Annotated in this window: 100 protein-coding genes and 1 pseudogene (2 of these 101 cut by a window edge); 52 read left to right on the plus strand and 49 right to left on the minus strand. The window is 67.8% G+C overall.

The genetic code is table 11. The annotated features are described in order from the left end of the window. The 4 genes in view from H7F51_RS02495 to H7F51_RS02510 are tightly spaced (at most 53 nt apart) and all read left to right on the plus strand, a layout consistent with a single transcriptional unit that may run on beyond the window. On the plus strand, nt 1-327 hold the 3' portion of the coding sequence (locus H7F51_RS02495) for an EF-hand domain-containing protein (protein WP_185662641.1). Its footprint begins 294 nt before the window's first position; the window shows 327 of its 621 coding nt (coding positions 295-621); the start codon falls outside the window, past its left edge; it ends in the stop codon at nt 325-327. Nucleotides 328-347: 20 nt separating this feature from the next. Next, nucleotides 348-872 (plus strand): EF-hand domain-containing protein, encoded by a 525-nt coding sequence (locus H7F51_RS02500; RefSeq protein WP_185662642.1) that lies wholly within the window; start codon nt 348-350, stop codon nt 870-872. 53 nt (nt 873-925) lie between these two features. Then, on the plus strand, nt 926-1,657 hold the full coding sequence (locus H7F51_RS02505) for a response regulator (RefSeq protein WP_185662931.1): 732 nt from the start codon (nt 926-928) through the stop codon (nt 1,655-1,657). Nucleotides 1,658-1,666: 9 nt separating this feature from the next. Further along, entirely contained in the window at nt 1,667-3,133 is a 1,467-nt protein-coding gene (locus H7F51_RS02510) for a sensor histidine kinase (protein ID WP_185662643.1), read from the plus strand. Between the two features lie 140 nt (nt 3,134-3,273). Here H7F51_RS02510 and H7F51_RS02515 read toward each other — a convergent pair whose 3' ends face one another. Further along, the gene (locus H7F51_RS02515; RefSeq protein ID WP_185662644.1) at nt 3,274-4,848 is read right to left on the minus strand and encodes a helicase HerA-like domain-containing protein; all 1,575 of its coding nucleotides are present in this window, start codon (nt 4,846-4,848) and stop codon (nt 3,274-3,276) included. Nucleotides 4,849-4,935: 87 nt separating this feature from the next. Here H7F51_RS02515 and pabB point away from each other — a divergent pair, with 87 nt between their 5' ends. From pabB to arfB, 4 genes are all read left to right on the plus strand, one after another. Beyond that, nucleotides 4,936-6,765, plus strand: coding sequence for an aminodeoxychorismate synthase component I (pabB, locus tag H7F51_RS02520; RefSeq protein WP_185662645.1), 1,830 nt, complete (start codon nt 4,936-4,938; stop codon nt 6,763-6,765). Between the two features lie 15 nt (nt 6,766-6,780). Then, nucleotides 6,781-7,947, plus strand: a complete 1,167-nt coding sequence (locus H7F51_RS02525) for a pyridoxal phosphate-dependent aminotransferase (RefSeq protein ID WP_185662646.1) — start codon at nt 6,781-6,783, stop codon at nt 7,945-7,947. 179 nt (nt 7,948-8,126) lie between these two features. Beyond that, the gene (locus H7F51_RS02530; protein ID WP_185662647.1) at nt 8,127-8,780 is read left to right on the plus strand and encodes an RluA family pseudouridine synthase; all 654 of its coding nucleotides are present in this window, start codon (nt 8,127-8,129) and stop codon (nt 8,778-8,780) included. After that, nucleotides 8,773-9,192 carry an alternative ribosome rescue aminoacyl-tRNA hydrolase ArfB gene (gene arfB, locus H7F51_RS02535; protein ID WP_185662648.1) on the plus strand — a complete coding sequence of 140 codons (420 nt, stop codon included), beginning with the start codon at nt 8,773-8,775 and terminating at the stop codon, nt 9,190-9,192. The genes H7F51_RS02530 and arfB overlap by 8 nt, the downstream gene beginning before the upstream one ends. Nucleotides 9,193-9,270: 78 nt before the next feature. Here the strand turns inward: arfB and H7F51_RS02540 are convergent, their stop codons facing one another. Further along, entirely contained in the window at nt 9,271-9,450 is a 180-nt protein-coding gene (locus H7F51_RS02540) for a hypothetical protein (protein ID WP_185662649.1), read from the minus strand. A gap of 47 nt (nt 9,451-9,497) precedes the next feature. Then, nucleotides 9,498-9,809, minus strand: coding sequence for a hypothetical protein (locus tag H7F51_RS02545; RefSeq protein WP_185662650.1), 312 nt, complete (start codon nt 9,807-9,809; stop codon nt 9,498-9,500). Between the two features lie 129 nt (nt 9,810-9,938). Between H7F51_RS02545 and H7F51_RS02550 the strand changes: the two genes are divergently transcribed. The 4 genes from H7F51_RS02550 to metH are packed head-to-tail and all read left to right on the plus strand — an operon-like array spanning nt 9,939 to nt 15,551. Beyond that, a complete protein-coding gene (locus H7F51_RS02550) occupies nt 9,939-10,925 on the plus strand; it encodes an ArsR/SmtB family transcription factor (protein ID WP_185662651.1) in 987 nt (328 codons plus the stop codon). Continuing rightward, nucleotides 10,922-11,806 carry a methylenetetrahydrofolate reductase [NAD(P)H] gene (gene metF / locus H7F51_RS02555; RefSeq protein ID WP_185662652.1) on the plus strand — a complete coding sequence of 295 codons (885 nt, stop codon included), beginning with the start codon at nt 10,922-10,924 and terminating at the stop codon, nt 11,804-11,806. Before H7F51_RS02550 ends, metF begins: the two co-directional genes overlap by 4 nt. Then, on the plus strand, nt 11,803-12,867 hold the full coding sequence (locus H7F51_RS02560) for a homocysteine S-methyltransferase family protein (RefSeq protein WP_185662653.1): 1,065 nt from the start codon (nt 11,803-11,805) through the stop codon (nt 12,865-12,867). Before metF ends, H7F51_RS02560 begins: the two co-directional genes overlap by 4 nt. Beyond that, nucleotides 12,864-15,551, plus strand: coding sequence for a methionine synthase (gene metH / locus H7F51_RS02565; protein WP_425491007.1), 2,688 nt, complete (start codon nt 12,864-12,866; stop codon nt 15,549-15,551). The genes H7F51_RS02560 and metH overlap by 4 nt, the downstream gene beginning before the upstream one ends. Here metH and H7F51_RS02570 read toward each other — a convergent pair. Next, nucleotides 15,538-16,359, minus strand: a complete 822-nt coding sequence (locus H7F51_RS02570) for an NYN domain-containing protein (protein WP_246447673.1) — start codon at nt 16,357-16,359, stop codon at nt 15,538-15,540. The two genes, metH and H7F51_RS02570, sit on opposite strands and share 14 nt — an antisense overlap. 67 nt (nt 16,360-16,426) lie before the next feature. Between H7F51_RS02570 and recQ the strand changes: the two genes are divergently transcribed. Continuing rightward, a complete protein-coding gene (gene recQ / locus H7F51_RS02575; RefSeq protein WP_185662655.1) occupies nt 16,427-18,319 on the plus strand; it encodes a DNA helicase RecQ in 1,893 nt (630 codons plus the stop codon). Here the strand turns inward: recQ and H7F51_RS02580 are convergent. Together H7F51_RS02580 and H7F51_RS02585 are read right to left on the minus strand one after the other, a co-directional pair. Next, nucleotides 18,303-19,289 (minus strand): TerC family protein, encoded by a 987-nt coding sequence (locus tag H7F51_RS02580; RefSeq protein ID WP_185662656.1) that lies wholly within the window; start codon nt 19,287-19,289, stop codon nt 18,303-18,305. The genes recQ and H7F51_RS02580 overlap by 17 nt on opposite strands. A 56-nt stretch (nt 19,290-19,345) precedes the next feature. Then, complete coding sequence (locus H7F51_RS02585; protein ID WP_185662657.1) at nt 19,346-19,522, minus strand: DUF465 domain-containing protein; 177 nt, start codon at nt 19,520-19,522, stop codon at nt 19,346-19,348. Between the two features lie 334 nt (nt 19,523-19,856). Between H7F51_RS02585 and H7F51_RS02590 the strand changes: the two genes are divergently transcribed. Genes H7F51_RS02590 through H7F51_RS02600 form a run of 3 tightly spaced genes read left to right on the plus strand, consistent with a single transcriptional unit; the run spans nt 19,857 to nt 21,534 of the window. Continuing rightward, complete coding sequence (locus tag H7F51_RS02590) at nt 19,857-20,810, plus strand: right-handed parallel beta-helix repeat-containing protein (RefSeq protein ID WP_185662658.1); 954 nt, start codon at nt 19,857-19,859, stop codon at nt 20,808-20,810. Between the two features lie 8 nt (nt 20,811-20,818). Continuing rightward, on the plus strand, nt 20,819-21,196 hold the full coding sequence (locus H7F51_RS02595) for a hypothetical protein (protein ID WP_246447676.1): 378 nt from the start codon (nt 20,819-20,821) through the stop codon (nt 21,194-21,196). A gap of 41 nt (nt 21,197-21,237) precedes the next feature. Beyond that, nucleotides 21,238-21,534 carry a hypothetical protein gene (locus H7F51_RS02600; protein WP_185662659.1) on the plus strand — a complete coding sequence of 99 codons (297 nt, stop codon included), beginning with the start codon at nt 21,238-21,240 and terminating at the stop codon, nt 21,532-21,534. A gap of 151 nt (nt 21,535-21,685) precedes the next feature. On the opposite strand, the gene ribA is transcribed toward H7F51_RS02600, so the two are convergent. The 10 genes from ribA to H7F51_RS02650 form a co-directional block, all read right to left on the minus strand. Next, a complete protein-coding gene (ribA, locus tag H7F51_RS02605) occupies nt 21,686-22,759 on the minus strand; it encodes a GTP cyclohydrolase II (RefSeq protein ID WP_343061177.1) in 1,074 nt (357 codons plus the stop codon). Continuing rightward, nucleotides 22,756-23,547 carry an exodeoxyribonuclease III gene (locus H7F51_RS02610; RefSeq protein WP_185662660.1) on the minus strand — a complete coding sequence of 264 codons (792 nt, stop codon included), beginning with the start codon at nt 23,545-23,547 and terminating at the stop codon, nt 22,756-22,758. Before H7F51_RS02610 ends, ribA begins: the two co-directional genes overlap by 4 nt. Nucleotides 23,548-23,968: 421 nt before the next feature. Next, complete coding sequence (locus H7F51_RS02615; protein WP_185662661.1) at nt 23,969-24,640, minus strand: LolA family protein; 672 nt, start codon at nt 24,638-24,640, stop codon at nt 23,969-23,971. 75 nt (nt 24,641-24,715) lie between these two features. Continuing rightward, a complete protein-coding gene (gene rpmG / locus H7F51_RS02620; protein WP_028640675.1) occupies nt 24,716-24,883 on the minus strand; it encodes a 50S ribosomal protein L33 in 168 nt (55 codons plus the stop codon). 133 nt (nt 24,884-25,016) lie between these two features. Further along, nucleotides 25,017-25,841 (minus strand): polyphosphate kinase 2, encoded by an 825-nt coding sequence (gene ppk2 / locus H7F51_RS02625; protein WP_185662662.1) that lies wholly within the window; start codon nt 25,839-25,841, stop codon nt 25,017-25,019. A 96-nt stretch (nt 25,842-25,937) separates the two neighbouring features. Next, nucleotides 25,938-26,222 (minus strand): hypothetical protein, encoded by a 285-nt coding sequence (locus H7F51_RS02630; protein ID WP_246447679.1) that lies wholly within the window; start codon nt 26,220-26,222, stop codon nt 25,938-25,940. An 80-nt stretch (nt 26,223-26,302) separates the two neighbouring features. Further along, nucleotides 26,303-26,572: a GlsB/YeaQ/YmgE family stress response membrane protein gene (locus H7F51_RS02635; protein WP_185662663.1), complete on the minus strand. Its 270-nt coding sequence runs from the start codon at nt 26,570-26,572 to the stop codon at nt 26,303-26,305. Nucleotides 26,573-26,711: 139 nt separating this feature from the next. Then, the gene (locus tag H7F51_RS02640; RefSeq protein WP_185662664.1) at nt 26,712-27,524 is read right to left on the minus strand and encodes an undecaprenyl-diphosphate phosphatase; all 813 of its coding nucleotides are present in this window, start codon (nt 27,522-27,524) and stop codon (nt 26,712-26,714) included. Nucleotides 27,525-27,640: 116 nt separating this feature from the next. Further along, on the minus strand, nt 27,641-29,749 hold the full coding sequence (locus H7F51_RS02645) for a M13 family metallopeptidase (protein ID WP_185662665.1): 2,109 nt from the start codon (nt 29,747-29,749) through the stop codon (nt 27,641-27,643). Nucleotides 29,750-29,823: 74 nt separating this feature from the next. Beyond that, nucleotides 29,824-31,560 carry an ABC transporter transmembrane domain-containing protein gene (locus tag H7F51_RS02650; protein ID WP_425491008.1) on the minus strand — a complete coding sequence of 579 codons (1,737 nt, stop codon included), beginning with the start codon at nt 31,558-31,560 and terminating at the stop codon, nt 29,824-29,826. A gap of 255 nt (nt 31,561-31,815) precedes the next feature. On the opposite strand from H7F51_RS02650, the gene H7F51_RS02655 reads away from it, so the two are divergent. After that, the gene (locus tag H7F51_RS02655) at nt 31,816-33,063 is read left to right on the plus strand and encodes a polyhydroxyalkanoate depolymerase (RefSeq protein ID WP_185662667.1); all 1,248 of its coding nucleotides are present in this window, start codon (nt 31,816-31,818) and stop codon (nt 33,061-33,063) included. A 15-nt stretch (nt 33,064-33,078) separates the two neighbouring features. Here the strand turns inward: H7F51_RS02655 and H7F51_RS02660 are convergent, their stop codons facing one another. Then, nucleotides 33,079-34,455 (minus strand): DUF5935 domain-containing protein, encoded by a 1,377-nt coding sequence (locus H7F51_RS02660; protein ID WP_185662936.1) that lies wholly within the window; start codon nt 34,453-34,455, stop codon nt 33,079-33,081. After that, on the minus strand, nt 34,448-34,600 hold the full coding sequence (locus tag H7F51_RS02665) for a hypothetical protein (RefSeq protein WP_185662668.1): 153 nt from the start codon (nt 34,598-34,600) through the stop codon (nt 34,448-34,450). The genes H7F51_RS02660 and H7F51_RS02665 overlap by 8 nt, the downstream gene beginning before the upstream one ends. A 65-nt stretch (nt 34,601-34,665) precedes the next feature. Here H7F51_RS02665 and H7F51_RS02670 point away from each other — a divergent pair, with 65 nt between their 5' ends. The 4 genes from H7F51_RS02670 to H7F51_RS02685 all read left to right on the plus strand — a co-directional run bounded on the left by H7F51_RS02670 (nt 34,666) and on the right by H7F51_RS02685 (nt 43,701). Next, on the plus strand, nt 34,666-35,919 hold the full coding sequence (locus H7F51_RS02670; RefSeq protein ID WP_185662669.1) for a TIGR04063 family PEP-CTERM/XrtA system glycosyltransferase: 1,254 nt from the start codon (nt 34,666-34,668) through the stop codon (nt 35,917-35,919). A gap of 4 nt (nt 35,920-35,923) precedes the next feature. After that, complete coding sequence (locus H7F51_RS02675; protein WP_185662670.1) at nt 35,924-37,306, plus strand: hypothetical protein; 1,383 nt, start codon at nt 35,924-35,926, stop codon at nt 37,304-37,306. 305 nt (nt 37,307-37,611) lie between these two features. Further along, on the plus strand, nt 37,612-42,252 hold the full coding sequence (gltB, locus tag H7F51_RS02680) for a glutamate synthase large subunit (protein ID WP_185662671.1): 4,641 nt from the start codon (nt 37,612-37,614) through the stop codon (nt 42,250-42,252). Nucleotides 42,253-42,267: 15 nt separating this feature from the next. Then, nucleotides 42,268-43,701, plus strand: coding sequence for a glutamate synthase subunit beta (locus tag H7F51_RS02685; protein ID WP_185662672.1), 1,434 nt, complete (start codon nt 42,268-42,270; stop codon nt 43,699-43,701). Nucleotides 43,702-43,856: 155 nt separating this feature from the next. Here the strand turns inward: H7F51_RS02685 and H7F51_RS02690 are convergent, their stop codons facing one another. After that, on the minus strand, nt 43,857-44,642 hold the full coding sequence (locus H7F51_RS02690) for a phytanoyl-CoA dioxygenase family protein (RefSeq protein WP_185662673.1): 786 nt from the start codon (nt 44,640-44,642) through the stop codon (nt 43,857-43,859). Between the two features lie 238 nt (nt 44,643-44,880). On the opposite strand from H7F51_RS02690, the gene H7F51_RS02695 reads away from it, so the two are divergent. Together H7F51_RS02695 and H7F51_RS02700 are read left to right on the plus strand one after the other, a co-directional pair. After that, a complete protein-coding gene (locus H7F51_RS02695) occupies nt 44,881-46,518 on the plus strand; it encodes an NAD(P)/FAD-dependent oxidoreductase (protein ID WP_185662674.1) in 1,638 nt (545 codons plus the stop codon). After that, complete coding sequence (locus tag H7F51_RS02700) at nt 46,515-47,693, plus strand: BaiN/RdsA family NAD(P)/FAD-dependent oxidoreductase (protein WP_185662675.1); 1,179 nt, start codon at nt 46,515-46,517, stop codon at nt 47,691-47,693. Before H7F51_RS02695 ends, H7F51_RS02700 begins: the two co-directional genes overlap by 4 nt. Nucleotides 47,694-47,712: 19 nt before the next feature. On the opposite strand, the gene ung is transcribed toward H7F51_RS02700, so the two are convergent. Beyond that, nucleotides 47,713-48,393 carry a uracil-DNA glycosylase gene (ung, locus tag H7F51_RS02705; protein ID WP_185662676.1) on the minus strand — a complete coding sequence of 227 codons (681 nt, stop codon included), beginning with the start codon at nt 48,391-48,393 and terminating at the stop codon, nt 47,713-47,715. Between the two features lie 59 nt (nt 48,394-48,452). Between ung and H7F51_RS02710 the strand changes: the two genes are divergently transcribed. From H7F51_RS02710 to H7F51_RS02720, 3 genes are all read left to right on the plus strand, one after another. After that, entirely contained in the window at nt 48,453-49,070 is a 618-nt protein-coding gene (locus H7F51_RS02710; RefSeq protein WP_185662677.1) for a ribonuclease D, read from the plus strand. Between the two features lie 3 nt (nt 49,071-49,073). Beyond that, a complete protein-coding gene (gene lptC, locus H7F51_RS02715; protein ID WP_185662678.1) occupies nt 49,074-49,715 on the plus strand; it encodes an LPS export ABC transporter periplasmic protein LptC in 642 nt (213 codons plus the stop codon). 255 nt (nt 49,716-49,970) lie between these two features. After that, on the plus strand, nt 49,971-50,651 hold the full coding sequence (locus tag H7F51_RS02720) for an FkbM family methyltransferase (RefSeq protein ID WP_185662679.1): 681 nt from the start codon (nt 49,971-49,973) through the stop codon (nt 50,649-50,651). Between the two features lie 29 nt (nt 50,652-50,680). Here H7F51_RS02720 and rfbA read toward each other — a convergent pair whose 3' ends face one another. The 10 genes and pseudogenes from rfbA to H7F51_RS02770 form a co-directional block, all read right to left on the minus strand. After that, nucleotides 50,681-51,544: a glucose-1-phosphate thymidylyltransferase RfbA gene (rfbA, locus tag H7F51_RS02725; protein WP_185662680.1), complete on the minus strand. Its 864-nt coding sequence runs from the start codon at nt 51,542-51,544 to the stop codon at nt 50,681-50,683. After that, nucleotides 51,541-52,446: a dTDP-4-dehydrorhamnose reductase gene (gene rfbD, locus H7F51_RS02730; protein WP_185662681.1), complete on the minus strand. Its 906-nt coding sequence runs from the start codon at nt 52,444-52,446 to the stop codon at nt 51,541-51,543. The genes rfbA and rfbD overlap by 4 nt, the downstream gene beginning before the upstream one ends. Further along, nucleotides 52,443-53,501 (minus strand): dTDP-glucose 4,6-dehydratase, encoded by a 1,059-nt coding sequence (gene rfbB, locus H7F51_RS02735; RefSeq protein ID WP_185662682.1) that lies wholly within the window; start codon nt 53,499-53,501, stop codon nt 52,443-52,445. Before rfbB ends, rfbD begins: the two co-directional genes overlap by 4 nt. Before the next feature lie 4 nt (nt 53,502-53,505). Then, complete coding sequence (gene rfbC / locus H7F51_RS02740) at nt 53,506-54,069, minus strand: dTDP-4-dehydrorhamnose 3,5-epimerase (protein WP_185662683.1); 564 nt, start codon at nt 54,067-54,069, stop codon at nt 53,506-53,508. Between the two features lie 96 nt (nt 54,070-54,165). Then, nucleotides 54,166-55,986, minus strand: coding sequence for an ATP-binding cassette domain-containing protein (locus H7F51_RS18850; protein ID WP_185662684.1), 1,821 nt, complete (start codon nt 55,984-55,986; stop codon nt 54,166-54,168). Nucleotides 55,987-56,025: 39 nt separating this feature from the next. Beyond that, a complete protein-coding gene (locus H7F51_RS02750) occupies nt 56,026-57,039 on the minus strand; it encodes a glycosyltransferase family 2 protein (protein ID WP_185662685.1) in 1,014 nt (337 codons plus the stop codon). A gap of 136 nt (nt 57,040-57,175) precedes the next feature. Beyond that, a pseudogene (locus tag H7F51_RS18945) lies at nt 57,176-57,331 on the minus strand (DapH/DapD/GlmU-related protein); the annotation flags it as partial. 332 nt (nt 57,332-57,663) lie between these two features. Further along, a complete protein-coding gene (locus tag H7F51_RS02760; protein WP_343061195.1) occupies nt 57,664-58,881 on the minus strand; it encodes a glycosyltransferase in 1,218 nt (405 codons plus the stop codon). 5 nt (nt 58,882-58,886) lie between these two features. Beyond that, the gene (locus H7F51_RS02765; RefSeq protein WP_185662688.1) at nt 58,887-59,843 is read right to left on the minus strand and encodes an NAD-dependent epimerase/dehydratase family protein; all 957 of its coding nucleotides are present in this window, start codon (nt 59,841-59,843) and stop codon (nt 58,887-58,889) included. Beyond that, nucleotides 59,840-61,090 carry a class I SAM-dependent methyltransferase gene (locus tag H7F51_RS02770; protein ID WP_185662689.1) on the minus strand — a complete coding sequence of 417 codons (1,251 nt, stop codon included), beginning with the start codon at nt 61,088-61,090 and terminating at the stop codon, nt 59,840-59,842. The genes H7F51_RS02765 and H7F51_RS02770 overlap by 4 nt, the downstream gene beginning before the upstream one ends. Before the next feature lie 546 nt (nt 61,091-61,636). Here H7F51_RS02770 and H7F51_RS02775 point away from each other — a divergent pair. The 8 genes from H7F51_RS02775 (at nt 61,637) to H7F51_RS02810 (ending at nt 70,598) form a co-directional block, all read left to right on the plus strand. Then, complete coding sequence (locus tag H7F51_RS02775; protein ID WP_185662690.1) at nt 61,637-62,650, plus strand: glycosyltransferase; 1,014 nt, start codon at nt 61,637-61,639, stop codon at nt 62,648-62,650. Between the two features lie 101 nt (nt 62,651-62,751). Further along, on the plus strand, nt 62,752-63,330 hold the full coding sequence (locus H7F51_RS02780) for an LptA/OstA family protein (RefSeq protein ID WP_185662691.1): 579 nt from the start codon (nt 62,752-62,754) through the stop codon (nt 63,328-63,330). A gap of 3 nt (nt 63,331-63,333) precedes the next feature. Further along, nucleotides 63,334-64,530, plus strand: a complete 1,197-nt coding sequence (locus H7F51_RS02785) for a nucleotidyltransferase family protein (RefSeq protein WP_185662692.1) — start codon at nt 63,334-63,336, stop codon at nt 64,528-64,530. Between the two features lie 242 nt (nt 64,531-64,772). Further along, on the plus strand, nt 64,773-65,720 hold the full coding sequence (gene fcl, locus H7F51_RS02790; RefSeq protein WP_185662693.1) for a GDP-L-fucose synthase: 948 nt from the start codon (nt 64,773-64,775) through the stop codon (nt 65,718-65,720). Nucleotides 65,721-65,729: 9 nt separating this feature from the next. After that, complete coding sequence (locus H7F51_RS02795) at nt 65,730-66,977, plus strand: WcaI family glycosyltransferase (protein ID WP_343061179.1); 1,248 nt, start codon at nt 65,730-65,732, stop codon at nt 66,975-66,977. Then, nucleotides 66,974-68,149 carry a glycosyltransferase gene (locus H7F51_RS02800; protein ID WP_185662694.1) on the plus strand — a complete coding sequence of 392 codons (1,176 nt, stop codon included), beginning with the start codon at nt 66,974-66,976 and terminating at the stop codon, nt 68,147-68,149. The genes H7F51_RS02795 and H7F51_RS02800 overlap by 4 nt, the downstream gene beginning before the upstream one ends. Next, a complete protein-coding gene (locus H7F51_RS02805; RefSeq protein WP_185662695.1) occupies nt 68,146-69,702 on the plus strand; it encodes an FAD-dependent oxidoreductase in 1,557 nt (518 codons plus the stop codon). Before H7F51_RS02800 ends, H7F51_RS02805 begins: the two co-directional genes overlap by 4 nt. Then, on the plus strand, nt 69,699-70,598 hold the full coding sequence (locus H7F51_RS02810; protein WP_185662696.1) for an aldo/keto reductase: 900 nt from the start codon (nt 69,699-69,701) through the stop codon (nt 70,596-70,598). The genes H7F51_RS02805 and H7F51_RS02810 overlap by 4 nt, the downstream gene beginning before the upstream one ends. 4 nt (nt 70,599-70,602) lie before the next feature. Here H7F51_RS02810 and H7F51_RS02815 read toward each other — a convergent pair whose 3' ends face one another. Continuing rightward, complete coding sequence (locus H7F51_RS02815; RefSeq protein ID WP_185662697.1) at nt 70,603-71,844, minus strand: glycosyltransferase family 4 protein; 1,242 nt, start codon at nt 71,842-71,844, stop codon at nt 70,603-70,605. Nucleotides 71,845-72,067: 223 nt separating this feature from the next. On the opposite strand from H7F51_RS02815, the gene H7F51_RS02820 reads away from it, so the two are divergent. The 8 genes from H7F51_RS02820 to H7F51_RS02855 all read left to right on the plus strand — a co-directional run bounded on the left by H7F51_RS02820 (nt 72,068) and on the right by H7F51_RS02855 (nt 81,354). Further along, on the plus strand, nt 72,068-72,496 hold the full coding sequence (locus H7F51_RS02820) for a hypothetical protein (protein ID WP_185662698.1): 429 nt from the start codon (nt 72,068-72,070) through the stop codon (nt 72,494-72,496). A gap of 3 nt (nt 72,497-72,499) precedes the next feature. Continuing rightward, the gene (locus H7F51_RS02825) at nt 72,500-74,434 is read left to right on the plus strand and encodes a hypothetical protein (protein ID WP_185662699.1); all 1,935 of its coding nucleotides are present in this window, start codon (nt 72,500-72,502) and stop codon (nt 74,432-74,434) included. A gap of 285 nt (nt 74,435-74,719) precedes the next feature. Next, on the plus strand, nt 74,720-75,916 hold the full coding sequence (locus tag H7F51_RS02830) for a glycosyltransferase (protein ID WP_185662700.1): 1,197 nt from the start codon (nt 74,720-74,722) through the stop codon (nt 75,914-75,916). Next, a complete protein-coding gene (locus H7F51_RS02835; protein ID WP_185662701.1) occupies nt 75,913-76,911 on the plus strand; it encodes a UDP-glucuronic acid decarboxylase family protein in 999 nt (332 codons plus the stop codon). The genes H7F51_RS02830 and H7F51_RS02835 overlap by 4 nt, the downstream gene beginning before the upstream one ends. Further along, nucleotides 76,901-78,085, plus strand: coding sequence for an acyltransferase family protein (locus H7F51_RS02840; RefSeq protein WP_185662702.1), 1,185 nt, complete (start codon nt 76,901-76,903; stop codon nt 78,083-78,085). The genes H7F51_RS02835 and H7F51_RS02840 overlap by 11 nt, the downstream gene beginning before the upstream one ends. Nucleotides 78,086-78,200: 115 nt before the next feature. Then, nucleotides 78,201-79,646, plus strand: coding sequence for an O-antigen polymerase (locus H7F51_RS02845; RefSeq protein ID WP_185662703.1), 1,446 nt, complete (start codon nt 78,201-78,203; stop codon nt 79,644-79,646). Further along, nucleotides 79,646-80,791, plus strand: coding sequence for a glycosyltransferase (locus tag H7F51_RS02850; RefSeq protein WP_185662704.1), 1,146 nt, complete (start codon nt 79,646-79,648; stop codon nt 80,789-80,791). Before H7F51_RS02845 ends, H7F51_RS02850 begins: the two co-directional genes overlap by 1 nt. After that, nucleotides 80,788-81,354, plus strand: coding sequence for an LbetaH domain-containing protein (locus tag H7F51_RS02855; protein ID WP_185662705.1), 567 nt, complete (start codon nt 80,788-80,790; stop codon nt 81,352-81,354). The genes H7F51_RS02850 and H7F51_RS02855 overlap by 4 nt, the downstream gene beginning before the upstream one ends. Before the next feature lie 13 nt (nt 81,355-81,367). On the opposite strand, the gene H7F51_RS02860 is transcribed toward H7F51_RS02855, so the two are convergent. The 11 genes from H7F51_RS02860 to H7F51_RS02910 form a co-directional block, all read right to left on the minus strand. After that, on the minus strand, nt 81,368-82,585 hold the full coding sequence (locus H7F51_RS02860) for a hypothetical protein (RefSeq protein ID WP_185662706.1): 1,218 nt from the start codon (nt 82,583-82,585) through the stop codon (nt 81,368-81,370). Between the two features lies 1 nt (nt 82,586). After that, nucleotides 82,587-84,800 carry a GumC family protein gene (locus H7F51_RS02865; RefSeq protein WP_343061180.1) on the minus strand — a complete coding sequence of 738 codons (2,214 nt, stop codon included), beginning with the start codon at nt 84,798-84,800 and terminating at the stop codon, nt 82,587-82,589. A gap of 15 nt (nt 84,801-84,815) precedes the next feature. Then, on the minus strand, nt 84,816-85,520 hold the full coding sequence (locus tag H7F51_RS02870) for a polysaccharide biosynthesis/export family protein (protein WP_185662707.1): 705 nt from the start codon (nt 85,518-85,520) through the stop codon (nt 84,816-84,818). Nucleotides 85,521-85,539: 19 nt separating this feature from the next. Further along, a complete protein-coding gene (locus tag H7F51_RS02875; RefSeq protein ID WP_185662708.1) occupies nt 85,540-86,940 on the minus strand; it encodes an O-antigen ligase family protein in 1,401 nt (466 codons plus the stop codon). A gap of 131 nt (nt 86,941-87,071) precedes the next feature. Next, nucleotides 87,072-87,407: a hypothetical protein gene (locus tag H7F51_RS02880; protein ID WP_185662709.1), complete on the minus strand. Its 336-nt coding sequence runs from the start codon at nt 87,405-87,407 to the stop codon at nt 87,072-87,074. Between the two features lie 211 nt (nt 87,408-87,618). After that, nucleotides 87,619-89,010 (minus strand): sugar transferase, encoded by a 1,392-nt coding sequence (locus H7F51_RS18795; protein WP_185662710.1) that lies wholly within the window; start codon nt 89,008-89,010, stop codon nt 87,619-87,621. Nucleotides 89,011-89,190: 180 nt separating this feature from the next. Further along, a complete protein-coding gene (gene holA, locus H7F51_RS02890; protein WP_185662711.1) occupies nt 89,191-90,222 on the minus strand; it encodes a DNA polymerase III subunit delta in 1,032 nt (343 codons plus the stop codon). Between the two features lie 22 nt (nt 90,223-90,244). Then, on the minus strand, nt 90,245-90,769 hold the full coding sequence (gene lptE / locus H7F51_RS02895; protein WP_185662712.1) for an LPS assembly lipoprotein LptE: 525 nt from the start codon (nt 90,767-90,769) through the stop codon (nt 90,245-90,247). Further along, the gene (gene leuS, locus H7F51_RS02900) at nt 90,766-93,303 is read right to left on the minus strand and encodes a leucine--tRNA ligase (protein ID WP_185662713.1); all 2,538 of its coding nucleotides are present in this window, start codon (nt 93,301-93,303) and stop codon (nt 90,766-90,768) included. Before leuS ends, lptE begins: the two co-directional genes overlap by 4 nt. Before the next feature lie 64 nt (nt 93,304-93,367). Further along, nucleotides 93,368-94,807 (minus strand): UbiA family prenyltransferase, encoded by a 1,440-nt coding sequence (locus H7F51_RS02905; protein WP_185662714.1) that lies wholly within the window; start codon nt 94,805-94,807, stop codon nt 93,368-93,370. A 59-nt stretch (nt 94,808-94,866) separates the two neighbouring features. Next, the gene (locus tag H7F51_RS02910) at nt 94,867-95,373 is read right to left on the minus strand and encodes a DUF3576 domain-containing protein (RefSeq protein ID WP_185662715.1); all 507 of its coding nucleotides are present in this window, start codon (nt 95,371-95,373) and stop codon (nt 94,867-94,869) included. Nucleotides 95,374-95,711: 338 nt separating this feature from the next. Between H7F51_RS02910 and H7F51_RS02915 the strand changes: the two genes are divergently transcribed. Both H7F51_RS02915 and phbB read left to right on the plus strand, forming a co-directional pair. Then, nucleotides 95,712-96,464 carry a hypothetical protein gene (locus H7F51_RS02915; protein WP_343061182.1) on the plus strand — a complete coding sequence of 251 codons (753 nt, stop codon included), beginning with the start codon at nt 95,712-95,714 and terminating at the stop codon, nt 96,462-96,464. Nucleotides 96,465-96,632: 168 nt separating this feature from the next. Then, nucleotides 96,633-97,355, plus strand: a complete 723-nt coding sequence (phbB, locus tag H7F51_RS02920) for an acetoacetyl-CoA reductase (RefSeq protein WP_185662716.1) — start codon at nt 96,633-96,635, stop codon at nt 97,353-97,355. A gap of 364 nt (nt 97,356-97,719) precedes the next feature. On the opposite strand, the gene sucC is transcribed toward phbB, so the two are convergent. Further along, complete coding sequence (sucC, locus tag H7F51_RS02925) at nt 97,720-98,919, minus strand: ADP-forming succinate--CoA ligase subunit beta (protein ID WP_185662717.1); 1,200 nt, start codon at nt 98,917-98,919, stop codon at nt 97,720-97,722. Nucleotides 98,920-99,125: 206 nt separating this feature from the next. On the opposite strand from sucC, the gene H7F51_RS02930 reads away from it, so the two are divergent. Next, nucleotides 99,126-99,908: an inositol monophosphatase family protein gene (locus H7F51_RS02930; protein ID WP_185662718.1), complete on the plus strand. Its 783-nt coding sequence runs from the start codon at nt 99,126-99,128 to the stop codon at nt 99,906-99,908. Between the two features lie 176 nt (nt 99,909-100,084). On the opposite strand, the gene H7F51_RS02935 is transcribed toward H7F51_RS02930, so the two are convergent. After that, nucleotides 100,085-100,774: a YiaD family glycine zipper/OmpA-like lipoprotein gene (locus H7F51_RS02935; RefSeq protein WP_185662719.1), complete on the minus strand. Its 690-nt coding sequence runs from the start codon at nt 100,772-100,774 to the stop codon at nt 100,085-100,087. Between the two features lie 169 nt (nt 100,775-100,943). Here H7F51_RS02935 and H7F51_RS02940 point away from each other — a divergent pair, with 169 nt between their 5' ends. Further along, nucleotides 100,944-102,257 (plus strand): CNNM domain-containing protein, encoded by a 1,314-nt coding sequence (locus H7F51_RS02940; protein WP_185662720.1) that lies wholly within the window; start codon nt 100,944-100,946, stop codon nt 102,255-102,257. A 306-nt stretch (nt 102,258-102,563) separates the two neighbouring features. Here the strand turns inward: H7F51_RS02940 and H7F51_RS02945 are convergent, their stop codons facing one another. The 3 genes from H7F51_RS02945 to H7F51_RS02955 are packed head-to-tail and all read right to left on the minus strand — an operon-like array spanning nt 102,564 to nt 105,206. Then, the gene (locus H7F51_RS02945; RefSeq protein WP_185662721.1) at nt 102,564-103,544 is read right to left on the minus strand and encodes an LLM class flavin-dependent oxidoreductase; all 981 of its coding nucleotides are present in this window, start codon (nt 103,542-103,544) and stop codon (nt 102,564-102,566) included. Beyond that, nucleotides 103,541-104,440, minus strand: a complete 900-nt coding sequence (locus H7F51_RS02950; RefSeq protein WP_185662722.1) for a tetratricopeptide repeat protein — start codon at nt 104,438-104,440, stop codon at nt 103,541-103,543. Before H7F51_RS02950 ends, H7F51_RS02945 begins: the two co-directional genes overlap by 4 nt. Before the next feature lie 10 nt (nt 104,441-104,450). Further along, nucleotides 104,451-105,206, minus strand: coding sequence for an alpha/beta hydrolase (locus H7F51_RS02955; RefSeq protein WP_185662723.1), 756 nt, complete (start codon nt 105,204-105,206; stop codon nt 104,451-104,453). A 91-nt stretch (nt 105,207-105,297) separates the two neighbouring features. On the opposite strand from H7F51_RS02955, the gene thrS reads away from it, so the two are divergent. Beyond that, nucleotides 105,298-107,289, plus strand: coding sequence for a threonine--tRNA ligase (gene thrS, locus H7F51_RS02960; protein ID WP_185662724.1), 1,992 nt, complete (start codon nt 105,298-105,300; stop codon nt 107,287-107,289). Nucleotides 107,290-107,686: 397 nt separating this feature from the next. Here the strand turns inward: thrS and H7F51_RS02965 are convergent, their stop codons facing one another. Beyond that, complete coding sequence (locus H7F51_RS02965) at nt 107,687-108,691, minus strand: agmatine deiminase family protein (protein WP_185662725.1); 1,005 nt, start codon at nt 108,689-108,691, stop codon at nt 107,687-107,689. 101 nt (nt 108,692-108,792) lie between these two features. On the opposite strand from H7F51_RS02965, the gene H7F51_RS02970 reads away from it, so the two are divergent. From H7F51_RS02970 to H7F51_RS02990, 5 genes are all read left to right on the plus strand, one after another. Beyond that, nucleotides 108,793-111,519 (plus strand): bifunctional [glutamine synthetase] adenylyltransferase/[glutamine synthetase]-adenylyl-L-tyrosine phosphorylase, encoded by a 2,727-nt coding sequence (locus H7F51_RS02970; RefSeq protein WP_185662726.1) that lies wholly within the window; start codon nt 108,793-108,795, stop codon nt 111,517-111,519. Next, entirely contained in the window at nt 111,516-111,992 is a 477-nt protein-coding gene (locus tag H7F51_RS02975) for a peroxiredoxin (RefSeq protein ID WP_185662727.1), read from the plus strand. Before H7F51_RS02970 ends, H7F51_RS02975 begins: the two co-directional genes overlap by 4 nt. 10 nt (nt 111,993-112,002) lie before the next feature. Beyond that, nucleotides 112,003-112,830, plus strand: a complete 828-nt coding sequence (locus tag H7F51_RS02980) for a ferritin-like domain-containing protein (RefSeq protein ID WP_185662728.1) — start codon at nt 112,003-112,005, stop codon at nt 112,828-112,830. Between the two features lie 155 nt (nt 112,831-112,985). Continuing rightward, a complete protein-coding gene (locus H7F51_RS02985; RefSeq protein WP_425491000.1) occupies nt 112,986-113,741 on the plus strand; it encodes a M23 family metallopeptidase in 756 nt (251 codons plus the stop codon). 222 nt (nt 113,742-113,963) lie between these two features. After that, nucleotides 113,964-114,866, plus strand: a complete 903-nt coding sequence (locus H7F51_RS02990) for a transferrin-binding protein-like solute binding protein (protein ID WP_185662729.1) — start codon at nt 113,964-113,966, stop codon at nt 114,864-114,866. 51 nt (nt 114,867-114,917) lie between these two features. Here the strand turns inward: H7F51_RS02990 and galU are convergent, their stop codons facing one another. Continuing rightward, nucleotides 114,918-115,343, minus strand: partial view of a UTP--glucose-1-phosphate uridylyltransferase GalU gene (gene galU, locus H7F51_RS02995; protein WP_185662730.1) — the end only. 447 nt of this gene lie beyond the right edge of the window; the window shows 426 of its 873 coding nt (coding positions 448-873); its start codon lies beyond the right edge, outside the window; it ends in the stop codon at nt 114,918-114,920.

Raw genomic sequence — 115,343 nt, forward strand, 5'->3', positions numbered from 1 at the left:
AAGGCCGAGTTCGCCGCCGCGCACCAGCCGGGCGCCGGTCCGATGGACGGAATGCGCGGCATGCACCGCATGGGTCCGGGGCCGATGATGGGCCGGATGGACGGCAATGGCGACAAGGCGGTCACCCGTGACGAATTCGTGGCCGGGGCGCTCAAGCGCTTCGACGCGGCCGATGCCAACAAGGATGGCAAGCTGACCCCCGAGGAACGCCGCGCCGCGATGCGCCAGCATATGGGTGATCGTGGCGGCAGGCACGGAGGCGGCCATCGCGGCGGCCCGATGGGCGGCCCGGGCATGACCCCTCCCCCGCCGCCGCCCGCGCAGTGATTGACCGGCAACGAAAGGCCATGATCCAGATGAACCGCAAGATGCTTCTGCCCGCCGTTGCCGTGGCCGCGATCTCCTTCGGGATCGTGGCCCCGGCCTTCGCCCAGATGGGCCCGGGCATGATGAACGACCCCTATGGCGACGGCACCGTGACCCGGGCCGAAGCCGAGGCCCAGGCCGCCGAGCGCTTCGACAAGATCGACGCCAACAAGAACGGCGTGCTCGATCCCGAGGAAATGGCCGCCATGCGCCCGGCCCGGCCGGCGGGTGCCCCGGCCGGCGGCCCCGAAGGCGGCCCGCCTCCGGGCGCAGGCCAGCCGCGCGGCGGCCCCGGCGGCCCCGGCGGCGGCATGATGCGGCAGGCCGACAAGAACGGCGACGGCAAGATCGACAAGGCCGAATTCGTCGCCGCCCAGCTGGCCCGTTTCGACCAGATGGACGAGAACCACGACGGCAAGGCCACCAAGGAAGAGCGCACCAACTTCTTCGAGGACATGCGCGCCCGCATGATGATGCGCATGGGCGGCGGCGGTGGCGGCCAGTAAATCTTGAAGCGACCTGACAAACCGGGCCGGACTGTGCCATGACCACGGCCGAGATGACCGATACCGTTCCGATCAAGCTGCTCGTCGTCGACGACGAGGCGGCCCTGCGCGAGCCCCTGGCGGACTACCTGTCCCGCCAGGGCTTCGTCGTGCGGCAGGCTTCCAGCGCGGCCGAGGCCCGCAGCCGCCTGCGCGACGACGTGCCGGATCTGGTCCTGCTCGACATCATGATGCCGGGCGAGGACGGCCTCTCGCTGTGCCGCCACCTCGTCGAGACCCGGCACCTGCCGACGATCTTCCTCACCGCCCGCGGCGAGGCGACGGACCGCATCGTCGGGCTTGAGATCGGGGCCGACGACTACGTGGTCAAGCCGTTCGAGCCGCGCGAACTGGTCGCCCGGATCCGCTCGGTCCTGCGCCGCGCCGCCCGCGCCGCGCCCGAGGGCGACGAGGAGGTCTTCGTTTTCGAGGACTGGACGCTCGATCCGCTCAAGCGCCGCCTGATCGATCCTGAAGGCGCGGTCGTGGCCATATCTTCGGCCGAGTTCCGCCTGCTGATGGCCTTCCTCGAACACCCGCGCCAGGTGCTCGACCGCGACCGCTTGCTCGAGATGGTGCAGGGCCGCGAGGCCCACCTGTTCGACCGCGCGGTGGACAACCAGGTCAGCCGCCTGCGCCGCAAGATCGAGGTCGACAGCCGCAATCCGCAGCTGATCCAGACCGTCTGGGGCGGGGGCTACATGCTGGCCGCCGAAGTGCGCCGCCAGCCGGCGGCGAAGGACTGAGCCGGCAAGATGCTCTCGTTCTTCTGGCCCCGGAGCCTGCGCGGACAGGTCCTGCTGGCGATGGCGCTGGCCCTGCTGATCACCCAGGGCATCGGCGCCATCCTGCTTTACCGCTCCCAGCACGAACGGATCGAGGGCTCGCTGGTGCACAGCGTGGCCTTCCGCTTCATCGTCGCCGCGCGCGGCGATGACGGACAGCGCGGGGATGACGGACGGCGCGGTGATGACGGCCGCCGGGGCGAAGAAGGTTGGCGAAGCAGGGCCGTTTCGCCCCCCGGACGCGACGGGCCTCCGCCCGGGCGCGACGATGGGCCCATGCCGGACGATCGGCCGATGCGCCTGGAGCAATCGCCCGCGAGCCCGCTTCTGGCCGGTGAAAAGCACAAGACCGAGCTGGAGACAGGCCTGCGCGAGATTCTCGCACAGCAGGACGTCGCGGTGGCCGAAGTGGCGGTGACCTATCGGCCGGTCGAACGCGATCCCCGCTCAATCGCCCGGCTCGCCCGGCGCCATTCGCCCGACCCCGCGCCGACCAAGGTGATGGTCGCCGGGGTGCGGCTGCAGGGTTCGCAGGCCTGGCTGATCAGCCGCATCTTCGTGCCCAATGCCGAGCGCTTCATGCTCCGCACCCTGCTGTTCCAGACCCTGTTCATCTATGCGGTGCTGGTCGGCGCGATGTGGCTGCTGCTGCGGCGGATCACCCGCCCGCTCGCGGCCCTGACCCAGCGGCTGGAGCATTTCGCGGAAACCCGCGATCCCGAGGGCCGGCTCGCGCCGCAGGGGCCCAACGACATCGCCCGCCTGATCACCGCCCACAACGCGATGGAAGCGCGCATCGTTGCATTGCTCGACGAAAAGGACGTGATGCTCGGCGCGATCGGCCACGACCTCAAGACCCCGCTGGCCGCGCTGAGGGTGCGGATCGAATCGGTCGACGACGAGACCGAGCGGGCGCGGATGGCACGGACCATCGAGGACATTACCCGCACGCTCGACGACATCCTCTCGCTCGCCCGGGTCGGCCGGCCGAGCGATGCCGCCGAGAATACCGAACTGTCCGCCCTCGTCGCCTCGGTGGTCGAGGAATACGAGGACATGGGCGAACCGGTCGAGCTGGCCGACACCCAGCGCATGGTCATGCGCCTGCGCCCGACCTGGATCCGCCGCGCCCTGCGCAACCTGATCGGCAATGCCCTGCGCTACGGCAAGGGCGCCGAGGTTTCGCTGACGCGCGAGGGCGCCATTGCGGTGATCCACATCTGCGATCGCGGCCCCGGCATTCCCGAGGACCAGATCGCCCTGATGCTTGAGCCGTTCACGCGCGGCGATCCCTCGCGCAACAGCGAGACCGGCGGGGCGGGCCTTGGCCTGACGCTGGCGCGCGCCATCGCCGAGCAGCATGGCGGCAGGCTGGAACTGGCGAACCGTCCGGACGGACCGGGGCTCTGCGCGACGCTGCGCCTGCCCCTGGGTTGACGGTTTTCCGTTCCGCGCAGCGGTTGAAATTCAGGAACTGAAGGGGCAATGCGCGGGGCAGCCTTGCACGCCAAGGCCGCGCCGGAAGACGGCTTGGGGTCTGGGGCCCTTGGCCCCGGAATCACCCCTTCATTTCCAAATCAGCGCAGCAGGCCGCCAAGCAGCCCGCGCGCGAAACGGCCGAGCAAGGCGCCGCCAAGCGCCGTGCCGATCGAGCCGGCCGCCGCGCTGGCAGCGCTGGCCATGGGCGAGCTGCCCGACTTGCGGCCAGACATCGAGCGGGCGATCATCGTTCCGGCCGAGGCGGCGGCAGCGCCGAGCGCGGCCTTGCCGGCCTTTTCCCACATCGAGGGGGTCTGGCGCGGCTGGGCGCGCTGGGCCTCGGTGCCCTGTTCCTCGACGACCTTGGCGGCGGCAGCGGCATCGGCCGACTTCTGCGCGAGGACTTCGGCCGCGCTCTCGCGGTTCACCGCCGTGTCGTACTTGCCTTCGAAGGGCGAGATCGACTGGATGATCGCCCGCTCCTTGTCGGTAACGGGGCCGAGGCGCGAGCGCGGCGGGGCGACGAGGGTGCGCTGGACCACCGAGGGCGAGCCATCCTCGTTGAGGGTGGAGACGAGGGCTTCGCCGACCTTCAGTTCGGTGATCACCTGCTCGACCTTGAGCTCGGGGTTGATGCGGAAGGTCTCGGCCGCGGCGCGAATCGCCTTCTGGTCGCGCGGGGTGAAGGCGCGCAGGGCGTGCTGGACGCGGTTGCCGAGCTGGCCGGCGATCTTTTCGGGAATGTCGATCGGGTTCTGCGAGATGAAATAGACGCCCACGCCCTTGGAGCGGATCAGGCGGACGACCTGCTCGACTTTGTCGAACAGGGCTTGCGGCGCATCGTCGAACAGGAGGTGGGCCTCGTCGAAGAAGAAGACGAGGCCGGGCTTTTCCGGATCGCCGACCTCGGGCAGGGCCTCGAACAGTTCGGACAGGAGCCAGAGCAGGAACGTGGCGTAGAGCTTGGGGCTCTGCATCAGCTTGTCGGCGGCGAGGACGTTGATATAGCCGCGGCCCTGATCGTCGCACTTGATGAAGTCGTTGATTTCAAAGGCGGGTTCGCCAAAGAAGCGGTCCGCGCCCTGGCTTTCGAAGGAGAGCAGCTGGCGCTGGATCGTGCCGACGCTGGCCTTGGACACATTGCCGTATTTCGTTGCCAGCTCGCTTGCCTGTTCGGCGCAGGCGATCAGGACCTGCTGGAGATCCTCGAAATCGAGCAGGAGCAGGCCATTGTCGTCGGCATAGCGGAAGGCGATGTTGAGCACGCCTTCCTGGGTGTCGTTGAGGCCGAGCAGGCGGGAGAGCAACAGTGGTCCCATTTCCGAAACAGTGGTGCGGATCGGGTGGCCCTTCTCGCCATAGAGGTCCCAGAATACGGCCGGGTTGTCGTGGTAGGCATAGTCGGTGATGCCGAGTTCCTTCGCACGGGATTCGAGCGCGTCGGCATGCTTGAAATCGTGGCTGCCGGGCATGCAGATGCCGGAGAGATCACCCTTCACATCGGCCAGAAACACCGGAACTCCGGCGGCGGAGAACTGTTCGGCAACGGTCTGGAGGGTCACGGTCTTGCCGGTGCCGGTGGCGCCGGCGACGAGGCCGTGGCGGTTGGCCCGGCCGAGCCTGAGGACCTGCCGTTCGCCATCCGATGCCAGACCGATGAAGATGTCTTCCATGCCGAAAAGCTCCTTGGGTGCCGCTCAGGCAGAGGATTAAGCCCTTTTGCAACGGCGCCGCAAGCGCACTACAAGCCGCGCGCTCAGATGTCGCACCAAGATCCCATCCAGCCCTTTGTCCTGCTCGACGACGCACGGACCGATTCGCCCCACCGGTCGCGGCTCTATCGGGGCCCGGTGGAGGTGATCGTCGCGCGCCGGGCGGGCGAGGTGCCAGCGGCACTCGCCCGAATCGAGGCGCTGCGGGCCGAGGGCCTGCACCTTGCCGGATACCTCGCCTATGAGGCAGGGCTCGCGCTGGAGCCGCGCCTTGCCGCGCGGCTGGACCGGCGGGCGGGCGCGGGCGGGCCGCTGGTCTGGTTCGGCGCCTTTGCCGGCCATGAGGAGATGGACGGCGCACAGCTGCGCGCCTGGCTGGCCGGGCGCGGCGAGGCCAGCCTCGGCCCGATGGGTCCGGCGCGCGCTCCGGCGGCCTATCTGCGCTGCTTCGATGCGGTGCAGGGGGCGATCGCGGCGGGGGACATCTATCAGGCCAACCTGACCTTCCCGCTGACCGGTGCCTTTCGCGGCGATCCGCTGGCGCTTTACGGCAAGCTGCGCGAGGCGGGGCGGGCCGGGCATGGCGGGGTGGTGTTCGACGGATCGCACTGGCTGCTCTCGCTCTCGCCCGAGCTGTTTTTCGCGCTGGAGGGTGACAGGGCGACGGTGCGGCCGATGAAGGGCACCCGGCCGCGCCGGGTCGATGCACGGGCCGATGCCGCCGAAGTGCGGGATCTTGCCGCCAGCGTGAAGGACCGGGCCGAAAACCTGATGATCGTCGACCTGATGCGCAACGACCTCTCCCGCGTGGCCGTGCCGGGCTCGGTCAAGGTCGAGGCGCCCTTCGCGATCGAAACCTATCCCACCGTGCACCAGATGGTGACGACGGTGCGGGCGCGGCTGCTGCCGGGCAAGGGCGCGTCCGACATGCTGGCCGCGCTGTTTCCCTGCGGTTCGATCACCGGCGCGCCCAAGATCAGGGCGATGGAACTGATCGACGCGGCCGAGCGCGATGCGCGCGGGCCCTATTGCGGCGCGATCGGGCGGATCGATCCTTCTGGCGATGCGGCGTTCAATGTGGCAATCCGCACCTTGCGGCTGACGCCGGACGGCACGTCCGGTGGCGGCGGCAATGGCGGCGGCAGTAGTGGCGGCAGGGCGGTGCTGGGCGTCGGCTCGGCCGTGGTGGCGGATTCGGATGGCATGACCGAGTGGCGGGAATGTCTGGTCAAAGGGGGTTTCGTGCGCGCATCCGCCGGCGGTTTCGACCTGATCGAGACAATGGCTTTCACGCCCGAGGGGGGCATCCCCCTGCTCGAGATGCATCTCGAACGGGTCAAGGCGAGCGCGGGGGCGCTGGGCTTTTCGTTCGACCGCCACGCGATCCGCAATGCGATCCAGGCCCTGTGCTTCGACCATGACCTGCCGGCGAAGCTGCGGCTCGTGGTGGCCAAAAGCGGGGCCTATACGCTGGAGATCGGCACCCTGCCCGCCCCCCTGCCCGAGCCGGCCAGCTGCGTGGTCCTGCCGCTGCCGGTCGATCCGGGCGACTGGCGCCTGTCGCACAAGACCACCGACCGGGGCTTCTACGGCGCGGCCCTGCGCGCGGCCAAGGCCCACGGCGCCGACGAGGCGCTGTTCGTGCGCGACGACGGGCTGATGACCGAGGGCAGCTTCACCAACCTGTTCGTCGAGGACGAGGAGGGAGTCCTGCTGACCCCGCCGCTCGAACGCGGACTGCTGCCCGGCGTACTGCGGCGCCACCTGATCGAGGACGGCGCGGCGCGCGAGGCCGACATTTCGCTGGGCGACCTTGCGGGCGGCTTCCTGATCGGCAATGCGCTGCGCGGGCTGATGCCGGCCCGCCTGAAGGGCTGAAATCCGGGTATGACCATGAAGACCTCTGCCGCGCTTTCGCGCATTTCCCCCTCGCGCACCAATGCGATGACCGACCGCGCCTTCGAACTGCGCGCGGCCGGGCGCGACATCATCTCGCTCTCGGTGGGCGAGCCCGACTTTCCGACCCCGCCCCACGTGGTGCAGGCAGCCAAGGACGCGCTCGACGCCGGGGACACGCGCTATACGGCGGTGATCGGCACCCGGCAGCTGCGCGAGGCGGCGGCGCTCCATTTCGGGCGCGACCTTGGCATCCAGACCAGCCCCGAGCAGGTGATCGCCAGCAACGGCGGCAAGCAGTCGATCTTCCTCGCCATGCTGGCGACGCTCGATCCCGGCGACGAGGTGCTGATCCCCAGCCCGTGGTGGGTTTCCTATCCCGAGATCGTGCGCTTTGCCGGGGCGAGCGTGGTCGACCTGCCGACCGTGGCCGCCGATGGCTTCCGCATCAGCGCGGCGCAGCTGGAGGCGGCGATCACCCCGGCCAGCCGTTGGCTGCTGCTTAACAGCCCGGGCAATCCGACCGGCGCGACCTATTCCGCCGCCGACCTTGCGGGGCTGGGCGAAGTGCTGCGGCGGCACCCGCAAGTGCTGGTGATGAGCGACGATATCTATGCGCCGCTGCGCTATTCCGAAGGCGCCCATGCGACGCTGGCCGTGGTCTGCCCCGATCTGGCCGAGCGGGTTCTGACCGTTTCGGGCGTGTCCAAGAGCCATGCCATGACCGGCTTCCGCCTTGGCGTTGCCACCGGGCCGGACTGGTTGATCAAGGCCATGGGCAAGCTGCAGAGCCACAATTGCGGCAATCCCTGCTCGATCAGCCAGGCTGCCGCCGCGGCCGCCTTCACCGGGCCGCAGGAGTTTTTGCTCGACTGGCGCGAGCGGTTTCGCGCGCGGCGCGACCTGTGCGTGGCAGCGATCAATGCGATCCCCGGCTTGTCGACCCCGGTCCCGGACGGGGCCTTTTACTGCATGATCGATGCCGCGCCGCACATGGCGCGCTTCGGGGATGACGAGGGGCTGGCGATGCAGATCCTCGAGCACGGGGTTGCCGTGGTCGCTGCTTCGGCCTTTGGCGGCCGGGACGGGTTCCGGATCAGCTTTGCCGCCGACGAGGCGACGCTGGCCGAGGCCTTCCGGCGGATTGCGGAAGCCCTGAAGTAAATATGATTCCGGGGCCCCTTCGACGGACCGGCAGGCCGGTCCGCTCAGGATAAACTTGCCCCAGACCCCTTGCCGTCTTCCGGCGCAGAGTTCATGCGGAAGGCTGCCTTTTTCACTGCCCCCACGTCGGGAGACGTAACGGGGTGCAGGGGCAATGGCCCCTGCAAGGAACCATTATAATGACCTTCACGATCCTTTACGAAGACGGCGAAGCCCTCGTCATCGACAAGCCCGCCGGTCTGCCGCTCGACACGCCGCGCGCAGGCGGGATCAGCCTTGAGGACCGGCTGGACGAGCTGAAATTCGGCTTTCACCGCGCGCCCGCGCCGGTCCATCGGCTGGACCGCGATACGTCGGGCTGCCTGTTGCTGGCGCGCAATCCCAAGGCGCTGAAGCGGTTTTCGGCGGCTTTCGAGGCGCGGCAGGTGGAGAAGCGCTATCTGGGCGTGGTCTCGGGCCCGATCGAGGGCGAGGGCGGGACGATCGAGCTCTCGCTCTCCAAGATTTCCAGCGCCAAGGAAGGCTGGCGGATGATCGTGGCCAAGAAGGGCAAGCCCGCGATCACGCACTGGCGCAAGTTGGATGAGAAAAACGGGCTGACGCTGGTGGAATTCCGCCCCGAGACGGGCCGCACTCACCAGATCCGGGTTCATGCCGCGCATGCTTTCGGCCATTCGCTGCTCGGCGATCCGATCTATGGCGACGGGCGTGGGGCGCGGCGCACGTTGCTCCACGCCGCCGGGCTGACCGTGACGCGCGAGGGCAAGGAGCCGATCGTGGCGGCGGCCCCGCTGCCGGCGGACTTTGCCGCGCTGGGGTTCAGCGATGGCTGACGGGCCCGAAGCGGCGATCGAACGCGCTCTGGCCCATGTGGAGGAGAGCTTCATCGCCGCGGCGGGGCCCGGCGGGCAGAACGTCAACAAGGTGGCGACGGCGGTGCAGCTGCGCCTGAGCATCTATGCCCTGCGGCTGGCGCCCGAGGTTTTCGCGCGGTTCAAGGAACTGGCGGGAAGCAAGATGACCGCCAAGGGCGAGATCGTGCTGACCGCGCGCCGCTTTCGCACCCAGGAGCAGAATCGCGCCGATGGCCGCGAGCGGCTTTCCGAACTGATCCGCGAGGCGCACAAGCTGCCGGAGAAGCGCGCGAAATCGCGGCTCAACCGGGTGGGCAAGACCCAGCGGCTGGAGGGCAAGAAGAAGCGCGGGGCGGTGAAAGCCGGGCGGGGGAAAGTGCGGTTGGATTGAGTTTTTGAAGGGTCGATGCAGGGACGATGGCCCCTGCGAAAATCCTGCCTGAATATCTTGAGCCGCTTCGCGGGAAGATCACTTCGCCGGTTGGGTCGCCTCGGGCGCGGGCGGGGCTTCGCTTTCGATCATTTGCGCCGCCTCGTCGAGCGCGCGTGCTTCGCCCACCGTGACCCCGCCGGGACCGGGCTCGTTATCTGCCTTCTCGCAGGCGGAGAGGGCCAGCGGGGCGCAGAGGAGGAGGAGGACGCGCTTCATCGGGGCCGATGCGAAAAGGGCGGCCCGTGGAGCCGCCCTTGTTCGGATCACATCTTCTTTTCGGCCTGGTCGATCGCCTTTTCGGCGCCTTCACCGCCCGCCGCGTTGAAATCGGCGGCGGCGGCGGCGGCATTGGCGGCGGCGTCTTCAGCCTTGGCGCCGGCATTGGGATCGGCCGGGGCCGTGGCGGTGGAGCCGGCATCGGGAACCGGCTCGGCGGCGACGGTGTTGAGCTGTTCCTCCGCCGGCATTTCCACGGTGTCCGGGGTCGCCTGATCGCTGGCGTCGTCGGAATGTCCGCAGGCGGAGAGGGCCAGCGACGCCGAGGCGGCCAGGGTGAACAGCGCGATTGTCTTCATGGAATCAGCCCTCTTGCGGCGGGAATGCATGGCGCGCTTCCTAGCCAAAGCCAGCGCCCGGGGCAAACGCCGGGTGCATCAATTCCCCGCTCTTGAAGTGATATAAAGAAATCTTTATATGACCTCGTCATGAAGCTCGAACCCACCCTGCGCGCGCTGGCCGATCCGACCCGGCTGCGGATCATGCGGCTGCTCGCCGACATGGAGCTGGCCGTGGGCGAGCTGGCCCAGGTGCTGGGGCAGAGCCAGCCACGCGTCTCGCGCCACGTCAAGATCCTGTGCGATGCGGCGCTGGCCGAGCGGCGGCGGGAAGGCTCGTGGGTCTTCCTGCGCAGCGCGATCGGGGAGGACCTGGCGCCGAGGCTCGGCGCGGCGGCGGCGCGGCTGCTGGCGGCGGGCGAGGCGGACGATGCCGCGTTCGCCGCGCGCTGCGACGAGGACCGGCGGCATCTCGCCGCGATCCGCTCGGCGCGCGAAGCACAGGCCGAAGCCTATTTCGCGCGGCACGCCGCCGAGTGGGACACGCTGCGCTCGCTCCATTCGCCCGACGGGCCGGTCGAGGCAGCCTTGGCCGGGGCGCTCGGCGGGTCGCTGGGCGTGCTGCTTGATGTGGGCACCGGGACGGGCCGGATGGCGGAGCTTTTTGCCGGGAACGCCGCGCGCATCACGGCCCTGGACAAGAGCCCGGAAATGCTGCGGCTGGCGCGCGCCCGTTTGCAGAACCTGCCCGCAGGCAAGGTCGACCTGCAGCAGGGCGACTTTACCGCCCTGCCCTTCGCGCCCGCCAGCCACGACACGGTGCTGTTCCACCAGGTGCTGCATTATGCCCAGGAGCCCGACGCCGTTCTGGCCGAGGCGGCGCGGGTGACGCGCCCCGGCGGGCGGATCGCGATCGTCGATTTCGCCGCTCATGCCCATGAGGACCTGCGCGCCTCCCATGCTCACGCCCGCCTCGGCTTTTCCGACGAGCAGATGCTGGCGCTGCTTTCCGCCGCGGGCTATGTGCCCGCCCCGCCGCTGGCCATTCCCGGCCAGCCGCTGACCGTGAAGATCTGGACCGCGACCCGCACTGCCGGGCCGGTTCCTGCCGACAATGCCCGAAAGGTTTCCGCGTGATTTCGCCCGACCATCCGCTGTTCGCCGGCCTGCCGGGCGACGTCTCCGTCTCGTTCGAGTTCTTCCCGCCGAAGAACGAGAAGATGGAGGCTCAGCTGTGGGACGCGATCGGCCAGCTCGCGCCGCTGGATCCGAGCTTCGTCTCGGTGACCTATGGCGCGGGCGGCACGACCCGCGAGCGGACCCATGCGACCGTGGCGCGGCTGGTGCAGGAGACCGACCTGATCCCCGCCGCGCACCTCACCTGCGTGGGGGCGAGCAAGGGCGAGATCGCCGAGATCGCCGACCAGTACTGGGAAGCGGGCGTGCGCCGCCTCGTTGCGCTGCGCGGCGATCCGCCGCCGGAAAGCGGGGGCACCTTCGTGCCGCATCCCGAGGGCTATGCCAGCGCGGCGGAGCTGGTCGAGGGGCTGGCCCGCAGCCATGACTTCGACATTTCGGTCGCGGCCTATCCCGAGGTTCACCCCGAGGCGGCGAGCGCGGAAGCCGACCTCGACAACCTCAAGCGCAAGCTCGATGCCGGGGCCGCCCGCGCGATCACCCAGTTCTTCTTCTCGACCGACGCCTATTTCCGCTTCCTCGACAAGGCGCTGGCGGCCGGGATCACCGCGCCGATCCTGCCCGGGATCATGCCGGTGACAAGCTTCGCCGCGATCCGCCGGATGAGCGGGAACACCGAGATTCCGGGCTGGATGGTGGCGCTGTTCGAGGGGCTGGACGAGCGGCCGGGGCCGCGCACGCTGGTCGCCGCCGTGGCCGCCGCCGACCTGTGCCGCCGGCTCTACGCGGGCGGGGTGCGCGACTTCCATTTCTATACGCTCAACAAGGCGGAGCAGGCCTATACCATCTGCCACCTGCTTGGACTGAGGCCGAAAGCATGACCGATCTGACCCCCAGCAAGGCCCGCACTAACCTGTTCGCAGAGGCCGCCCAGCGCATCCTGATCACCGATGGCGCCTTCGGCACCGAGATCCAGGGCTGGAAGCTCTCGGAAGCGGACTATGCCGGCTCGCTCGGCCTGGCCCGCGACCAGAAGGGCAACAACGACATCCTGGCGCTGACCAAGCCGGAAGTGCCCGAGACGATCCACCGCGCCTATTTCGAGGCCGGGGCCGACATTGCCGAGACCAACACCTTCTCGGCCAACCGGATCAGCCAGGCCGACTATGCCGCCGAGCACCTCGTGCGCGAGATCAACCTTGAAAGCGCGAAGCTGGCCCGGCGGATCGCCGATGAATATGCGGCAAAGGATGGCCGCCCGCGCTTCGTGGCGGGCGCGATCGGGCCGACCAACAAGACCCTGTCGCTCAGCCCTGACGTCAACGATCCGGGCTTTCGCGAGATCGACTGGGACACGCTGGTCGAGGTCTACAAGGAGCAGGCCGCCGCGCTGGTCGAGGGCGGGGCGGACTTCATCCTGATCGAGACTGTGTTCGACACGCTGAACGCCAAGGCCGGGGTCATGGCCGTGCGCCAACTGGAGCAGGAGATCGGCCGGGAAGTGCCGATCATGCTGTCGATGACCCTGACCGATCTTTCGGGGCGCAACCTTTCGGGCCACACCGTGGAAGCCTTCTGGCACGCGGTGCGCCATGCCAAGCCGATCACCATCGGGCTCAACTGCTCGTTCGGCGCGACCCAGCTGCGCCCGCACGTGAAGGTGCTGAGCGAGATCGCCGATACGCTGATCATGGTCTATCCCAATGCGGGCCTGCCCAACGAGCTGGGCGAATACGACGAGCTGCCCGACACGACCGCCGGCCTTGTCGGCGAATGGGCGCAGGCCGGGCAGGTCAATATCCTTGGCGGATGTTGCGGCTCGACCCCGGCGCATATCGCGGCCATGGCGAAGTTCGTGGCGGGCCTGAACCCACGCAAACTGCCGGTGCTGGAGCCGATCACGCGGCTGGCCGGCCTTGAGCCGTTCACGATGGCGGCCTGAGCCGCGCCCAGCCGATACCCACCCCCGACCCCTCCCCATGTCCCCGCGAAGGCGGGGAGCAGCGGGAGGGGGGAGTTGATACGATGACCACGCCTTCCTCCTCCCGCTTCGTCAACGTCGGCGAGCGCACCAATGTTACCGGTTCGGCCGCGTTCAAGAAGCTGATCCTTGCCGGAGACTATGCCAAGGCGGTCGAGGTCGCGCGCCAGCAGGTCGAGAACGGGGCCCAGGTGGTCGACGTCAACATGGACGAGGGGCTGCTCGACGCGGTTCACGCCATGACCACCTTCCTCAAGCTGCTCGCCGCCGAGCCCGACATCGCGCGGGTGCCGGTGATGATCGACAGCTCCAAGTGGGAAGTGATCGAGGCCGGGCTGAAGTGCGTTTCGGGCAAGCCGATCGTCAACTCGATCTCGATGAAGGAAGGCGAGGAGCCGTTCCTCGCTCACGCGCGCAAGTGCATGGACTATGGCGCGGCCGTGGTGGTCATGGCCTTCGACGAGAAGGGCCAGGCCGATACCCAGCAGCGCAAGGTCGAGATCTGCGAGCGGGCCTACAAGCTGCTGATGACGATCGGTTTTCCGCCGGAAGACATCATTTTCGATCCCAACGTCTTCGCCGTGGCGACGGGGATCGAGGAACACAACAATTACGGGGTCGACTTCATCGAGGCGGTGAAGGAAATCCGCCAGCGCTGCCCGCACGTCCACTTCTCGGGCGGGCTTTCCAACCTTTCCTTCTCGTTCCGCGGCAACGAGCCGGTGCGCCGGGCGATGCACTCGGTGTTTCTCTACTATGCGATCCCGGCCGGGCTCGACATGGCGATCGTCAACGCCGGGCAGCTTGACGTTTACGACACGATCGACCCGGCGCTCAGGCAGGCCTGCGAGGACGTGATCCTCAACAAGGATGACGGCGCGACCGAGCGGCTGATCACGCTGGCCGAAAGCTTCAAGGGCAAGGATGCCGCGCAGGAGAAGGCCGCCGAGGAATGGCGCGGCTGGCCAGTGATCAAGCGGCTGGAACATGCGCTAGTCAAGGGCATCGACCTCCACGTGGTCGACGATACCGAGCTGGCGCGGCAGGAGATCGCCGCGCGCGGCGGCCGCCCGATCGAGGTGATCGAAGGGCCGCTGATGGCGGGGATGAACGTGGTCGGCGACCTGTTCGGATCGGGCAAGATGTTCCTGCCGCAGGTGGTGAAATCGGCCCGCGTGATGAAGAAGGCCGTGGCCCACCTGATCCCCTTTATCGAGGCGGAAAAGGAAGCGGGGGCCAAGGCCAAGGGCCGGATCGTGATGGCGACCGTGAAGGGCGACGTTCACGACATCGGCAAGAACATCGTTGGCGTCGTGCTCCAGTGCAACGGCTACGAGGTGATCGACCTGGGCGTGATGGTGCCATGGTCGACCATCATCGACACGGCGAAGAAGGAAGACGTCGACATCATCGGCCTTTCGGGCCTGATCACCCCCTCGCTCGACGAGATGGTGACCGTGGCCGAGGAAATGCAGCGGGCGGAAATGACCATTCCGCTGCTGATCGGCGGGGCGACGACCTCCAAGGTCCATACCGCGCTGCGCATCGATCCGGCCTATGAGGGCCCGGTGATCCACGTGCTCGACGCCAGCCGGGCGGTGGGCGTGGCCTCGCAGCTCCTGTCGGACACGCAGGCGGAGCCGTTCATCAAGGCCACCGCGGCGGAATACGAGGCCGTGCGCGATGCCCGCGCGGGCAAGGAAGGCTCAGGGCTCCTGCCGCTGGCGGAAGCACGGGCCAATGCCTTTCCGGCCGACTTTGCCCAGAAGGCGCCGCCCCCGGTGCAGCCGGGGCTGCACGTGTTCGAGGACTGGTCGCTCGCCGATCTCATCGAGACGTTCGACTGGACCCCGTTCTTCCGCGCCTGGGAACTGGCCGGGACTTACCCATCGATCCTCAAGGATGCCGTCGTCGGCGAAAGCGCGACAGCGCTGTACGAGGACGCGCGGGCCATGCTGGCGACGATCGTTTCCGAGAAGTGGCTGACCGCCAAGGCCGTCTGCGCCTTCTGGCCGTGCCATGCCGAGGGCGACGACATCCGCCTTGAGGACGGCACCCTGCTGCCGTTCCTGCGCCAGCAGTTCAAGAAATCGCGCGGCCGGGCCAACTTCTGCCTGACCGACTTCATCGACCCCGCGGGCGACTGGCTTGGCGGGTTCGCCGTGGGCATCCACGGGATCGAGCCTCATCTGGCGCGGTTCAAGGCCGCGCACGACGACTACAACGACATCCTGCTGAAGGCGCTGGCCGACCGCTTTGCCGAGGCTTTTGCCGAACGCCTGCACCAGCACGTGCGCACGACCCTGTGGGGCTATGCCGAGGGCGAACAGCTGACCAACGAGGCGCTGATCCGCGAACAGTATCGCGGCATCCGCCCGGCGCCGGGCTATCCGGCATGCCCGGACCACAGCCTGAAGCCGGTCCTGTTCGACCTGCTGAAAGCTTCGGACAATGCCGGGATTACCCTCACCGAATCGCAGGCCATGCTGCCGACCTCGGCCGTTTCCGGCTTCTACTTCGCCCATCCCGAGAGCCAGTATTTCGGGGTGGCGCGGATCGGGCGCGACCAGGTGGAAGACTATGCGGCGCGGCGCGGGGTGGACCTTGCCGTGGCGGAAAGGTGGCTGCGGCCTAACCTCGACTGATCGGGACGCACGGCTCCTTGGAGCGTTCCTTGTTGCGCTTGTCCGCGACCCAAGGCTGCTCGCCCGGACGATGGAATATTTCGAACAGGCCGGTCTTCGCGAAGAGGTCGGTGAAGGTCTTGGCCCCATAGTTGCGGGGATCGATGGTGGCCACGCGCCGCGCAGCGCTGCCCACTTGCGCGAGCAGCGCCCAGCCATCATCACGAGCCGAGGCCTCCACCGCTCCGCGAAGCGCATTCACCAGCTTGGTATCCTGCGCCAGCAAGCGCGGCGCTGCGGGATTGTCGGAAGTGGGACTGCCGGCGCGGGGTGACGGCTTTTCAGGATCTTCCGGCCCACCGGGCAAGGCAGCGGGATTCTCCAGATAAAGGAAGTCGGTGCAGGCATTGACGAACGGCTCTGGCGTCTTGCGCTCTCCAAACCCGAATACGTCCTGCCCGGCCGCCTTGAGATGCATGACCAGCGGCGTGAAATCCGCGTCGCTGGAGACAATCCCGAACGCGTCGATCTTCTGGGTGTAGAGCAGTTCCATCGCATCGATGACCAGCGCCATGTCGGTCGCGTTCTTGCCTTTGGAATAGCTGAACTGCTGGACGGGCCGAATCGCGAATTCGTGCAGCGTTTCCTTCCATCCCTTCAGCGCCGGGGTGGTCCAGTCTCCGTAGGCCCGGCGGATGCCCGGCGTGCCGTGCTTGGCCAGCTCCGCCAGGATCGTCGGCAGGCGGGCGGCCGAGACGTTGTCGGCATCGATCAGGAGGGCAATCCGGCGGAATGAAAGAGTGGCGTGGGCATTCATCGCCCCGATCATGGCGTTCAATGGTTAAGCCGATCTGAGCAATTCCCTGCGGCGGACTGTTCTGCCATAGCCCTTCGGGATGAGCATCGGCGATCCGTTCAGCGACTATCCCGGCGACGAACACGGGTATGGCCAGTGGGTGCCGGACGACTATGCCGCGCTTGCCCCTCCCAAGCTTCCGCCCGCGCCGCCGCGCGCGGTTCCGGCGGATCTGGGCGAGGCCCTTCACGCCACTTTCGGCTTCAACGCCTTTCGCGGGGTGCAGGAGCAGGTGGTGGGGCGGGTCATGGCGGGGCAGTCCACCCTTGCGGTGATGCCGACCGGGGCGGGCAAGTCGCTGACCTATCAATTGCCGGCGACCCTGCTGGACGGGACCTGCGTGGTCATCTCGCCGCTGATCGCGCTGATGCATGACCAGCTGCGCAGCGCGCAGGCCAACGGCATCCGCGCCGCCGCGCTGACCAGCGCCGACACGGACCGCGAGGCCACGATCGAGGCCTTTCGCGCGGGCGAACTGGACCTGCTCTACGTGGCGCCGGAACGGGCTAGCCAGGCCCATTTCCGCGACCTGCTGAGCCGGGCGCGGGTTTGCCTCTTCGCGATCGACGAGGCGCATTGCGTTTCGGAATGGGGCCACGATTTCCGGCCGGACTACCGCTTGCTGCGGCCCTTGATGGACGCCTTTGCCGAGGTGCCGCGCCTTGCGCTAACGGCGACGGCCGATGCCCATACCCGGGCCGATATCCTGACCCAGCTCGGCATTGCGGACGACGGCCTGATCGTGGCCGGGTTCGACCGGCCGAACATCCGCTATGCCATCGTGCCGCGCGACCAGCCGGTGCGGCAGCTGACCCGGCTGATCGCGGAGACGCCCGGCGCCGGGATCGTCTATGCCCAGACCCGCGCGCAGGTGGAGCGGCTGGCCGAGCAGCTCGGCGCGACTGGCCGCCCGGTCCTGCCCTATCATGCGGGCCTGCCGGGCGATGTGCGCGCGGCGAACCAAGCGGCATTCGTGGCCAGCGAGGACATGGTGATGGTGGCGACCATCGCCTTCGGCATGGGGATCGACAAGCCCGACGTGCGCTTCGTTGCCCATGCCGGCCTGCCCAAGTCGATCGAGGCCTATTACCAGGAGACCGGCCGCGCCGGGCGTGACGGCGATCCCTCGGTGGCGCTGATGCTGTGGGGGGCGGAGGACTTCGTCCGCGCCCGCCAGCGCCTGTCGGAAGTGGACGAGGCGAGGCTCGGCGGCGAGCGGACGCGGCTCGATTCGCTGGCCGCGCTGGTCGAGACGGCGGCGTGCCGGCGCGCCCTGCTGCTGCGTCATTTCGGCGAGCATCCCCCGGAGAAATGCGGCAACTGCGACAATTGCCTCGATCCGCCGGGGGTTTCCGATGCGACCGACGTGGCGCGCAAGCTGCTCTCGGCCGTCTATCGCACGGGGCAGACCTATGGCCTCGGCCATATCGAGAAAGTGCTGACCGGCCATTCGGATGACCGCATCGTCGAGCGTGGGCATGACCGGCTTTCCGTGTTCGGGATCGTGAACGAAGACGAGGCGCGGCTGATCCGGCCGCTGGCACGCGCCCTGCAGGCGCGCGGGGCCCTGCTCTCCACCGAGCATGGCGGACTGATGCTGGGGGGAGACGCGCGGGCGATCCTCAAGGGCGAGGCGGCCGTTGCCGTGGTCGTGCCGCCGAAGAAGGAGCGCAAGGGACGCGGGCGCTCCGGGACCGGGAGCGCGGCCAATCCGGTGGGCGATCCGCTGTTCGATGCCCTGCGCGGCCTGCGCCGCGACCTGGCCCAGCAGGCGGGGGTGCCGCCCTATGTGGTGTTCCACGATTCGGTGCTGCGCGAGATGGCCTCGGCCCGCCCCGCCAGCCTTGCCGAGCTGGGGCGGCTCAGCGGGATCGGGGACCGCAAGCTCGCGGCCTATGGCGATGCTTTTCTTGCCGTCATCCGGCAGCATTGACCGTTTCGTTTCTGGTGCGCCACCACGAATAGCCGACCCCGGCGCCGAGCAGGGCGAAAGTCACCCCGAGGCTGAACAGCGGCGGGATCTTGTCTCCGTCCAGCAGGAAGTCAGACACGAAGATCTTGCCGCCAATGAAGACCAGCACGGCCGCAAGGGCATATTTGAGATGGGTGAAGCGGCGAATCATCGCCGCCAGCGCGAAATAGAGCGCGCGCAGGCCGAGCACGGCCATGATGTTCGAGGTATAGACCACGAAGGTATCGGTGGTGATGGCGAAGATCGCCGGCACCGAATCGACCGCGAAGACGATGTCGGCCAGGTTGATCACCACCAGCGCGACGAACAGCGGGGTGACCGCGCGGACCGGGCGGCCGGTCTTCTCGTCGGGCAGGGTCACCATGAAATGCTGCCCGTGCAGGTCCTTGGTCACCCTGAGCTGGGAGCACAGCCAGCGCACCGCCGGGTGATTGCCGACATCGGGCGGCTCGTTGCCCGAGACCAGCATCTTGAGGCCGGTCGAGATCAGGAAGGCGGCGAAGAGGTAGAGCACCCAGTGCGCCTCGGCCACCAGCGCGGCGCCGCCCGCGATCATCACCCCGCGCAGCACGATCACCGCAATGATCCCCCAGAGCAAGGCACGGTACTGGTAGCGCGCGGGGATGGCGAAGAAGCTGAAGATCAGGCTGATCACGAAGACGTTGTCGATCGACAGCGCCTTTTCGATGAAGAAGCCGGTGTAGTATTTCAGGCCGAGGTCGGCGCCCTTCTCGGCCCAGATCCACGCGCCAAAAGCCAGCGCGAAGGCGATGTAGAACGCGGTGAGTGCAAGCGATTCGCCGACGCCCATCTCGCGGTCCTCGCGGTGAAGCACGCCGAGGTCGAAGGCGGTGAGCGCCGCGACCAGGGCGGCGAAGGCCAGCCAGAACCACGCCGGCGTGCCGAGCCAGTCGGCCGAGAGCCATTCCATCGGCTATCTCCTTGCGGGGGCTCCCCGGTGCACGCGGACGCCGGGGAGCGGCCGGGTCAGCCCAGCGCCGGGTGGCGGCGGGAGCGGGCGGCAAGGCGATCGCGCAGGACGAGCTTCAGTTTCTTGAGCCGTAGGATTTCCAGCGGATCGGCCCAGCGGCGCGACTGGGCGCGGCGCAGGAGAGCATCGATCTGCTGGTGACGCTCCAGCAGGCGGAAGGTGAGATCGGACATGGGTTCAACGCTCCTCGTCGAAACAGTTGCTTCGATCGGATGCGCCGATGCCGGTGGTTCCGGGTCTTTCAGGGGGCAAAAGCCAAGGACCCGGCATCGGCAACATCCGATGCGGTCCGACATCACGAGGCGCACCTGCCACAACGGGCGGGTCCGGCATCTTGCACAGGGGGGAGGCAAGATGCCGGTCAAGCGCCGCGCCAGAGGGGCCCGGTCCGCCCAACCGAAATGGGAACGGCCGAGCCGGTTTCAAGAGGGCGGCGACATGCCCCACGGCGGGACAGCGCAATCATATTTGCCCTTTGGCAAGACGGGCGAGCTAGCGTGCCGCGCCATGACCCATCGCCGCCTCGCTTCGCTTTGCCTTGTCCTTATCGCAGTGGCCGCCGGGGCGGCCGCGCCGCTGCTCGCGCAGAACGCCGCGCCCTATACCGTGGTCGAGAGCGGCAAGCGCTTTGCCCGGCTGCAGGAGGCGGTCGACGCAATCGGCGGCGGGATGGGCACGATCCGCGTGGCGCCGGGGACCTGGGGCGACTGCGCGGTGCAGACCGCGGGCGACGTGCTCTACCAAGCGGCCGAGCCGGGACAGGCGACTTTCGCGGGCACGACCTGCGAGGGCAAGGCCGCGCTGGTGCTGCGCGGGCGCTCGGCCCGGGTGGATGGCCTCGTCTTCGCCAACATGGCGGTGGGCGACGGCAACGGGGCCGGGATCCGGCTGGAGAAGGGCAATCTCGCGGTCAGCCAGGCGTGGTTTCGGGACAGCCAGCAGGGCATCCTCACCGCGGGCGACCCGGCCGGGACGATCACGGTCGACAAGTCGACCTTCACCCGGCTGGGCACCTGCGAATATTCGGGCGGCTGCGCCCACGGGCTCTACATCGGCGACTATGGCGCCCTGACCGTGACCCGCAGCCGCTTCGAGCAGGGGCGCGGCGGGCATTACCTCAAGAGCCGGGCGGCACGGGTGGCCGTGCTCGACAATTCCTTCGACGATTCGGCCGGGCGCGGGACCAATTACATGATCGACCTGTCCAACGGCGCGACCGGGCGGATCGCAGGCAACTGGATGGTGCAGGGGCGCGACAAGGAGAACCATTCCGCCTTCATCGCCATTGCCGCCGAGGGCAAGTGGCACCCCTCGGCCGGGCTGGCAATCGAGGGCAACGACGCCCGCTTCGCGCCGGGCGTGACATGGTCCAGCGTGTTCGTGGCCGACTGGTCGGGCGATGCCCTGCGGATCGGCGACAACGCGCTTGGCAAGGGGCTGACCCGCTTCGAGAAGCGCTGACAATTGCCTTGCGCACCGCGAGACCCTACCTTGGCGGCATGATCGCCCGCCTGCCCCGCCTGTTCACAGTGCGCCTCCTGGCCGCGCTGCTGCTCGCCTGCGTGGGGCTTCAGGCGGGCGCGCCGCTGACCGCGCCGCTGGAGCGGACGCACGGTTCGGCATTCAGCGCCTCGACTCACGAGGTGGCGCTGGCCGGGCAGCGCCGGGCCGAGACGGTGCGGATCGCGCCGGAAGTGCCGCCGTTGGTGCCGGTGGCCGTGACCTTGGTGGCGATTACGGTGCTCGCCCTCACCGGCCAGCCCGCGCCGCGGCCGCATTCCACCGGCCCGCCCGCGCGCGACGAGATCGCCCGCCGACCCTCACCGCGAGCACCGCCCCTCGCCTGAACCTGTCGAACCCACCGTTCCACACGTTCAGGACTGAAAACATGACCGAATCCATCGACGCCGCGCGTGCGCGGCGGCGGGTGCAGATCGAACAGGCACTTGCAAAATACCCGCACCTCTCGCCCGAGGGGCTCAGGGAACTGACCGACTACTTCGCCCGCGAAGCCTCTGCCCTCGACGTGGGCCTGATCGCCTCCAACGAGGCCATCGCCGCGCCCTACCGCCAGTTCCGCGCCGAGCGGATCGATCCGCTCAAGGGGCGGGACTGGTTGGTGGGGATGGTGATCGCACTGGCCGTTGCCGCCGTGGTGGCCGCGCTGTTGTGGCGGGCTTTCTGAGGGCGACAAGCACAGCATCTGCATCGTCATTGCGAACGACCGCAGGTCGCGTGGCAATCCAGGGCCGCTGCACACAGCCGCACTGGATTGCCGCGGGGCTTGGCCCCTCGCAATGACGAGCGCTTCAGTTCAGGCGCACGATGCCCCGCGGCTACTTCAGGATGTGCCCGGTGCGCTCACGCTTTGTAGCGAGGTAGTGCTCGTTGTGCGGGTTGGCCGGGAGCTGGTGCGGGACGCGCTCGGCCACGGTCACGCCGACCGCTTCGAGCGCGGCGACCTTGGCCGGGTTGTTGGTCATCAGGCGGATCACGCGGACGCCGAGCAGTTCGAGCATCCGAGCAGCGACGGGAAAATCGCGCGCTTCGGTGGGGAGGCCGAGGCGGTTGTTGGCGTCGACCGTGTCGAAGCCGAAGTCCTGCAGCCGGTAGGCGCGCAGCTTGTTGATCAGGCCGATGCCGCGCCCTTCCTGGCGCAGGTAGAGGAGGACGCCCCAGCCGCCGCTCTCGGCCTCGGCGGCCATGGCGGCGAGCGCGGCGTGCAGTTGCGGCCCGCAATCGCACTTGAGGCTGCCGAGAATATCGCCGGTGAGGCATTCGGAGTGGAGGCGGACGAGGGGCGCGCGGTCCCCGTTCTGCTGACCGATGACGAGGGCGACATGTTCGCGCAGGTCGTCCGCCGCGCGGAAGGCGACGATCTCGGCCTGCTCGGCGGCCTCGACCGGCAGGCGGGCGCGGCTCGCCACGACGAGGTGTTCGGGCGCCTTCCACGCGGCGAGGTCGGTGGATGCAACCTGCGTGGCCTCGTCCTGCGGCTCCGGCGGGGCGAGGAAGGCGGGAAGGATACCGGCGAGGCGGGCCAGTTCCATCGCGGTGCGGGCGGCCTCGGGATGGGCCAGCGGCTCGGCGGCGAAGGGGCCCTTCATCGGAAAGCGCAGGTCGAGCGCGGGATCGGCGAGAACGCGGGCATCGGCAAGGGTGAAAGGCTCGGCCCCGCGGATCAGGACCGGGGCCTCGGGCACGGCGGCCTCGCGCTGGTTGGCGAGCTTGAGGGTGACCGCGCGGGCGGCCGAGATCAACATGCGCGGGGCGGCGAGATCCGGCCCGAAGCCGGTTTCGGCCGCGACGAGGTGAAGAACGCCGTCGACCGTGACCGGCCAGCCGTGTCGCAACGCATCGAGCGCGAGGGCGACGCGGCGCGCCGGCCCCGGACCCGGCGCTGTGGTCACAGCGCGAACTCGGTGATCAGCGGCACGTGGTCGGAAGGCTGCTCCCAGCGCCGGGTTTCCTCGACGAAGCGGTGGCCCTGCGACTGGGCGGCGACTTCGGGCGAGGCCCACATGTGATCGAGCCGGCGGCCGCGATCCTTTTCCTGCCAGAAGGTGCGATAGGACCACCAGGTCCAGTTGCGTTCCGGCGCGGGGATGTGCTTGCGGCCGAGATCGACCCAGCCGTGGGCATCGGCGAAGCGCTGGAGGGTCTCGACTTCCAGGGGCGTGTGGCTGACCACCTTGAGCAGGGCCTTGTGGTCATAAACGTCGGAGGGGAGCGGGGCGATGTTGAAATCGCCAACGATCAGGGTGGGCTGGCCGAGCTGGTCGGCCCAACGGGTCATCCGCTCGAGGAAATCGAGCTTCTGGCCGAACTTGGGATTGACCTCGCGGTCGGCAATGTCGCCGCCGGCCGGGATGTAGACGTTTTCGAGCAGCAGGCCCTGCCCCGGTCCGAGCAGCTCGACCCCGAGGTGGCGGGCTTCGCCATTGTCCTGCCAGTCATGCCGGGCCAGCTCACGGATCGGGATGCGGCTGACCGTGGCGACGCCGTGGTAGCCCTTCTGCCCGTTGACCGCGCGGTGCGTGTATCCCGCCTGCTCGAACACCTCGTGCGGGAAGAGATGCTCGGCGCACTTGATCTCCTGCAGGCAGAGCACGTCGGGGCCCTGCTCGGCAAGGAACCGCACCACCTGTTCGGCGCGCAGACGGACGGAATTGATGTTCCAGGTGGCGATAGAAACCATAGACCGCCTTTAGGCAGCGCCCGCGCGATTTACCAGTGCGAGGCGCGACCGCGTTTGGGTGAGATTTGGCTCAGCCCGGAGCGAAAACGGTGACGGCCGAGAACCGGAGCGGAGCGTACTTCAGTACGTGAGCACCGGAAGCGCAGGAGGCCGCCGTTTGCAGCCCGGGATCAGCCAAATATCGCCCAAACGCAAAAGAGCCTTGGCGTCGGGGGCAGTGACACCAAGGCTCCGTTTGCGTTCGTCACGCTGTAACAAGCCGGGTACGATGGAGGCATGGGCAACAGGGGGGAAACCCGCCTCGCTCCGTCTTGTTGAGAACCGTTATAAGGTTCGCGCCTTGCTCCCGGGTGAACGAAACCTGCAGGTTTGTCGCGGTTTGTCGCTCGTATGGGGCGCCGTCGCGACCAGCGGTTGCGCCCTATCGACGGCCTGCGGGACGCGGATCGACGAATCGGAAGGCATTGTCGGAAACGGCCATGCCGTAGCGCTGGTTGCCGAGGCGAATCGTCGTGCGCTGGTTCTGGGAATCGAGCGCGACCCACGAGATCAGTTCCAGCCCGCCGGGCGCCCCGGCCTTGCGGCGGAAGATCAGGGTGATCACGCCATATTCGGGGTGAGACCGATCGCGCACCTCGATCGCAACCACGCCCGGATCGGACGAGGGCTGGAGCGTGCCGAAGCGCTTCACGTCGCGGCGCGGATCGAGCAGGGCGCCGAGCGGACTGTTGCCGATCGGCCAGCGCTGGACCTGGCGGACCTCGTAGTCGACCATGGTGAGGGCCTTGCCATCACCGACGATCAGCATCGGCACGCCCTTCTGGTATTCGAAGCGAATCCGGCCCGGGCGCTTGATCGTGAGCTTGCCGGCGATGGCGCGGCCAGCGCGGTCGGTCTGCAGGAAATCGGCCTGCATCGTGGTGATCGCGCGCAGGGCCTCGACCGCGCGGTCGAGGTCGTTCTCGCCCTGGGCCGCGGCGGGCGCGGCCAAAGCAACGAGACCGCCGGCCAGCGGGAGCGGCGCAGACACGGCAAGCGCCGCGGAGACCGCGGCGCCCGGGAAGATGCGAAGTCTGGAAATCAAGCGGTTCATCCTCTTTCCCTCGGGGACGAGCATTGAACCATCACTGAACCCGCCCGGTTCCTAAGGTTCAGGCGGGCAGCGAGATCACTTGATCTTGGCTTCCTTGAACTCGACGTGCTTGCGCACGACCGGATCGTACTTCTTGAAGGTGAACTTCTCGGTCGAGTTGCGCGGGTTCTTCTTCGTGACGTAGAAGAAGCCGGTATCAGCCGTGGAAACCAGGCGGATCTTGACGGTTGCGGGCTTCGCCATGGCGACGCGTTCCTAAAGCAAGCAGTAAAACAGAATCGGACGGACACAGCGGAGGTGCCGCCCGGCAAGGCCGCCGCCCTTGGGCAAGAATCAGGGCAAAGTCAAGCAAGAGGGGCGCTGCGCACGCGCCTTTTCATGGCTCGAAGGGTTTGAGCGGCTTGATCCGGCCGCACTTTTCCTTGCGCGGCGGCTCGGCGAGCGGGGCCAGTTCGAGCGGGGGCTCCTTCACGTCGAAATCGGGCAGGCGATCGAGCAGGTCGCGAATCAGGGTGAGGCGGCCGCGGCGCTGGTCGTTGAAATCGACCAGGGTCCAGGGCGCGTGATCGGTGTGCGTGGCCTTGAGCATCGCTTCGCGCGCCTTGGTATAGGCGGCGTATTGCCCGCGTGCCTCAAGGTCGATCGGCGAGAGCTTCCAGCGCTTGAGCGGATCGGCCAGCCGCTCGGCAAAGCGCTCCTCCTGCTCGGCCTGATCACAGGTCAGCCAGTATTTGAACAGGCGGATGCCATCGCCGGTCAGCAGTTTCTCGAAACTCGGCACGGCATCGAGGAAGGCGTTGACCTGCTTCTTCTTCGCAAAGCCCATCACCTTCTCGACCCCGGCGCGGTTGTACCACGAGCGGTCGAACAGGACGATTTCGCCGGCCGTGGGCAGGTGGGCGACGTGGCGCTGGAAATACCATTGTCCGGCCTCGCACTCGGTCGGCTTGCCAAGCGCGACGATGCGGCAATGGCGCGGGTTGAGCCTTTCGGAAATGGCGTGGATCGCCCCGCCCTTGCCCGCCGCGTCGCGCCCCTCGAACAGGATGACGATGCGCTCGCCGGAATGTTCGACCCAGCGCTGCATCTGTTCCAGTTCCTGCTGCAATGCGCCGAGCAGGTCTTCGTACTGGTGCTGCTTGAGCTTGCTCACGGCGAGGGCCCCTCCGACCAATTTTTTCCGAGGGCCAGCATGCCGCATTGGCGCGGCCGCGCAATGGGAAAGGGAAAGGCTGCAGAACAAGGAAAAGGCCGGCGGCGCCTGCGCTGCCCGCCGGCCCGAACCGTTGGTGCCGGGCTATTCGGGCGCCTTGTCCTTCTTGTCGGCCGCGTCTTCCATCGCATCGGCCTTCTTGTCGCCGGCAGCGCGAACCGCATCGGCCTTGTTCTCGAGCGCGTCTTCGGCCGCGCCGCTGGTGGCATCGGCGGCGGCGTCGAGCGTATCGGCCGCGGCGTCCGATGACGCGCGCACGGCGGCGGCCTGGTCCTCGGCGGCATTTTCGGACTTGCTGTCACAGCCGGCCAGCCCCAGCCCGAGAGCGGCCACACCGGCCATCATCATCGCCTTGTTCACGATCTTCATGACGTTCCTGTCCTTTCCCATAAAAAAGGGACGGCAGCCTGTGCTACCGTCCCTTGTGTGTTGCCCCGTCAGGCCCGCGCTTAGCGAACCGAACCGCGGCGAACGAGGTTCACGATCGCAAGCAGCACCACCGCGCCGAGGAACGACACGAGCAGCGAGCTGGCGCTGAAATCGCCCGACATCACGTTGCCGCCGCCGATCAGCGGATTCAGGATGAACCCGGCAAGAACGGCGCCGACGATGCCGACGATTACATTGAGGAAAATACCCTGCTGGGCATCGGTGCGCATGACGATGCTGGCAAGCCAGCCGAGAATGCCGCCGACAATAATAAGAATGATCAGGCCCATGACGAATTTCCTTGTGCTGTTGGCAGCTCAAAGCTGTCTGACACGGAAACTCGCCTGTTCGTCGCTCGGTTCCCGAAGGCGCGACGAAGCGAGTGGAGCATTGCTCCTCCTAACTTGCGACGATGCGGCGAATATTTGTTCAGCGCGCCAGCAGAAAGGCCGCGCCGGCAAGCCCGGCGACGATCCGGTACCATGCGAACGGCTTGAAACCGTGGCGGCTGATATAGGCGACGAAGCCCTTGATCACCGCCAGCGCGACCACGAAGGACACGGCGAAGCCGATGGCGATCTCATACCAGCCGACCGGACCGGCGCCTTGCATCAGCGCTTCCTTGTTGTCGTGCAGTTCCAGCACCGTCGCGCCGAGCATGGTCGGCACGGCGAGGAAGAAGCTGAACTCGGCCGCCGTGCGCCGCTCGATCCCCATGGCGAGGGCGCCCATGATCGTCGCGCCCGAACGGCTGATGCCGGGGATCATCGCCACGCACTGGACAAGGCCGACGCCGAGCGCCTGGCGCATCGGCAACTGGCCGATCCCGCTGGCCGGGCCGGGCTTGGCCGCACGCTCGATCACCAGGATCGCCACGCCGCCCACGACCAGTGCGCCGCAGACCACCAACGGGCTGCCGAGCAGGACATCGATGTACTTCTTCATGGCAAGGCCGATCACCACCGAGGGCAGGAAGGCCAGCAGCAGGTTGCGCAGGAACTTCAGGCTCAGCGGCTCAAGCCGCAGCACGCCCCAGCCCACGGCCCAGAACGTGCGCCAATACTGCACCACGACCGCGAGGATCGCGCCGAGCTGGATCACCACGTTGAACACCTTCCACGTATCGGCATCGAAACCGAACAGCTCGGTGGCGAGGATCAGGTGGCCGGTGGAGGAAACCGGAAGGAATTCGGTCAGCCCCTCGACAATGCCGAGCAGGATGGCGGTGATGGTCAGCGTCATGGGCCGGGGTCATGCCGGGCGCCGCGCCCGAGCGCAAGCGCAGGAACGGCGCATTACGGTAATGTCATCCGCCGCGGCGCCCAAATGCCCCACGCGGGCATTTTCCGAACGAGCTCTTACCAGATCCGCAGGCGCTGGTCGGGCGGCAGGTAGAGCTTGTCGCCCGGCTTGATGCCGAACGCCTTGTACCATTCGTCGAAGTTGCGGACGATGCCGTTGGCGCGGAACTGGGCCGGGGAATGGGGATCGACCAGCAACAGCTGGCGGGCGGTTTCCTCACGGTATTTCGAGCGCCAGACCTGGGCGAAGGCCATGAAGAAGCGCTGGTCGCCGGTCAGCCCGTCGATCACCGGGGCGGCCTTGCCGCCGAGCGAGAGGTGGTAGGCGCGGTAGGCGAGCGAGAGGCCGCCGAGATCGCCGATGTTCTCGCCCAGGGTGAGCTTGCCGTTGACGCAGGTCTGGCCGCTGTCGAACGGGCAGAACTTGTCGTACTGCGCAGCCAGCCGGTCGGTCAGGGCTACGAAGCGGGCCTTGTCCTCGGCGCTCCACCAGTCGCGCAGGTTGCCGGTGCCGTCGTATTTCGAGCCCTGGTCGTCGAAACCGTGGCCCATCTCGTGGCCGATCACCGCGCCGATCGCACCGTAGTTGGCGGCGGGATCGGCCGCGGGGTTGAAGAACGGCGGCTGGAGGATCGCGGCCGGGAACACGATCTCGTTCATCGGCGGGTTGTAGTAGGCGTTGACCGTCTGCGGGAACATAAACCACTCGGCCCGGTCGACCGCCTTGCCGATGCGCCGGTCGGCAAAGGCGGCCTGCCAGTCGCCCGAGGCCACGGCATTGGCGAGGGGATCGGTGGCGGAAATGGCGAGGCCATCGTAGGTCTTGTAGCTGTCGGGCGCGCCGATCTTGGGGGTGAAGGCGGCGAGCTTGGCCTCGGCCTCGGCCCGCGTCTTGGGTCCCATCCAGCTGAGCGTGGCGAGATTGGCCGACATCGCCTTGCGCAGGTTGGCGACCAGCGCGGCCATCTGGGTGCGGCTGTCTGCCGGGAACCAGCGCTCAGCATAGATCCGCCCGAGCTGTTCGCCGATCTGCCCCTCAACCACGCCCAGCGCGCGTTTCCAGCGCGGGCGCTGTTCGGGCTGGCCGCCGAGCAGCTTGCCGTAGAAGGCAAAGTTCGCCTCGTCGATCCGGGCGGGCAGATAGGCCGCGTGGCCGATCAGGAACTGGGCGGCCGACCAGGCCTTCCACGTCTCGACCGGCTGGCTGGCGACATAGTCGAGCATGGCCGGAAAACCGCCGCCCATCTTGGCCTTGGCATCCTCGGCCGAAATCCGCGCGGCGGCGCGCTGTTCGGCGGTTAGCGGGATCTCGGTGACGCGCAGCGACTGCGCGGCGGCGGCGCCCGGCCCGAGCGCGCGGACGAAGGCGACGAGGTCGGCGCCATGCGGCAGGGCGGCCAGTTCGGCCACGGTCAGCTTGTGGTACAGCAGGTCGTCGTTGCGCAGGATCTCGCGGTCCCACTCGATCCGGGCCATGCCCTCCTCGAGCTTGTAGACCGCTTCGGCCGTAGCCTTGGGATCGGCGTACCCCGCCTCGCCCAGCAGCATGGCGAGGTAGGCCTTGTACTTCTCGCGGATCTCGGGATAGCGCGGGTTGTCCGACAGGTAATAGTCCCGGTCCGGCAGGCCGAGGCCGCCGAGCGACAGGTTCAGCGAATAGTGGTCGCTCTGCTTGGGATCGGGATCGACCGCACCGTTGATCGGGCTGGCGAAGCCGGGCGCTGCGAACAGGCCGTAGAGATCGCTGACCGTCTTGGCCGCGGCGATCCGGGCGAGGTAAGGCCTCGCCGGGACCAGGCCGGCGCGCTCGATCGCGGCGGTGTCCATGAAGGCGGAATAAGCCGCGACGATCCGCGCTTCCTGCGTGCCGGGAGCCGGCTTTTTCGCGACCAGTTCGTCGACGATCGCCTTGAGGCGGTTTTCCGATTCCTCGCGCAGGATCTGGAACGATCCGTAGGAGGTACGGTCGGCCGGGATCTCGTGGCTGGCGAGCCACTTGCCGTTGACGTAGCGGAAGAAGTCGTCACCGGGCCTGACCGCCGGGTCGACCCAGCGGATCTGGATGCCGGAGCGGCCCCAATCCTCGTCAGCGGCCCAGAGCGGGGCGGCGAGCGGGGCGGCGGTGGCGGCGAGGAGAGTGGCGGCCAGCAGGATCGTGCGCTTCATGGCACCCTTGTGTACCGGCCGAGCCTTAACCGCAAATTGCGTTATTGGCCTGGAGTGGTCAACGCAGATTCAAATCAAACTTCCGCCACCAGCCGGTCGTCAAACTGAAGCGAGGCGAGGCGGGCGTAGAGGCCGCCGAGGCGCGACAGCTCCTCGTGCGTGCCCTGTTCGACGATCCGGCCCTTGTCCATCACCACGATCCGGTCAGCCTGGCGCACAGTGGCGAGGCGGTGAGCGATGACGAGGGTGGTGCGGCTGGCCATCAGCCGGTCGAGCGCGTCCTGCACCAGCCGCTCGCTTTCCGAATCGAGCGCGCTGGTCGCCTCGTCGAGCAGAAGGATCGGGGCATCGCGCAGCAGGGCGCGGGCGATGGCGACGCGCTGGCGCTGACCGCCGGACAGGCGCGAGCCATTGTCTCCCAGGAAGGTGTCGAGCCCTTCGGGCAGGTCGCGCAGGAACTGCTCGGCATTGGCGGCGCGGGCGGCCTGCCAGATCTGCTCGTCACTCGCCTCCCAGTTGCCGTAGCGCAGATTGTCGCGCGCCGAGGCGGCGAAAAGCACGGCTTCCTGCGGCACGAGGGCGATGCGGCGGCGGACCGCGTCCGGATCAGCCGAGGGGAGGGCCACGCCGTCGAGCCGCACCGTGCCACCCTGCGGATCATAGAAGCGCTGGGCGAGCTGGAAGATGGTCGACTTGCCCGCGCCAGAGGGGCCGACGATGGCCACGGTCTCGCCCGGATCGACCTTGAGCGTGATCTCGCTCAGCGCCGGCTGGTCAGGCCGGGTGGGATAGCGGAAGGTCACCCGGTCGAAGGCGATCTGGCCGCGCGCGGGCTCGGGCAGGGCGATGGGCCGGGCGGGAGCGGCGATCGCGGGCCGTTCGGCAAGGAGTTCGTTGAGGCGGCTGGCGGCGCCCGCGCCGCGCAGCAGGTCGCCGTAGACTTCGGTCAGCGCGCCGAAGGCTCCCGCGACGAGGCCGCCGGTGACGACGAAGGCCGCGATCGTGCCGCCGCTGATCTGGCCGGTGGCGACGCCGATCGCGCCTTGCCACAAGAGGCCGGTGATCGAGCCGAAGACCAGCATGGTGACCACCGCGGTCATCACCGCGCGGATCGCGATGCGGCGGCGCGCGGCCTGGAAGGTGCGGTCGACCGTGGCGTGGAAGCGGGCGGTCTCGCGCTCTTCCTGGTTGAAGCTCTGCACCACGCGGATCGCGCCCAGGGTCTCGGTGACCGAGGCGCCGATATCAGCGATGGTATCCTGGCTGGTGCGCGAGGCCTTGGACAGGCGGCGCCCGAAAACCACGATCGGCAGGACGATGAGCGGGATCGCGACCAGCAGCTGGAGGGTCAGCTTGGGCGCGAGGAAGAAGAGGTAGGCCGTGCCGCCGATGCCGGTGATCATGTTGCGCAGTGCGATCGAGACCGTGGTGCCGACCACCACTTCGATCAGCGCGGTGTCCGAAGTCATCCGCGAGGAGATTTCCTTGGGACTATTGGCCTCGAAGAACGAGGGGGGCAGGCGCAGCAGGTTGGCCTGGACCTTTTCGCGGAGGTCCGCGACGACCCGTTCGCCCAGCCAGGAAACGCAGTAGAACCGGGTGGCCGTGGCGAGCCCGAGGATCACCACGATCACGAGCATCAGCTGGAAGGCGCCGGCAATGTCGCCCATGTGGGCGCCGGGGCCGAAAGCCTGGTCGACGATCGCCTTGAAGCGCATCGGGATGGCGATCGTGGCCGAGGAGCTGGCCAGCAGCGCCAGCAGGGCGAGCGCCACCTGACGCGGATAGTGCGCGGCCAAGCCCCAGACCATGCGGAGCGGGCCGAGGCTGCGCGCCGGCTTGCCCCCGGCGGCCGGGGCGGGGCTTTCAGCGGTATCGGGCGCGCTGGGCGCGCTTTCGGCAGGTTCGGCAGCCATGGCCCGCGCCCTAGCCGAAGCCGCCGCCGGGCGAAAGCGCCTGCCGCCGAGATGGCGGAAAATTAACTACCCGTGCATTGCAATCGATCAGAGAAGGGGCCACGTTCAGGTCCATATCCGACGCACAGCGCCGCTAGCCCGGAATTCCCTTTGCTCTACAACGCTTATGAACTGAACCGCGCGCTTCTGACCAGCGCCAGCGCCTGGGCTTCGGTCACGGCAGAAATCCTCAACAATCCGGCCATGCCCTTCGGTTATGCGGGCTTCAGCCCGGTGATCGCATCGGCGCTTGACGTGTTCGCCCATGCCGCCGCGCCGCGTGGCAAGCCCGATTTCGGGATCGAGTCGGTTTTGGCCAAGGGCGCGGACTGGCCGGTAACCGAATCGATTGTACTGCGCCGTCCCTTCGGCAATCTCCTTCGTTTTTCGCACAGCGGCCTGCCGCATAATGCGCCCAAGCTGCTCATCGTCGCGCCGATGAGCGGGCACTATGCCACCCTGCTGCGCGGCACCGTGGCGCGGCTGCTGGAGACGAATGAGGTCTATATCACCGACTGGGCCGATGCCCGGATGGTGCCGATCGAGGCGGGCACCTTCGACCTCGACGACTATATCGACTATCTGATCGGCTACCTCGAACACATCGGACCCGGAACGCATGTGCTGGCGGTGTGCCAGCCCTCGGTTCCGGCCTTTGCCGCCACGGCGGTGATGGGCGAGGCGCGGCACCCCTGCCGCCCGGCCAGCCTGACCCTGATGGGCGGCCCGGTCGACACCCGCGAGGCGCCGACCAGCGTCAACGACGTGGCCGTGACCCGGCCGCTCTCGTGGTTCCGCCATAACGTGATCGCGACCGTGCCGCTCGGCTATCCGGGCGCGGGGCGGCGGGTCTATCCCGGCTTTCTCCAGCTCACCGGGTTCCTGTCGATGAATCTGCAGAGCCACATGATGAGCCACTACCAGATGTTCATGCATCTGGTCACCGGCGACGGCGAAAGCGCCGATTCGACCAAGCGGTTCTACGAGGAATATCGCTCGGTCTGCGACATGACCGCCGATTTCTACCTGCAGACGATCGAACACGTGTTCCAGAAGCACTCGCTGCCCAAGGGCGAATTCGTCCACCGCGGCAAGCCGATCGACCCCCACGCCATCGTCGACACCGCGATCCTCGCGATCGAGGGCGAAAACGACGATATTTCCGGCATCGGCCAGACCCGGGCGGCGCTCAAGCTGACCCCGGCCCTGTCGGACGACCGCAAGGAATACTTCCTCGCGGCCGACGTCGGGCACTACGGCATCTTCAACGGCAGCCGCTGGCGAACCAAGATCGCCCCGGTGGTCGAGAACTTCATCGCCACCCACCGCGCGCGCGAACAGCTCCACGCGGTAGCCTGAAGCACCTCGGGCGCGTCAAAATGAAGCCGGGATCACCATGACCGGCTTCGCCGCCCTCGCGCGCGGTGCCGGGGCCCCAGTCCGCCCGAGGTAGGACCACAGGCCGCATTGCAGAGCGATCAGCATCAGGATGAACGGCTGGTAGGCGATGCCGACGAAGGCGCCGCCGAGCAGGTAGACCAGCTGCGCCTGCTGGAGCGCGCTAGCAAGCGGGGCCTGCCACTGCACCTCGGGCCCAGCGCCTTCCTCCGCGGCCTTGCGCCGCCAACGGACGCGCAGCCGCTCCATCTGCCACAGCCCCGAAACCTGCAACCACAGCCACAGGATCAGGCCCGGCCAGCCCTGTTCGCCGAGCATCTCGAAATAGCTGGAGTGATAGGCGCGGCCCTGATCGGTGATGGTGTTTTCCTCGACCGAGATGGACGAGCCGCTCCCCTCGACCGCGCGGGTCTCGATCACCAGCCGGTTCGAGCGATAGGCATCGAACCCGCCGCCGAAGGGGTGGCTCTTCACATAGTCCAGCGTCCAGGCCCAGACTGCGAGGCGGGTCGAGGCCGACTGGTCGGCCTGGTGATTCTCGATGGTCGACATGCGCTGGGTGAAGCTGCTCGGCAGGAACGGCACGGCGATCAGCCCGGCAAGGCCCATCAAGGCCACGTAGACGAAGCGGTTCTTCGCCGTGCGCAGCGAGAGCACGCCGAGCAGGCCGATGCACAGCAGGCCCGTGCGCGCCTGGGTGCCGACCGGGATCAGCAGGCAGGAAAAGGCCAGGGCCAGCGCGAAGGTCCGCACCCGCCAGTCGCGCGGGAAGATCGTTCCGTACCGCGCCAGCCAGAAGATCAGGGGAATGATGGCCACGGCCACGGCGCTGATGATCGAGCCTTCGTAGAGACCGGTATTGTCGCGCACGAAGAAGGTGAGCGAACCGTAGCCGCCGCCGGAGAAGACCGTCTTGATCCCCCCGGTGATGATGATCGCCCCGGCGGAGAGGACCATGAACAGCACCGCCGCCTCAATCCTGAGGCGCGTGCGCAGGGTCAGCGGCAGGAAGATTGCGAAGACCAGCGCCTTCCACACCCAGGCCCACTTGTCCGCCGCCTCGACCGGGAAGTCGGCGAAGACCGTGGTCACCCCGCAATAGAGCAGCAGGACCACCAGCAGGCCCTGGCGGAAGGTGAAGCGGCTGTCCGTCTTGTCGTCGGCCAGAAGCCAGCCGCCGAAGGCCGCGGCGAAGACGATCAGCGAGACCGGAAGCGAAGCGAGCAGGAAGTAGGAGATCTTCTGCGGGGCGACGATGTCGACATAGAGATAGGCCAGGACCCAGATGAACGGCCGCCGCAGGCCCAGCGCCATCAGGCCGAGGAAGAAGGCGGCGAGGGCAAGGTCAAGCATGGCGGTCGGGCATCGGGGGGCGGTCATCGGATTCCGGCCCGCCGACCAGGGCATCCTCGCGGTCGAGATCGCCGCGCAGGACCAGCCGCCAGGCGGCAAGCGCCATCAGCAGGTGGGTGAGCCCGATCGCGAAATAGTCGACCATCCGCCCCGCCTACACCGGCGCGGTTGACGCGTCGTTAAACCTGATGCGCCTAGGACAAGGCCGTCATGCGCGTCCTCCACGTCCTCGATCACTCGCTCCCGCTGCACAGCGGCTATACCTTCCGCAGCCGCGCGATCATCACGGCGCAGCAGGCCTCGGGGCTCGAAGTGCGGGGGATCACCGGGCTGCGCCACGGCAAGGCGGGTCCGCCCGTCGAGGCAGTCGACGGGATCACCTTCCACCGCACCCCCGGCGGCGCATCCGGCCCGGCGGGCTGGCGCGAATGGCGCGAGGTGGCGCGACTGGCCGAGGCGATCGTGGCCCTGGCCGACGAATGGCGCCCCGACGTGCTCCATGCCCATTCCCCGGCACTGTGCGGACTGGCGGCCCTGCGCGCGGGGCGGCAGCTCGGCATTCCGGTGGTCTACGAGATCCGCGCCTTCTGGGAGGATGCCGCGGTGGGCAACGGGACCGGGCGCGAAGGTTCTTTCAAGTACCGGCTGACCCGTGCGCTGGAAGACGAAGTGGTCGGCGGCGCCGATGCGGTGGTGACGATCTGCGAGGGGCTGCGCGGCGACCTGATCGCGCGCGGCTATCCGCCGGAACGGATCACCCTTTCGCCCAATGGCGTCGACCTGTCGCTGTTCGGCGATCCGCCAGCGCCCGATCCGGCGCTGGCCGCGCAGCTGGGGCTGGAGCACGGCCCGGTGGTGGGCTTCATCGGCTCTTTCTATGACTACGAAGGCCTCGACGTGCTGATCGCGGCCATGCCGCTGTTGCAGGAGCGGCTGCCGGGTTCGCGGCTGCTGCTGGTCGGCGGCGGGCCGATGGAAGCGGACCTGCGGGCCCAGGCCGAAGCCTCGCCGGCCGCCGGGGCGATCCGCTTCACCGGGCGGGTGCCGCACGGCGAGGTCGAGCGATACTATGCGCTGATGGACGTCATGGCCTATCCCCGCAAGGCGAGCCGCCTGACCGAACTGGTCACCCCGCTCAAACCGCTCGAGGCCATGGCCGAGGGCAAGCTGGTCGCCGCCTCGGCCGTGGGTGGGCACCGTGAACTGGTGCGGCACGGCGAGACCGGGGTGCTGTTCGCGCCCGACGATCCGGCCGCCTGCGCCGCGGCCCTTGCCGACCTGCTCGAAGACCGCTCGGGCTGGAACACCCTGCGCGAGAGGGGCCGCGCCCATGTCCGCGCCCGGCACGACTGGGCGGTCAATGTTTCGCGTTATCAGGCCGTTTACCAAGACCTGCTAGGGCGGCGCGACAGGAAGGGCCTCCGTGGGGGGCCGACGCAGGCCCATGCGGGTACACGGGGATAAAGACATGGCCACGACGACAGGCGAGAAAGCACCGCTGACCCGCAGTCCGCTCTTCGCGGGGCTGGTTGCCCTGTGGTGCGCGGTCGGGATGGGCGCGGGCGGCCTTGCGCTCCCGCCAAGCCTGCTTGAGGGCGCGGTGACGCGGCTCGACCTTGCCGCGCTGGTCCCCGCCGCCGCCCCGCCGCTCGGCTTTACCGCGCGGCTGCTGCTGGCCCTCGCCCTCGCCCTGATCGGTGCCGCGGCCGGGTTCCTGATCGCCCGCCGCCTGACGCGCGGGCCCGCAGCGCCCGAGGATGCCGCACCCGCCGCCCGTCCGCTCACCGCCGAGGCCTATGCCAACGCCGCGACGGACGAAGAGCATCGCCCGGCGGCGACGGACGACAACGACGATCTGGCGCGGCTCGATGCCGCCCGCTCGGCGGTCCAACCCGGCCGCCGCCGCGCCCTGACCAGCGAGGCCTCGCTCGGGCTCGAGGCCCCGGCCATCCTTCACCTTGGCGAACTCGACAGCATTGCCGAAGCCGAAGTCGAGTCCGAACCGGCACAAGAGCCCGTGCCAACGACGCTACCCCTCGCTCCGGAGCCCGTCGCGGCGAGCGAGCCCGCCGCCCCGCCGCAGGCCGATTCGCCGCTGACCGCATTGTCGATCGCCGAACTGGTCGAGCGCTTCGGCCGCGCCCTCGCCGCGCGCAGTGCCGCCCGTGCCGAACCGGAGCCGCAGCCGGAGACCGTGGCGGAAGCCCAGCCCGAAGCCCCGGCGGAAGCCCCGGCGGAGGCTAGGCCCGAAGCCATGCCCGAAGCCATGCCGATTTCGCAGCCGCAACCAAGCCTCCCGCCTGCTGAAGCCGTCACCGTGGCACAGCCGGCGCCCGCACCGGTTTCCCGTGCCCAGCATCCCGCCTTTGCACCCGAACGCCCGTTCGACATGCCCGCCGCGCTGCGCCAGACAGGACTCGGCGCGATCGAATGGTTCGACGACGCAGCCGACGAGGCCGAGGCCGCGGCGACCCTCGAATCGCTGCGCCTGCCGCGCGTGGCCGCCCCGGCCGCAGAAGCGCGCCCCGCCCTGCCCGACGCGGCGCCCGAAGAGGCGAACGAAGACCCTGCCGAGGCCGTGGCGGACGAAGCCTTCAGTTCGCTGCTCGGGATGAAAGGCGCAGCCCGCGCGCCCGGCCCATTCGGCACTTTCGTGCGGGTCGAAGAGACTGAATCCGACCCTGCCGAGCACATCGCCGAACCGGTTGTGACCTTCCCCGGTCAGGCCGTTCCGCCCCGCCCGGTGCCCGCCCGGCTGTCCGGCGCGCCGTTCGGGGCCAGCCAGGTCGAGACCGAGGCCGCGCTGCGCGATGCCCTCGCCGCGCTCCAGAAAATGAGCGGAACCGCCTGACCCTTCGGGCGTTGGCCTGCAGATTCGCACGGGAGACCGATTCGCCCGTCTCTGCGCCCGGGGCCCCAGCCCGCCGCTCGCACGGCCCGGCTCGCCGGGCCGCATTGCTATGCGCTGGCGGTTTTTGGCCTCACTGGCCCACTACGCACTAGGTTCGCGGTTGCAAAAAGACTATCCTGTCGTCATGGGCGCAGAGTGCGACACTCGCTGCTGAAACGCGGCGGGGTGAGTCGCGCTCCAATGCTGCCAACAAGAGCCGGCCTCCACGGGGGTTGTCCGGCGAAATGCACAGGATGGGTATATCGATGGGATTTCCTGAGCCCCAGGGCCTTTATGATCCGCGTAATGAACATGACGCGTGCGGCGTCGGCTTTGTCGCCCATATCAAGGGTGCGAAGAGCCATGCGATCATCACCCAGGCGCTGGAAATCCTCAAAAACATCGATCATCGCGGCGCCGTCGGCGCCGACCCGCTGCTGGGTGACGGCGCGGGCATCCTGATCCAGCTGCCTGACCAGCTTTTCCGCGGCTGGGCCGCGGGCGCGGGCGTCACCCTGCCGCAGCCGGGCGACTATGCCGTCGCCATGTGCTTCCTGCCGCAGGACGATGCCAGCCGCGAGCTGATCGTGCAGACCTTCGAGAAGTTCATCGCCAAGGAAGGGCAGAAGCTGCTCGGCTGGCGCGACGTTCCGGTCACGCTCGACGGGCTCGGCAAGACCGTGCTCGAATCGATGCCGGTGATCCGCCAGTGCTTCGTCGGCCGGGGCGAGAACTGCGCTGACCAGGATGCTTTCGAGCGCAAGCTCCTCGCCGTGCGCAAGCAGGTCCAGAACCCGCTCGCCGAAATGGCGGCCAAGCATGGCCTGCCGGGGCTCACCGAGCTCTACATGCCGAGCTTCTCGACCCGCACCATCGTCTACAAGGGCCTGCTGCTGGCAACGCAGGTCGGCTCGTTCTACGACGATCTGCGCGATCCGGAATGCGTCTCGGCGCTCGGCCTCGTCCACCAGCGCTTCTCGACCAACACCTTCCCGAGCTGGAAGCTGGCCCACCCGTTCCGCTTCATCGCCCACAACGGCGAGATCAACACGGTTCGCGGCAACGTGAACTGGATGAACGCGCGCCGCCGCTCGATGGAATCGGAGCTTCTCGGCCCCGATCTCGACAAGATGTGGCCGCTGATCCCGCACGGCCAGTCGGACACCGCCTGCCTCGACAATGCGCTCGAGCTGCTGCTGGCCGGCGGTTACAGCCTCGTCCACGCGATGATGATGCTGATCCCGGAAGCCTGGGCCGGCAATCCGCTGATGGACCCCAAGCGCCGCGCCTTCTACGAATACCACGCGGCGCTGATGGAGCCGTGGGACGGCCCGGCCGCCGTGGCCTTCACCGACGGCCGCCAGATCGGCGCCACGCTGGACCGCAACGGCCTGCGCCCGGCGCGCTTCCTCGTGACCGACGACGACATCGTCGTGATGGCATCGGAAAGCGGCGTCCTGCCGATCAAGGAAGACAACATCGTCCGCAAGTGGCGGCTCCAGCCGGGCCGCATGCTGCTGATCGACTTCGCCGAGGGGCGGATCATCGAGGACGAGGAAATCAAGGCCCAGCTCGCCGGGTCCGAGCCCTATGAGGAATGGCTGGAATCTGCCCAGTACAACCTCAAGGACCTCGACGTGATCGAGCCGGAACTGGCGCAGCTGCCGGTGGAAACCACCAGCCTGCTCGATCGCCAGCAGGCCTTCGGGTACACTCAGGAAGACGTCTCGAAGTTCCTCGAGCCGATGGCGGTGAAGGCCGACGATCCGATCGGGTCGATGGGCACCGACACCCCGATCGCGGTGCTGTCGAGCCGGTCGCGCCTGCTCTACGACTATTTCAAGCAGAACTTCGCCCAGGTCACCAACCCGCCGATCGACCCGATCCGGGAGGAACTGGTGATGAGTCTGGTCTCGATGATCGGCCCGCGCCCCAACCTGCTCGGCCGCGATGCCGGCAGCCACAAGCGGCTCGAGGTCGACCAGCCGATCCTGACCAACAAGGACATTGCCAAGATCCGCTCGGTCGAGGCCGCGCTTGACGGCGCGTTCCGCACCCAGACGATCGACATGACCTGGGACGCCACCACCGGGGCCGAGGGCCTCGAGCAGGCGATCAAGGAAATGTGCTGGGTGGCGACTGACGCCGTGCTGGCCGACAAGAACATCCTGATCCTGTCGGACCGCGCCCAGAACGCCGAGCGGGTACCGATGCCGGCCCTGCTGGCGACCGCGGCGGTGCACCAGCACCTCGTCCGCCAGGGCCTGCGCATGCAGACCGGCCTGGTGGTCGAAACCGGCGAAGCCCGCGAAGTGCACCACTTCTGCGTGCTGGCCGGCTACGGCGCCGAGGCGATCAACCCCTATGTCGCCTTCGAGACGCTGGAGGAAATCCGCGTCCGCAAGGAGCTGCCGCTGAGCGAGTATGAAGTTCAGAAGAACTACATCAAGGCGATCGGCAAGGGCATCCTCAAGGTCATGTCCAAGATGGGCATCTCGACCTACCAGTCGTACTGCGGCGCCCAGATCTTCGACGCGGTCGGCCTCGGCAGCGATTTCGTCGCCAAGTACTTCACCAACACGGCGACCACGATCGAGGGCGTCGGCCTGCAGCAGGTGGCCGAGGAAGCCGTGCGCCGCCACGCCGCGGCCTATGGCGACAACCCGATCTACCGCCAGATGCTCGACGTTGGCGGGATGTACGGCCTGCGCCTGCGCGGCGAGGAACATGCCTGGACCGCGCAGAACATCGCCGCGCTCCAGCACGCCGTGCGCGGCAACATTCCTGACAAGTACAAGGAATTCGCCGAGACGATCAACGACCAGTCCGAGCGGATGCTGACCATCCGCGGGCTGATGGAGCTGAAGAAGGCTGCCAAGCCGATCGACATCTCCGAAGTCGAACCGGCGAGCGAGATCGTCAAGCGCTTCGCCACCGGCGCGATGAGCTATGGCTCGATCTCGTGGGAGGCTCACACCACCCTGGCGCTCGCCATGAACCGGATCGGCGGCAAGTCGAACACCGGCGAAGGCGGCGAGGACCCAGCGCGGTTCAAGCCGCTGCCCAACGGCGACACCATGCGCTCGGCGATCAAGCAGGTCGCCTCGGGCCGCTTCGGCGTCACGGCGGAATACCTCGTCAACGCCGACGACATCCAGATCAAGATGGCCCAGGGCGCCAAGCCCGGCGAGGGTGGCCAGCTGCCGGGCGACAAGGTCGACAAGACCATCGGCAAGACCCGTCACTCGACCCCGGGCGTCGGCCTGATCTCGCCGCCGCCGCACCACGACATCTACTCGATCGAAGACCTTGCCCAGCTGATTCACGATCTCAAGAACGTGAACACCGGGGCGCGGATCTCGGTCAAGCTGGTGTCGGAAGTGGGCGTGGGTACGGTCGCTGCTGGCGTCTCCAAGGCGCGCGCCGACCATGTCACGATCTCCGGCTACGAAGGCGGGACCGGCGCTTCGCCGCTGACCTCGCTGACGCATGCCGGCTCTCCGTGGGAAATCGGCCTGGCCGAAACCCAGCAGACCCTGCTGCTCAACAACCTGCGCAGCCGCATCTGCGTTCAGGCCGATGGCGGCCTGCGCACCGGCCGTGACGTTGCCGTCGCCGCCCTGCTCGGCGCCGACGAGTTCGGCTTTGCCACCGCGCCGCTGATCGCGGCCGGCTGCATCATGATGCGCAAGTGCCATCTCAACACCTGCCCGGTCGGCGTCGCAACGCAAGACCCGGTCCTGCGCGCCCGCTTCACCGGCCAGCCGGAACACGTGATCAACTACTTCTTCTTCGTTGCCGAAGAGCTGCGGGCGATCATGGCCGAGATGGGCTTTGCCACCGTGGCCGAGATGGTCGGCCGGGTCGACCGGCTCGACACCCGCAAGGCGGTCAACCACTGGAAGGCCGACGGCATCGACCTGTCGAAGCTGCTCCACCAGGTCGAGCCGGTCGCCGGCACCGGCCTCAACTGGACCGGCACCCAGGACCACGGCCTCGGCGGGGCGCTCGACAACGACCTGATCGCCGCCGCGGCCGATGCTCTGGAAAGCAAGTCTCCGGTGCGGATCGAGCGCAAGGTGATCAACGTCAACCGCACCGTGGGCGCCATGCTCTCGGGCGAGGTCGCCAAGCGCTACGGCCATGCCGGCCTGCCGGACAACACCATCGCCATCACCCTCACGGGCGTGGCGGGCCAGTCGTTCGGCGCCTTCCTCGCCCACGGCGTGACCCTCGACCTGACCGGCGATGCCAACGACTATGTCGGCAAGGGTCTGTCGGGCGGGCGGGTGATCGTGCGCCAGCCGACCCATGTCGAGCGTGAGCCGACCGAGAACATCATCGTCGGCAACACCGTGCTTTACGGCGCGATCGCGGGCGAGGCGTTCTTCAACGGCGTCGCCGGCGAGCGCTTCGCCGTGCGCAACTCGGGCGCCGTCGCGGTGGTCGAGGGCACGGGCGATCATGGCTGCGAATACATGACCGGCGGCACGGTGATGGTGCTGGGCCGGACCGGGCGCAACTTCGCGGCCGGCATGTCGGGCGGCGTCGCCTATGTCTACGACATCGACGGTAACTTCGCCCAGCTGTGCAACCTGGCCCAGGTCGACCTGCTCCCGATTTCGCCCGAGCGCGACGAGGAAGACGGTGCGGGCCGTCCGCAGCAGCGCACCAACGGCGCTTCGGACCCGGGCATGGGCGACATGCTCCGCCACGACGCCGACCGCATCCGCGTGCTGCTCGAACGGCACCACCTCTACACCGGCAGCAAGCGCGCCCGCGCCCTGCTGGACGACTTCGACAATGCCGTGAAGAAGTTCATCAAGGTGATGCCGAGCGACTACGCGCGCGCTCTGAAGCAACTCGAGGCCGAGCGGAACGACGCCGCCTCGGTGGCCGCTGAATAAGAGGAATTCGGAACGATGGGTAAGGAAACCGGCTTCCTCGAGCTCGACCGCAAGGACCGCACCTATGCGGACCCCAAGGAGCGTCTGAAGCACTACAAGGAATTCGTGATTCCGCACGCGGAGGGGGACCTCAAGGCCCAGGCCTCGCGCTGCATGAATTGCGGCATTCCCTATTGTCACAACGGCTGTCCGGTGAACAACATCATCCCGGACTGGAACCACCTCGTCTATGAGGGGGACTGGAAGAACGCGCTCGAGGTTCTGCACTCGACCAACAACTTCCCGGAGTTCACCGGCCGCATCTGCCCCGCCCCCTGCGAGGCGAGCTGCACCCTGAACATCACCGACCAGCCGGTGACCATCAAGTCGATCGAATGCGCGATCGTCGACAAGGGCTGGCAGGAAGGCTGGATCGCCCCGCAGGTTCCGGCCACCCGCACCGGCAAGACGGTGGCCGTGGTCGGCTCGGGCCCGGCCGGCCTGGCCGCCGCCCAGCAGCTTGCCCGCGCCGGCCACTCGGTGACCGTGTTCGAGAAGGCTGACCGGATCGGCGGCCTGCTGCGCTACGGCATCCCCGACTTCAAGATGGAGAAGCACCTCATCAATCGCCGCGGCGTGCAGATGGAGGCCGAAGGCGTCCAGTTCCGCACCTCGGTCGAAGTGGGCGTCAACATCTCGATCGATTCGCTGAAGGAAAACTTCGACGCGATCGTGCTGGCCGGCGGCGCGGAAGATCCGCGCAAGCTGGAAATCCCCGGCGCCGAGCTGCCTTCGGTCCGTCCGGCGATGGAATTCCTCACCCAGCAGAACAAGCGCAACGCGGGCGACGATGAACTGCGCGCCGCGCCGCGCGGTTCGCTCACCGCCACCGGCAAGCACGTCATCGTCATCGGCGGCGGCGACACCGGGTCGGACTGCGTTGGCACGTCCAACCGCCAGGGCGCGCTCTCGGTCACCCAGCTGGAAATCATGCCCCAGCCGCCCGAGAAGGAAGACAAGGCGCTGACCTGGCCGAACTGGCCCCTCAAGCTGCGCACCTCGTCGAGCCACGAGGAAGGCGTCGTGCGCGAGTTCGCGATCCTGACCAAGCGCGTCGTCGGCGACAACGACGTGTCCGGCCTCGAATGCGTCCGCGTCGAGTGGGAAGGCGGCAAGATGAAGGAAGTGCCGGGCAGCGAGTTCACGCTTCCCGCCGACCTGATCCTGCTCGCCATGGGCTTCGTCGGCCCGAAGAAGCAGGGCCTGCTCGACCAGGCCGGCGTGGCGCTCGACGCGCGCGGCAACGTGGCGGCCAACGTGGTCGACTATGTCACCAGCGATGCGCAGATCTTCGCCTGCGGCGACATGCGCCGCGGCCAGTCGCTCGTCGTCTGGGCGATCCGGGAGGGCCGCCAGGCTGCTCGCGCGGTCGACCTCGCGCTGATGGGCAAGACCGAACTGCCGCGCTGAAGCGTCAAACAGGCGAACACACAGGAAGGGGCGGGCTGCAAGGTCCGCCCTTTTCCGTTGTCGCAGGGCACTTCAATCGTGTCGCGGGGAACGGATGGACCGGCCTTCGATTGGCAGGCTGGCCGCCCCGGGGCGATTGAATGTTGCCGCGCGGCCTATTTGGCAGCGCGTCCGCGGTGGCGGGAAGCAATCAACGAGCTGGTTTGACGCAGGGCCTCGTCCAGAACCGGCAAGCGGGCGGCCAGGATTTCCTTGGCGGCGCGCCAACGGCCATAATACTTGTTCGCAAACAGCGTGATGGGGCCATCGAGATCCGCAAGAGCATCATCTGGCGCAAGAAATCGCTCCGGCACAAACGAAAACGCAGCCATGGGGCGTCCTGCGGCTGACCGGTTGGGCGTGCCCCGGTGCCACAGGTTTGAAAGGCGGATCAGCACGTCGCCCGGCGACGTGGCGGGCGCCACGACCTTGTTTCGCCAACCGTCGCGCGCAAAGCGCCAATAGGACAGGTCCTGCAGATGACTGCCGGCAACCAATTCGGTGGCGCCGTTGGTCTGGTCGGTTGGCACCAGGCAAAGGTTGGCGATCAGGATCGGGCGATTGAACGAACCGTCAATATGAAAGTCCTGGGCGCAACTGCCGGGAAGGTTGAAGTTGCCCACGGCATGCATCAGCCTGACCGGTTCACCAGCGATCCGAGCGACAAAGCTATCCAACAGGGCGGCGCGGAATGCGTCGAGCAACGCACGGCCGTCCTGGCCCATGCGGATATTGAGATGGCCGGACAGTCTGCCGGCTCCGGCGAAGCGCCAGCCTGCGTCGTGCAGCCGCTCGTATTCCATTGCGACCATTTGGCCGAACGCCATACAGGCCTCCGGATCTACGGCCCGGCGCAGGAGGACAAAGCCATCCTTCGCGAAGCTCTCGGCATCAAGGTTCAAAACGCAAATTCCTGACGGACCATAAGGGGGCACTACGCGAGCCTGCGGAAAAAATTGCGCAGTGCCAAGCCCCAAAACGGGCCTGCCCGGCGGTGTCAACGCGCCGCACACTATCATCCGCGACAAGCCAGCACAGTGCCCGCTCGATCAGGTCTATCGCCAGACGATATTGGCCAGCCCACCAACCTGTGCACGCCACGGCTTTCATCAAGTGGCTATCCGCGCTAGCGCCCAAACGATGCTGCGCGTTTCCGACCTTGCCCTTCCGCTCGACCATTCGGCTGACGATCTCGAAGCCGCGATCTGCGCGCGGCTCGGGATCGAACCTCGCGAACTGGTCCGCTTCACCGTGGTCCGGCGAGGCAACGACGCGCGGCGCAAAGCCGCGATCAAGCTGGTCTATGTCCTCGACCTCGTCCTGGCCGACGAAGCGGCCGTGCTCGCCCGCCATGCCGCGGACAGCCATGTGCGCCCAACGCCCGACACGACCTACCGCCCCCCGGTGCGCGCGCCCGAGGGCTGGACCGGGGCCGAAGACGGCAGCCGCCCGGTGGTGATCGGCGCCGGCCCCTGCGGGGTGATGGCCGCGCTAATCCTCGCCGAGATGGGCCTGAAGCCGATCATCGTCGAGCGCGGCAAGGCGGTGCGCGAGCGGACCAAGGATACCTGGGGCCTGTGGCGCCGTTCCGAGCTCAACCCCGAATCCAACGTCCAGTTCGGCGAGGGCGGGGCCGGGACCTTCTCCGACGGCAAGCTCTACAGCCGGATCAAGGACCCGCGCCACCTCAGCCGCAAGGTGCTGACCGAATTCGTAAAGGCCGGGGCGCCCGAGGACATCCTGACCGAGGCTCATCCGCATATCGGCACCTTCCGCCTCGTCACCATGGTCATGTCGATCCGCGAGACGATCGAAGAGCTGGGCGGCGAATACCGCTTCCAGACCCGGGTGGAAGATTTCGCGGTGGAAGCCGCGCCGGACGGCACCCGCCAGCTGGCCGGACTGCACTTGTCAGACGGCTCGTTCCTCCCTGCCCGCCACGTGATTCTCGCGGTCGGCCACTCGGCGCGCGACACGTTCCATGCGCTGCACGATGCGGGCATCCACGTCGAGGCCAAGCCCTTCGCCATCGGGGTGCGGATCGAGCATCCGCAAAGCTGGATCGACACCGCCCGCTTCGGCGCATGCGCGGGCAACGAAATTCTCGGCGCGGCGGCCTATGCCCTGTCGCACCAGTGCCAGAACGGGCGCACGGTCTATTCGTTCTGCATGTGTCCGGGCGGACGGGTCGTCGCAGCGACCAGCGAGGAAGGCCGGGTCGTCACCAACGGCATGAGCCAATATTCCCGCGCCGAATTCAACGCCAATTCGGGGCTGGTGGTCGACATTTCGCCCGAGCGCGATTTTCCCGGCGGCCCGCTGGCGGGAATCGCCTTCCAGCGGCACTGGGAAAGCCTCGCCTTCAAGGCTGGCGGCAGCAATTACATGGCGCCCGGCCAAAAGGTCTCCGACCTGCTCGCCGGAAAGCCCTCGTCCGGCGAATTCGGTGCGGTCGTGCCGAGTTACAAGCCGGGGGTCAAGCTCACCGACCTCTCGCTCTGCCTGCCCGATTTCGTGATCGAGAGCCTGCGCGAGGCGATCCCCGTGTTCGGGCGTCAGATCAAGAACTACGATCATCCCGACGTGGTCATGACCGGGGTCGAGGCGCGCACATCCTCGCCGATCCGCATCCGGCGCGGCGCCGATTTCCAGAGCGTCAACACCGCCGGACTTTACCCGGCCGGGGAAGGCGCGGGCTATGCCGGGGGCATCCTCTCGGCCGCGGTCGACGGGATCAAGGTGGCCGAAGCTCTCGCCGCCGAATTGCTCAAGGCATGAACAACGAACCTTACGATGCAATCGTGCTCGGCGCGGGCGCGGCGGGGCTGTTCTGTGCCGCCTTGGCCGGGCAGCGCGGGCGGCGGGTCCTGCTGATCGACCATGCCCCCGAAGTGGGCCGCAAGATCCTGATCTCGGGCGGCGGGCGCTGCAATTTCACCAATATCCACACCGCGCCCGAGCGCTATCTCTCGGCCAACCCGCATTTCGCCAAGTCGGCCCTCTCGCGATACACCCCGCGCGATTTCCTCGCGCTGGTCGAGCGATACGACATAGCCTGGCACGAAAAGACCCTCGGCCAGCTATTCTGCGACGGTTCGGCCCGGCAGGTCGTCGCCATGCTGCTGGAGGAGTGCGAGCAGGGCGGCGTCACCATCGCCCTCGGCCATCCGGCGAGCGCGATCGACCATGCCGACGGGCGCTTCACCGTTCAGGCCGGCCCGGTCCGCGCCCATGCCCCGGCGCTGGTCATGGCCACGGGCGGACCGTCGATCCCCAAGCTCGGCGCCACGGGCTTTGCCTATGACCTTGCCCGCCGCTTCGGCCTCAAGGTTGTCGAGCCGCGCCCGGCCCTCGTCCCCCTCACCCTCGCGGGCGAGGACCTGCTGTTCCGCGAACTGTCCGGCGTCAGCGCCGAAGTCGTCGCCCATTGCCACAAAGCCGCCTTTCGCGAGGCCGCCCTGTTCACCCATCGCGGCCTGTCCGGCCCGGCGATCCTCCAGATCTCTTCCTACTGGAAGCGCGGCGACACGGTCGCGATCGACTTCCTGCCCGATCATGCTGCCGGCTGGCTGCTCGAGCGCAAGCGCACCCATCCGCGCGCCACGTTGCGCCGCGTCCTCGGCGATGCCCTGCCCGAGCGCCTCGCCTCGGTCCTTGCCGACCGGATCGGCCTTGCCGGTGAACTCGGCGCCTCGACTGACAAGGCCCTGCATGCCGCGAGCGAGCGACTCGCCCGCTGGCCCTTCGTCCCCAACGGCTCGGAAGGCTTCGCCAAGGCCGAAGTCACCAGCGGCGGCATCTCCACCGCCGAGCTTTCCAGCAAGACGATGGAGGCCAAGAAAGTCCCCGGACTCTACGCCATCGGCGAGGCGGTCGACGTTACCGGCTGGCTCGGCGGCTACAATTTCCAGTGGGCCTGGGCCAGCGCCCACGCCGCCGCGCAGGCGATATGAGCGCCGCCGCGCAGGCCCTCTAGACGCTCCAGTCGATCCCGCCCCGCCCCTGTGCTTCCAGAAAGGCATTGGCCTTGCTGAAGTGGCGACAGCCGAGAAAGCCGGAATGGGCCGAGAGCGGGCTGGGATGCGGCGCGGCGAGGACAAGGTGGTGACTGCCCATCAGCCCCGGCACCCGCTCGGCCTTCTTGCGGGCATGGCTGCCCCACAGCAGGAACACGCAGGGCTCCGCCTTCGCTGCCACGGCTGCCACGGCGGCATCGGTGATCGCGTCCCAGCCAAGCCCGGCATGGGAACCGGCGCGGCCGTCTTCCACGGTCAGCGAATTGTTGAGCAGCAGCACGCCCTGCCGCGCCCAGCTCTCTAGATTCCCGTGGGCCCCGCGCGGCAGGCCGAGGTCGGCCTCGATCTCCTTGTAGATATTCACAAGGCTCGGCGGCACTTTCACGCCCTTGGGCACCGAAAACGACAGGCCGTGCGCCTGCCCCGGCCCGTGGTAGGGGTCCTGCCCGAGGATCACCACTTTTACCCGGTCAAGCGGGGTCAGTTCCAATGCGGCCAGCCGAAGCCCGCGCGGCGGATAGATCTGCTTGCCCGCCGCCTCCTCTGCCTTGAGGAAGCCGCCGAGCTTGCGCGCGGCGGGAGTTGCCATGGCCGGATCCAGCGCCGGGCGCCAACTGTCGGGAACTTCACTCACCATGGCGATTGCCTAGCCGCCCCGCCCTTGCCGCACAACGGCGGAGCGTCTAGGCACCGGGGATGGCAGTCTATCTTCATGAGGAAGACCTCCCCGCCGGCGTGCTCGCCCCGGGCCCGGTCGCGGTCGACACGGAAACCATGGGCCTGATCACCCCGCGCGACCGGTTGTGCGTGGTACAGATTTCCGACGGCAAGGGCGACGAGCATCTCGTGCGCTTCAACGCCGGTTCGGCCTATGACGCGCCCAATCTCAAGGCTGTGCTGGCCGATCCCGCGCGGCTCAAGCTCTATCATTTCGCCCGGTTCGACCTTGCGGCGATCGAGCATTACCTCGGCGTGGTCGCCGCGCCGGTGTTCTGCACCAAGATCGCCAGCAAGCTGGTGCGCACCTATACCGATCGCCACGGCCTCAAGGACCTCGTGCGCGAGCTGCTCGGCAAGGAGATCTCCAAGCAGCAGCAGTCGAGTGACTGGGGCGCGCCGAACCTGACCGACGCCCAGCAGGAATATGCCGCCTCCGACGTGCGTCACCTTCACGCCATGCACGCGATCCTGGTCGAGCGGCTGGCGCGCGAGCATCGCACGGACATGGCCCAGGCCTGCTTCGATTTCCTCCCCTATCGCGCCCGGCTCGACCTTGCCGGCTGGGCCGAGAAGGACATTTTCAGCCACGAATAGGCCATGACCGAGCAGGCTGACCTGATCCGCGACCGTCGCCGCCAGTTCGCCCTGCCAGGCGGCTCGCACGACCGCGTGGTCAGCTTCCTGGCCAAGGCCCTGCCTGCCGGGATCGGCGCGATCATGGCGGTGATGATCATCGCCCCGATCTTCCCGCGCGGCGAGGTCAGCTTCCTGCTCGACCGCACCAAGGTTGCCATCACCAACGACCGCCTGCGGGTGGACCAGGCGATGTACCGCGGCGAGGATGCGCGCGGGCGCCCCTTCTCGGTCACGGCCGGAAGCGCCGTTCAGCAATCTGCCAAGGTCGACCAGGTCAGGATGGACGATCTGGCCGCCCGCATCCTGCTCACCGATGGCCCGGCCGAGATAAAGGCGCCGGACGGCACCTACGATGTCGGCAAGAACATGCTCGACCTGCGCGGTCCGGTCGATTTCCGCGCGGCGGACGGCTACCGCCTGACCACCAACGACGTGCTCATCGACCTCAAGGGCCAGAAGGTCACCGGCTCGGGCGGCGTCGCCGGAACCGTGCCCAGCGGCACGTTCCGGGCCGGGTCGATCAAGGCCGATCTCGAGGAGCGCACCGTCGCCCTCGAAGGCCGGGCGCACCTCACCATGCAGGGCGGCAAGGGCTTGCGCTGATCGCCAGCGCCAAGGCGCCTGGTCAGAAAATGAAATCCCATGATTTTACGGCCTTTTCCCCGAAACCACCGGGGCGTCTGCGCGTTGCTAGCCCCGACATGACCAGAATGTAGGTGACAACACCTACCCACCGCCGACAGAATGGAGGACGCTTCTGCCCACTTCTCATTGCGTGGGGCTCATTCGAAGCCTTGATATCAACTCCGAACCGGGCGAGGTCCGCAAATGAAAGCAAGCGAATGGTTGAATCGACAGTTGAGGCGCATTTCGGGCCGCATTCCCGCCTTCGAAAAGGCCCGGCTATCGAACAGGACCTATTCGCAAGAGGGTGAAGACCGGGTTCTGGCCCGCCTGTTCGACACGCAGGAGACGGGCTTCTACGTCGACGTCGGCGCGTTCCATCCCTTTCTCTATTCCAACACGCAGATCTTCTACGAGACGGGCTGGCGGGGGCTCAACATCGACGCCACGCCAGGGTCGATGACCCTGTTTCGGCGGTTCCGCCCCCACGATACCAATGTGGAAATCGGCATCGGAGCATCCCCCGCAACGATCAAGTTCTTCATCTTCAACGTCGGCGCCTTGAACACGTTCGACGAAGCGCTTGCCAAGGCCCGGGCCGTTGAGCCGTTCCGGATCGAGAAGGTGGTTGAAGTGCCGGTCCTGCCGCTGTCCGACGTCCTGGCCCGCCACCTGCCGGCCGGGACCGCGATCGACTTCCTGACCGTGGACGTAGAAGGGCGCGACCTCGAAGTGCTCAGGTCCAACGACTGGGAGCGCTTTCGGCCCAGGTACGTCTTGGCGGAACTGTTCGGCAGCAAGGTGGAAGACGGGCGGGACGACGAACTGACGGTCTATCTCCGCGAACTCGGATATGTCCCGGTGGCCAAGACCGTCAACACCTGGTTCTTCGAGGATAGTGCCCAGGCGGTCTAGGGTCCGAACTCAATCCAGCGCCGCGGCCGTCAGGGCATCAGGCTCCTGAGATAGCCAGCATAAGCGCTCTTGCCGTGGCGGTCGATCGCGCGGGCGAGGCCGGCATCGTCGATGAAGCCCTTGCGCCAGGCGATTTCCTCGGGGCAGGCGATCTTCATGCCCTGCCGGCGTTCGAGGGTGGCGACGAATTCGGCCGCCTCGAGCAAGCTGTCGGGTGTGCCGGTATCGAGCCAGGCATAGCCGCGCCCCATGACCTCGACATTGAGCTGGCCGCGCTCGAGGTAAATCCGGTTGACGTCGGTGATCTCCAATTCGCCCCGCGGCGAGGGCTGGAGGTTGGCCGCGATGTCGACCACTTGCGCATCGTAGAAATAGAGCCCGGTGACTGCCCAGTGCGAGCGCGGCACCGCCGGCTTTTCCTCGATCGAGAGGGCGCGCATGTCCGCGTCGAACTCGACCACGCCGTACCGTTCGGGATCGGCCACATGATAGGCAAAGACACTGGCCCCGGAAGGCCGGGCCGCAGCGCTGGCAAGAATGTCGGACAGGCCGTGGCCGAAGAAGATATTGTCTCCCAGCACCAGGCATGACGGGCCGCCGGCGACGAAATCGGCGCCGATCGTATAGGCCTGGGCGAGCCCCTTGGGCTCGGGCTGAACCGCGAAGGAAATGTCCATGCCCCACTGCGACCCGTCACCCAGCAGGTAGGCGAACTGCGCCGCGTCGTGCGGAGTGGTGATGACCAGCACCTCGCGGATCCCCGCCAGCATCAGCGTGGTCAGCGGGTAATAGATCATCGGCTTGTCATAGACCGGCATCAGCTGCTTGGAGGCAGCCATGGTCATCGGATAGAGCCGCGTGCCACTGCCGCCGGCCAGGATGATGCCCTTCATCGTGCTTCCTCTTGCTGCCTTTCCAGCCGCGCCACCACCCCGGCCAGCGACAGGCGCCAGTCGGGCAGGCGAACGCCGTGGGCCGCGGCCAGTTTCGCGCAGTCGAGCCGCGAATTGACCGGGCGGGCAGCGGGGGTGGGATAGTCGCTCGTGGCGATCGGATGGACCTGCGCGCTCGGCCCGCCAAGGCCCGCGCTGGCCGCGAAGATCGCTTCGGCGAAACCGGCCCAGCTGGTCTCGCCGCTGCCGGTCATGTGAAACAGGCCCCGCAGGGATTCGTCGGTGGGGCGGTCGGCAAGGTTCTGCGCCACCTGCATTACCCCGTCCGCGATATCGAGCGCCGAAGTCGGGTTGCCGACCTGGTCGGCCACCACGCCGAGCGTGTCGCGGCTGGCGGCCAGGCGCAGCATGGTCTTGACGAAATTGGCGCCGAACGGGCTGTAAACCCAGGCCGTGCGCAGCACCGCGCTGTTGGGCTGGGCGGCAAGCACGGCTTGCTCGCCGGCCAGCTTGGAGGCACCATAGACCCCCTTGGGCCCCGTCGGATCGTCCTCGCGCCAAGCGCGGGTGCCCTCGCCGGAGAAAACATAGTCGGTCGAAAGATGGACCAGCGGCACGCCGAGCGCGGCGGCGGCCTGCGCCACGTGACCGGCGCCCGCGGCATTGACCGCGAAGGCCAGGTCCGGCTCGCTCTCCGCCTTGTCGACCGCGGTATAGGCCGCCGCCGAGACGATCGCCTCGGGCCGGACGGCTGCCAGTGCGGCGCGGATCGCCGCGCCGTCGCCGCCGGCCAGGTCCAGCGCCGGCCGGCCGACCGGCAGGATCACGTGGCCGGCGGCGGGGCCGCGTTCGACCAGGCTCTGCACGACCTGTCCGGCCAGGCCCGTGACCGCGATCCTCACGCCGTTTTCGCCTCGACCAGCCCCAGCCGTTCGCCGTCGTAACGATCGCGCAAGGGGCGCCACCACCACGCGTTGTCGAGATACCAGCGCACGGTCTTCTCGATCCCGCTGTCGAAATCCTCCTGCGCCCGCCAGCCCAGCTCGGTCTCGAGGCGGGTTGCGTCGATCGCATAGCGCGCGTCGTGGCCGGGCCGGTCGGTGACGAATTCGATCAACCCCTCGCGCGGGGCTGCGACGGGCACGAGCTGGTCAAGCACGGCGCAGATCCGGCGCACCACGTCGATGTTGCGGCGCTCGTTGCGCCCGCCGACATTGTAGGTCTCGCCCGGCCGCCCCTCGGCCACGATCAGGTCGAGCGCGCGGGCATGGTCCTCGACATAGAGCCAGTCACGCACGTTCTCGCCCTTGCCGTAAACCGGCAGCGGCTTGCCCGACAGCGCGTTGAGAATGGTGAGCGGGATGAGCTTTTCGGGAAAGTGGAACGGCCCATAATTGTTCGAGCAGTTGGAGACCACCACCGGCAGGCCATAGGTCCGCTGCCAGGCCTTGGCGAGATGGTCGCTGCTCGCCTTCGAAGCCGAATAGGGCGAGGAGGGATCATAGGGCGTGGTTTCCGCGAACAGCCCGTCCTCGCCCAGCGAGCCATAGACCTCGTCGGTCGAGACGTGGAGGAAGCGGAAGGCCTCTTTCGCGGCGGTATCGAGCCCGTTCCAGTAGCCGCGCGCGGCTTCGAGCAGGGTGAAGGTGCCGATCACGTTGGTCTGGACGAAATCGGCCGCCCCGGTGATCGAACGGTCGACATGGCTCTCGGCGGCGAGGTGCATCACCCGGTCCGGGCGGAACTCGGCGATGGCCCGGTCCATCGCCGCGCGGTCGCAGATGTTGGCGTGGAGGAAGGAATATGTGTTGCGGCCTTCCACGGCGCTGAGCGAGGCCAGGTTGCCGGCATAGGTCAGGGCATCGACGTTGAGCACCTCGTAGCCCTTGTCGAGCACAAGGTGGCGGACGAGGGCCGAACCGATGAAGCCGGCCCCGCCGGTAACGATCACGCGCATCGCGTCAGTCCTCCAGGGCAAACCAGGCGGGCAGGTCGGCCAGCGCGGGCTGCACCCGGTCCTTGGCCGACAGGGTCTCGGGCTCGGCGATATCTGGCCAGACAACGGCGATGTCCGGATCGTTCCACGCCACGCCCTTGTCATGCTCGGGCGAATAGACCGCGGTGACCTTGTAGCTGACCACGGTATTGGGCACGAGGGTGCAGAAGCCGTGGGCAAAGCCGGGCGGCACCCACAACTGGTTGCCCAGCGCCGCGCTCAGTTCGACCGCGACCCACTTGCCATAGGTTGGCGAGCCGGTCCGCAGGTCGACCGCGACGTCGAAGATCGCGCCGGCGGTGCAGCGCACCAGCTTGCCCTGCTCGAAGGGTGCGGTCTGAAAGTGAAGCCCGCGCAGTGTGCCGGGCCGCGCGCTCAGCGACTCGTTTTCCTGTACGAAGTCGAAGGTCCCAGCCGCCTCGCAAAACTGGGCGAGGCGGAAGGTCTCGGCGAAGTAGCCCCGCTCATCCCCCAGGCGCCTTGGACGGATCTCGATCACACCGGGGAGGTCTAGGCTGACGAATTGCATACCGCATCTTTATGGTTGGCGGCCACGATCGCGCAGGGCCCGCGCCGCGGGAGACAATTGGCAGACTGCCTGCCCATTTGCAACCGGGCGGGCGGCTCAGTGCTGGTTGCTGACCAGGCCGCGAAAACGCTCCTGCGTGGCGATCAGGGAATCGTAATCGCCCGAGAACAGGATCCGACCGTGCTCCATGTAGTGGATCACGTCGTAGTCCCGAACCGTGCCGATCCGGTGCGCGACGGTAATGACGGTCATGTCCGCGCTGTCGCGGCGCAGGGCCTCGGTCACCTTGCGCTCCGTCACCGGGTCGAGCGCGCTGGTCGCCTCGTCGAGAATCAGCACGTTCGGCTCGAAATAGAGCGCGCGGGCAAGGGCGAGACGCTGGCGCTGGCCGCCGCTGAGCCGCACGCCCCGCTCGCCCACCACGGTGTCGAAGCCCTCGGCCTGTCCGGTCTCGACGAAGTCGCGCGCTTGGGCGATCTCGGCCGCGCGTAGCACCCGGGCGCGGTCGACCTCGTCTGCCTCGCAGCCGAAGGCCACGTTTTCCGCGATCGAGGAATCGAGCAGGAACAGTTCCTGCGGCACATAGCCCATGGCCTGGCGCCACAAGTGCATGTTGTCATAAGTCAGCGGCACGTCGTCGATCAGGATGCGCCCGCTGGTCGGCGTGAGCAGGCCGATCAGCAGATCGATCAGGGTCGACTTGCCCGAGCCGGTCGAGCCGACGAAAGCCACCCGCTGGCCCTTGGCGATGGTCAGGTCCAGATGCCGGATCGCCGGCTCGTCCGCGCCGTCATAACGGAACACCACGTTTTCGAAGCGGATGTGCCGCGACCAGCCGAGCCGATCGGCATGGCCAGGGACGAGGACGTCGGCCGGCCGTGCCGGATCGGCCGAGAACGCGGGCTGTTCCGCGATCAGTGCCATCACTTCGGCCAGCGCCTGCTGGGCGGAATTGATCATGGCGGCCTGGGCGAACATGATCTGCAGCGACGGCATCATCCGGTAAGCGACAATCGCAATGAACCCGATCCGCGGCATCAGCGCGGTGAGGTTTTCGCCGGACATGATGGCCGAGAGCACCCAGACGATCATCCCGCCGAAAACCAGCACCTCGAACCCGCTGCGCGGCATGGCGGCATAGAGCGGCACCCGGGCCATTGCGCGGGTGAGCTGTTCCGAGGCCTGGCTCACCCGGTTGACGAAATAGTCCTTCCGGTCCGAGGCGATGACCTGCTTGACCCCGCCCAGGGTCTGGAACAATTCAAAATGGAGCCGGCGGAACCCCAGCATGATGGTGTTGGAATTGGCCAGGGCCCGCTTGCGGATCGGCTTCATGACAAACAGGTTGAACAGCAGGACGACCACCGCGCCGACGACGATCACGCTCGGCTCGACGAACAGCACGCTGACCGCCATGAGCAGGACCACCAAGGTGCGAGAAGCCAGGTCCAGGGCCGGCAGGGCAATCTCGGAAGCCACCCGGCCGGCGTCGTCCATGAGGTGCTTGAGCAGGACCGAACTGTTGACGCCGAGAAAGTAGCTGTACCGCCGGGCCAGGATTTGGGCGGTCAGGCTGGTGCGCAGGTCCTGGGCGATCGTAAAGGCATACCGGTTGCGATGATGCTCGGCGAAAAGCGAGAGCAGGTTGCCGAAGACCAGAAGCGCCAGCGACGCGGAACCGGCGATCAGCATCAGGCGGTTGTCGCTGCCCTCTCCCACCAGGCCCACGAACGACCGGCCCACGAACGAGCGGCGGAACGCGGCGACGTCGGCCACGGCGCTCAGGAACGGCATCAGCGAGAACACGGCAACGGTCTGGACGACGGCCTGGAGGAAGGTCACCGCCAGGACGGCCACCAGCCGCTTCAGCCCGCTGGGTCGCACGATGCGATAGAGGTCGTTCAGAACGGAAAGCACAAAATTCTCCAGATTGACCGGTCCGGCCAAGACAGGCGCCTAGCCCTGCGCCGTTGGGTCCAGGGTCGGCTCATATCCGATCGCCCGGATCAGATTTTCCTGTACGGCGCTGAGCCGCCCCGGTCGATAGGGGCGCGGCAGGCTCGAGCCGATCGTCCGCCGGCCAAGCCCCGCGCGCAGCCGCTTGTGGAGCGCTTTCAGCTGGAACGCGATCTCCTGCGGGAACGGCGTAGCAGCGGCCTGATCGGTCGATCCGAACGCGCGATCATATTGCCGCCGCGCATCCCACACGCTCCACTGCCACTGGGCCCGGTCCGCAGCCGAAACGCCCGATGGAGCCTGCGCGATCGCCTCGGCGACGATGGTGCAATATTTCAACCAGTCCGCGGCCCGCCGCTGCGCGGCCATGCCGCCGCGGCTGATCTGGGCGCCATCGTGCAAGCGATAGAGCACCAGGGCTTCCGGCACATGGACCGGGCGGGCGCCGGACAGCAGGATGCGGCAGAGCAATTCGGAATCCTCGCTCGGCATGAGATCGGTGCGATAGGGACCGACCTTGTCCAGCAGGCTCCGCCGGAACATGCAGCACTGGAACACGATCACCCAGCCGTGCAGGAACCACGACAGCGCCGAGCGGTCGTCCGGCAGCGCCCGCTGCTGCAAGGCGAGTTCGGGATAGCGGGCCAGCCCCCCTTCCAGCCGTGCCTGCAGCCAGGGGCCATAGGCGAAGTCCGCACCGGTTCGCTCCAGTGCCGCAGCCTGCACTTCGAGCTTGTTGCGCGAACACAGGTCGTCGCTGTCGAAGAACTGGATGAACTCGCCCGTCGCCTCAGCGAGGCCGCGATTGCGGGCCTTGGCCGGCCCGGCGTTTTCCTGGCGGATCAGGCGGACCCGGTCACCGAACCGGCCGATCACCTCGACCGAGGCATCGGTCGAACCGTCGTCGACCACGATGACCTCATCCGGCGCACGGCTTTGCCCGAGCAGGTTTTCGAGCGTTTCGCCGATCAGGCTTGCCCGGTTGTAGTTCGGAATGACGACGGAGATGGTCATTATGGATTGCTTGCCTGTCTCGGGAATGGGGCGGCGGGGGCCGGAAGCGGATGTCCGCCGTGCGGGTCCTCGGGAGGGAGCCTCTGGCTCAGACCAGCCAAGGACGATAGTTCAGGTCATAGGTCAGCTCCCGGCTGCGCTCGCCCACCACCTGCGCCGGATTGCCCGCCACGATGGCATAGGGTGGCACGTCGCGCGTGACGACCGCCCCGGCCCCGACCACGGCGCCTTCGCCGATCGTCACGCCGGGCATGATCAGGGCGCGATAGGCGATCCACGCCCGGTCGCCGATCACCACTTCGCCGCCCTTGACGTCGAAGCCGGGAGACTGGGGATCGTGGCCCAGCGTCAGGATAGTCGCCTCCGGCCCGATCGAGACGTTCGCCCCGGTCCGCACCGCGTGGACCCGGCCATCGAACAGGCAGCCGAAATTGATCACGTTGTTGGACCCGAGGAACACCCGCCGGCCATTGAGGAACCGGCAGCCGGTCTGCACCGCTGCGCCCGGGCCGAGCGCGCCGAGCCAGGCCTTCAGCGCCAGGGCGCGGATCCGGCGCGAGGGCAGGCGGCCGATCAGGTGGTTATAGAGAAAGGCCGCGACGGCGCCGAGGATCAGGTTGCGGTTCATGCCCGCCCCCACAGCTTGGCAACGAAAGCTTCGCCCGAATGGGCCGCCTGGGCCGCGCTTCTCCGCTCCATCGCACTTTCTTGGACCGCATCGTAGCGCTCGATCATGGCCATGATCCCCTCGGCCAAGGCAGCAATGTCACCGTCGGCCGTGCCGATGCCGGCGCCGACCTCCTCGATCAGGTCGGCGGTCCAGGTGTCGGTGGTGTAGAGCACCGGGATACCGGCCGTCGCCGCCTCGACCGCGACGCCGGAAATGCGCGCGAAATAGGCATCGCGGCGATAGGGCAACAACATGCAGTCGGTCGCCGCGATGGCCGCGTCATAGGCCGCGCTGTCCATCGGCTCGGTCACGAATTCGACGTGGGGATCAGCCAGCAGGGCCGGGTCGGGAAGATAGGGCTGGCCCTGGGCATCGACGATCGGCTGGTTCCACTGGATGACGAAGCGGACGGGGCGGGGCAGGCCGCGAGCCAGGCACAGCTTGATCGCCTCCTGCAGCAGGTCGATGCCCTTTTCGAACCGGGCCGGCCCGAGGCAGCTGAACACCAGCGGCTCGCCGGGAGCCTTGGGCGGCCGCGGCTGGTTGGGGAAGGGGGCGATCCGCGGGCTGGGATAGACTTCGGGCACCAGCCCGCAGAGCAGCCCGTATTCGCGCGCCAGTTTCGAGCTGTCGGTGGCCAGCGCCACCCGCCCGGCCCCGATCGCCCCGGCAAAGCTCTTGAGCGCGCTGCGCAGCATGGCCGCCGAGCGCTTGAACACCGGCATGGTGCTGCCCGGCTCGTAAGTGCCGGCATTGTTGCGGAACAGCAGGACCATCCGCCCGATCCCGGCCTGCCGCCGCGCGAACAGCAGACGCCAGCCCCAGGCATGATGGACGATCACCGTGGGCGCGAAAAGGCAGTCGAACGGCCCGTGCTGGTCGACGATCCGGCGCATGGTCCGGTAAACCAGCCAGTTGTGCCGCAGCACCCCGAGATAGCGCCGCCACGCCTTGGGATGGGCATAGACCCCGTCCCAGTTGCTGCGCGGGAAGGCCGGGATGGCGGCGATCTCCCGCGCGATCGCCGGGTCGATCCGGGCGTGGGCGACCGTGATGACCTCGGCGCCCTCGCGCCGGTTCAGCTCGACCACGCCCTTGATATATTCGTACCAGTGGCCGACCGGGTCCTTGAGAGCCTCCTCGACGACCAGCAGCCGCTTGCCGGCCAGCATGCCGCTCACGCCTCGGCGACCTGCTTCGCCTCATCGAGGCTCGCGGCATACCAGTCGACAGTCTGCTTGAGGCCGTCCTGGAGGGCGGTCGGTGCCGACCAGCCGAGCAACTCGCGCATCCGCGACACGTCCAGCTTGCGGGTCTTCACCCCCACGAACTTGTTGTTGTTATAGCGGATCTCGCCCTGGAAACCGGCGGCTTCCTTGATCCACGAGGCGATCTGGCCGATCGAATAGGCCTCGCCCATGCCCAGGTTGAGCGCGTCGTATTCGGAGCCCAGCGCAGCCGCGATGATCCCGTCGGCCGCGTCATCGACAAACAGGAACTCGCGCTCCTGCAGGCCGTCGCCCCAGACCTCCACGCTCTCGGCGCCCTCGCGCGCGGCCCGCACGAACTTGCCGATCAGCGCGCCGACCACGTGCGAGTTTTCCGCAAAGCTGTCGCCGTGGCCATAGACCGTGGGCAGGACCACGCTGGTGCAGCGCCCGCCGAATTCCTGGCGATAGGCGCGCTGGCCGATCAGCAGCGCCTTCTTGGCATAGGCATAGGCGAACAGGTAATCCTCCGGCTCATGCCCCCACAGCTCGCTTTCCGGGTGGGCATGGGGCAGCGAGGGATACATGCAGTAGGACAGGATCGAGGTGAACTTGGCCTTGGGGAAGTAGCGGATCCACCCCTCGAGGATGTTCACGTTGAGCTTGAGGTTGATGTTGAACTGCGTGGCCGGGTGATGAACCGGCCAGTCCCCCGCCTTGTAGAGCGCGGCGAGGTGGATGATGTGGTCGCACTCGTAGAGCCGGGACTGCTCGTCCAGCCAGGCGAACAGCGCATGTTCGTCGGCGATGTCGACGACCTGGCTGCTCACCGCCACCACGTTGGCTTCGGGAAAGCGCTTGCGGATCTCAGCGACAAGGGTCTTGCCGATGAAGCCCGAGGCGCCGGTCACGATGACGTTCTTCACGGCGTTTCGTACTCACCCTTGGGGCCGATGATCCGCACTTCGGGCACGGTGACGATGAAGCGCCCGCCCGAGGTCAGGTAATCGTCGAACTTCCCGACCAGGAAGTCGATGAAATTCCATGCCAGCACGAGGTAGTAGTCGGGCTTTGCGGTCAGGGTCTTCTCGTCCACGACGGGGATGTGGGTGCCGGGGGTGACGCGCCCGATCTTGAGCGGGTTGACCTCGGTCACCATCTCGACGAGGTCGGGCCCGATCTGGGCACGGTTGAGCACAGTGCTGCCCTTGACGGGGGCGCCCAGCGCATAGACCGTCTTGCCCTCGGCCTTCAGCTTTTCAAGCAGGCTGCGCACGGTTGCCATGTTGTGGTCGATCCGGGCGGAAAAGGCCTTGTAGGTCTCCAGCTTGTCGAGCCCGGCGGCCTGTTCCTTCGCGATTGCCTCGGCGACGGCCGGCGTCGTCGCGCGCGGGTTCTCCTCGCGGCAGACATAGAGGATGAACGAGCCGCCGTGGATCGGCGAGAACTCGAGGTCCTGGATGCGCAGGCCATGCTGGGCGAACAGCTTGGTCAGCGGCGCCACGGCGTGGATGCAGCTGTGCTCGTGATAGAAGTGGTCGAACTCGTTCTTCTCGATCAGGTCGAGCAGGTTGACCCCCTGGACGACGAAGAACGAATTGGGGCCCATCACTTCCGCGAGGCCCGCGACGAAATCGTGCAGGTCCGGCACGTGGTAGAACACGGCCGTCGCGGTGATCACCTCGGGCCGGATTCCCAGCTGCTTGAGGGACTTGCCCGTTTCGTGGTTCCAGAACTGCTGGAACACGGTGATCCCCTGCGAGCGGGCCACGGCTCCCGGACGCTCCGACGGATCGACCCCCAGCACCCGCATCCCGTTGCGGGCGAAAGCCTTGAGCAGGGTGCCGTCGTTGCAGCCCACGTCGATGACGAGGTCATTGTCCTTGAGCCCGAGCTTGTTGACCACGCGCGGGGCAAGCTCGTTGAAGTGACGCACCACGGGCTCGTTGACGCCCGACAGGTAGGGGTGATCGCAGAACAGCAGCTCCTGCGGCGGGAATTCCGAGATCTGGACCTCCCAGCAGTCCTGGCAGACCATCATCGACAGGGTGAAGGTCACCTCGTCGGCGACTTGTTCGGGATAAAGGAAATTGTTGCCGTTGGGCTGATCGCCGCAATCGATGAATTCGTAGAGATTCTCGGAGTTACAGACCATGCAATTGGTGCGTTTCATGCCGTCGGTGCGCCTCCACGCGCGTAAACTGAAATTTGGAAAACCCTTCGGGATGGCGATCGCGACGATAGTCACCTCAATCAAATTGCCAAAACCGATCAACGGCTTGGCGCAGCTGATCCAATCGCCTTCGGGGCACGTGAAACCACATAAGCCCTGCGCTGGGGGTTGGTGGCGGATTTTCACGGCGGGTGTCAAGCGCATCCGGGCCATCCCTTAGTCAGAATGCGTAAGTCAACGCTCGGTTGCGCGCGGATCGTCGCCCCCGGCACCCGCTTCATCGGAAGAGCAGGCACCAGGCCGCGCCTGCCATCGTTTGCGCCGCCAAGGGTCCGGCCGTGGCGCTGGCGGCGGGCGCGGCTGCCGAATGGACAAGCGCCCGTGAACGTGGCACCGCGCCGGAGACAGTTGCGCTCGCCCCGCGTGACATTGTCCGGCTTCATCACCCCGCCCTGGGAAGGTTCGCATGAATGATGACCGCTGTTTGCCGCTTCGCCGCCCGCCGCTTCCGGGCGTCCTGACCCCAGCCCAACCGGAGGCCGCCGCGTGAGCGCCTTGCGCATTTCCACCGTCATTCCTGCCTACAACCGGGCCGATCTGATCCCCGAGACCCTGCGCTCGATCCTGTCGCAGACCCGCCCCCCGCACGAGCTGATCGTGGTCGACGACGGCTCGACCGACGGCACCCCGGACGCGGTCGCCGCCTTCGGCAAGAGCGTGACCCTGCTGCGCCAGAGCAATGCCGGGGCCGGCGTCGCGCGCAATACCGGCTGTGCGCGGGCCACGGGCGACATCATCCATTTCATGGACAGCGACGACCTGTGCACGCTGGACAGCTACGCCCATGCCGCCGCCGCGATGGAGCGCGGGGCCGACATGACCTATGGCCCCTGGCTCAAGGCCCGGTTCGACGGACGCGAGCTCGACCCAGAGGCGGTGGTGCTCCAGCAGGGCCCGGTTCCCGCGGCGCGGCTCGACCTGCTCGCCCTGTTGGTGGACTGGGTCACGGTGCTCCAGCCCTGCCTGTTTCGCCGCGAGATGCTCGAACGGGCCGGCCCCTTCCGCACCGACCTCAAGCCCTCGGAAGACACCGAACTGCTTTACCGGCTGACCCGCGCCGCCCGGGCCCCGACTCACGTGCCCGGGATGCTGGTACTCTACCGGGTGCACGAAGGGGGCATCTCCCAGCACAACGTCGAACGCGCGGTGCGCGACCGGGCGAACCTGTGGGCCGTGCTCCAGCAGCATGCCGACCAGCGCGCCGACCTCGATGGCGCCGTCCGCGCCCAGTTCCGGCGCAAGAAGTATGAAGTGGCCTGCGAGGTGCGGGAATACGACCCGGCCGCGGCCGAAACGCTGGCCGCCGATGTCGGCACGTTCGATCGCGGGACCAGCCGCAGCCGGTTGCTCGCCCGCAAGTTCCGCAGCCGCCTGCGCCACAGACTCCTGCGCGATCCCTATCCGCCGCCGATGGCCTCGGGTCCGCTGCGCCCCGAGCAGGAGCAGGCGATCCGCGAGCTCGGCTACGCCCTGCGCCAGCCATCCGGACGCGGTGGATAAGGCCCTGTCGCGTCGGGCCATGCCGCCTCCCCGGCCGGCAACCGGCCGCCGCCGCCGAATTGGGCTTCACCTGGCCCGACCAGTCTTTTAGAAGGTCCCCCATGCCGAGCTTCCGCCTGCCCCGCCTCGCCTCCGCCCTGCCGTTCAAGGGCCTGGTCGTGCTCGCGCTCGGCGCCGGCGCCGCCACGATCGGCACGCAAATGGTGGGCGCCCAGGCGATCGCCGGGTTCAACAGCAATGCCCCGGTCAACTACGAGGCGGACCGGATCGAGCTGCAGGACAAGCAAAAGCGCGTGATCCTCTCCGGCAGCGTCAACATCAGCCAGGGCGACCTCAAGATGAACGCGGCGCGAACCACCGTGGCCTATACCGACGGCGGCGCGGTCAAGATCCAGCGGATCGACGCGACCGGCGGCGTCGTCGTGGCGCGCGGCAACGAAACCGCGCGCGGCGATGTCGCGATCTACGATTTCAACCGCCGCCTGATCACCATGGTCGGCGCCGTCAGCCTGCACCGCGGGGCCGACACGCTGAACGGCGGGCGGCTGGTGATCGACCTGGCCAGCGGGGTTTCCAGCGTCGACGGGCGCAGCTCGGGCGGCTCATCCGCCACCGGGGCGACGGGCGGCAGTTCCGGCGGGCGTGTCAGCGGATCCTTTACCGTCCCCAAGCGGAACTGAGGCGTGGCCGTGCCGGCGCCCGGTGATGGGGCCCTTCCCCGCCTGCGGCACCTGCTGCTGGCCCTGCTCGCCGGGCGGGCCCCGGCCGAACTGGCCGGACTCGACCAGGAGGCCTGGCATGGGCTCGACCGGATGGCCGCCCTGCACCGGCTCCAGCCGCTGCTGCATCACCACCACCGCGCCGATCCGGCGATCCCGGACTCCCTGCGCGCCGGCTGGGCCGAAGCCTATCGCGCCTCGGCCCTCGCCTCGCTGGTCCTCGCGGCCGACCTGACGGCCACGACCGCGCTGCTGGAACAGGCGGGCATGGCCCCGCTGGCGCTCAAGGGCGCCTGGCTGGCCTGGCACGCCTATCCCCACCCCGCCCTGCGCCCGATGCGCGACCTTGACCTGCTGCTGACGCCCGACACCGTCATCCCGGCCTTCGAGCTGCTCCAGGCCCACGGCTACCGGCAGGAAGGCGCCCAACATCTCACGCTTGAGGAGACGGTCCGGCTCGACAAGCACATGCCGCCGCTGGTCTCGCCGCGCGGCACGGTGATCGAGCTGCACCAGCGCTTGTGGGAGGTCGACGGGCGGATGGACCATGCCGCCCCCGCCGCGCGCGAAGCGGCGATCCGCGCCCGGGCGATCCGCTCCGGACCGCTGGCCTATCTCGCCCCGCAGGATACCCTCGCCCACCTCGTCATCCACGCGGTCTACGATCACCGCCTCGATTGCGGCCCGCTGGTGTTGAGCGACATCGCCTTCCTGCTTGCCGCCGCCCCGGTGGACTGGGACGCCTTCTGGGCCGAGGCCCGTGCCGGCGGCTGGCAGCGCGGCGCCGGGCTGGTCCTTGCCCTGGTCAAGGTCCATGCGCCCGATGCGCAGGTCACGCTTCCCGCCGATCTGCCCCCCTGCCCGGCCGACCTCGCCGACCTGTCCACCGGGCTGCTGCTCCAGGAACTGGACACCCGGCAGAGCGCCGGGGTCGCCGCCACGCTCACCGCCGCGGGCCCGGGGGCCTTCCTCCGCCGCATCCTGGCCCGCCGCAAGGGTGCCGACGATGTCCGCGACGTGACCCGCGATCTCAGTTCCGAAGGCGGTTTTGCCGCCTGGGCCGGCATGCGGCTGGTGCGCACGGTGCGCGATCTGGCCCGCCGCGAGGTGCGCGACCAGTCGCGGGATCTGGCCCGCCTCAGCCGCTGGCTGGATGCCTGAATTTCCGCCCCCGACCCCGGCGCGGCGCGGCGCCGACCGGCCTACGCAATTCGCGCAAGCCACGGCATTCATGCGAGTTTCCACCCTCCATACGGGTTTTCACGGGGTCTGGATGTGTATAGGCAGGGCGCCATGACGACGGAATTGAGCGGCGCGCCGCGGACGACATCAGGCGGATCGGGGCGAGACGGATGGCAGGTGCCAGTATCGTGGACAGGGGTGTCGAGGGCAGGCAGTCACCGATGAACACGCTGCCGTTTCCGCTTGAAGGACGCCGCGTCTACGTAGCCGGTCACCGGGGCATGGTCGGCTCGGCGCTGGTCCGGCGCCTCGCCCGGGAAAACTGCACTGTGCTCACCGCCCCGCGCGAGGTGGACCTGCGCGACCAGGCCGCCACCCGCGCCTGGGTGGAGGCCAACCGGCCCGAGGTGATGGTCATCGCCGCGGCCCGGGTCGGCGGAATTCTCGCCAACGACACCTGGCCGGCCGATTTCCTCTACGACAACCTGATGATCGAGGCGAACCTGATCGAGGCGGCCTATCGCAACGGCACGGAAAAGGTGCTGCTGCTCGGTTCCTCGTGCATCTATCCCAAGTTCGCGCCCCAGCCGATCTCCGAGGATTCGCTGCTCACCGGACCGCTCGAACAGACCAACGAATGGTATGCGATCGCCAAGATCGCGGGAATCAAGCTGTGCCAGGCCTACCGCCGCCAGCACGGGGTTGATTTCATCAGCGCCATGCCGACCAACCTCTATGGCCCGGGCGACAATTTCGACCTCCATTCCAGCCACGTCCTGCCCGCCCTGATCCGCAAGGCGCACGAGGCCAAGACATCCGGGGCGCCCAGCTTCGAGATCTGGGGCACCGGCACGCCTTACCGCGAATTCATGCACGTCGATGATCTGGCCGATGCCTGCATCTACCTGCTGCGCCACTATTCCGATCCCCTGCCGATCAACATCGGCTCGGGCAGCGACATCACGATCGGCGATCTGGCCGAGATGGTCGCCCGGGTGGTCGGCTTCACCGGCACGATCACGCGCGATGCCGGCAAGCCCGATGGCACCCCCCGCAAGCTGATGGATTCGGCTCGCCTCGCCGCGCTCGGCTGGAAGCCGTCGATCGCGCTGGAAGCGGGCGTGGCCGATACCTACCAGTTGTTCCTCAGCGGCGGCTGGCGGGGCTGAGGGGCCCCGGTGCGCCTCGCTCCCATGCGCCTCGCTATTGTCGGGCTGAACTACGCGCCCGAGGAAATCGGCATCGGCGCCTTCACCAGCGGCATGGCACGGGGCCTGGCCGCGCGCGAATTCGCGGTCCGGGCCATCGTCGGCAAGCCCTATTACCCGCAGTGGCAGGTGTGGGAGGGCTTTGCCCGCCCCGGCTGGCTGGCCGCGCGTGAAGACGGGGTCGAGATCACCCGCTGCCCGCACTATGTCCCGGCCCGGCCTTCGGGCCTCAAGCGGATCGTCCACCTCGCCAGCTTCGCCGCCGGCGCCCTCGCCCCGGCCCTGCGCCTCGCTCTCGGCCGGAAGGACCAGCGCCCGGAGACCGTGATCTGCGTCGCCCCGGCCCTGCTCAGCGTGCCGGTGGCCTGGCTGCTGGCCCGGCTGGCCGGGGCACGGCTGTGGATCCATGTTCAGGATTTCGAGGTCGAGGCCGCTTTCGCCACCGGCCTCGTCGATGGTTACGGCCGCGCCGCACGGCTGGCCCGGGGGGTCGAAAACCGGCTGCTGCGACTGGCTGACCGGGTCACCACGATCAGCCCGCAGATGTGCGCCCGGCTGCACGACAAGGGTATCGCCGCCGAGCAGGTCAGCGAGGTCCGCAACTGGGCCAATGCCCCGGCGCCCGATCCGGCGGCGGGCGCGGCCTACCGCGCCGAATGGGGGCTGGGTACGCGCCGGGTCGCGCTCTATTCGGGCAATATCGCCAACAAGCAGGGGATCGAGATCGTGGTCGCGGCCGCGCGCCTGCTCGCCGATCGCGGCGACCTCCACTTCGTCGTCTGCGGCGAAGGGCCCAACCGCGCCCGGCTCCAGGCCCTCGCCGCGGGGCTGACCAACATCTCGTTCCACGATCTCCAGCCCGCCGCCCGGATGGGCGAACTGCTCAGCCTGGCCGCGATCCACCTCCTGCCGCAGATCGCCGGGGCAGCCGATCTGGTCCTGCCCTCCAAGCTGGCCAACATGCTCCATTCGGGCCGCCCGGTCGTCGCCACGGCCGAGCCGGGCACGGGCCTGCACGGTGAGGTCGAGGGCTGCGGCCTGACCACTCCGCCGGGCGACGCCGCCGCTTTTGCCGCGGCCATCGCCCGCCTGCTCGACGATCCGGTGCTGGCCGAAGAGCTCGGCGCGGCGGCGCGCGAGCGCGGGCACGAGCGCTGGTCGCAGGATGCCGTGCTCGACCGCCTCGCCGCCCTGCTGCGCGAGGAGGATACGCGATGAACCGCGATGCGGCCGCCCCGCCGGGTCCGTTTCTGCTGTTCTGCCCGTCGATCGGCGGCGGCTTTCCCCGCCACTCCCACTTCCAGGCCCGCGAACTGGCCAGCCGGGGGGTTATGGTGGAAATGCTGTGCCGGCCGGACTTTCCGATGACCGCGCCGCCCGGCTCCTACCGCCAGGTGCCCTGCCTCGTCGGGGTCAATGGCCCGGGGCTGGCGCGCAAGCTGCTGCGGGTGGCATGCTTCGTGGTCAATTACTGGATCCTGGCCTGGCAGATCCTGCGCCGGCGCCCCCGTTTCGTCCTGATGGAATCGAACACGGAATATTTCGCCGCCTGCTGGGCCTGGCCGCACCTCCTTCTCGCCGCACTCGGCCGCACCACCTATCTCGCCAATTTTCACGATCCCGCGCGCGAGAAGCGCTTCGGGCCCGACTGGTGGCACCGGCTCACGCTGCGCCTCGGCTTCGGCATGCTGCGCGGCGGGCTGGTTCACGGCGGCGTGCCGGCCGGGGCGGACATCCCGGCCCGGGTCTCGATCCGGTCGGTCCCGCATGGCCTGCTCGGCGATGCCGCCACGAGCCGGCCGGCCTTCGACCTGCGCGAGCGGCTCGGCATTGCGCCGGGCCGGGTGATCCTGCTCTCGTTCGGACTGATCGCCGACCGCAAGAACCTCGACCTCCTGATCGCGGCCCTGCCGGACCTGCCCGAGGTCGAACTGGTCATCGCCGGCGACGACGTTTCGGCCAGCCAGCGCCCTTCGCACTGGTACAAGGCCTGTGCCGAAGCGCTCGGGGTGGCGGACCGGGTCCATTTCGTCATCCGCTACATTCCCGAAGAGGAAACTCCCGCCTGGTTCGGCGGGGCGGACATCATCGCCCTCACCTACAACCGCGCCTTCGTCTCGCAGAGCGGCGTGCTCCAGCTGGCCGTCTTGTGGGACAAGCCGGTTCTGGCCTCGAGCGGGCCGGGTCCGCTGCAGGAGGCAGTAGAGACCGGGCTCGGCGTCTTCGTCGCGCCGGACAGCGTGCCGGCCATCGTCGCCGGGCTGCGCCAGCTGACCGGCGGCTGGCGGCCCGATCCGGCGGCCTTTGCCGCCTATCGCCGCCACGCCTCGTGGGAGGCCAATGTCGACGGCCTGCTCGACCTGGCCCGCAGCCTGGACCGGGCGGCGTGATCCTCACCCGCGCGCAGGACATACCCGAGGCGGCCCGTCAGGCCGATGTGCTGGTGATCGGGGCCGGCGCCGTCGGCATTCCCCTCGCCGTGACCCTGGCCCGGCGCGGGCTGCGGGTCACGCTGCTCGAAGGCGGCCCGGCCGAACCGCCCACGGGCCACGAAGCAGCCAATGCCGGGCCCTCGACCGGGCGGGCGTACGACGGGCTGGTCAGCGGCCGGATGAAGGCGCTGGGCGGCACGACCCGGCTCTGGGGGGGCCAGCTGGTGCCCTTCAGCGTCAGCGACATCGAGCAGGCCGCCTTCCCCGGCCAGCCGCACTGGCCCTTTACCCATGCCGACTATCTCGGCCATGTCGGCCAGGTCTACGACCTCCTCGGCATCCCGCAGGACGCCCGCGATCCCCGCGCCGTGTGGAGCAGGATGTCCGGCGCCGAGGCCGCATTCGGTCCCTCGCTCGAAGTGGGCATGAACCTGTGGCTGCCCCAGCCCGATTTCGCCCGCCTCTTCGCCGCCGAGCTTTCCGCGGCCGAAGGGCCCATGGTCATCACCGAGGCCGAGGTCGAGCGGCTGGAATTCGGCCATCCCGGCCGGCTCGATGCCGTGCACACCAGCCGCGGCTCCTTTCGCGCCGACCGGGTGGTGCTGGCCTGCGGCACGATCGAGATCGCCCGCCTCCTGCTGCGCGCGGCCGCCTGCGAGCCGGCCTGCGGCTTTGCCGGCAACGAACACCTCGGCAAGTGGTTCATGGACCATCTGCACGGCTTCATGGGCGAACTGCACGGGGCCGATCCGGAGGCGATCGGCAACCTGTTCGACTATGTTCACCACCGCGGCCTGCGCTTCGGGGTGAAGCTGCGCCTCAGCGACGATGCGCGTGCCGAGCAGGGGCTGTGCAATGGCGTTGTAACGCTCAATCCCCGCATGGGTCTCAAGCAGGGCGCGACCGAACTGCTGGCCCTCCTGACCCGTCTGTTCAGCGGGCGCGGATCGCCCGCCGCCACCTTGCGCCACGGTCTGGCCATGGTCCGCATCACCCTGCCGCTCGCCTGGCGCTACCTCGTCCGGCGGCGCTCGTCCCTGCTCTTTTCAAGCGGCGTGGCCATCGGCGTGGAGTTCGAGCAACTGCCCTCTCCCCAAAGCTACATCTTCCTTGATCCGGCCGAACCGCCGGCCACGGCCAAGGCCGGGATCTGCTGGAATCCGGGCGGCGAGGAAATGCGCACGGTCCAGGCGCTGGCGCAGATGCTCTCGGCCGAGCTCACCGCGCGCGGCCTCGGCGAAGTGCGGATCGACCCGCGCGCCCTGGCCGGCGATCCGGCCTTCCTCGATGCCTGCCACGATGCCTATCACCAGATGGGAGGCGCCCGTCTGGCCGCCAGCGCGAGCGAGGGCGTGGTTGATCACGATCTCAGGGTTTTCGGCACGGACAACCTCTTCGTCGCCGGTGCCGCGGTCTTCCCTTCCGGCAGCTTCGCCAACCCGACCCTGACCGCGCTCGCGCTCACCCTGCGCCTGGCCGACCACCTCAGCGGCGCGGGAGCCGCGCGATGATCGGGCGCCTGATCTTCGGCTGCGGCCGGCTTACCGGCGGCGCGAGCATGGCCGAGGCCCTGCGGCTGGTCGACATCTGCCTCGATGCGGGAATCCGCCATTTCGACACGGCACCATCCTATGGCCTCGGAACGGCCGAGGCGGTTATCGGCAAGGCCCTGCGCAGCGCCGGGCGGGACGTGATGATCACCGCCAAGGTCGGCTCTACCGCGCCGCGCTTCGGGCTGGTCAAGACCTGGCTGCGCCGCGCCAAGCGCAGCCTCACCGCAGCGGAGCCGCGACTGTCCGACCCGTTCACCCCGGTCGAGGCCGCCGCTATCCGCTCGGCCGCCGAGTTCGGCGCCGATGCCATGCGCCGCTCAGCCGAGCGCAGTGCCGCCTTGCTCGGGCGGATCGACTGGCTCCTGCTGCACGAAAGCCTGGCGGAGCATGCCGCCCCCGAGACGGTCGCCGCGCTGGACGCGCTCGCCGCCCGGTACGGCGCCCTTCCCGGTTATTCAAACGGCGCCCAGTTCGACCCCGCCACCGACGCGGCCTACCCGGACCGGTGGATCCGGCAAGTCGCCGTGCGACCGCAGTGGCTGACGGGCTTGCCCGGGGAGCCGATCCGCCAGCCGCTCAGCCTGCACGGCATCGCCCTTACCGGCCGCTGGCTGTGCGAAAATGACGCGGCCCATGCCCGGCGCGTGGAACAGGCGGCATACCTGGTCGAAAGCGATGATCAGGCACTGCGCGAAATTGCCGTCCACTATGCCTTGGCCGCAAGCCACCTGCCCCAGGCCCGGTTGATCGTCTCGTCCAGCCATCCGGGGCGGTTGAAGGCACTCCTGGCCGCCCTGACGAAGCTCGATCCGGAGCAGTGCGGCGCCATAACCGCTACCTTCACGCGGGAATGAGGGACTAGGGCGCCAGGTCGCGCAGCAGGGCAGCTATATTGTCGCGGTAGCGGGCGAAGGTGTAGTTCTGCGCTTCCTGCTGGGCGTGGGCGCGCCAGCCATCGACCCGCGCCCGGTCTTCGATCGCGGTCATCATCGCGGCATATACGCTCTCGGTGTCGATGCGGTCGAGCATGATCCCGGTCTCGGGCGTCACGGCTTCGGCGCAATTGCGCGACTGGATCAGGGCGTTGCCCGAGGCGAGGGCCTCGTAGAGCGTAATGCCCGCTCCTTCGAAATAGCTCGGCAGGAGGAAAACGTGGTGCTCGGCCATGATCCGCGGCACGTCGGCGCGGGCCACGGTGGGAATATAGGTTATCCGGTCGGCATAAGGCGCGAAAGCGGCAGGCGGCACCTTGAGGCTGCCGACGATAGTCAATTCTGCCGCGGACCGGGGAATGCGCGCGATCGCTTCCAGCACGTGGTGAATCCCCTTGCGCGGAATGACGAGGCCCAGGAACAGGAACTTGACGGGGCCGTCCGCCGGGATCGGTTGCGGGGCCGGCTGGTTGGCGAACAGTGCCTCGTCGAAGCAGTAGTTGAGAACCTGGGTCCGCGCCGCGATGGCAGGGTCGCCGGTCGCCTCGGCAATGGTCCGGGCCGCGAAGGGGCTGCCGACGAGAATACGATCGGCCAGCAGATATTCGCGGTGATCACGCGCGATATGGCTTTCCGGCTCGGCCCGCTCGGTCGGCAGGAACCACTCGCCGTAGCGTGCCGCCACCTCCTGCATCATCGCGTTGTAGACGCGGAAATCGCCGTTGGTGCGATCGAGGATGCAGGTCCGGCCGAGCTGGCGAGCGAGAGCAAAGGACGTCTCGGAACTGCTGTTGAAGCCCCAGAGGGCAAAGGGTTCGTTCGAGCGCAGGTCACGCGCGATGCCCGAAACGAATCGATCGTTGCCGAACCGGTCGATCCGGCGGGCCAACTCACGCCAGCCGGCGCGCGCGGCGATCCGCTCGACCCATTCGGTCAGGCCGAAGGTGCGCACCAGGGCCGGATCGAGCGACGGATGGCTGAAACGGCGGAATTCCCGCCCCAGCCGGGCGCCGAGCGATCCCGGCAGGACCCGTTCCAACTTGTAGGGCCAGCGATCGGGCTGGTAGAAGATCGAGGTGGCATACCATTGCAGCAGGTCGAGTTGCTGCAGCGCGAGCGCGGTTTGCCAGCTGTGCTGGGTCCCGGGATGGAAGACCGCGACTTTCATCGCATCGGCTCCGGGCCGCGCTCCATGGGAATAGCAGGCAAGCAGGGATCCTGACTGGCAGGGCAGGCCGAAATGGCGTTGCCGGCAGTGGTCTTCGGCGAGGACGGGCCATAATGCAAGTCGCCCGTCGGTCGTTCATTGGCCAATATGGCTACGCTCTTTCCTACATATCACCGGATAGGTTATCTAAAGATAGTCCGAGTGGTTAGAAAGGAAAGTTTTCATGCCAACGTCCCCATTGAAGACGCCGGCCGGCTATGTGCCGCAAATGGCGATCGCCATCGCCAATTCGAGCGGCGATGCCGAACTGGTCAACGCCGGCAACCCGATGCCGATCCAGGAACAGCCGTTCGCCGCCGCGCCGGCCCTGACCGGAACGCTGTCCGCCTCCGGCCAGGCCGGCCCCTTCGCGCCGCGCGCGGGCCGGGCCGTGATCCTGACCCTGAGCGGCACCTGGACCGGTACGGCCCGCCTGCTGCGCTCGGTCGACGGCGGGACAACCAAGCTGCCGCTGACCGCCATGGGCAAGCCTTATGGGAGCTTCACGGCCAACGTCTGCGAACCGGTGTGGGAAGAGAGCGAGGCCGCTGCCCTGCTCTACCTCGATGTCTCGCTCGCTTCGGGCGCTCTTGCCTACCGCATGGGACAATAAGCCATGGCGATCGACTTCATCGCCCGCGCGGCCGCCGCCTCGGCCCAGGCAGCGGCGGACGCCGCCACTGCCGGTCCGGCCAGCCCGGTCGGCCTGTTCACCGACCTTCCGCTTGTTCCCGTCGATGCCGCGGTCAGGACGATCGTCACCAGCGGCTATGCCGTGGCGGGCGCAGGCGCCGGGATCTACGTCAGTGACGGCCTGGCCACGGCGGCCCTGGCCGCGGCGCACCCGCTGTTCTGCAGGGCAAGTTCCAATGGCCGCCATTTCCGCCTGCTGCCCGACGACAACGGCCTGATCCCGGTCGCGTGCGGCGGTGCCAACGGGCAGGAAACGGCCATTACCGATACATCGCCCGATGCGCGCCCCGCGATCCAGGCGGCGGAATATTACCGCCATGCGATCGGGGCCAAGGGGGTGCGGCTCGATGCCCGCAACTATGCGATCCGGCGGGTGCCGCGCACTGACCTGACCTCATGGGATGTGCGATTCATCGACTATGAGGGCGTCCCGATTGTCGTCCTCTCGTCCAGCGTGTTCAAGTCCACCCACCCCGAAGGCTCGCTGCTGCTGCGCCGCAAGGCCGACGGCACGACCTACACGATGAGCGACTACCAGACCCTCACCGTCGACGGCATCGGCGCGGTCATCTGGCGGGGCGGCATGTTCTTCGTCGAGGGGCACGGCCAGGCCGGCGACCCTGATCCGGGCGCCTCGGTCGGCAGCTTCACCCTCGAAGACGTGCAGCTCGACGGCGGGCTTCGCCTGGCCCGCGACGGTCTGATCTTCGAGGTGATGGACAAGGGAATCTGGCAATCGAACGACCGCTACTGCGGCCACCTCACGCTCAAGGGCAAGTCCGCGATCATCGGCTTCACCTCGGAGTTGATCTATACCGCAGGCATTTCCCCGTCGATCGCGGACCGGGTGCTGGCGATCGGCCCCGAGGTTGTGCTGGGCGAGACGGGCGGATCGTGCATCAACGCCAACGGCCAGACGACGCAGATCGCGCGGTGCCTCTGCTACAACGCCTACATCGGCATCGAGGGCTGGACCGGCCATGCCGGCGGTTACCTCAAGGCGCATTTTCGCGACATCACGCATGATAGTTCGATCCAGGGCGGCATCTATGCCCTGCCCCCGGCGAACTACTACGAGCCGACGGCGCCGGTTTCGGGCCAGCTGCCGGTGGGTCATCTCGACATCGTACTCGAGCGCTCGCCGATGAGCGTCGGGTCATGGCTGGAAGGGCGGATCGTCGCGATCGACTGCACCCCCTCTGTCGGCCGAGCGGCCACATTTGCCAAGGGCGCCGAGATGGTCGACCTCGAGATCGTCTCGATCGCGGATCGGACCAATCCGCTGGGCGCGGTCTCGTTTCCGGGCGGTCCGAGCGGCGAAATGCTGATCCGCAACGTGTCGGTGCGGGCCGAGATCAAGCGTACCGCCTATGCCACGGCCAATGGCCTGCGCCATGCCGCCGCGGTCTACACGTTCGGATCGATCGGCCCGAACGTCGTGGTCACCTTGGGCGCACAGGAAGGACTTGGCGGACACATCAACGTCGCCGCCGCCGCCTACGACCATGTCATCGCGCTCAGGGGCTATATCTACAACGAGACCAATGCGACCGGGAGCGGCTATTTCGATTGCGAGGCCAACAACGGCGGCACCATTCCCAATGTCCCGGTGATTGCCCTGTCCTGCTCAGGCTCGGCCAGCGGGGTCAAAAACATCAATCTGCCGACCTCCAACGTGACGGTCGGCACGCGGATCTACATCGCCAACTTCACCCGCAATTTCGTCAGTCCGGGGCTGGATGTGAAAGTCAACGGCAGCAACTTCCGGACGGGTGCCGACGAGCACATTGCCGGCAATTACACGGCGGCCTGCTTCGAGTTCAGCGGCAGCTCGTGGCGGGTGGTAGAGCGGCTTTGAGGCGCAACCGCCCGGACCGGGTGCTGGAGGCGGCGGGGACGCTGGCCTGACGCGGCCGAGGGCACTGGCACTGGCACTGGCACTGGCACTGGCACTGGCGGGGACACATGGTTACCGCCAGTGCCACCTTGGGCGCGGCAAACCGCTCAAGTGGGAAGCGACAATCATGGGATATCCGTATGAGCTCGGGCCGGAATCCGGAAGATCGCTTAGGTAAAGAACCTTGCCTGAGCCGACGATATGGCTATCGTGCTGCGATGCGAAACGTCGACGACCTGGATTAGCGTGATTGGAAACAAGAAGCGCGTCGTCGGGCTGATCTGGTCGCAATTCGCCGCATATCACACCGATCGCTGCGAAGCCGTCGCGCGCCGCCTGGGCGATGACTGCGAGGTTCTGGCGATCGAGGTGGCGACCACCTCGACCCTCTATGCCTGGGACCCGAGCGGGGAGGTCGCAGGGGCGCGCAAGGTTACCCTGTTCCCCGGCCGCTCGTTCGACGACATCTCGCCCTGGCAGCGTTTCCGCGCCATGCTGCGGGCTGCGCGCGGATGCGACACGGTATGCATCGGCATCAGCTACGCCGAGCCCGATGCCATCGCGCTCAGCTGGACCCTGCGCCTGCTGGGCAAGCAGGTGATCGTGTTCAGCGAATCGAAGTTCGATGACCGGCGCCGCTCCATCTGGGTCGAGCTGATCAAGTCCATCACCCTCGGCTGCTATTCGGCGGCCGTGGTTGGCGGGCGCCGCCATATCGACTATTTCCGCTTCCTTGGCTTCCGCGCCCGCCCCGTCCTGCCCGGTTACGACGTGGTCGGGCTTGACCGGATCCGCCGGCAATCGGGCGGAATTCTGGCCCCGCAAGGCCTGCCTTTTGCGGACCGATCGTTCCTGTTCGTCGGCCGGTTCGTCGAAAAGAAGAACCTCCTCACCCTCGTCGCAGGCTATGCCCGCTACGCCGCCCTGGCCGGGCCGAAGGCGCGGCGCCTGGTCCTGGTCGGCTCGGGCGAAGAGGAGGCCCTCCTGCGTGACCGGGCTGCCGCGCTGGGCGTAGCCGGGCTGGTTGATTTCACCGGGTTCCTCAATGCCGAGGCGGTCTCGCGCGCCCTGGCCGGCGCCCTCGCCCTTGTCCTGGTGAGCCGTGAGGAGCAGTGGGGCCTGGTGGTCAACGAGGCTCTTGCCCTTGGCCTTCCGGCCATCGTCTCCAACGAAGTGGGATCGCGCGACCTCCTGGTTCGCAACCTGATCAATGGTTTCGTTGTCGAATCGGGTTGCGTCGAAGGATTGGCTCGGGCCATGCTCCAGATCGGATCTGATCCCGCGACCTGGGAAGCCATGGTCGCGGCTTCGCATGAACGGGCTTGGCTGGGCGATGCCGATCGACTGGCGGATGCCCTTGAAATCCTGCTCGTTCCGGGCACGGCGGATACAGCCGGCCGGGTCGAGCGTCTGATGGTCGAACTGGAGACAGAACCGAAATGACACAACAACACCGGACGCGATATGCCATTCAGAAGCGCGTGCTCGTGACGGGCGGCGCCGGCTTCATCGGTTCGCACCTGTGCGCACGGCTGCTGGAGCAGGGCCATTCGGTGCTCTGCGTCGACAATTTCTTCACCGGCACCCGGGCCAATATCGCCGACCTGATCGGCAATCCGAACTTCGAGCTGATGCGGCATGACATCACCTTCCCGCTCTATGTCGAAGTCGACGAAATCTACAACCTGGCCTGCCCGGCTTCCCCGGTCCACTATCAGTTCGATCCGGTGCAGACGACCAAGACCAGCGTGATCGGCGCGGTCAATATGCTCGGCCTGGCCAAGCGCCTGCGCGTGCCGATCCTCCAGGCCTCGACCAGCGAGGTCTACGGCGATCCGGCGATCCATCCCCAGGTCGAGGAGTACTGGGGCAACGTCAACCCGATCGGCCCGCGCTCGTGCTACGACGAGGGCAAGCGCTGCGCGGAGACCCTGTTCTTCGACTATCATCGCCAGCACAATATCCCGATCAAGGTGATCCGGATCTTCAACACCTATGGTCCGCACATGCACCCGAACGATGGGCGGGTGGTTTCCAACTTCATCGTCCAGGCCCTGCGCGGCGAGGACATCACAATCTACGGCGACGGCCAGCAGACCCGCTCGTTCTGCTTCGTCGACGACCTCGTCGCCGGGCTGATGGCGATGATGGCCACGCCGGCCGAGGTGACCGGACCGATCAACCTGGGCAATCCGGGCGAATTCACCATGCTCGAACTGGCGCAGATCGTGCTGGAACTGACCGGCAGCTCCTCGAAGATCGACTTTCGCCCTCTGCCCCAGGACGATCCCAAGCAGCGCAAGCCCAATGCGACCAAGGCGCGCGAACTACTCGACTGGGAGGCCCGGATTCCGCTGCGCAACGGCCTGGCCAAGACCATCGACTATTTCCGCGAAGTCGTCGGCGAATCTGCACGGTCCCTGACCGGTGCCGACTGAGAGCGTAGCCCCGCCTGCACTCGTCACGACGCACGAAGGCGGGCGGGGCGCGTTCTTCTGGACCGACGTCATGCGCTTTTGCGCGGCAACGGCGGTCGTGGCCGAACATGCCCGCGATTTCCTGTTCCTGACCTTCGCCGAGGCACAGGCCCCGGGGGCGGGCTGGAAACTGTTCTATTTCATCACCGGTTTCGGCCGCGAAGCCGTGATGGTCTTCTTCGTCATCTCGGGCTTCTGGATCACCTCCGCGATCGACCGGCGGCGCAAGGGCCCCTCGTTCTGGTCCGATTACCTGATCGACCGGCTTTCGCGCCTACTGCTGGTGATCGTGCCGGCCCTCCTGATCGGCGGGCTGTTCGACCTGATTTCGCTCCGGCTGCATTCGCCCTATGCCGAGGGCCTCTCCGGCGCCCTGTCGCTGACCGCCTCGATCCAGCCGCGGATGGAGCCGCAGGTCCTGCTTGGAAACCTGCTGTTCCTGCAGAACATCGCAGTGCCGACCTTCGGATCGAACGGGCCGTTGTGGAGCCTGGCCAACGAATTCTGGTACTACCTGTGGTTTCCCGCCCTGCTGCTGGCCCTGATCCAGCGGCGGCCGAACCTGGCCCTGGCGACCATCGCCATCGGTCTGCTGGCCCCGCTCAGCCTCTATGGCGGCTTCGGTGTCTGGCTGATGGGCAGCGCGCTCTACTACCTCGACCGCATGGCCATGGCCGGCGCCTTTCGCTCGCGCATCGCGGCGGCATCCGGCCCGGGCCGCCTGGCTTGGCTGGGCGCCGCCGCCTGCCTGCTTGCCGCCACGGCCTCGGCCTCGCGGCTGGACCGCCTCCACGACTTCGCCGATCCCGCCGTGGGCCTCGCCTTTGCCCTGTTCCTTTGGGTCGTTCTGCGGCTCGACCCGCGCCGCCGGCCGGCCATGGCGGCCTTCGCCGGCTACGGCGCCAAGGCCTCCTTCTCGCTCTATGCCACCCATTTCCCGCTGGTCGTGCTCCTTGCCACCCTGCTGACGGCGGGCCAGCGCGGCGCGCCGGATGCCAAGACGGTGGCCATGCTGGTGCTGGTCCTCGCCGTGGTGCTTGCGGCAGGCTGGCTGTTCTCCCTACTGACCGAGCAAAGAACTGCCCAGGTGCGGGCGCGGGCGCGCACCCTGTTCCTGATCCGCAGCCAAGCCTGATGCTCAAACCCGGACAGCCGCCAAACACCATGATGTTGCCGATTTCCAGAGTTCGGGCCAAACAGGCCGCCGCGCCGGCACAGCGCCACGGGAGCCGCTAATGTACGATGCCGCCTTGGGATTCGCTGTTATCAGCTTCCTGGCCGTGTGCTTCTACTTTTGGCGCACGCCGGCATTCAGCCTGTTCCATCCGCTGACCTGGTACCTGGCTTGCCACGGGATCCTGTTCGTCTTCCGCCCGATCGTGGTGCGGATCCGCGGCTACGACTTCATCTACCACGTCTACCAATTCATGCCGTCGGCCTCGGACAAGCTGACCGTGATCCTTGCCTCGACTCTTGGGATGCTGTCCTTCGCCCTGTTCTCGCTGCGCTCGGGCAACGCCGCGATGCGCTTCGTCGACACGGAGGCCAAGCGCATCGAACGGCGGCAGCTTTCGCGGATCTTCGTCTACGTGCTCCTGATCTGCGGACCGCCGGCGGCCTACTCGCTGTTCAACTCCTTCGGCGAGGACAACAATTTTACCGGCATGATGCTCGACCGGGCAACGGGCGTGACCATCAACACGGTCAAGAACGGCTATGTCACCGACTTGCAGCTGATGGCGGTTTCGCTCTGTCCGCTGCTGATCTGGGTCACGCGGTTCCGGTGGTGGTCCTTCGCTCCGCTGGTCGGTTTCGCCCTGGTGCGCGCGGGCACGGGTGGTCGCGGGCCCTTCGTCGCCGCCCTCGTCGGCGCGGCCCTTTTCTACCTTTACGAAAAACGCATCCGCTTCCCCGGGATCAAGGCGGTGTTCGGGGCCGTGCTCCTGCTGGGGGCATTCAGCGCGGTAGGCAACGATCGCGGCTTGGCCATCCGCAAGGCGTTCAACCTCGACGATACCAGCACCATCGAAGTACGCGACCTGGGGCTGCAGTTCATGGAAGGCATGGACTTCGGGAACATGGAGTACTTCGAGTACCTCGTCTATGTGGTCCCGCAAAGGTCGGGCACCTACGACTATTTCCTCGACAACCTGCAGGTGTTCACCGAGCCCGTGCCGCGCATCCTCTGGACCGGGAAGCCGATCGGCGAGCCTTTCCGCCAGATCGAGCTGTTCCAGTACGGATTTCCCATCGGCATGACCCGCTCGCTGCCTGGTGAAGGATGGTACGCCCTGGGCTGGCTGGGCGTCCTGATCTGGTGCGGGCTTTGGGGCTATGGCCTGGGCTGGATCTACAACCGCTTCGCCAAAGGATCGCAGACGACCCTGGCCACGGCCGCCTACATGGTCTTCCTGCCGATCCTCATCGTGGCCTTGCGCGACGGTATCCTGCTGACCATCGTGCGCGAGGCCGGTGCTTACCTGATGCCGATCTTCATCTGGCACCTGCTCGCTCGCTATTTCGGCATTCCATCGGCCGCCAGGATCACGGCCATGCTCGCCCGCCAACGCGGCGGACAAGCAAGCCCGGTAACCGGGGCGGAGCCAGCGCTAGCGGCGATCCGCGCCGACCTCCCGCCCGCGGTGCGCCGGAGGCGCGCGGCGCTGGCCGGGACCAGTACGGCGACGCCGGAGTAATGGCGGCCGGCCCCCTCGCCGGCCTGCGCATCGGCCTGGTCACGGCTTCGGCCTCGCGTCTCGGCGGCGGCGTGTTCGAGGCCGTCGCCGCCCAGGCTGCGATGATCCGCAGCCTCGGCGGTGAAGTGGTGGTGGCCGCCCTGCGCGACGAGCACAGCGAGGCCGACCGCGCACGGCTGGGCACCGCGGGAACGATCACCTGTGACGTCAAGGGCCCGCGCCAGGTCGGCTTCGCCCCGCAGCTGCTCCCGGCCCTGCTCGGAGCCGATCTCGACTGCCTGCACCTTCACGGCATTTGGATGTATCCCTCCGCCGCGGCGAGCGCCTGGGCGCGGCACACCCGGCGGCCCTATTTCGTCTCGCCGCACGGCATGCTGGATCCATGGATAACGGCGCGGGGCAAGTGGAAGAAGGCCATTGCCAGACTGGTCTACGAACGCACGAGCTGGCACAGGGCCAGCGCGCTGCACGCCCTGACCGCGCGCGAAGGCGCTGATATCGCGCGCGAATCGGGGCGGACCGACAGCCTCGTCGTGCCCAATGCCGGCCCGGCGGCGGCGGCGGCGACCTCCGCCTACCCCGCGCCGGTGGTGGTCTACATTGGCCGGATCCACGCCAAGAAGAACCTCGTCGCCTTGGTCGAGGGCTGGATGGCCTCCACCCGCCCGGCCGGAGCCCGCCTGCTGATCGCCGGTTGGGGCGACGATGCCGCCGTGGCCGAACTTCGCGCCGCCACCACGCGCGGTGACGGCACGGCCGAATTCCTCGGCCCGGTCTTCGGCGCGGCGAAAGAAGACCTGCTGGCGCGCGCGCGCTTCGTCATCCTGCCTTCGCACAGCGAAGGGCTGCCCATGGCCATGCTCGAGGCCTGGGCCCGCGGGATTCCGACACTGATGACCGGGGAATGCAACCTTCCCGAGGGCTTTGCCCAGGGCGCGGCAATGGACTGCGGCTACGATCCGGCCACGATCGCCACCTCGCTCAGCTCGGCACTGGCTCTGGATGGTCCGGCCTGGTCGGCCATGGCAGCGTCCGCTCTCGGCCTTGCCCGCGGATCGTTCTCGCCCGCTGCCGTTGCGGCCCGCTGGGGCGAGATCTACGCGCGTGCGGTCGCGGCAGCGCGCTTCGGCGGCGAAACGGCATGACCCTGCTCGATGCCAGCAAGACCCGCCCGCGCGGCGGCGGCCCCAGTTTCTCCTTGGGCAACCGGCTGTTCCGCGTGGCCTGGATGCTAGGCTGGCTGCTGCTCGCCCGGTATACCCCGCCGCCGCTCCATGGCTGGCGGCGGCAGGTCTTGCGCCTGTTCGGGGCCAAGGTCGGCCCGGGCGCGCGGGTCCATGCCAGCGTGTCGATCTGGCATCCCCGCAACCTCGAACTGGGGGAGCGCGTCCTCGTCGGGCCGGGCGCCCGCATCTACAATCAGGGCCGGATCGTGATCGGACCCGACAGCGTGATCTCGCAGCGCGCGCACCTGTGCGCCAGCAGCCACGACGTGAACGATCCCCTCTTCCAGTTGGTCCTGCGCCCGGTCACGATTGGGCGGCAATGCTGGGTCGCGGCCGAGGCTTTCGTCGGGCCCGGGGTCACGATGGCCAACCGCTCGGTTCTGGGAGCCCGCGGCGTGCTGCTCCGCGATACCGACGAAGACGGGATCTACTCAGGCAATCCTGCCCAGTTGCTCAAGCGCCGCGCCCTGCGGCAAACCTGACTTGCAACCGGCCCTAGCGCGGGCGGAAGTCAACGGAGCCGAAGCTCACCGCATCGTTGCCCGGCAGAAGCCCAAAACCGATCCACCGGCCGGTGCAGCTGGCATCGACCGACAAGTCCACAAAGTACCGCTTGCTGGCCGGGTCGAGGGCGGGCGTCAGCCAATCCTGGGCATCCGGCCGGCACGAGACCGTGGCCACGATCCGGTCGCGCGGCGCTCCGCCCGCGACGGTGGCGCTCCAGGAAAGCCGGTAATTGCCGGGAGGCGGCACGATGAGTTGCATCAGGATCTTGCGCGGGAACGACGCGCTGCTGGCAAGCAACAGGCGCTGCTGCCCCGCCCCGGCCGGATCGACGGTGACGCTGACATCGCTGTCGCCGATCACGGTCCAGTCGAACGGGCTGGCCGGCTGGTTGACCTGGAGATCGCCGAAGGTACGGTCCGCGATCAGGCTGCCGGACCTTCCCGGGCAGTGTCGCCGCCAGAAGTCGTTGCCCAGCGCAATGTCGCCCAGATAGACGAGACGCCGCGTCAGCGGACCGGCCGCAACGCAGCCCAGGGGATGCCCGCTCCTTGCCAGGCGGCCGAGCACGTCGGCGCGGATCGCGGCTTCGGGCAGAGTGAGAGCGTCGACATCCCCGCCATAGCGCTCGAGCCAATCCGGCGCGGCCCGCAATTGCACGGACAGGGCTTCGCGCCCCGCCTCGCTTGCTTCCAGTGGGGCCAGCAAGTTGCGGTTTCCGACGAGCGCAGGATCGGCCCGCAGGATCGCATCGAGCCGCAGTGCCGCCACCCGCTCGTCGCCCACGTCGAGCGCACCCTGCATCCAGTAGAACTGGGTGATCGGCGTGCGCCAGCCGAGACGGCCGGCCACCAGGAAGGCGCGCTCGGCACCGGCAAGGTCGCCCGACCCGGCGCGGGCCGCCCCGAGCAGGGCCGTGCTGTCGGGCTCGATCGGTGCGCTCAGAACCGCCGCCTCGGCGTGGCCGCGCGCGGCGCCAAAGTCATTTTCGGCGAGACGCCCGTGCGCCAGAGCGGCTTGCGCGTTCGGGCCGAACTGCAGCGGCAGGCTGGCCGCCAGATCAGGACGGGCCCGGGTCTCGCGATCGATCCCGCTGACGATGGCCAAGGCGGAGACGACCAGGCTGGCGGCAAGGGCCAGCGGGCGCTGAGCCGACCGAACCCGGCCCAACCAGCCCTGCCTCGTCAGCTGTGCGCCAGCCTTCGCCATGTCAGGCCGACTTTTGCGATCCGTACTGGTAATATTCGTAGCCGTAGTATTCCGAGTACCGGTTGCCGGCCTTGAGCGGATCGAACTTGGTCAGGATCACGCCGAGCATGACCGGACGCATGCCGCGCAGGCGGCGCAGGGCCGTCTTGAGCGCGCCGCGCCGGCTGCGACCGGCTTCGACCACGAAAACCACGCCGTCGGCCAGGGCCGCCATGGTCGGCGAATCGGCCAGGCCGAGGATCGGCGGGCTGTCGATGATCACCACCTGGAACTGGCGCGCGGCCTCCTGGATGATCTGCTCCAGTCGCAGGCTCGAAAGCAGTTCGGTCGGGCTCGGCGGGATGGCGCCGGAAGTCAGCAGGGTCAGGTTTTCGAGCCCCGAGGGCATGACCGCCGAAGCCAGAGGCTCGTGCGAGGTCAGCAAGGTGCTGAAGCCGCGCGCATTGTCGTAGCCGATCTGGCGGTGCAGCGACGGACGGCGCAGGTCGGCGTCGATCAGCAGCACGGTCTTGCCCATGCGGGCAAAGCTCGAAGCGATCGCATAGCTGCTGGTGGTCTTGCCCTCGGATGGCTGCGCACTGGTGAGCAGAATGACCTGGGGCAGGCCATCGGGGGTCGAGTAGAGCAGCGACCCGCGCAGCGAATTGTAGGCTTCGGACACCGGTGACTTGGGATCGGTGAGGGCGATTTCCGGCTCGTCGCCGAGCGATTTGGGTACGACGCCCAGCAGCGGCATGCCGAGCTTGGCCTCGACATCTTCCGGGACGCGGATCGAATCGTCGAACTGGTCCTTGAAGAAGACGGTGGCGCCGGCCAGGACGAGGCCGATGATCAGAGCCGCGAGCAGGTTCTTGCCCAGGTTCGGCGACGAAGGGCTGCCCGGCACGTCAGCCGAATCGACGATGGAGATGTTGCTCAGCGAAATGCCGGCCGAGGCGTTCAGCTCCTTGTAGCGCTGCAACAGGCCGTCATAGAGTTGGCGGTTGGTGTCGGCCTCGCGGGCGAGCAGGCTGTAGCGAACGTTGGAATCCTGCTCGGACAGCGTCGCGCCCTTGACCGTGTTGACCTGAGCGGCCAGCCGGGCTTCCGCCGCCGCCGCCGCCTGGTATTCGGCCCGGACCGAATCACGCACATTGGTCGCGGCCTGCTGCAATTGCCGGTTGATCGCCGCGATCTCGGCCTTCTTGGCCTGGACCGTGGGATAGTCTTCGAGGTGACGCGACTGTTCCTGCTGCAGGTCGGCTTCGGCAGCGGCCCGCAGGTTCAGGAGTGACCCGACCGTGCCGTTGTTAAGCACTTCGCTCGTGCTGAGGAGAGGCTTGCCGGTCAGCGCGCTCCAGCGGCCCTCGGCCGCGATGCGCCGTGCCATCGCCTCGTTCAGCGCGGTGTTGAGCTGGATCAGGTTCATCGTGGTGACCGACTGGCCGCCATCGGTGCTGCCGCCGTTCTTGTCGCCCGCGGACGAGGCAGCGTCGCGGGTGCGGATCAGGCCGTTCTGGCGGGCATAGTCGTTGAGGGCACGTTCGGATTCCTCAACCTTGCGCTTAGTTTCCGCGAGCTGCTCCGACACGAAATTGCGGGCATATGCCGAGGAATCGAACTTGCGCTGCAAGTTGGCCTGAATGAACTCGCTCGCGTAGGTGTTGGCGATCAGCGCCGACATGCGCGGATCGGCGCTTTCCCAGGTCAGCGCAACGATCCTGGAATCGCGCGGCATGACGACGTTGAGGTGCGCCTGGAGCAGACCGGCGGCCATGGCCTTGGTCGCCTCGGTCGGCGCGCCGCTCGGCGCGGTTACTTCCTGCGACGCGAAGAAGGCAGGGTTTGCCGCCAGGTTGAGCTTCTGGACGACGCGCTGGGCCAGACCGCGGCTCTTGAGGATGTCGATCTGGGTCTTCAGGTTGCGGTCGGCATCCCAGCCGCCCATTTCGCTCGACTGGTTGTCCTCGTCCTTGTTGAGCACCCGGTTGACGGTATCGTTGATCTGTACCGTGGCGCTCGCGGTGTAGCGCGGCGTCTGCAGCATGGTCGCGATCACCGCCACGGCAATGGCCGCGGCCACGATCCCGGTGATCAGCAGCAGGTTCGCACGGATCGCGGCGGCCACGTAGCGATAGTCGAACCCGGCCTGGGGCAGGTTCAGCGCCTGCTCTTCGGCAAGGCTTGCCGACATGCGGCGGGCGGCGGATTCATCATAGGAGACGGTGGTGGCCACGATCTGACTTTCCGCTTAATTCTGTCTCAGGAGGACGAAAGTGTTGAGCAGCGGCAGGGCTGCCAACACGTCGCGCCAGGCGCTCTTGGCCGCGGAATTGACCACGACCACCGTGTCACCGGCGAGAACCTGCGGGTCGGGCGAACGGCCGCGGCGGATCGCATTGAGATCGAACCGGCCGCCGGCCTTCTGGCCGTTGATCTGGCGGAACACGATCACGTCGTTGGTTCGCGCGGTCTTCGTCGGGCTCTTGGCCTGGGCCATCGCGGTGAGCAGGGTGGTGCTGGGCGTGGCCGCGAAGACGCCCGGCGCCGTCACGTCGCCTTCAACCGTGTAGGTCGACAGGGGCCGTTCGGCCAAGGCAACCGTGACGCTCGGATTGCGCAGGTAGCGTGCGGCCAGCCGGCGCTGCAACTCGTCTGCAAGACCGCGCGCGGTCTGCCCCGAAGCGATGATCTCGCCGACCAGGGGGACCTGGATGAACCCCTGATTGTCCACCACATAGCCGTCACCGGACAGTTCAGGTTCGCCGAAGACCCGGATGTCGAGCTTGTCGCCCGGGGCAATGATTTCGCCTGCCTGGCTCGCGGCGACATGTTCAGGGATGACCGCATAGGCTTCGGCGCCGGTCGGCAGCGGGCTCGGACCCGCGGTCGCGCAGCCGGCCAGCAGGGCGGGCAAAAAGCAGCAGGACAGGACAGGGACAATCCATTTGATCATGGCAGTTCCTGATTTCCTCTCAAGCATTTGGATTGTCCCCACGGGAATTCACTAAGGGCATCAGCGTAGATATTGCAACCGCAGCAATGCAGGCCAGCGCCATCGAGCGCAAGGGATAATCCACCAGCGAATGCAAGCCGATGATGGCCCAGGCCGCGGCGGCGAAGACGACCTGCGCGTGGCCCCCGCCTGTTCGCGCCTCGCGCCAACGCTGGATCAGGCGGCGCGTGAGGATGGCGAGGATGGAAGACAGCGCGATGGCCGCGAAAACCCCGCCTTCGATCAGGAATTCGAGGAAGTCATTGTGCGCGCGGTTAGGCATCGTCGCATCTACCGCCTCCAGCCGCTCGGCCGCCACGAACACGGGGACGAATGTGCCCATGCCAGAGCCGAATGGAAAGTATTGCCCGACCGCAAACAAGGCATCGCGCCACAACTGGGGGCGGAATTCGCCGCCGAAATCATAGCGGTGCATAACCCGGGCGGCCATGCCGCTCGTCATGACCAGGATGGCGAGCACGACCAGCCCCCCGCCCGCGAGCACGGCAAGCCGCTGGATGGTGCGCCGGTCGGGCCGGATCCAGGTCCGCGCGATAAAGGCCACGCCGAGCCAGGCCACGGGCAGCAGCATCGTGCCCGCGCGCGATGCGGTGAAGAAGACCCCTAGCGAAAACAGCACGGTTCCCCCCGAGACGAAGCCCAGGGCCACGGCCGGATTGCGCCGCTCCGGCCGCCGCGCCTCGAGTTCACGCACGGTCGCGGCGAAGGCGACCATGGCGATCAACAGCACGTCGGCGGCGGAATTGTGATTGGCCTGGAACCCGTTCACATAGGCGCCATCGGGAACGTAGAAGCGCCAGGCATTGGCATCGCCCCCGGCCATTTGCGCCACCCCGACCAGCAAGGCCAGCGCGCCCACCGCCGCGATCATGCCGATCGCCATGGCGCGGCCGAAACGGTCGAGGCTCGTCACCATCAGCACCAGCGCGGCGGGAACGGCGAGCGCGAGGAGCGAGGCCAGGGTTCGCGCGGGAACGAGCGACCAAGGCTTCCAGGCATCCTCCGCGCCGACCAAGGCCAGGGCGGCACGTTCGGTTTCCCGCCCCGGCAGGGCATGCCACAGCAGGGGTGGCAGGGGGATCAACTGGATGAGGGGCAGGCCAAGCAGGATGGCGACGATCGTCCAGGCCGGCCGCGCGGCCGGAAACACCGCGCCGCGCGCACACAGCGCCCACGACGCGAGCAGCGCGCAGGCCAGCAACTGCAGGGCCAGTTCCGGCAGAGGAGACGGCGATCCGCCACCGCCCAGCACCATGCCGCCGCCGACCAGCACCATCGCCACAAGATTGCGCCGGCGGGCGGCGCGCTGCCCCAACTCGGTCATCTGGATGCTTTCATCCTCGATCAAGCGGCCCTGCAAGACCCGGCCCCCTCTTCCCGCCCGGATATTCCGGCCGGCGGGCCAGGGCAAAGAAAAACCCCCTCTCCGGAGGGGGTTTCCTTAAGTGAGCCACCCACTTGCAGCAGGCATCTCCTGCGGCCGAAGCCGAATCAACCGTTGCTGTCGTTCTTGGCCGCGATCACGATGCCCGTGACGCCAAGACCAGCCGCGATAGCAGCGAGAACGCCGCCGCTGACGCCACCACCGCCACCAGCGCCGGGACCGGCACCCGGGTTTGCGCAGGCCGGAAGATCCTGGTTGCTGGCGATCGAACAATCGGGCGCATTGCCCTGGCGAGCGACGGGCGCACGACCGACCTTGGCGGCGTGCGACATGCCAACCATCTTGGCCGGAATGGCCGATGCAGAACGGGTTTCACTGGTTGCGGCGACGCCGGCGGTCACCAGACCGGCCGAGGCCATAATAGCTAGAAATTGACTGGTCACACTGCGCCTCCATTTACCTTATGATTTGGCTATCATAGGTATATCCCCACAGTCCATTGCTTTTTTCGCAGTGGCAGCAGAGCCCGCTCTACCGCGCCTTCCACTGCAGCATGGCCGCTTGATCCCCGATAACGCAGCAAGTGTGACGGGGTTCCAAGCATTTCTACCTAGGGAACTTTTCTCAGAAACGGTTAATTTTCGCCGCAGCCGCTCAGTAAGCGCGATCGTGTACGAGAACTCTCGCAGTTGCGACCATGATCGCAAAGTCGCGCAAGGGCGACCAACCGTTCAAATATTCGAGGTCGGCGTTTAGCCTGCTGGCCAGATCGGATTCATGCTCGGTTGCCCCGCGAAAGCCGCGGATCTGGGCAAGACCAGTCAAACCCGGCTTGAGGGCGTGGCGAAGCCAATAACGCTTGTCGACTTCCCAGAACAGCTTGTCACCGGCCTGCGAGCCAATTGCGTGGGGCCGAGGGCCGACAATGCTCATGTCTCCGAACAGGACGTTGAAGAGCTGGGGCAACTCGTCGATGCTCGTGCGGCGGATGAACCGCCCCACCCGGGTCACCCGCTCGTCGTCGCGCGCGGCCGACTGGGCGCCATCGTGATCGAGCCGCGCCACCCGCATCGAGCGAAACTTGTACATCGAGAAAAAGGTATTCCCCCGGCCCATCCGGCGCTGGACGAAGAACACCGGCCCACGATCTTCCAGCTTGATGAGCAGGGCGGTCACGGCAAGCAACGGAAACAGGCACAGCAGCGCCGACCCGGCCACGGCCAGATCGAACAGACGCTTCACCGCCCGCGCGCGCAGGCCGAGCGGGCCGAGCGAGACCAGCAGGAGGCCGCGCCCGCCCGCCTGGCGGGCGCCGCGGGCGCCGAGCGCCACGATCGCATCGTCGATCACCTCGCCCTCGATATTCGCGCCCTTGAGAATCAAGGCCCAGGCCTGACGCCGCTCGGGCTGGCAGCTGATGATCACGCGATCGACATTGCGCAGCACCGAGCCGATCCGGTCGAGCGCCACCGGGTCCGCCAACTCGGGGATCAGGGCATAGCGCGCGGCATCGATGTGCCGCACGCCCGGCAGGTTGATGTCTGGTCCGCCGTCATGGATCACCAGTTCGTTGAGCACCTTGTGGCCGCAGCGCCAGATAACCACCAGGCGCAGCTGCGCCCGGCACCACGGCAGCAGGAAGACCGCGCCAAGCGCGCTCGCCGTGAACGACACGCGGGAAAATTCCTGCGAGGTCTTGGTGTAGAAGGCGATGAACATCACCACGGCCGAGGAAATGACCAAGGCTAGCACGGCGCGCACCCCGCCATAGACCGCATCCTCCAGCGCACGCCGGGAATAGGCGCCGTTGTAGAGGGCGATGGTGAGGAATGCCGGCATCAGCAACTGGGCCAGGATCAACCCGGCGCCTATCCCCGGCGTCCCGGTGTAAAGCCAGCCCGCGCAGACGAACACACCCAGCAGCATGGCGATATCGCCACACATCAACGCGATGTAACATTGCAGGCGCCGCCGCTCGAGCGCGGGCACTTCAAGGATATCGGGCAGGACCGTACGCTGAAGGGGCACCGCCTTCACTGCAGGCATAGGTATATTCACCCGTACACCCGCACAGTCAGCTTCCAGATCGGATGAAACGCGCCCGCCGCGGCCATTGTTTTGCTCCTGAGGGTGCTCGGCCTTTTGCGGATGTTGCAACGCAGAACCCCGGGCTGGCAAGCACAACCTTCACCAAACCTCGGGATAAGCGCTTAGTTCCGTTACGGATCAATTCTTTGGTGTTGCAGCGCGGGCAATCTCGGCGAGTCCCTGGCAGAGCAACAATTCGGCGGCCTGGCTATTGGCCAGCATCGCGCGGTGCAGGCCGGTCAACTTGTCGACCAGCCGTTCCAGCCGCTTGCCGCGCCAGCGCTTGAGCTGGTTCCCAAGATCGCGCTCGTCCTTCCAGAAGATTCGCCGCGCGGCCTTTTCCGCCTCGATCAAGGCGCGGGTATCGCCGCGCGGGCCGAGCTTGGCGGCCAGCGCCGCAAGCTGCGCCGCACGCCGTTCGAACGCCAGCAGGACGGCCACTGGGTTGAGGCCCAGCTCGCGCATCCGCCGCAGCTCCCCCGCGAGGCGCCCGGTCTCCCCGCCCAGCACGGCATTGACGATGGGCATGAAGCCATCCTCCTCGGTGCTGGCCCCGATCGCGTCGAACACGGCCGGATCGGCGCTGCGCGGCGCGGAGGCGGAGGCGTCGAGATAGAGCGCCATCTTCTCGATTTCCGAGCGGGCCAGGCGCACGTCGAGCCCGGCGGCGCGGGCTATCCGCTCGGCAAGGGCGCCGTCGATCCGCACCCCCTCCTTGTCGGCGATCTGGCGCACGGTCGCGGCGACCGACTTGAGGTCGGGCGGCCAGAACATGGCGACGAGGGCATCTTTGCGGTCGGCCAGCAGCTTGGCGGTCTTCGACTTGTCGGTCGCCCCGCTCGCCGCGATCAGCACCGGACAGGGCGCCGCCTCGCCGCCGAGCAGGATCTCCACCGCTTCGGCCGCCTCGTCACCGCTGGCCCGGACGAAAATGTGCCGGCTGTCTCCGAACAGCGAGGTCGAGCGTGCCTCGTCGCCCAGCCGGACGGGATCGCGCCGAAGATCGGCGCCGGACAGCTCGACCCGCTCGCCCGGATCGGCAAGCAGTTCGGTGATGCGCGCCGCGGCCTCGAAAACACCGGCCTCGTCCGGCCCGCAGAGGAAGAAGACGTTGGCCTCGCGCGCCGCACGCGGGGCGATTGCGGCGAAGTCCTTCTGGGTGGCCTTCATCGCGCTGGCCGTGCAGCTGCCGTCACTGGCGTACCGGCGCGCCCTGGCGCAGGGTCAGGGCGAGGTTGGTGACGATGCGGTCGGCCACTTCCTTGGTCAGGTTCTCGAGCGCGGTCTGTTCGGCCGCAATCGTGGCATATTCGGACGAGACCACATCGATCCCGGCATCGGCCCCGGCGCTGGCATCGAGCAGGATGCGCCCGCTGGCAAGATCAACGAGTTGATAACGCGCACGCAGGGTGCGCCGTTCGCGCGCGATTGAATTGTCCGACAGCAGGCCAAGGCCCTCGAGCTTCTCATCAAGCCGGACGTCGAGCCGGTATTGCGGCTGGCCGCCCGGTCGGCTTGAAGGCGCCAGGCGATCCCTCAGCGCATTGCGCATCAGCCAGCCGGACTTTCCTTCGATCGGCGTCACCTCCACCCCGGCCAGGCCGCGCGCGACGGTGCCGGAACTGCCCCCGGCATACATCGGCTGGAGCCCGCATCCGCCCAGCGGCAGGGCCAGGGCCATCACGCCAACGGCGAACGGGAGCGCGGCGCGCCTCATGCCACCAGGTTCACCAGCCGGTCGGGCACCACGATCACCTTCTTCACCTCTGCCCCGTCAAGCGCACGCTGCACCTTGTCGCTGGCAAGGGCAAGCGCCTCCAGCGCCTCGCGCGGGGTGCCCTTGGCCACGGTCAGGGTATCGCGCAGCTTGCCCTTGACCTGGACCGCCACGGTCACCTCGTCGTCGACCAGCAGGGCCGGGTCGACCTCCGGCCAGCCCGCTTCGGCGATCAGGCCCACTTCTCCGATGGCGGCCCAGGCCTCTTCGGCAAGGTGCGGCATCATCGGCGCGATCAGCAGCAGGACGGCGCGAATCGCGGCCGAACGGCTGGCCGAGGGCGCGGCTTTCTCGGTCGCGTTGGTCAGCTCGTAAATCCGGGCGACGGCCTTGTTGAACGAAAGCGCGGCGATGTCATCGGCCACGGCTGCGACGGTCTGGTCGCGCTTGCGGTCGAGCACCTTATCGTCACCTTCGGCGGCTGCATCGAACTGGCCGAACAGGCGCCACAGGCGCTGGACGAAGCGCGCACAGCCCTCAATCCCGGCCTCGGACCACGGCAGGTCACGCTCGGGCGGGCTGTCGGACAGCATGAACCAGCGGATCGCGTCGGCGCCGTAAGCCGCGACGATCTCATCGGGATCGACCACGTTCTTCTTCGACTTCGACATCTTGATAACCCGGCCGACCTCGACCGGCCGGCCATCGGCCTTGAGCGTCGCGCCCTCGCCCGTGCGGTCCACCTCGCCGGGGGCGAAGAAGATCGGCTGGCCGTTCTCGGGGTTCCGGCGCTCGTAAGTCTCGTGCGTGACCATGCCCTGCGTGAACAGGCTACCAAACGGCTCCTTGACCGCGATCTTGCCGATCCGCTCCAGCGCGCGGGTCCAGAACCGGGCGTAGAGCAGGTGCAGGATCGCATGTTCGATCCCGCCGATATATTGCTCGACCGGCAGCCAGCGGGCAATTTCCTCGGGATCGAACGGCCGGTCGGCCGGCTGGCTGGCGAAGCGCAGGAAGTACCACGACGAATCGACGAAAGTGTCGAGCGTGTCGGTCTCGCGCCGCGCCTTGTGGCCGCACTGCGGGCAGTCGACATGCTTCCAGGTCGGATGCCGGTCGAGCGGGTTGCCGGGGACAGAGAAATCGACGTCTTCGGGCAGGGTGACCGGCAGATGCTTCTTCGGCACCGGAACCACGCCGCAGACCTCGCAGTGGATGAACGGGATCGGCGTGCCCCAGTAGCGCTGGCGCGAAACGCCCCAGTCGCGCAGGCGCCAGACGGTCTTGCCCTCGCCCCAGCCCTCGCCCTCGGCGCGGGCGATGACGGCGGCCTTGGCGGCATCGACCGCCATGCCGTCGATGAAGCCGGAATTGACCAGCACCCCGTCGCCCGCCTCGGCCTCGCCGGCAAAGGGCTTGTTCGCCTCGTCCGCACTGGCCGCGACGACGCGGGTGATCGGCAGGCCATACTTGGTGGCGAAATCGAAGTCGCGCTGGTCATGCCCTGGCACGGCCATGATCGCGCCGGTGCCGTAGTCCATCAGCACGAAGTTGGCGATATAGACCGGCAGGTCGGCCCCGGTGAACGGGTGCTTTGCGGTAATTCCCGTGTCGAAGCCCAGCTTTTCCGCCGTTTCCAGCTCGGCCGCCGTCGTTCCGCCCTGCTTGCACAGGGCGATGAAGTCCTTCGCCTCGGCGCTGCTCGCAGCAAGGTGCTGCGCCACCGGGTGATCGGCCGCGACCGCGACGAAGCTGGCGCCGAAGATCGTGTCGGGCCGGGTCGTATAGACCTCAAGTTGCTCGCCGGTGGAAAGGGTGAAGGCGAACTGCAAGCCCTGGCTCTTGCCGATCCAGTTTTCCTGCATCACGCGGACCTTTTCCGGCCACTTGTCGAGCGTGGTCAGGCCTTCGAGCAGTTCGTCGGCGAAGTCGGTGATCTTGAGGAACCACTGGTTGAGCTTGCGCTTCTCGACCAGCGCGCCCGAGCGCCAGCCGCGTCCGTCGATCACCTGCTCGTTGGCCAGCACCGTGCAGTCGACCGGGTCCCAGTTGACCGCGCTTTCCTTGCGGTAGACAAGGCCAGCGGCAAAAAGATCAACGAAAAGAGCCTGTTCCTGGCCGTAATAGTCCGGCTCGCAGGTCGCGATCTCGCGGCTCCAGTCGAGCGCGAAGCCGAGGCGCTGCAATTGCGCCTTCATGTTGGCGATGTTTTCGCGGGTCCAGCCGCCGGGGTGGACGCCCTTTTCCATGGCGGCGTTTTCGGCCGGCATGCCGAAGGCGTCCCAGCCCATCGGGTGGAGCACTTCGAAACCCTGCATCCGCTTGGCGCGGGCGATGACATCGCCCATCGTGTAGTTGCGGACATGGCCGATGTGGATGCGTCCCGAAGGATAGGGAAACATTTCAAGCACATAGCTGCGCGGCTTGGTGCTGGAATCGTCGGCGCGGAATACCTGGCGCTGATCCCAGGCGGCCTGCCAGCGGGCATCGGCGGTGGCGGGATCGAAGCGGTCCTGAAGCGGATTGGTGGTCATGGCGCCTACCCTCTAGGGTTCGCGCCGCCCGACTGCAAGCGGACTGCAACGCCGCTGCAAGCGGCTAGATCGCGATCGCAATGACCCCGGCGGCAAGCGCGCCGACCACCCAGCTGGTCCGGTCGGTCAGGGCGAAGACGACGGGATCGTCATGCAGCTGGTTGCGGCTGGCGATGAGGACGATCCGCGAGATCCAGTAGAGCAGCAGCGGATAGAGCAGCCACAGCCGGTTGTAGTGGCGGTAGAGCACCAGCACCTCGGGGCTCTGCATGTAGAGCGCCACGACGAGGATCGCGCCGTAACCCGAGGCGACGGCCGCCGGGAACAGCACGGCGAGGTCGGCCACGGTATAGCCGCGGCCCGGCACGTCGCCCTTGCCCGCCTCGCGCCGCATGACCAGTTCGGTGCAGCGCTTGACCACGGCGAGGCTGAGGAACAGGAACAGGCTGAACATCATCAGCCACTGCGAATATTTCTCGCCCGTGGCGACGAGGCCGCCGATGACGCGGACCGTGTAGAGCCCGCCGAGCGCGATCACGTCGATCAGCGGCTTGCGCTTGAGCACCAGCGAATAGGCCAGCGTGGCCGCGACATAGCCGCCCAGCACCAGGGCGAAGCGCCACGGCAGCAGCAGCGAGAGATCGACCGCGAAGAACAGCAGGGCGGCCGAGAGCAGCGCCCCGTGCATCACCGGCAGTTCGCCAGAGGCGAAAGGCCGGGCCCGCTTGGTCGGGTGCGCGCGGTCCGCCGCGAGATCGAGCAGGTCGTTGACGATATAGGCGCTGGATGCGGCGGCGCTGAAGCAGACGAAGGCGATCAGCGCGAAGACCAGCGCGCGCAGGGTGAAGTCGTGCCCGGCGATCATCGGCAGGAAGACCAGCAGGTTCTTGGCCCACTGGTGCGGCCGGATCGCCCGGCGCCATGCGGCAAGCCCGGTACGCGGCCGGGCAATCACCTCGGCGGCGGGAAATTCGCGCAGCACCGCCCGCTCGAACCGCGACGAGGCGGCGACGACATATTGCCGCCGCGCCCGCCGCCAGACCGGAAAGTCGACCGTGTCGTTGCCGGCATAGTCATAACCGCCCGCGCCGAAGGCGGCATCGAGCGCGGCGGCCTTGGTCCGGCCCGACATGTTCTGGCCGGGGGTCGTGGCGATGACGCCGGCAATCCCGCCGATCCGTTCGGCGAGGGCGGCAACGTAGCGATGGTCGGACGCCGAGGCGAGCCAGACCGGGCGCCCCTCGGCCTGGGCAGCGCGGATCAGGTCGACCACTTCCTCGTGGAGCGGGACGCTGTCCAGCTCCGGCGCGGCATGATCGGCCAGCCGCGACTTGAAGCCGGCCTTGCCGCCACCGAGCCAGCCGAAAAGATGCGCCGTGCGGTGCGGATTGCGGGCGACGTGTTCGAGCGCAGCCTCGTGCAGCAGGTCGGTCCGTACCAGGGTGCCATCGACATCGACGGCAAGGGGCACGAGATCGGGAGTGCCGGACAGGACTGCGTTCAAACCTTTGCCCCCTGTTGAAGCCGGAGCCCCCGCTCCGGCGCCTGATCAGCTGGCGCCGTTTAGCCGGCGGACGCCTGCTGGCGCAGCGCGCGGGCCTTGGTCAGGATGATGTCTTCCAGCCGCTGGACCGTGGCCGCCTGGACCGGGGCATCGACCCAGGCACCGCCCTGCGAGACCTGACGGCTGGCCGCGACGCGCAGCGCGTCCGAGCGCAGGTCCTGGTCGAGGATGGTGACGGTGACCTTCATCCGCTCGCCCGGGTTCTGCGGGTTAGCGTACCAGTCGGTCACGATCACGCCGCCCTGGCTGTCGGTCTGCAGCAGGGGCATGAACGAGAGCGTGTCGAGCGAGGCGCGCCACAGGTAGGAATTGACGCCGATGGTGGTGACCCGCGAGGCGGCGAGATCGGCCTTGGGGCGATCCTTGTGGCCGCAGGCCGCGAGCCCGAGCGCCAGGGCGCCGACCAGCGCGGCGCTTCCGAGCCGGCGCAGCGCAGCGCTTCCAAGCCGGCGCTGCGCGCCCTGCGCAGCGGAGGAATTGCGGCCTTGTGCGGTGCTGCCAGTCATCTTGCGGTCTATTCCTGTGTTCGCGCCGGACGCTGCGGCGCCCGTTGTGTGTGGCTTCTATAACCGCCGCCGCCGCAGCGGCAAGGGCCAGTGCGAGGGCGGGCAGCGTGATCGGCCTCGCGGCTTGGCCTGTCGGCGCTTGAACTTGGGCTGAATGCGGGGTGCGGAGGGCGACCTTGCGGGCGCCCCGCGCCCCGGCGCGCCGGGCGATCCTGCGAAAAACCTTGGAAAAGATGCGCGTGGGGCCCACAATGGGAGCAAGCCCGCCCGAGTCTCGCCAGCGCCGCTCAGCGGCGGTTCAGGCGCGGTGGTGCAAGGCGGGTGCAGGGAGTGATGACGTGTCCAGGGCAAGCGTTCAGCGGCGGAGCAATGGCGGGCCCAGCCCGGCCTTCCTGCTGTCTGCCGCGGTGGTCGCCCTGGCCCTGCCCAGCGCCGTCCTCGCCTTCACCAGCAATTTCGACCTGCGCGAGACCAATCTGGCCGCTCCGGCCGAGGGTTCGCTGATTCCCGCCACGGTCGATCCCGAAATGGCCCGCTCGATCCGCATCGGCGCGCTCGGGCGCGGGCAGATGTTCCGCTTTACCCCTGCCGGGTCGACCAATCGCGCCGACCGCGCGGTGACCGTGGCGGTGCGCGTCGATCCGGCCACGGCCCGGGCCATATCGGTGGGCAAGCCGATCGGCGACGCGCCGCTGTCGGGCGGCGCGGCCGCCCTGCGCATCGCCTCGACCGCCTACAGCCTCGGCGTCTCGCGCGGCTACCAGAGCTTCACCCTGCCCGGCACCGACAAGATCCGCGCCGACATGCCCGAACTTTCCGCCTTCCGCCTCCATTCGGGCGTGCCGGACGAACCTTCGCGGCTCAATGCGCGGATTTCGCTCGACGAGCGCGAGAAGACCGGCCGTGCCCCGCGCACGCTGGAAGGCAGCGGCGAGCAGACCGTCGACGTCGGCGGGTCCTACAGCCTGACCCGCAACCTCGATGTCACCGCCGGGGTGCGCTATTCGCAGGACCGGGACCGCCTGCTGCCGCAAAGTGACGCGACCAAGGACAACCAGGCCGTCTATGTGGGCACCCAGTTCCGTTTCTGAGGTGAAGTTCGGTTTCTGATCCGAACTGGCTGAATTCCGCCATTTCTCATGCCGCAGTGCAGCAGGATTATTTATTCCTGCCGCGTGCACTTTTCGCTTTGCGCAGTGCCCTTGGCTGACATAGCCATAGCCACAGGAGAGGCTATTTTCCTTGGAGGCATGATACTGATGACACGGGTTGCAATCGTCACCGGGGGCTCGCGCGGTATCGGCAAGGCCATCAGCCTCGCCCTGAAGGAACAAGGCGCGACGGTTGCCGCGAACTTCGCCGGAAATGCTGCCAAGGCTGCCGAATTCACCGCCGAGACCGGCATCCCCACCTATCAGTGGGACGTGGGCGACCACGAGGCCTGCATCGCCGGCTGCGCCAAGGTCGCCGCCGACCTCGGCCCGATCGACATCGTGGTCAACAACGCAGGCATCACCCGCGACGGCGTGCTGCACCGCATGACCTTCGACGACTGGAACGAGGTGATGCGCATCAACCTCGGCGGCTGCTTCAACATGGCCAAGGCCACCTTCCCCGGCATGCGCGAGCGCGGCTGGGGCCGGATCGTCAACATCGGTTCGATCAACGGCCAGGCCGGCCAGTACGGCCAGGTTAACTATGCCGCCGCCAAGTCGGGCATTCACGGCTTCACCAAGGCCCTGGCCCAGGAAGGCGCCAAGTTCGGCGTGACCGTGAACGCGATTGCCCCGGGTTACATCGACACCGAGATGGTCGCCGCCGTGCCCGCCCCGGTGCTGGAGAAGATCGTGGCCAAGATCCCGGTCGGCCGCCTTGGCCACGCCGAGGAAATCGCCCGCGCCGTGGCCTTCTTCACCTCGGAAGACGGCGGCTTCGCCACCGGTTCGACCATGTCGGTCAACGGCGGCCAGCACATGTATTGATTGGCCTTTGCCGGTCGGATGAAAGGGGAAGCCTCGCGGGAACGCGGGGCTTTTTCTTTTTGAAAGGCCGCAAAGCGGTTTCAGAACAGATAGATAATGCAGGGGTTGATACCCCTGCACCCCGATACGTCTTCCGGCGGTAGGGCCGTGTGGGCGGCTGCCTTGCGCAGGGCCCCAGCGACGGGAGACGGCATGGGGTCTGGGGCCCTTGGCCCCGGGTCATTTCCCTTCAGCCTTGATTCCTTGAGGAACCGTCGCTGGCCCACCCCCGGCCCCTCCCGCTGGCGGGAGGGGAGCAGAACGACAAGGCCCCCGCCGTTTCCGGCGAGGGCCCTGTTTGACGTCAGCGCGCCGGTCAGTGAGGTCAGGCGACCTGCTGGACCTGGGCGACGATCTTCTTGGCGGCATCGCCGAGGTCGTTGGCGGCGACGATCGGCAGGCCGGAATTGGCGAGGATGTCCTTGCCCTGCTGGACGTTGGTGCCTTCGAGGCGAACGACGAGGGGAACCGAGAGGTTCACTTCCTTGGCGGCCGCAACGATGCCTTCGGCGATGATGTCGCACTTCATGATGCCGCCGAAGATGTTGACGAGGATGCCCTTCACGTTCGGATCACGCAGGATGATCTTGAACGCCGCGGTCACCTTCTCCTTGTTGGCGCCGCCGCCGACGTCGAGGAAGTTGGCCGGGAAGCTGCCGTTGAGCTTGATGATGTCCATCGTCGCCATGGCGAGGCCGGCGCCATTGACCATGCAGCCGATGTCGCCATCGAGCTTGATGTAGGCCAGGTCGTACTTCGAGGCTTCGACTTCGGCCGGGTCTTCCTCGGTCTCGTCGCGCAGGGCCTGCACGTCGGGGTGACGGTAGAGGGCGTTCGAATCGAAGCTCATCTTGGTGTCGAGCACCAGCAGCTTGCCATCCTTGGTCTCGACCAGCGGGTTGATCTCGAGCATGTCGCAGTCCAGCGCCACGAAGGCTTCATAGAGCTGCTTCGAGATCTTCTGGGCCTGCTTGTTGAGATCGCCCGAGAGCTTGAGCGCGAAGGCGACGGCGCGGCCGTGGTGCGGCTGGAAGCCGGTGGCCGTGTCGACGGTGATCGTGGTAATCTTTTCCGGGGTCGCGTGAGCGACTTCCTCGATGTCCATCCCGCCTTCGGTCGAGACGATCAGGGCGACGCGGCTGGAGGCGCGGTCAACCACCATCGAGAGGTAGTATTCCCGGGCGATGTCGACGCCGTCGGTCACGTAGAGGCGGTTGACCTGCTTGCCGGCTTCGCCGGTCTGCACGGTGACGAGGGTGTTGCCGAGCATTTCCTTGGCGAAAGCTTCGACGTCCGCGGCCGACTTGGCGAGGCGGACACCGCCCTTGGCATCGGCCGGGAGTTCCTTGAACTTGCCCTTGCCGCGGCCGCCGGCGTGGATCTGCGCCTTGACGACGTAGAGCGGGCCGGGCAGCTGGCTGGTGGCGGCGACCGCTTCTTCCACGGTCAGCGCGGGGATACCCGCCGGGATGCCGACGCCGAACTTCGCGAGCAGTTCCTTTGCCTGGTATTCGTGGATATTCATCGGGTGGCTCTTTCCGCTACTGTTGCCCCGATGGACGCTGTGGCCGCGGAGCAGGGGATGAATTCTGCCGGGCGGTTGAATCAACCGCTCGTGGCCGCGCATAGGCGATGAATCGCGGCTTGAAAAGAGCGCTTGAACGGGTGTGTGCGATTGATGAAGATACTGCAAATCATTATCAATAAAGCGGGTTTGCGCGGGGGCACGGCGTGATCGACCGCCAGCGCCTCGAATCGATCGTGCGCGAGGCCGGGCGGGTCGCTCTCGAGCGCTGGCCCGGCAACGGCCACACCCCCCACGTCTGGGAAAAGAGCCCCGGCAACCCGGTCTGCGAGGCGGACCTGCTGGTCGACCGCTTCCTGCGGCGCGAGCTGACCCAGTTGCTGCCCTCGGCCGGGTGGCTCTCGGAAGAGACCGCCGATGCCCCGGCCCGGCTCAGCGGCGGGCTGATCTGGCTGGTCGACCCGATCGACGGGACCAAGGACTTCATCGCCGGGCGCGAGGGCTGGGCCGTCTCCGTGGCGCTCGTGCTCTCGGGCCGGCCGCTGCTCGGCATGCTCTATGCCCCGGCGCGCGGCGAGTTCTGGCATGCCGAGGCGGGCAAGGGCGCGTGGCGCAACGGGCGCACGCTGGCGGCCAGCACCCGCAAGGAACTGAACGGCGCGCGCGTGCCCGCCGACTGCCTGCCCGCGATCGATTCGGACCTCAGGCTGGTCGACAAGCCCAATTCGATCGCGCTCAGGATCGCCATGGTGGCGGCGGACGAGGCCGACCTGCTCGCCACCCTGCGCTGGGGCTGGGAATGGGACGTGGGCGCCGCGGCCCTGATCGCGCGCGAGGCCGGCGCCGCTGTGACCGACGCTTTCGGCCAGGCACTGAGCTACAACAAGCGCGATCCGCGCGCCTTCGGCGTGCTGGTCACGGCCCCGGCGATCCATGCCGAGGCGGTGGAGCGGCTGGCCGCGCGGGCCGCGGAGCTTTCGCGGGAATGACCGGCGGCACCGGCCCTCTCCCCCGGCCCAGCCACCCACAGGGTACACTCGATGGGTGGCTGGGCCGGGGGAGAGGGCCGGTACCGCGCAAGGGGCAAGCTTAGCTTGCCCCGATCCATGCACCAGACTCGCCGCGCAAGGGTCAGGCGAATGCCTGACCCGGTCCATGCATCAGATTACTGCCCGCGCGCGCGGGCGACGTCTTCCTGGGTTACCGGCACGATCTTGATCTCGACCCGGCGGTTCTTGCGGCGGCCTTCCTCGGTGGCATTGTCGGCCACGGGCATGGTCTCGCCGTAACCCTGGCTGCGCAGGCGTGCCGCCGCGACGCCCTGCATCGAGAGGTAATTGGCCACGGTGCGGGCGCGGTTTTCCGAGAGGGTCTGGTTATAGGCGTCCGATCCGGTCGAATCGGTGTGGCCGTAAACGTCGATCAGGCTGTCGGGATACTGCTTGAGGCTGTCCGCCACCTTGTCGAGCGTGGCACGGAATTCGGGGCGCAGGGAATAGGAGCCGACGTCGAAGGTCACGCCTTCGGGCAGGTTGACGAGGATCGCCTTGCCGCCATCGGCCGGGGTAACGTCGACGCCGGAGCCGGCGGTCTGCTCCTTGAGCTGCTTGATCTGCTTGTCGTAGGTCGAGCCATAGGCCGCCCCGGCGATGCCGCCGATGCCCGCGCCGATGATCCGGCCGGTGCCGCCGCCGATCAGGCCGCCGAGCAGCAGGCCCGCCAGCGCGCCGCCGCCAGCGCCGATCGCGGTGCGCGAGACCTTCTTCTCGCCCGTGTTGGGATCGGTGACGCAGGCCGAAAGGCTGACCAGCGAAACGGCGCACAGCGCCGAAATGATGACACGCGAATTCTTCATGGTGGCTCCCCCAGTGGTGATCCGGCGCGACCCGGTAATGACCTCTTCGCACGTGGTGCGATCAGGCCGATGATCGCAGGATGAACGGGGCGATGGCAAGCGAAGTTCCCGCCGCCAGCTGTTCTCGGCCCCCTTCGCCTTTGGGCCGGTTTCTGCTAGCCCGCCTGCCGTGAGCCCTTTTCCCTGGTCCGATGTTCTCGTCATAGCAGGCCTGATCCTGCTCAACGGCCTGTTCTCCATGTCGGAGATGGCCATCGTCTCCGCGCGCACGGCGCGGCTGAAGGTGGCGGCCGAGCGCGGCTCGCGCGGGGCGCGGTGCGCGCTCGAACTGGCTGAGAACCCAGGCAAGTTCCTCTCCACCGTACAGATCGGGATCACCCTGGTGGGTATCATCGCCGGCGCCTATTCCGGCGCGAGCCTGGGCGGGCCGATGGCCGAGCGGCTCGCAGCCTGGGGCGTGCCGGCGCGCTACGCCGACGATGCCGGGTTCGTGCTCGTCATCGCGGCGACCACCTATTTCAGCCTCGTCGTCGGTGAACTGGTGCCCAAGCAGGTGGCGCTCAGGCTGTCCGAGCCGATCGCGATCTGGGCCGCCGTGCCGATGCGGGTCATCGCCCGGATCACCGCGCCGCTGGTCTGGCTGCTCGACCGTTCCTCCACCCTGCTGATGCGCGCCCTCGGCCTGCGCCACGCCAGCGAGCAGGACGTGACCGAGGAAGAGATCCACATGATGTTCGCCGAGGCCACCCGCTCCGGCGTGATCGAGGAGGACGAGCGCGCGATCATGACCGGGATCATGCGCCTGGCCGACCGCCCGGTGCGCGAGCTGATGACCCCGCGCACCGAACTCGACACGATCGACCGCCGCGCCACCGAGGCCGACGTGCGCGCCCTGATCAAGGAATCGCCGCATTCGCTCTGGCCCGTCACCGACGGCGAGCCCGACCGGATCATCGGCGTGGTCAAGGTGCGCGACGTCCTGGCCGTGCTGCTGGCGGGTAAGCGGATGCAGGTCGCCCGGCTGATGAAGAAGGCCGAAGTCGTGCCCGACCAGCTCGACGCGATGGACGCCCTGCGCATCCTGCAGGGCGCCGACGTGGCGATGGCGATCGTCCACGACGAATATGGCCACCTCGAAGGCGTGGTCACCCCGGCCGACCTGCTCTCCGCCATCGCCGGGGACTTCGCGTCCTACCAGGACGAAGGCGCGGACCCGATGATCGTCACCCGCGAGGACGGCTCGCTGCTCGTCTCGGGCGCTCTCCCGGTCGACGCGCTGGCCGCGCGCTTCGAACTGGACCTGCCCGAGGACCGGGACTTCGCCACGGCGGCCGGATTCGTCCTCTCGGTGATGAAGCGGCTGCCGAGCGAAGGCGACCACTTTCGCGAACAGGGCTGGCGCTTCGAAGTGGTCGACATGGACGGGCGCAAGATCGACAAGCTGCTACTCAGCCGGGACCTGCCGATCACGGCGGCGGACTGAGGTCTCATTTTCCGCGAAGCAGCTTAAGTTTATGAAGAACAAGGGTTTATGCAGGGGTTAATACCCCTGCACCCCGTTAATTGGCGGCGCTGCGTGGCCATGCAGCGCCGGACGAGCCGGTGAAGCCTGCAAGAGGCCTTCCGGCGCAGGAGACGCGTTCGAGGCAACCTTTCGCACCGCCCCATCCCCGGGAGACGGATTGGGGTGCAGGGGTGTTAACCCCTGCATAAAGTATTGGTTTCCAACGTACTTTTTCAGGCCGAAGCTCGCCCACCCCCGGCCCCTCCCGCCTGCGGGAGGGGAGTTTCAGGCGAGGGCGTCCATCGTCAGGGCCAGCGAGCGGCGCCGCGCGGCGGGGTCGTGGGTGGCCCCGGAGACGATCAGCTCGTCGGCCCCGGTGCGTTCGATGAAGGCGAGGACCGCGGCGCGGACGGCGGCCGGGCTGCCGATGGCCGAGCACTGGCGCATGTGCTCGAGCGACAGGCGCTGCGGGCCGGGCAGGCTTTCACGGTATCCGGGAATCGGCGGGAGAAGCTTGCCCGGGGTGCCGCTGCGCAGGGCAACGAAGGCCTGGTCCTGCGAGGAGGCGAGGAACTGGGCTTCCTCGTCGGTTTCGGCGCAGAACAGGTTGATCCCGGCCATGACGTGGGGCCGGGCGAGGACGGCGGAAGGCTGGAACCGTTCGCGGTAAAGCTTGAGCGCGGCGTCGAGATTGTCGGGCGCGAAGTGGGAGGCGAAGGCGAAGGGCAGGCCGAGATGCGCGGCCAGCTGGGCGCCGAACAGGCTGGAGCCGAGAATCCACAGGTCGACGGCGGCGCCCGCGCCGGGGGTGGCCTGGAGCGGGAGCTTGGGATCGCCGGCGAAGAGGGCCTGCAGTTCCATCACGTGCTGGGGGAAGTATTGCGAGGCCTGCGAGACGTCCTTGTGGAGCATTTGGGCGACGCGGCCATCGGCGCCGGGGGCGCGGCCGAGGCCGAGGTCGATCCGGTCTCCGAACAGGGCGTGGAGGGTGCCGAACTGCTCGGCGATGACGAAGGGGTTGTGATTGGGCAGCATGATGCCGCCCGCGCCGATGCGGATGGTGGCGGTGGCCTGGCCGATGTGGGCGAGGGTGACGGCCGTGGCGCCCCCGGCGATGCCGGGCATGCCGTGATGCTCGGCCACCCAGAAGCGCCTGTAGCCAAGCTGTTCGGCGGCGCGGGCGAGGAGGGCGGCTTCGGCCAGGGCCTCTGCCGGGGTTCCGCCCTCGCGCACGGGGACGAGATCGAGGACGGAAAGCGGGATCATCGGCTGGCGGCGGGCGCGGGGGGATGGGCCGCCGGCTCGGGACCAAGCTGGGCGAGGTAGCCCTTGGCGGTTTCGGCCTCCGGGCTGTTCGGCCCGGCGGTGAGGACCGATTGCCACGACTTGCGGGCCGCCTCCTCGTGGCCCGCGAGCATGGCGATCACCCCGGCCTCGAGGCCGATGGCGGGATCGATCGGGAGAATGTCGGCCGCGCGTTCGATGCGCTGCTGGGCCTCGGCCAGATTGCCCTCGCGGCGAGCGAGAGTGGCGGAAAGCAGCCAGGCCTCGGCATCGTTCGGGCCGGTGAGGCGGGCGTCGGCCAGTGCCGAATCGGCATCGGCGGTGCGTTTCAGGGCGACGAGGGCGCGGGCGCGGTCGAGCGAGATCTCAGTTTCGAGTGTGGGGCTGGCGAGGCCCTTGGCATCCGCCTTGGCCAGGTCGAGCGTGGCGAGGGCGCGCGCGGGCGCGGCGGCGGCGAGGGCGGCATTGCCGGCCATGGCGCCGAGGCGGGCGCGCAGGAGGCGATTCGCGCCCGCGGCTTCGCGCCCGGCGATGAAGGCCTGCTGCGCCGAGGTCCAGTTTTCGAGGCGGCTGTGCGCCATACCGATGCAGAGCTGGGCCTCGGCCTTTTCCGGCCCCTTGGCCTCGGCCAGCCAAGTCTGCGCATCGTCGAGCGCATCGTCGGCGTTATCGTCGACCGCCTCGGCGCAGGCCTTGCCCTTTTCCGAGAGACTGGCGGCGAGGGCGGGGGCGGCGGCAGGCTTGGTGGCGGCCGGAGCCGAAGACCGGGCGCGGGCCGGACGCTCGATCTGCTGCTCGAACGGCGTGCCATTGGTGCCCGGGGCGGTAAAGGGGCCGACCTGGGCGATCAAGGGCAGGAGGGCGAGGGGGAACGGCATCGAAATCCTTTCAATCGGCCCCTGTTGCCGAATCGCGCAGGCCATCGACCGTGCGGAGAAGCAGGGCGAGGTCGGGATCGCGCGAGAGGCGATGGTCGCCGTCCTTGATCAGGGTGACCTGCACGTCGGCTGAACGCAGCGCGGTGGCGAGGCTCAGCGCGGTGTCCCACGGCACGTCGAGATCGTGCTGGCCTTGCAGGATGCGGACCGGGCAGGCGACGTCCACCGGGCGGTGGAGCAGGCGGTTTTCCTGCCCGTCGGCCCAGAACAGGGGATGCGTGGGGGTCGGCTCGGGGCCGTAGGGGTTTTCCTCATAGAGCGTCTCGCCGGTGACAAGCAGGGCCTTCTGGGCATCGTCAAAGCCCCAGTCGGTGAAGTCGGGCGCGGGGGCTATGCCGACGAGGGCGTTGACCCGATTGCCCAGCGCCTCGGCGAGGAGCAGCATCAGCCAGCCGCCCATCGAGGAGCCGGCAAGGATCAGTTCGCGCGCCGGGCACACGGCGGCGAGGAGGGCGAGCACTTCATCGCGCCAGCGGGTGAGCGAGCCATCGGCGAAGAGGCCGGAGCTTTGCCCGCAGCCCGAATAGTCCAGCAGCAGGCAGGGCTGGCCCCGCGCGGCGGCATGATCGAACAGGAAGGTGGCCTTGGAGCCGGCCATGTCCGACATGTAGCCGGGGAGGAAGACGAGGACCGGGCCGGGGCCGTCGGTGAAGCGGTGGGCGATGCGGCGGCCATCGGGCAGGGCGAGGAATGCGGGCTCGGTCATGCTCCCGATCTAGGCCGCTCCAAGATGAAGGCAAGCCGTGTGGCCCAACCTGTGTGGACGGGGCGGGCGGGCGCCGCTAAGGGCCTGTGCCATGTCCGAGATGTTCAAGATCAGCCTGCCCGATGGTTCCGTCCGCGAGATGCCGGAGGGATCGACCCCGCTCGACGTCGCCGCCGCGATCGGCCCCGGCCTTGCCAAGGCGGCGCTCGCCGCCAAGGTGGACGGCGAGTTGGTCGACCTGACCCGGCCGTTTACCGGCAATGCCCAGTTGGCGCTGGTGACGAGCCGCGACGAGGCCGAGGCGCTGGAGCTGGCGCGGCATGACTATGCCCACGTGCTGGCCGAAGCGGTGCAGGCGGTGTTTCCGGGCACGCAGATCACTTTCGGCCCGGCGACGGACGACGGCTTCTATTACGACTTCGCGCCCAAGGACCGCCCGTTCACCGACGAGGACCTGCCGGCGATCGAGGCCGAGATGCGCAAGATCATCGCCGCGAACAAGCCGCTGCGCCGCGAGGTCTGGAGCCGCGAGCAGCTGATTTCGCGCTGGAAGCAGCAGGGCGAGAGCTTCAAGGCCGAATGGGCCGCCGAACTGCCGGGCGACGAGGACCTGACGGTTTACTGGTCGGGTGACGACTGGCTGGACATGTGCCGCGGGCCGCATCTGCCGAGCACCGGCAAGCTCGATCCGGCGGCCTTCAAGCTGACCCGCGTTTCGGGCGCCTACTGGCGCGGCGACCAGAAGAACGCGATGCTTTCGCGCATCTACGGCACCGGCTGGCTCAACAAGAAGCAGCTCGACGCGCACCTGACCCGGCTGGAAGAGGCGGCCAAGCGCGACCACCGCAAGCTGGGCGGGGAAATGGACCTGTTCCACCTCCAGGCCGAAGCGCACGGCTCGGTGTTCTGGCACCCCAAGGGCTACAAGATCTGGCGCGAGCTGGAGAGCTACATGCGCCGCGCGATCGACGGCGCGGGCTACCGCGAGGTCAAGACCCCGCAGGTGATGGACGCCCGGCAGTGGGAACAGTCCGGCCACTGGGGCAAGTACCGCGAGAACATGTTCGTCATCCCCGACGAGGTGCCCAACGTCGACGACGAGGGCCCGATCGTGTCGAACGATGCGGACTGGATGGCGCTCAAGCCGATGAACTGCCCGGCCCACGTGCTGATCTTCCGGCAGGGCATCAAGTCGTACCGCGAGCTGCCGCTGCGGCTTTACGAGAACGGCTGCTGCCACCGCAACGAGCCGCACGGCGCGCTGCACGGGCTGATGCGCGTGCGCCAGTTCACCCAGGATGACGCCCACATCTTCTGCCGCGAGGACCAGATCGTGGCCGAGGTCCAGGCCTTCTGCGAACTGGCCGACCGGGTCTACAAGGACTTCGGTTTCACCTACTCGATCAAGCTGGCCCTGCGCCCGGAAAAGCGCTTCGGCACGGAAGAGATGTGGGACAAGGCGGAGAGCGAACTGCGCGCCGCCGTGGTCCGCGCGGGCCTGGCCACCGAGGAATACGGCTGGGAAGAACTGCCCGGCGAAGGCGCGTTCTATGCGCCCAAGCTGGAATGGCACCTGACCGACGCGATCGGCCGGACCTGGCAGGTCGGCACGATCCAGTCCGACCGCGTGCTGCCCGAGCGGCTCGATGCCAGCTACATCGGCGAGGACGGCGAGAAGCATCGCCCGGTCATGCTGCACCGCGCGATCTTCGGCTCCTACGAACGCTTCATCGGCATCCTGATCGAGCACTTCGCCGGCAAGCTGCCGGTCTGGCTCGCCCCAGTGCAGGCCGTGGTGGCAACGATCGTGTCCGACGCCGATGACTATGCCCGCGACGTCGCCGCGCAGCTGGCCGCCGCCGGGATTCGCGTGGAAACCGACCTGCGCAACGAGAAGATCAACTACAAGGTGCGCGAGCACTCGCTGCAGAAGGTTCCGCACCTGCTGGTGGTGGGCAAGCGCGAAGCCGACGAGGGCACCGTGGCGATCCGCACGCTGGGTGAGGAACGGCAGAAGTTCGTCTCGCTGGGCGAGGCGATTGCCATGCTCAAGGGTGAGGCTTCGGCGCCGGACCTGCGGTAATTTCTTCCGCGAAGCGGCTTCAAGGGAAAAGGGATGTTGCAGGGGTTAATACCCCTGCACCCCGTTAATTGTCGGCCTTGGCGAATCCGTGCGAGGTCGCGTGATCCGGCGATTCTGCTTGTCTCCCGGCGCAGCCTCGGCGCGCGAGGCATCACCGGACGCTGGCCTATCGCCGGAAGACGTAACGGGGTGCAGGGGCAATGCCCTCTGCATTAACCTACCGAATTTTCAGAAATTTGAGAGGCTCAAAGCCCCGGCAGGGCCTGCCCGGCCATGATCAGCGCCAGTGCGCAGCCGCAGACCACGCCGCGGCGGAGCCATTCGTTGGCGGGTGCGGAGACGAGAGCGATTGCCTGAGCCATGGGCGCGTTTTGCGCCCGGAGTCCTTACCGGCCCGTTAAAGAGCGCCCTGTTCGACCTTGGCGGGCATCTGCTGGCTGGCGCAGTGGAACGAGCCGCCGCCCATCAGGACGGCGTCGGCCATCAGGCCGATCGTGGCGCGATCGGGGAACAGTTCGGCGATGGCGGCGACACCGTCGGCATCGTGGACCGTTCCGTAGATCGGCACGACGACCAGCTTCGAGGTGATGGCGAAGTTCATGTAGGAGGCCGGTTCGACCCGGTCGCCGCTGGTGACGAGGCCGGGCGAGGGCACTTCGGCAACCTTGAGGCCGAAGGCGAGGGCGCGGGCCTTGGCGTCAGCGTAGATTTCGGCGTTGGGATCGCTGGGCCCGGTGGCGCGGGGGAGGGCGAGGACGCCGGGGGCGACGAAGCGGGCGAGATTGTCGACATGGCCGTCGGTGTGGTCGTTGATCAGGCCCTCGCCCAGCCACAGCACGCGGGTAAAGCCGAGGTCTCGCCGCAGGTTGGCCTCGATCTGCTCGCGCGAGAGGTTGGGGTTGCGGTTGGGATTGAGCAGGCATTGTTCGGTCGTGGCGACGAGGCCGGTGCCATCACAATCGAGCGCGCCGCCTTCGAGGATCCAGTCGGCGGCTTCCACGGCAAGGCCCGCGCTGGCGGCAAGGTCGGCGCCGATTTCCTGATCCCCGTCCATCAGGTACTTGCCGCCCCAGCCGTTGAAGGCGAAGCGATGCGCCCGGCGTTCACCACCTTCGGCGCAGAGCACCAGCGGGCCGGTGTCGCGCAGCCAGACATCGCCGTAAGTGCGCCGCTCGAGCCTGACCGAGGCGCTGGCGAGCCGGGCGGCGCGGGCCTCGTTGGCGGCGTCGCGCACGATCAGGCGCACTTCCTGGCCCATTTCGGCGACGGCGCTGGCGAAAGCGGCGATCTGTTCCTGCGCGGCGCCGAGGAAGCCGGGCCATTCGGTCTCGTCGTGCGGGAAGCCGATCCACAGCCAGTCCTGCGGGTGCCATTCGGGCGGCATGTGGAAGGGGGCGGACATGGCGGCAGATTCCTCGAAAAAGCAGGACCGGGCTGATGGCAAAGGGGCAGGGGAGAGGCAAGCGCCTTGATCCGCATCCGGGGAGCGGGCAGGGATAGGCTGTGAACGCCGCGACTGCCTATGACTGGGAAAACGCCCTTGCCCGGGCGCGTGCCCATTCCCCGTTTCTGTCCGGACTGCTCGACCGCCAGCCGGAACTGGCGGAGCGGCTGGAGGCCGGCGAAATGTCGGCCGCGCTTGGCTGGGCCCAGCGCGCCGGACAAGGCGCGCCGGATGTTTCCAGCGCGCTGCGCCGGGAGAAGCGCGGGCTGGCCCTTGCGCTGGGGCTGGGCGATCTGGCCGGGGCCCTGCCGCTGGCCGCGGTGATGCGCGAGCTTTCCGACTTTGCCGACCGCGCGCTGGATGCGGCCATCGCCGAGGCGATCACCAACCGGGTGCCCGATGCCGAGCCGGCCGGGTTCATCGCGCTGGCGCTGGGCAAGCACGGGGCACAGGAGCTGAACTACAGTTCGGACATCGACCCGATCCTGCTCTACGATCCCGAGACCCTGCCCCGGCGCGAGCGCGACGATCCGGGCGAGGCGGCGGCGCGGATCGCGCGGCGCGTGGTCCAGACCATGGGGCACATCGATGCCGAGGGCTATGTGTTCCGGGTGGACCTGCGCCTGCGCCCGGCCTCGGAAGTCTCGCCCCCGGCGATCCCGGTCGAGGCGGCACTGGCCCATTATGAATCAAGCGCGCTGGCCTGGGAACGGGCGGCCTTCATCCGGGCGCGAGCCTGCGCCGGGGATATCGATGAGGGGCGCGATTTCCTCAATGCGATCCGGCCGTTCGTCTGGCGCAAGAGCCTCGATTTCGGGGCGATTGCCGAGATCGGCAGGCTGACCGCGCGAATCCGCGAGAGCCACAAGGGCGCCTTGCAGCCGGGGCCGGGATTCAACCTCAAGACCGGGCGCGGCGGGATCCGCGAGGTGGAATTCTATGCCCAGACGCACCAGCTGATCCACGGCGGGCGCAACCCGGCCCTGCGCCTACGCGGCACGCGGGCAACGCTGGATGCGCTGGCCGAGGCGGGGATCATTGCCAGCGACGATGCCGCCGTGCTGGGCGAAAGCTATGACCGGCTGCGCGTGCTCGAACACCGCCTGCAAATGGTGCAGGACCAGCAGACCCATTCGCTGCCCGGCGACGAGGCCGGGCTCGACAATGTCGCGCGGCTCGACGGCCTGGCCGACGGGGCCGAGCTGGTGGCCGAGCTGGAGACGATCACCGAGGCAGTGGGGCGGCGCTATGACAAGCTGATCGCCGCCCATGGCAACCCTTCGGGCAAGGCCGTGGCCGTGCCCCGGCAGGAAGAGCCGGCCCAGCTGGCGCGCGAACTGGCGGAGCTGGGCTTTCCCGAGAGCGAACAGCTGGCCGAGCGGATCGAGGGCTGGCGGCAGGGCAAGGTGCGGGCGCTGCGCTCAGCCGCGGCCCGCGCCGCTTTCGAGACGATCCAGCCGGCCCTGTTGGCCGCGCTCGCCCGTTCGCCCGATCCGGCACGGGCCTTCAACCGCTGGGAGCAGCTGCTGGCCCGTCTGCCCAGCGCGCTCAACCTGTTTCACCTGCTGGAGGCGCGCCCGGCCCTGCTCGCGCTGATGGCCCAGGTGCTCAGCCTCGCCCCGCCGCTGGCCGATGCCCTGGCGCGGCGGGCCGATCTGCTCGATCCGCTGATCGACGCCACGGCCTTCGACCTGCCGGGCAGCGTGAGCGAGCTCGCCCGCGACTTTGCCGATGGCGAGGACGGCGACGATTACCAGCGCATGCTCGACCGGGTGCGGCGGCGGGTGAGCGAAGTGCGCTTTGCCCTTGGCGTGCAGTTGATCGAGGGGGCGACCGATCCGCTCGCCATCGCGGCGGCATCCTCACGCGTGGCCGAAGCGGCGCTGACCGTGCTGGCGCGGGCAACGATCGCCGAATTCCGCCAGGCCCACGGGGTGGTGCCGGAGAGCGAGCTGGTGATCCTCGGCCTCGGCCGGTTCGGCGGCGGCGCCCTGACCCATGCCTCGGACCTCGACATCGTTTACCTGTTCACCGGCGATCACGAGGCCGAGAGCGACGGGCCGCGCCCGATCGGGGCGACGCTCTACTACAACCGGCTGGCCCAGCGGATCAGCGGGGCGCTGTCGGTGCCGACCGCCGAGGGGGCGCTCTACGAGGTGGACACCCGGCTGCGCCCCTCGGGCACGCAGGGCCCGCTGGTGGTGAGCTACGATTCGTTCGAGCGCTACCAGTGCGAGCAGGCCTGGACCTGGGAGCACATGGCGCTGTGCCGGGCGCGGGTCCTGCTGGGCTCGGCCCCGGCCGCCACCGCGCTGGGCGAAGTGATCGAGCGGGTGCTGACCGCCCCGCGCGAGGCGGGCAAGCTGAGGGCCGAAGTGCTAGAAATGCGCAGCAAGATGGCGCAGCACAAGCCGGCGAAAGGCCCGCTCGATGCCAAGCTGGGCCGGGGCGGGCTGGTCGACCTGGAATTCATCGTCCACTATCTGCAATTGCGCCACGGGGTGGGGCTTTCGCCCTATCTGCCCCTGGCCATCGCTGCACTGGCCAAAGCGGGGCTATGCCCGGCGGGACTGGGCGCTGCCCATGACCGGCTGACGCGGCTGCTGGTCTCGGTCCGGCTGCTGGCGCCCGATGGCGAGGAGCCAGCCGAAGGCCCGCGCGCGGCGCTCGCCAAGGCCTGCGGGTGCGACGATTGGCAAGCTGTTTTGACCAGCTTCGCCGAGGCCCGCGCGGTGGTGCGCAGCGCCTGGGGCGAGGTGTTCGGCGAGGAACTGGAGAGCGAATGATGATCAAGCCGATGGTGGGCGCGGCCCTGCCCGATATTGTGCTGGAAGCGCCCGATGGCAGCGCGGTGAAGCCCTCGGACTTTGCCGGGCGCAAGCTGGTCCTGTTCTTCTACCCCAAGGACGATACCCCCGGCTGCACCACGGAAAACATCGACTTTTCCGCGCTCTCGGCCGATTTTGCGGCGGCGGATACCGCCCTGCTCGGCATTTCCAAGGACCCGCCGGCCAAGCATGCGAAGTTCATCGCCAAGCATGGCCTGTCCGCACCGCTCGCCACCGATGCGGCCGAGGGCGGCCTGTCCGACGCGCTGGGGATCTGGACCGAGAAGGTCAATTACGGCCGGACCTACATGGGCATGGTGCGCACGACGATCCTGCTCGGGCGCGACGGCAAGGTCGCGCGGGTGTGGGACAAGGTGAAGGTCAAGGGCCATGCCGCCGAAGTGCTCGAAGCGGCGCGGGCGCTCGATTGAGTTCGCCACGATGAACAAGCCGAGGGCAGGCGAACGGAGCCTGGCCGCCGCGATCCGCGCGGCGCTGGTCGAATGCGAGCCCTATCGCAAGGTGATGCTGACACGGGCCGCGGCGCGCGACTGGCGGGCCGGGCGGCTGGCCTTCGTGTTCGACGTGGACATGCCCGACCGGCCGGGGCGGCCCGAGGCCCCCGAGCTGCTGCCCCCGAACCGGATGCCCAAGCGCGGGCGCGGCAATTCCGAGCGTGGGCGGATCGCGCTGTGGCACGCGCTGGCCCATATCGAGTTCGTCGCGATCGATCTCGCGCTCGACATGGTCGGGCGCTTCGGCGCGGAAATGGGGGAGGAATTCGTCAGTGATTTCCTCGCGGTCGCCGCCGACGAGGCGCTGCACTTTGGGCTGATCGCGCGGAAGCTGCGTTCGCTGGGCAGTTTCTATGGCGCCCTGCCGGCGCATGACGGGCTGTGGGAATCGGCCCATGCCACGCGGCACGACGTGGCCGCCCGGCTGGCCGTGGTGCCGATGGTACTGGAGGCGCGCGGGCTCGACGTCACGCCGGGAACGCTCGTTCGGGTGCGCGAGAGCGGCGATGAAAACGGGGCGCGAATTCTCGAACGAATCCTTGACGATGAGATTCGCCACGTCCGGTTCGGGTCAACGCATTTCGCCGCAGTCTGTGCGCTCAATGGTGAATCGGTGGAAAACCATTGGAAAACCTTGGTCCAGCGGTACTTCAGGGGCCTGATTAAGCCACCGTTCAACGACTCGGCGCGCCAAGCTGCCGGTCTATCGCGCAGTCTCTATGGTGGTGTTGCCATGTCGGAACAGGACAGGTAGCCCACAACCACCGAGACGGCGGGGGGTTCCGACCATCTCAGAAAAATCGCGGTTTCTTCAGGCTGACCAGAGCCGGGGAGACTGAAAGACAGGGGTCTGCATGGCCCGCCTGCCTTCAACGGCAGGCGTGTGCCGGACAACAAGGTAGTAACTGAGTGGTCGCTCTTGTGTTTTTCCCGAAGTTTCGCGCCCTTGTGGCGATGGCGGCTGCTGCCGCCTCGCTCTTCAACGTGAACCCGGTCCTCGCCAACGCCAGCGCCAATGCTGATGTACTTGCCCCGCTGCGCGCCGCCGAGGCGACCAAGCAGCAGAGCGGCGACGAGGAATTCCGCCAGCTCTTCGCTTCATGGAAGCAGATGGACAAGCCCGCCGCCCGCCAGAACCTGGTGGCGATGCAGCCGCGCATCGGCGGCACCATCCCCGGTTTCGGCCCCAGCTTCGGCGCCTCGCAGCCGGTCTCCATTCCCTCGCTGATCCCGCTCGACAACGTCCGCCTCTCCAGCGACTACGGCATGCGCACGCACCCGGTCCTGGGTGGCAAGCGCGCCCACAAGGGCGTTGACCTTGCCGCGCCGGTCGGCACCCCGATCCGCGCTTCGGCCGACGGCGTCGTCAGCCGCGCCGACTGGTTCAGCTCCTACGGTCTTTACGTCAGCCTCGAGCATGGCGGCCAGATCGAAACCCGTTACGGCCACATGTCGCGCCTCAACGTCGCGGCGGGCCAGACCGTCCACAAGGGCGACATCATCGGTTACGTCGGCACCACCGGCCGCTCGACCGGCCCGCACCTCCACTACGAAGTGCGCATCGCCGGCGAAGCCGTCAGCCCGATCCCCTACCTCCAGAACGGCAAGGTCGAACGCCTCGGCAAGGACGCGGGCGAACTGGCCATGGGCAGCGGAGACGAATAAGCGAGCAATTCGCACACCGAACCGCGCAAACAAGACGCGGGCGGAAAGACGCACTTTGGAGAGGGTGCATCGGAAATCGGGCGGCCACTGGCCGCCCTTTTTCTTTGAGGCCCCGGCATATCCTCGGCTCGCTTCTGCCCATTTCGGTGATTCGATTGAGTCAGGGCGCAAGAACGGGTATCTTCGGGACGGACGGGAAATGGCACATCCAGGAGATGTGTAATGACCCAGATCGATGCTTCGATCGGGCGTATCGCTTGTTCCGCGATTGCGACTTGCAGCATGGCTCTTGCCGCTTGCGGCGAAGGAGGCGGCACTATCGCCTCGGCATCAATGCCGATCGCCGCGCCGCAAGTCCCTGCCTCGGCGCCTCCAGCGGCGGTCAGACCGAGCCAGACCTCCGGAACCTATCTCGCCATCTCGACCCAGCCGGGCCAGCTGACCATCACGGTTGACAAGGCTACCGGCACCTACAGTTTGACCTCCACGGATCCTACCATCCTTCCCGTCAACCAGGCCAGTCTTACCCAGGTCCATAGTGGGAGCGGACTCCAAGGGACAACCCTGCCGTCGGGCGACCGGGTCAAGAGCTACCTCTGGCTGTGGCAGATCGGGAGCGCGCAGCATGTCGACATGGGTGAATGGTTGTACCAGGTCTTGGCACCGGCACCCGACGATACGGAAAAGAAGACTGTCCTGACCTATTTCGTCTTTGGCGACCGCACTCCCGCCGCAGACATGCCCCTCACCGGCAGGGCGACTTACAGCAGGGTTGCCACGAACCTGGCCTGTGATTGTTACGCCACGATCAATCTTTCCGCGGACTTCGGCGCCGGATCGATCGCGACCACATTGGCAGCCGTTGGCCAGATGTTCGACGGGCGCGATCACGACCTGCAGGCATCCGGACAAGGATCCATTTCGACGACCGGCACTTTCGGCCTTGGCCTGGCCGGGACCAGCAAGGCCGCCGTGACCAGTGGCGGCACCGAGACCCTTGCGGTGAACGGGCGCATGGACGGAGCCTTTTTCGGTCCGAAAGCCGGAGAGATCGGCGGCGCCTTCGCGTTACAGACGCCGCAGGGCGACAGGTTTTTCGGAACCTTCGCCGGAGCGAAGGACTGACGGCGCGGCGACCGCGCAAACGATGGCCGGCGCCGCCCGGTCAGTCCTTAGTCAGAGCCCGAGCAGCCGTTTCGCCATGGCGCGGGTTTCGTCGGCCATGTCGGGGCGGTCCAGCGCCAAGGCCAGCGTGGCCTCGACGAAACCGATCTTCGAGCCGCAGTCATAGCGCTTGCCGGCGAAAGTGACCGCGTGGAACGGCTGGGTGCCGATCATCCGGGCCATGGCATCGGTCAGCTGGATTTCGCCGCCGGCACCCTTTTCCTGGCATTCGAGCGTGCGCATCACCTCGGGCTGGAGGATGTAGCGGCCGGAGATGATGAGGTTGGAAGGCGCGTCTTCCCGCTTCGGTTTCTCGACCAGGCCGGTAACCTCGGTCAGGCTGGCCGACACTTTCGCGCCGGGGGCGATCACGCCGTAGCTGGAGACTTCGTCTTCCGGGACTTCGAGCACCGAGATCAGGTTGCCGCCGACCTGGTT

The organism is Novosphingobium flavum (assembly GCF_014230315.1).
GTDB classification, from domain to species: domain Bacteria; phylum Pseudomonadota; class Alphaproteobacteria; order Sphingomonadales; family Sphingomonadaceae; genus Novosphingobium; species Novosphingobium flavum.

Excerpts from the sequence above, each read along its gene's own strand:
- fcl (WP_185662693.1), top strand. The coding sequence starts at position 64,773 with ATGAACACGCTGCCGTTTCCGCTTGAAGGACGCCGCGTCTACGTAGCC.
- H7F51_RS02825 (WP_185662699.1), top strand. The coding sequence starts at position 72,500 with ATGGCGATCGACTTCATCGCCCGCGCGGCCGCCGCCTCGGCCCAGGCA.
- H7F51_RS02545 (WP_185662650.1), bottom strand. The coding sequence starts at position 9,809 with ATGAAGACAATCGCGCTGTTCACCCTGGCCGCCTCGGCGTCGCTGGCC.
- H7F51_RS02675 (WP_185662670.1), top strand. The coding sequence starts at position 35,924 with ATGGCCACGACGACAGGCGAGAAAGCACCGCTGACCCGCAGTCCGCTC.
- H7F51_RS02835 (WP_185662701.1), top strand. The coding sequence starts at position 75,913 with ATGACACAACAACACCGGACGCGATATGCCATTCAGAAGCGCGTGCTC.
- H7F51_RS02645 (WP_185662665.1), bottom strand. The coding sequence starts at position 29,749 with ATGAAGCGCACGATCCTGCTGGCCGCCACTCTCCTCGCCGCCACCGCC.
- H7F51_RS02660 (WP_185662936.1), bottom strand. The coding sequence starts at position 34,455 with ATGCTTGACCTTGCCCTCGCCGCCTTCTTCCTCGGCCTGATGGCGCTG.
- H7F51_RS02800 (WP_185662694.1), top strand. The coding sequence starts at position 66,974 with ATGAACCGCGATGCGGCCGCCCCGCCGGGTCCGTTTCTGCTGTTCTGC.
- H7F51_RS02560 (WP_185662653.1), top strand. The coding sequence starts at position 11,803 with ATGACCGATCTGACCCCCAGCAAGGCCCGCACTAACCTGTTCGCAGAG.
- H7F51_RS02505 (WP_185662931.1), top strand. The coding sequence starts at position 926 with ATGACCGATACCGTTCCGATCAAGCTGCTCGTCGTCGACGACGAGGCG.
- H7F51_RS02990 (WP_185662729.1), top strand. The coding sequence starts at position 113,964 with ATGACCCAGATCGATGCTTCGATCGGGCGTATCGCTTGTTCCGCGATT.
- H7F51_RS02650 (WP_425491008.1), bottom strand. The coding sequence starts at position 31,560 with ATGGTCTGGGGCTTGGCCGCGCACTATCCGCGTCAGGTGGCGCTCGCC.
- H7F51_RS02980 (WP_185662728.1), top strand. The coding sequence starts at position 112,003 with ATGAACAAGCCGAGGGCAGGCGAACGGAGCCTGGCCGCCGCGATCCGC.
- H7F51_RS02615 (WP_185662661.1), bottom strand. The coding sequence starts at position 24,640 with ATGAACCGCTTGATTTCCAGACTTCGCATCTTCCCGGGCGCCGCGGTC.
- H7F51_RS02760 (WP_343061195.1), bottom strand. The coding sequence starts at position 58,881 with ATGCTGGCCGGCAAGCGGCTGCTGGTCGTCGAGGAGGCTCTCAAGGAC.
- H7F51_RS02665 (WP_185662668.1), bottom strand. The coding sequence starts at position 34,600 with ATGGTCGACTATTTCGCGATCGGGCTCACCCACCTGCTGATGGCGCTT.
- H7F51_RS02935 (WP_185662719.1), bottom strand. The coding sequence starts at position 100,774 with ATGAAGAATTCGCGTGTCATCATTTCGGCGCTGTGCGCCGTTTCGCTG.
- H7F51_RS02525 (WP_185662646.1), top strand. The coding sequence starts at position 6,781 with ATGAAGACCTCTGCCGCGCTTTCGCGCATTTCCCCCTCGCGCACCAAT.
- H7F51_RS02815 (WP_185662697.1), bottom strand. The coding sequence starts at position 71,844 with ATGAAAGTCGCGGTCTTCCATCCCGGGACCCAGCACAGCTGGCAAACC.
- H7F51_RS02810 (WP_185662696.1), top strand. The coding sequence starts at position 69,699 with ATGATCGGGCGCCTGATCTTCGGCTGCGGCCGGCTTACCGGCGGCGCG.
- H7F51_RS02780 (WP_185662691.1), top strand. The coding sequence starts at position 62,752 with ATGCCGAGCTTCCGCCTGCCCCGCCTCGCCTCCGCCCTGCCGTTCAAG.
- H7F51_RS02585 (WP_185662657.1), bottom strand. The coding sequence starts at position 19,522 with ATGTCCGATCTCACCTTCCGCCTGCTGGAGCGTCACCAGCAGATCGAT.
- H7F51_RS02570 (WP_246447673.1), bottom strand. The coding sequence starts at position 16,359 with ATGATCGGGGCGATGAATGCCCACGCCACTCTTTCATTCCGCCGGATT.
- H7F51_RS02750 (WP_185662685.1), bottom strand. The coding sequence starts at position 57,039 with ATGACCATCTCCGTCGTCATTCCGAACTACAACCGGGCAAGCCTGATC.
- H7F51_RS02870 (WP_185662707.1), bottom strand. The coding sequence starts at position 85,520 with ATGATCAAATGGATTGTCCCTGTCCTGTCCTGCTGCTTTTTGCCCGCC.
- pabB (WP_185662645.1), top strand. The coding sequence starts at position 4,936 with ATGTCGCACCAAGATCCCATCCAGCCCTTTGTCCTGCTCGACGACGCA.
- H7F51_RS02955 (WP_185662723.1), bottom strand. The coding sequence starts at position 105,206 with ATGACCGAGCCCGCATTCCTCGCCCTGCCCGATGGCCGCCGCATCGCC.
- sucC (WP_185662717.1), bottom strand. The coding sequence starts at position 98,919 with ATGAATATCCACGAATACCAGGCAAAGGAACTGCTCGCGAAGTTCGGC.
- H7F51_RS02965 (WP_185662725.1), bottom strand. The coding sequence starts at position 108,691 with ATGTCCGCCCCCTTCCACATGCCGCCCGAATGGCACCCGCAGGACTGG.
- H7F51_RS02630 (WP_246447679.1), bottom strand. The coding sequence starts at position 26,222 with ATGAAGATCGTGAACAAGGCGATGATGATGGCCGGTGTGGCCGCTCTC.
- ppk2 (WP_185662662.1), bottom strand. The coding sequence starts at position 25,841 with ATGCGGCATGCTGGCCCTCGGAAAAAATTGGTCGGAGGGGCCCTCGCC.
- H7F51_RS02500 (WP_185662642.1), top strand. The coding sequence starts at position 348 with ATGATCCAGATGAACCGCAAGATGCTTCTGCCCGCCGTTGCCGTGGCC.
- H7F51_RS02635 (WP_185662663.1), bottom strand. The coding sequence starts at position 26,572 with ATGGGCCTGATCATTCTTATTATTGTCGGCGGCATTCTCGGCTGGCTT.
- H7F51_RS02685 (WP_185662672.1), top strand. The coding sequence starts at position 42,268 with ATGGGTAAGGAAACCGGCTTCCTCGAGCTCGACCGCAAGGACCGCACC.
- ung (WP_185662676.1), bottom strand. The coding sequence starts at position 48,393 with ATGGTGAGTGAAGTTCCCGACAGTTGGCGCCCGGCGCTGGATCCGGCC.
- recQ (WP_185662655.1), top strand. The coding sequence starts at position 16,427 with ATGAGCATCGGCGATCCGTTCAGCGACTATCCCGGCGACGAACACGGG.
- H7F51_RS02710 (WP_185662677.1), top strand. The coding sequence starts at position 48,453 with ATGGCAGTCTATCTTCATGAGGAAGACCTCCCCGCCGGCGTGCTCGCC.
- H7F51_RS02590 (WP_185662658.1), top strand. The coding sequence starts at position 19,857 with ATGACCCATCGCCGCCTCGCTTCGCTTTGCCTTGTCCTTATCGCAGTG.
- H7F51_RS02550 (WP_185662651.1), top strand. The coding sequence starts at position 9,939 with ATGAAGCTCGAACCCACCCTGCGCGCGCTGGCCGATCCGACCCGGCTG.
- H7F51_RS02820 (WP_185662698.1), top strand. The coding sequence starts at position 72,068 with ATGCCAACGTCCCCATTGAAGACGCCGGCCGGCTATGTGCCGCAAATG.
- H7F51_RS02945 (WP_185662721.1), bottom strand. The coding sequence starts at position 103,544 with ATGATCCCGCTTTCCGTCCTCGATCTCGTCCCCGTGCGCGAGGGCGGA.
- holA (WP_185662711.1), bottom strand. The coding sequence starts at position 90,222 with ATGAAGGCCACCCAGAAGGACTTCGCCGCAATCGCCCCGCGTGCGGCG.
- rfbC (WP_185662683.1), bottom strand. The coding sequence starts at position 54,069 with ATGCAATTCGTCAGCCTAGACCTCCCCGGTGTGATCGAGATCCGTCCA.
- H7F51_RS02910 (WP_185662715.1), bottom strand. The coding sequence starts at position 95,373 with ATGACTGGCAGCACCGCACAAGGCCGCAATTCCTCCGCTGCGCAGGGC.
- H7F51_RS02770 (WP_185662689.1), bottom strand. The coding sequence starts at position 61,090 with ATGAAACGCACCAATTGCATGGTCTGTAACTCCGAGAATCTCTACGAA.
- H7F51_RS02850 (WP_185662704.1), top strand. The coding sequence starts at position 79,646 with ATGGCGGCCGGCCCCCTCGCCGGCCTGCGCATCGGCCTGGTCACGGCT.
- H7F51_RS02855 (WP_185662705.1), top strand. The coding sequence starts at position 80,788 with ATGACCCTGCTCGATGCCAGCAAGACCCGCCCGCGCGGCGGCGGCCCC.
- rpmG (WP_028640675.1), bottom strand. The coding sequence starts at position 24,883 with ATGGCGAAGCCCGCAACCGTCAAGATCCGCCTGGTTTCCACGGCTGAT.
- H7F51_RS02510 (WP_185662643.1), top strand. The coding sequence starts at position 1,667 with ATGCTCTCGTTCTTCTGGCCCCGGAGCCTGCGCGGACAGGTCCTGCTG.
- H7F51_RS02640 (WP_185662664.1), bottom strand. The coding sequence starts at position 27,524 with ATGACGCTGACCATCACCGCCATCCTGCTCGGCATTGTCGAGGGGCTG.
- H7F51_RS02580 (WP_185662656.1), bottom strand. The coding sequence starts at position 19,289 with ATGGAATGGCTCTCGGCCGACTGGCTCGGCACGCCGGCGTGGTTCTGG.
- H7F51_RS02610 (WP_185662660.1), bottom strand. The coding sequence starts at position 23,547 with ATGGTTTCTATCGCCACCTGGAACATCAATTCCGTCCGTCTGCGCGCC.
- rfbA (WP_185662680.1), bottom strand. The coding sequence starts at position 51,544 with ATGAAGGGCATCATCCTGGCCGGCGGCAGTGGCACGCGGCTCTATCCG.
- H7F51_RS02975 (WP_185662727.1), top strand. The coding sequence starts at position 111,516 with ATGATGATCAAGCCGATGGTGGGCGCGGCCCTGCCCGATATTGTGCTG.
- H7F51_RS02695 (WP_185662674.1), top strand. The coding sequence starts at position 44,881 with ATGCTGCGCGTTTCCGACCTTGCCCTTCCGCTCGACCATTCGGCTGAC.
- H7F51_RS02515 (WP_185662644.1), bottom strand. The coding sequence starts at position 4,848 with ATGGAAGACATCTTCATCGGTCTGGCATCGGATGGCGAACGGCAGGTC.
- H7F51_RS02540 (WP_185662649.1), bottom strand. The coding sequence starts at position 9,450 with ATGAAGCGCGTCCTCCTCCTCCTCTGCGCCCCGCTGGCCCTCTCCGCC.
- H7F51_RS18795 (WP_185662710.1), bottom strand. The coding sequence starts at position 89,010 with ATGCCTGCAGTGAAGGCGGTGCCCCTTCAGCGTACGGTCCTGCCCGAT.
- H7F51_RS02860 (WP_185662706.1), bottom strand. The coding sequence starts at position 82,585 with ATGGCGAAGGCTGGCGCACAGCTGACGAGGCAGGGCTGGTTGGGCCGG.
- rfbB (WP_185662682.1), bottom strand. The coding sequence starts at position 53,501 with ATGCGCGTGATCGTTACCGGCGGGGCCGGCTTCATCGGTTCGGCCCTC.
- H7F51_RS02950 (WP_185662722.1), bottom strand. The coding sequence starts at position 104,440 with ATGCCGTTCCCCCTCGCCCTCCTGCCCTTGATCGCCCAGGTCGGCCCC.
- lptC (WP_185662678.1), top strand. The coding sequence starts at position 49,074 with ATGACCGAGCAGGCTGACCTGATCCGCGACCGTCGCCGCCAGTTCGCC.
- arfB (WP_185662648.1), top strand. The coding sequence starts at position 8,773 with ATGGCTGACGGGCCCGAAGCGGCGATCGAACGCGCTCTGGCCCATGTG.
- thrS (WP_185662724.1), top strand. The coding sequence starts at position 105,298 with ATGTCCGAGATGTTCAAGATCAGCCTGCCCGATGGTTCCGTCCGCGAG.
- H7F51_RS02700 (WP_185662675.1), top strand. The coding sequence starts at position 46,515 with ATGAACAACGAACCTTACGATGCAATCGTGCTCGGCGCGGGCGCGGCG.
- H7F51_RS02600 (WP_185662659.1), top strand. The coding sequence starts at position 21,238 with ATGACCGAATCCATCGACGCCGCGCGTGCGCGGCGGCGGGTGCAGATC.
- gltB (WP_185662671.1), top strand. The coding sequence starts at position 37,612 with ATGGGATTTCCTGAGCCCCAGGGCCTTTATGATCCGCGTAATGAACAT.
- H7F51_RS02670 (WP_185662669.1), top strand. The coding sequence starts at position 34,666 with ATGCGCGTCCTCCACGTCCTCGATCACTCGCTCCCGCTGCACAGCGGC.
- leuS (WP_185662713.1), bottom strand. The coding sequence starts at position 93,303 with ATGACCACCAATCCGCTTCAGGACCGCTTCGATCCCGCCACCGCCGAT.
- phbB (WP_185662716.1), top strand. The coding sequence starts at position 96,633 with ATGACACGGGTTGCAATCGTCACCGGGGGCTCGCGCGGTATCGGCAAG.
- lptE (WP_185662712.1), bottom strand. The coding sequence starts at position 90,769 with ATGAGGCGCGCCGCGCTCCCGTTCGCCGTTGGCGTGATGGCCCTGGCC.
- H7F51_RS02530 (WP_185662647.1), top strand. The coding sequence starts at position 8,127 with ATGACCTTCACGATCCTTTACGAAGACGGCGAAGCCCTCGTCATCGAC.